This window comes from Pseudomonas sp. MF6755 (assembly GCF_016405635.1).
Lineage (GTDB): Bacteria > Pseudomonadota > Gammaproteobacteria > Pseudomonadales > Pseudomonadaceae > Aquipseudomonas > Aquipseudomonas haemolytica.
Genome location: NZ_JAEKDA010000001.1, coordinates 1 through 114859 on the forward strand (window position 1 = coordinate 1; position 114859 = coordinate 114859).

The following is a 114859-nucleotide window of genomic DNA, read 5'->3' on the forward strand; positions in this document are numbered from 1 at the left end:
AATTGCTTGATTCAGTTGTTAAAGAGCGGTTGGTTAAGATCTTTCGTCTCAACCGAGGCGCGCATTCTACAGCAGCCTCATTTGCTGTCAAGTGATTATTTTCAGAAGCTTTCGAAGATTTCTTCAACAACTTCAACCACTTGCGCTTCAGATCTCTCGTCAGCGGGAGGCGAATTCTACAGCGTTACACGCTGCTGTCAACACCTCTTTTTCAACTTCCTTTCGGCTTCGATGAACTGAAGCAACCTGCTGCCGAAAACCTCATAACTCATTGTTTACCAAGGAGTTTTCCGTTTCGACTGCGCCGGAAGTGGGGCGAATTATAGACAGATATAATTCGCCGTCAACTCTTAATTTGGGCTTTCTATCAATTCCTTCTATATAGAAAACCACAATCGGCACATGAGCAATATATTGCTCATTGCTTAACAGTTAAGCATCATAGCGACTTCTGTTTATCGACTATGACTTCGGAAGAACACCTCCAATGACCACCCCTCCCCGCAGCCTGGCCTCTGCACTGTTTCCCGTCGGCCTGCTGTTGATCGCCATGGCCTCCATCCAATCCGGGGCCTCATTGGCGAAGAGCATGTTCCCCATTGTCGGCGCACAAGGCACCACTGCCCTGCGTTTGATTTTCGCCAGTGTGATCATGCTGCTTCTATTACGCCCATGGCGCGCCAAGCTGACAGCCAAGTCCTTGCGTACAGTGGTCATCTACGGGATGGCGCTGGGTGGCATGAACTTCCTCTTCTATATGTCCCTGCGCACCGTGCCCTTGGGGATTGCAGTAGCGCTCGAATTTACAGGCCCACTCGCCGTCGCTATCTACGCCTCACGACGAGCAGTTGACTTCCTGTGGATTGCCCTCGCGATCATAGGCCTGCTCCTGCTGATCCCGATGGGCGAGGCCAGCAGCGGTATAGACTGGGTAGGAGCGGCTTACGCGCTGGGCGCAGGCGTGTGCTGGGCGCTCTATATTCTATTCGGCCAAAAGGCGGGGAATGACAACGGTGTTCAAACCGCCGCACTCGGCGTAATGATTGCCGCCCTGTTCGTTGCACCGATCGGGGTCGTGCATGCTGGCACTGCACTACTGACGCCCGCCCTGATTCCTATCGCCATCGGCGTCGCAATTCTGTCGACTGCCTTGCCCTACACGCTGGAGATGGTCGCACTGACTCGCCTCCCCGCGCGCACGTTCGGGACGCTGATGAGTATTGAGCCGGCGTTCGGCGCCGTCTCCGGCCTGCTTTTCTTGCACGAGCACCTATCCCTCGCCCAATGGCTGGCCATTACTTGCATTATCCTGGCTTCCGTGGGTGCCACTTTGACAATGCGCAACGAATCCAAACCGCTGGTGCCCGCCGACTGATCATCTTTAATTCTAGCTCTGGTATTTGCCGCTCATTTAGGCCATGTTTAAGCCGTAAGCGAATGTCATTCATGGAGAGTTTCGACACGGACAGCACGAACGCCAGGCTCGAGAGCGAGTAAAGCGGCTCTGCTCTTTTGCAGGGCGGCCTTTTAAGGATGGGAATGAAACGAATTTTGATACTGTTGCTGGTTGTAGGCATCGCTGGCTGTGCTGCAACCACCAAAACAGAAGTGAAGCGGGGCAAAAAAGGGTTGCATATCAACTGTTCGGGCCTGTCCTCCTCCTGGGACCAGTGCTACACCAGTGCAGCCAATTCATGCGGCGCCAAGGGTTACCGGGTGATTGCCAAGTCCGGTGACAACTCCGAGGAGCCCGGGGACTACCCCTTCGGCCTCAACCCTGCCGGCTACACCAGCCGCAGTATGATCGTCATCTGTAAATAGCAGCCCGAGCAGTCCCTCCTGACTGCTCATCTTAAATTCCCGCTAAATTCCAAGCCATTTGCGACACGGCGGCTAAACTCCTGCTCGATTATCGAGCCAATGGAGTTCCCATGACGCACAACAAGAGAGTCGTATTGGTGGTCGGTGCTGGTGACGCCACCGGCGGCGCCATCGCCAAGCGCTTTGCTCGCGAAGGCTACATCGCCTGCGTCACACGTCGCAGCGCCGACAAACTGCAGCCCCTGGTAGACAGCATCCAATCGGCAGGCGGAGAAGCCCACGGCTTTGCCTGTGATGCGCGCAAAGAAGATGACGTCATCGCACTGGTCGAGCAAATCGAAAGCGAACTGGGGCCCATTGAAGCGTTCGTCTTCAACATCGGCGCCAACGTGCCTTGCAGCATTCTGGAAGAAACCGCACGCAAATATTTCAAAATCTGGGAGATGGCGTGCTTTTCTGGTTTCTTGAACGCGCGCGAAGTTGCCAAGCGCATGGTCACTCGTAACCGCGGCACCCTCCTGTTTACCGGCGCCACTGCCGGCTTGCGCGGGAGCGCGGGGTTTGCCGCATTCGCCGGTGCAAAGCATGGGATCCGTGCCCTGGCCCAAAGCATGGCGCGGGAATTAGGCCCGATGGGCATCCACGTCGCCCATGTGGTGGTCGACGGCGCCATCGATACCGACTTCATTCGCGAGAACTTCCCGCAAAAATATGCCCTCAAGGATCAAGACGGCATCCTCAACCCAGATCACATTGCCGACAACTACTGGTTCCTGCATAGCCAGCCTCGAGATGCCTGGACTTTCGAGCTAGACCTGCGCCCCTGGAACGAACCTTGGTAACACGACCTATAACAATAAGCAGCGAGTATCGACCATGAGCAAAACCCTGGAGTTCTTCTTTGATCTCGGCAGCCCCGCCACTTACCTGGCCTACACCCAGCTACCGGCGCTCTGCGCCGAAACCGGCGCGCAGTTGGTGTATCAGCCGATGCTGTTGGGCGGCGTGTTCAAGGCAACTGGCAACGCCTCCCCGATTACGGTGCCGGCCAAGGGGCGCTACATGCTGGATGACCTGGCGCGTTACGCCAAACGCTACAACGTGCCGCTCAGGTTTAACCCGCACTTCCCCATCAATACGTTGTTAATGATGCGCGCAATCACCGGCATGCAAATCCACCAGCCTGAGCGTTTTTCCGACTTTATCGACTGCCTGTTCCGAGCGCTTTGGGTAGAGGGCCGTCACCTTGGTGATCCAGAGGTCGTCGCCAATGTGCTCGTCGAACATGGGTTCGATCCAGAGCACATCCTGGCCCTGTCCAATGATGAAGCCGTCAAGAACGCCCTCAAGGACAAAACCGAACAAGCCGTCAAACGCGGCGTGTTCGGTGCCCCTAGTTTTTTTGTAGGAAACCAACTGTTCTTTGGTCAGGACCGTCTGGACTTTGTGCGCGAAGCCCTCAGCTAGATTTCGCCTGCTGCATCAAATAGCGGTGGTGCGCACTTGCAACCACTCAAGTGCCGCACCACCGAGCAACGGGCTCAGGCGCGCGCGCACCTCGGCGTGGTACGCGTTGAACCACTCCCGCTCATCCGCCGTCAGCAACGACGGCTCCAGGCAACGGGTATCGATCGGGCACAAGGTCAGGGTTTCGAACTTGAGGAACTCGCCAAACTCGGTCTTGCCCGCCTCTCGGTTCAATACCAGGTTTTCAATACGCACACCCCAACGTCCAGGGCGATAAGTACCCGGTTCAATCGAAGTAATCATCCCCGCCTGCATCGCCGTTTGTGGCGCAGCAACGGCCTGGTAGGCAATGACCTGTGGGCCCTCGTGCACATTGAGGAAATAACCTACACCATGGCCTGTGCCGTGACCGTAATCCACACCTTCCGCCCAGATCGGCGCACGGGCGATAGCGTCCAGCAGCGGTGACAGAATGCCTTTGGGAAAGTGCGCACGGGACAGCGCAATCACTCCCTTGAGCACCCGCGTGCAATCGCGCTTCTGCTCTTCACTCGGGGTACCCACAGGCACCATCCGCGTGATGTCCGTGGTCCCGCCCAGGTATTGGCCGCCCGAGTCGATCAACAGCAAGCCATCCCCTTCGATCAACGCATGCTCTTCTTCGGTTGCGTGGTAATGCGGCATCGCGCCATTAGCATTGAACGCGGCAATGGTGTTGAAGCTCAGCGACACATAACCTGAGCGACGGGTACGCGCAGCGGTCAGGTGTTCGTCGATAGTCAGTTCGGTAATGCGCTCACGGCCCAGGGCGCTGTCGAGCCAGGCGAAGAATTCGCACAGCGCCGCGCCATCCTGCTCCATGGCTTGGCGGATATGTTCCGCGTCCGCCAGGCTCTTGCGGGATTTGGCGAGTGTGGTCGGGTTGAGACCTTCCACCAGCTTGACGCCTGCGTCGAGGTTATCCAGCAAGCCAGCGGTCACGCGTGCGGGGTCAACCTGCAGGCTCGCACCCGACGGTACGGCACGCAACGCTTCGGCCACTTCACTGTAGTCACGCAAGGTCACGCCATCCTGCTCAAGCACAGCCCGCAGCTCGGCATCGACCTTGCCCAACGCCACAAACAACGTGGCCTGCTGTTGATTGATCAACGCAAAGGACACAAACACCGGATTGAACGACACGTCACCACCGCGCAGGTTGAACAACCAGGCGATGTCATCCAGCGTCGCGATGAAATGCCAATCGGCACCCTTGTCTTTCAAGCTGGCACGCAGTGTCGCCAGCTTCTCGCCACGACTGACGGTGGCTTGGGGAGGCAGGTGCTGGTAGATCGGCTGGTTAGGCAGTGTCGGGCGGTCTTGCCAGACTTCATTGAGCAGGTCGATATCGGTACGCAGGCTGGCACCGCGCTCGACCAGCTTGCCACCCAGGGTGCGTGCCGAGGCCACGGCCATGACCGCGCCGTCCACAGCCACTACGCCACCTTCAGGGGTTTGCTCGGCCAGCCACTCCAGCGGCCCAGGCTGGCCTGGTTGCAGTTTCACCAACTCAATGCCACTGCCATTGAGCTCCTTGGTCGCCTGTTCCCAGTAACGGCTATCAGCCCAGACCCCGGCAAAATCCGCCGTGACGATCAGCGTCCCCACCGAGCCGTGAAACCCTGACAACCATTGGCGCCCCTGCCAGTAACCCGGCAAGTACTCGGACAAGTGCGGGTCGGCCGATGGCACCAGCAGGGCATGAATGCCCTCGCGGCGCATCAGTTCACGGGTATGCGCCAGGCGCTGGGGAACCGTTCCATGGGTCAAAGGCTGCGTACTCATTGTGTCTCCTGCTAACCACTAATAATTGTTATGGGTTGCGAATGATAAATCAGACCGCCCAGAACGCCGGCGCGCTGGCCAATGCTGCCTTGATCAGTTGCGCGGCTTCGTCGATGTCCTGTTCGGTGGTAAAGCGCCCCAGGCTCAAGCGGATAGTGCGACTGGCGGTGCGAGCATCATGGCCCAAGGCCAGGAGCACATGGGACGGTGCATTGCTTGCCGAATTGCACGCGGAAGTCGCGGAAAAGGCAATGCCCGCGCTCAATGCGGCAGAATTGAATTCGCCTTCGCTGAACGTGAGGCTGAGGGTATGTGGGATACGCTGGCTTGGGCTGCCATTGAGGCGCAAGCCGGCAACCGACTCCAGGTTATCCAGCAGGCGCTGGCGCAACGCAACAATCGTGGCCTTCTCATCGGCGAAGGATGCCGCTGCCAAGGCAAACGCCGTACCCATGCCCGCAATCTGATGGGTCGCCAGGGTGCCGGAACGCAAGCCCCCTTCGTGGCCTCCGCCATGAATCTGCGCCAACACTTTCTGCTGCGCCCGAGGCCCGACATACAACGCGCCGATGCCCTTGGGGCCATACAGCTTGTGGGCAGAGAACGACATCAGGTCCACCGGCCACAGGGCCAGGTCGATCGCTACCTTGCCCGCCCCTTGCGCCGCGTCCACATGAAACAAAGCCCCATGCTCACGCACCCGCGCACCGATGGCCGGGATGTCGTTCAGGGTGCCCAGCTCGTTATTGACCAGCATCAGCGAGACCAGGAAGGTGTCCTCACGCAACGCTTCATTGACGGCTTCGACGCTGATCAAGCCTTCCGCATCCGGCACCAGGTACGTCACGGCTACGCCGGCTTCCTGCAATTGCCGCGCGGTGTCCAGCGTAGCCTTGTGCTCGATCTGGCTGGTGATGACGTGCCCACCCGCCACACCACGGGCCTGAGCCACGCCCTTGAGCGCCAGGTTGTTGGATTCTGTGGCACCGGAGGTCCAGACGATCTGCTCAGGCTGGGCACCGACCAACTCGGCCACCTGGCGACGCGCCTGTTCGACCGTATGCCGGGCCGCTTGGCCGAACGCATGGGAACTGGACGCAGGGTTACCGAAATTGGCATTGAAGCCCAGACATTCGACCATCACCTGGATAACCCGCTCATCTACCGGTGTGGTGGCGGCGTAGTCGAAATACAACGGACGTTTATTCATGACAAAACTCGCAAAGCGTGTCCCGAGAGCAGCGTCTCGGGGAGCATCGACCGGAATTGAGATCGTCAGGTTTAACCGATCGAATGCGATTAAAAAAGGAAACTTTATTTAAATGTGCGTAGGAACGCTCCCGGAATTCAGCTTAACAGTCTGTAAGGGCGCGCTGTTAGAACGATTGGGCCTAAACGCAAAAAACCGAAAAGTCTCACCTGCAGACTTTTCGGCTTTTCGTACAACACACCAAAACTTAAACGTTAGTAAATATCCCGCTTACCGGATCAACATTCCCAGCATACGGCACGCTGGTTCCTGCTGCCTTGGCAATAGTCGCCCAAATCCGCTGCATATCGACCATGGTATTACCAATCACAGGGTTGCCTTCTTGCTTACGGTCGCCTTGCGCCGTGATATTGAAATAGCGCCCCGCCCCATCGCCACTCTTCAACAATCCGCTAGCTCCCCCCATCAATACCAAAGGCATATCCTTCGTATGTTCGGGGGCGCCATCGGCCATTTCGCTGGTGAACACGACCAGAGTGTGCTTGAGCAAGCTATCGGTAGGTACGTCAGGATCGGTATGGCGCGCCAGTTCATCCATGAACAACCTGACCCGCTGGGTATACCACTGACGGGACTTCTTCCATACAGCCAGCCCAGCATAACGGTGTGCGCAATCATGGGGGTTGGTGACGTCACTGACATCCAGAATATTCAGGGACTCCGCGGAGCGACCCACCTGAATTGTAGCGACACGCGTGATTCCGCACGCCAGCGCGGTGGCCACCACCTGGTGATGGCTGGCCTGCACCTGATTACGAAAGGCTGCAGACTTGAAAGGCACTGATTCAAGTTCCAACGGAGCACACTCGCCAATAGGCGGTAACGTCTCTTCCATATCTTTGAGGGTCTGCTCCACCGCATCCAACTGCGTATCAAGCTTTTGCTTCTGCACACCAGAAAGCCGCCCTCGCATCTCGTTGATATCTGCCAGCACCGGATCGAAAACGTGACTGTTGCGCACCTGTTTCTCACGCACCTCTCGACTCACGGTGCCAAAGAGATTTTGCAACAGCACTTCAGGATCCTGCACCGGCGTGCGGATACCACCGCCGCTTTGCTGCCCACTCCACGACACATACCAGGGCGTACCGTCGATGCCCGCATGCGGCCCGGCAAACACGCTGCGCTGGGCGGGGTCGGTTCCCGGAATATGCTCCCCCAGCAGCACATCGATCGATGCCATTTTTTTCTGGCTGTCGCGTAAAGCCCAGGTCCATCCATTGTGACCTTCATTACCTGGACCGAGAATCGTGCCACGCAGGTATAAAGATTGGTCCTTGTAGGCCGCAAGTTCCTGGCTGACCTCATTGAGCTGGAAGTCTGATGTGTCCAAGCCATTGGCACTGGGATGCCATAGCCCCCGACCATCGCTGGAGTATGCCGATTCGGAGTCGACTGCCAGACCATCGGGCACGACAAAAAACACCACCTTGAGCTTGGCCTGCTGGCTTTGCCCCGCCAGAGCAATTCGCGCCAATCCAAATTGGGTGAGCGGCCCGAACACCCCGACTGCAGCCAGGCCAGTCAGAAAGCGGCGACGACTTTTCAGGATATCCATGATCAATCCCTCTGCATCTTGAATTGAAACGCGTTAGAAGTGCCCAGCGTGCGCAACATCGCCGGTAATGAGCCGGTGTCCTTCAGCCCATCGGTAAGCGCCTTGAGCGTAGCGGACGTGGATTCGTCAGATCTATTACCCGCCGCAAAGCGAAAGTAACTGTCGGCCATGCAGAACAACGACGCCGAGTTGTGGGCGATCAGCTTAGAGATATCCCGCACGTCCTCGATGGGCACTGTCCCATCGACGCCAATGAACGGGCCGGATGACTTGATCGGCAACTGCACAGGGAACTGGGCGTAGTTGTAGGCTGGCTCCTGCTGGCGATAGCGCCCGGTGGCGTCGTAATGCTCCATGGACGCGCCGGTGTCATTCATATACTGATGGCATTGCCAGCACCGCCCTTTTGAAGCCTCTTTGCCGTTGATCAGATCCCAGCGTTCGCGGGTTGTAATTGCACGCGGCGGATACGTCGGCTCGGTGGGTTGCGCTTCGACCGGCGCACCAAACTCTCGGCAAAACAGTTGTTCGCGAATCGTGATGCCGCGTTTGACCAACGACGTGACCTTGTAATCGGCGGTGGAAGCTTGAAACAGCCCCAAGTGCAGCAACCCTCCGCGCTTCTCATCCACAACGACCTTGCGCAGCGCATTACCTGTAACTCCGCTGATACCGTAGTGCTCAGCCAGCCTCTGATTGAGAAACGTCACCCCCGGGTTGAATAACTCATCCAGCGTGCCCTTGCCATCGAGCATTACATGGCGGGTCAACAGCGATTGTTCCCGCGTCATCAGTTGGATCATCGACGCATCCAACCCCGGCTTTTCCTGCACGCCGCGTTGTGTCCTTATGTAGTAGCTGATGAATCGGTTGAACTGCTCAAGGCCTTTTTCGGTGCGCATCATGCGGTCGATTTCCGCCGTGATCTGCTGCGGGGTCTGCAACTCGTTGCGCTCAGCCTTTGCCAGCAACTGCGCGTCTGGCGTGGTTCCTTGATAGGTGTAGGACAACGCCGTTGCGGTCTCGTAAGGCGTCAACCTGTAGACCTCGGTTTTCCCCGCCACGGGCTGGCCCAGCTCCGAGCGATAGAGAAAGTTGGGCGACAACAGCAGTGCAGTTACCAGAGCCCGGTGCCCTTGCTCATCCAGTACGGTTTGATAGCGTGCAAGCTCAGCCACGGTCAGATGCCGGCGGAAAAGCTGGTAGCCCAAGGCACTCACGATCTGCCCCTTGGCAGTCGATTTGAGTCGGTACACCTGTTCGGGCGTCATCCGGTCAGCAATGGACACGGCCATGTCATACAGTTGCTTGATGTCTTCAGCCTGCAAGAATCCTTTGCTGGCCTCGCCAGGGAATTTGAAGTCCTTTTCCGACTTATCCGCCGGCAGCCTCTGCGTATCGACCGTAACGGCCAGGATATCTTTGACACTGTTTGCATATTCGTCAGGTGTCAGCAGGCGTAATTGCCGCTGGCCATGGGCTTCGGTAGGGCGCAGGTACGGCGCCCATACCACGTCAAACAAGTGCTTGCTGATCTCGCTGGCACAAGTGGTATCGCAATGCCCAGCCACCCCCATGGTCTGAATTTGCCGCACCAACGCCGCCTCGCCAGCGGAACTCCACGCCACCGCCATGCGCAGGTTTTTGAAAAACTCCACCGCGTGGCACTTGGTGCACGACTCGGCGAGCACCGTTTCGCCCAAATTCGGTACATGGCGATAAGTAAGAGGCGTCAGTTGTTCGTCCTGGCTTTCTTCGTTGATACGCAGCGAAACCAGTTCCGGCTGCGGTTTTTCCTGCGCGAAGAAGGGGTAAACGACGTCGTAATCCCCGTAGTCCAAAAGCTCAGTGACGCTTTCACCCCATGGCACTTGCACCACTTTCGGCACCGCATCCGCAGGTTCTTTGGGCTTGAGGGTGAAGTGCCAATTGGCATCCGTCACGGATGCCGGCTTGGCAGGCGCTAGCACCGTAATCTTGATAGCCAACTTGACTGGCCGCAGCCGGTACCCCAGGTTCAACGTCTGCTTGCTGTTCTCGGCGGACAAGGTGAGCGACGTATTGCGCGTCTGCGGAATCCAGTTCTTCACATCATTGAGTCGTACCTGATAGGTGCCATAAGGCAAGCCTTTGAGGATCAAGGCAGCCTGATTGTCGGCGGGGTTGAAGGACGAATGGAACTGGCGGGTGTTACCACCGGGGGAGATCAGGGTGCCGCTGACCATTTCATCCTCAAGCTCAGGCGCGGGTGCCAGCGCTGGTCGCAAGACTAGCTGCGTATCCGGCAGGCCTGTAGCGTCATAATTCACCCGATAGATCACCCCCGCGACGTCATCGGAAACCAGCAGGCTTTTGTCCTCCAGCTCCAGGAAGTCTGCCGGCCGGCCAATACAGGAGTCGTCCAGGCAATACACATCAAAACGCAGTGGGTCCTGGATAAACCCGTTGATCAACGGAATCTGGTTAACCACCCGTGTTCCGTTTTGTATGGAGACGACCCGTATATCCATGCCCGGCCGCGCCGCGGTACCCGCACCATGTACCGCCACCAGCATATTCTGAGTATTTGCAGGAGCCGGGTATCCCTCCCAGAACTTCAATCCCAGTGGCGCTGTGTTGGTACCCAACTCAAAGGCCGCAGGTACATAGTCTTTCGGATCGACCTCCTGCAAGGACTTATCAGAAACAATAGCCCCCTGAACCAAGGGCGGCTGAATCACCCCTGGGTTACGAAACTCTTCGTCAGTAAACCCCAAGGTACCTTTGCCGAAAAGGTAAGGCACCCCAAAATGCTGGTCGGGCCCGCTGATACGGTTGATCTCATCGGGGTTGGGAAAACCCTGGCGGTTGTTATCGGTGAACCAGATGTCACCTGTCTTTGGGTTCCAGTCGAAACCGACGGAGTTACGTACCCCTTTTGCAAGGATTTGCGCCTTGCCGGTCACAGTGTCATAACGCAACAACGTGCCGTAGCGCGGGTCAGCCGGAATCATGCACAGATTGCAGGGGATACCCACGGCGGTGTAAAGCCCCTTGTCCGCAGGGTCCAGGGGATTGAAATGCAAGGGGTGCTTCATGTGCCAGACGCGCGTGCTGGAACCGGACGCCACGGATGGCAGTGGAAAGGCCGAATCATCGGCTGGAAATTTGAACACCAGCTCAGGCGTAGGGTTCTTGTAATGCTCATCGGCGTTACGCAAGCGATAGAGTCCGCCGGTGGTCGAGTAATACAAATCACCGTCGCGATACACTACGCCGTGGGGCTCTTCCAGGCCGCTGGCGATCACGTAGATACCGTTCGGTTTGCCGCTGCTGTCGAGTGGCAAGGCGTAGACCATATCGGCGATCTTTCCATCGTAGACATAAGACGGAATCGCACTGGAACCCACATAAAGCACGTTCTTGCCCATGGCCATTTGCCGAGGCTGAATCAGCCCCTGGGCAAACAGTTCGATCTTGATACCCGGCAGACCGCTGAGTTTGCCAACCTGAACCGGTGGCCGATATTTCAGGGTGATGCTTTGTTCCTCGCCTTCGTCGCGGCGGAACGAAACAATACGCGGCGTGTTCAAGGGCACAAACCCATTGGCGACACTCATCACCAATTGGTAGTCGCACGCTTTCAAGTTATCGAGATGGATCGTTTCGCCGGACCTGGCGTTGATCGGAATTTCTTCGTCCTGGCAGCGCAAGACGCCGGTGACCAACTGATCGGCTCCGGCCACACCAGGCGTTGGCTGACTGACAGGCCCTCGGCCGCTCAACGTGGCGAAGTTCAAGATCAGTCGGTTACCCGAATAGCCACCGCACGCGCCGAGCTCTTTCCAGGCGTCAGGCCAGATAACAGCGCCGTTGGACGCGGGTCGGCCGGGGTTGTAGTCGCTTTGCTGGCACCATTGCCAACTGCCCGGCCCTAATGGCGGAGAGTCATTGTCCTGCCTGCATTCAAACTCATTGTTGTGGTTCTGCACCCGATCGCCTTGCTTATAGACTGTTCCCGCTATGTAAGCCGGTTCAGTACAGGCCTGCGCAGATACCTCCACACTCAACAACGCGCAGAACAAGACAGGCAAAGCCCGGCCACAGCGCGAAACAAGCGACTCCCAACCAATCGACATCGTCATGATCACCAGCCTCAAAGGCAGGCCAGGCGTATTTCCATCGAAGAAAGACTGCGCAGTTTCACGTTCCCGTCAGAAAGCACCCGACACGGAATTACACCCCGCAGACGGCTGATGCGACCCCGAAGTCCATTCAATTTGGAATGTCTTGCAATGCAATTCCACTGCGAAACTACTACATGGCACAAAGCCAAAGAGACAGGAACAACCAGACACTCTACTCAACCATCCGCCTGCGCAATGCAGCCATGATGAGTTGTCAAGGTTAAGTTCTAGCCGACAGATATCGGCCCGTCAAACCCGACAACACACCTGTCGTCACCTGGGTTAACTCGCACGACCGCTGCGCTGTGCAGCCCGCTGCGCATTCATTTCAGCCTGGTGATCAAAGCCGAAGGCTTTCTGCGACTGGCCAGTCAGTGCGGCGCGCTGCTGTTGATATTCATCAAACGACAAGCCTCGACGGCTCAGCGCTTCCAATTCCAGTTGTTGGGTTTCTTGCGCCGTGTAGGGGCGCAATTCTGGCGATGGGTGGCTCGCACATCCGGCGAGCACGGCGGTGGCAAGCAGCAACGAGATAGCGAGTAGACGATTCATTGGGGGGCCTGTCGGGGGAGGTTTGAGTCAATGAACACAGGCTACTCCCGCCCCCTGCCGGTTAAAAATCATCGTCCGTGATAGTTGCTATCAACCGTTACGGCGTCTCAGATAACACAGATCATATATTCACTTAAGATCTATAAATATGGATATACGTTCGTTTACGGAATAACCGTATCCCTCTATATCTGGGCACCCAAACGGCAAGAACTCGGCGACTGGGCGTTGAACCAGTCTCTTCCGATTCCGCCGTTCTATTCCTGAAAGAGGTGCCCATGCAGCTTTTAACCCTACCGCCCTCGCCCGCCCTCGCGACCTCGATCCGCGCCACGGCCCAGGTCTTCGAAGACCCGAAATCCCAGGCGCTGCTGGACCATATCCAGCAAGTGGCGCCCAGCGAAGCCAGTGTGCTGATCATCGGCGAGACCGGCACTGGCAAGGAGCTGGTAGCGCGGCATATCCACAACCTCAGCGCTCGGCGCAACCGGCCATTTGTGGCAGTGAACTGCGGGGCCTTCTCTGAATCCCTGGTGGAAGCGGAGCTGTTCGGCCACGAGAAAGGTGCGTTTACAGGCGCTCTCAGTGCTAAGGCCGGCTGGTTCGAAGAGGCAGACGGCGGCACCTTGTTCCTCGATGAGATCGGCGATCTGCCGATGACCATCCAGGTCAAACTGCTGCGGGTGCTGCAGGAGCGTGAAGTGGTGCGCGTGGGCTCGCGCAAGAGTATTCCTATCGATGTGCGGGTCCTGGCCGCCACCAATGTACAGCTGGAAAAGGCAATCAACGCCGGGCATTTCCGTGAAGATCTCTACTATCGCCTCGACGTGGTCAGCCTGGAACTCAGCCCACTGCGCGAGCGCCCCGGCGATATCCTGCCGCTGACCCGGCACTTTATCGATGCCTACAGCCAGCGCCTGGGGTACGGCCCGATTACGATCAGCCGGGAAGCCGAACACAAGCTCAGGAGCTACAGTTGGCCGGGCAATATCCGAGAGTTGGAAAACGTGATTCACCACACGTTGCTGATCTGCCGTAACGGGGTGATCGAGCGAGACGATCTGCGCCTGTCAAATATGCGCATCGAACGCCAGGACGACAGCCAGTACGGCACCGATAACAGCGCCGAAGCCCTGCTCGCACGGGCGTTTCAGAGGCTCTTCGAAGAACAGGCCGGTGCCCTGCACGAAAAGGTCGATGACGCGTTATTGCGTGCCGCTTACCGCTTCAGCCATTACAACCAGGTGCACACCGCCAACCTGCTGGGCCTGAGCCGCAACGTCACGCGCACACGCCTGATCAAGATCGGCGAGTTGGCGGTGAACAAGCGCCGGCCTGGGGAAAACGTGCAAGGCGAGCGGATGCTGCATCTATCCATTTAGCCGGCAGTGCAAAGCGTCGTCCTGGCTGCGCTCGAAACTGCGCAGCACCTGGAATGAACCGAAGGTCACCGCCGTGGCCTGGTGAGCGCGGATCAGCGTCCAGAAATCTTCATCACCCTGCTCAAAGCACTTGAAGGCGGCCTCACCGTCTTCGCGGGATTGCCATTGCAGGTAATTGAGCACCCGTCGCCCATCATCGCTGACCTGCACGCTGGCACTCAGGAACCCGCCATGTTTTTCGGCCAGACGCTCGCTCTGGGTGGTCAAGGCCGCCACCAGGGCAGATTGCTGACGGGGTTCGATCTGAAACTCGATCAATTGAGTGAAGCTGCGATTTTTCTCTGATACCTGCATGAACACTCCCCTTTCTCTGTAGGCAGAATCTTGCGATTCGATGCCACGCAGGGTAAAACCTCTAGTTAAATCGAGGTCAAGTACTGTTTGGGAGTTATTCATGCTCAATAAAGAACTCAGCGTCGGTCAGTTGGCTGCGCGCAGCGGCGTGGCAGTCACCGCGCTGCACTTCTACGAATCCAAAGGGCTGATCAAGAGCAACCGCAATGCCGGCAACCAACGGCGTTATCCACGCGATGTACTGCGGCGAGTGGTGGTGATCAAAATCGCCCAGCGTTTGGGCATTCCGCTGGCGACGATTGGCGCGGCGTTGCAGGCATTGCCGGATGGGCGTACCCCGAATGCTCAAGACTGGGAGCGCTTGTCAGCGCTGTGGCGTGAAGACCTGGATGAGCGCATCAACAAGCTGATGCTGTTGCGGGACAAGCTCAATGGCTGCATTGGTTGCGGGTGCCTCTCGATGCAAGCGTGCCCGCTGCGTAACCAAGGCGATAAGCTCGGTGAGTACGGGCCGGGTGCCCAGTTGCTGGAGCCCACCATACAGCCTTGACATGAACACCTCGTCGGTTGCCCGCAGGCCACGCGCTACGTGGCCTATAGTGAATAGGCCGTCGCTCCACAACCACAATCCGAGGAGAACGATATGAGCGTTAAACCTATTCCCGAGGGTTACCACGGTATTACCCCCTATCTGGGGATCAACGAGGCCGCACAGGCGATCGAGTTCTACCAGAAGGCCTTTGGCGCCTCAGTGTTAATGCGCCTGGACATGCCCGACGGCGGAGTCGGTCATGCCGAGCTGCGTATTGGCAAAGCGGTGATCATGCTGGGCACACCGTGCGATGAAACAGCCCTGCGCAATCCGGATACCCATCCCAGCGTCGGTTTGCATCTGTATGTAGACGATGTGGACGCACAGTTCAAACAAGCCGTTGATGCCGGCGCCATCGAAGTGTCCGCGCCGAAAGACCAGTTCTATGGCGACCGCTCCGCAAGTGTGAAAGATCCATTCGGTCACCTCTGGTTCCTGGCCACCCATAAGGAGGACCTGACCGAGGAGCAAATCCGCCAGCGTGCCGTAGAGATGTTCAAGCAAAGTTAACCCTGTGGGCTTGAGCTTGCTCGCACCAGCTGAACACCCTCCACAGAAGAGCGTGCGCGTAGCCTCTACTGCGGCAAGCTGCGCGCCTGTGTGGAGTTTCTACAGGAGCACTTCAAGGGTTTGTCGATCTGACACCCCGATAAGCATTGCAGCCCAGCCATATCGTCATGACCATCAAGGCGGTCAATGGCAGCCCATGGAACAACACGATCACCTGGGCCGGTGTCCACGTCACATAGAACGGCCCGACCACCAGCATGCCCACGCCAAAGCCGGCCATCTGGATCAGGGTCAAGAGGCTGAACAGCGGCAAGCGCAAGCTATCGGGCTCGCTTTGCGCACGAGAGATCAACGCCACCTCGGACAACCCATCGCCCAGCCCCGCCCACACCACCAGCAACAGAGCCATCCACAGTTCGGTCTGCTGGAATGTCAGGATGAACCCGCTGGACATCAACGCCACACCGAGCATGAACAAGCGTTCCATTCCTTGGGTGCCACGGCCTTTCAACACCGCACTGGCGATGCGCGCGCCGACGAACTTGCCGCAGGCCCACACCGCCAGCAGATAACCCATGACCGTCTTGGCCGTGTCTGGGGAAATGTACTGCGAGAGCACCGGCCAGCCGACGTTATGGGCCGCGCTGCCAAGGGTGTCGAGCATGCTGATCAGCAACATCGCGGCCAGCACCGGTGCACCGCGCAGCCCCTTGGTCAGTTCGTGCCATTCGGCGGCAAGCCCGCGATGGGCGGCAACGGTAACGCTATACAACGCACGCAAGGGCAAGACCAGGCAAGCGGCAATCACATAGGTGCCGATGTTGACGGCAAACACCGCTTCAAACCCGCCCGTGGCGATCAGCAAGCCTGCGAGCAAACTGCCGAAGACCGCCCCGGTGGCGGCCGCCGAGGTGATCCATGCGTTGGTATTCACCCGCTGCTCAAGCGCGACCCAGGTGGGCAACTGACTGTTGAGGCCAATGGCAAACAGCGAATTGCACAGGCCGATGCCGAAGGCGATAAAGGGCAACAGCGTGAGTTGATGGGCCGGTAACAGCACCAGCAGCGGCGTCAGCAACAGCGCCCGGGCCAAGTCCAGCCCCGCCAACGTGCCACGCCCCGCAAACCGGCGAAAGAACGGGATGCCAAACAAGCTGGCGACAATCCCGCCAGTGACCCGGCACGCCAGGAAGATGCTGACAAACACCACGCTCTGGCTGAGCCAGTACACATAAGTGGACAACGCCACCATGTTGAGGAACGCGCCGAAATCCGACACGCCGCGGGCAAAGATGATCAGGCGTGCGTTGCGGGTCGACAGTGTCGATTGAGGATCTACGTTCAGCACGTCCATGTTACGAACTTTCCTTTAGTGAGCCGACGTCCATGTCGGCTCCACTTAAGTCGACGAGGCACGCCGTGTCAACCGAGCCAGGGCGCACACCGTGTGGGAATCGATGTGTTTGTCGTAGAGGGTTCTGGCAGTCATTTTCTGGAGGGCTCGTTCGACGGTGTCGGCCCATCCTACCCAGCCCCATCAATGGCGACGGAGTGACCGCATGAAACATGTTTCGTGTTCGATCAGCCCCTAAATGCTACTTGAATTTGAACCTGAAACATTTTCTTTCATATTCGCCTTAGGGATTTCTCATTCTCATCCGTCTTAATTTAGATACAGCCTGTCGCGTCAGCAAAAGCTACGACCGGCCTTTTCCGGGCCTCCATCGCCCCCTCCGATCAAGACCCTCATTCATATGTCCAAGAAGTCACGCTCCAAACTCTGGTTTCTCGTACATAGCTGGCTGGCATTGCCCATCTGGTTCTTCGTACTGATCGTCTGCGTTACCGGCACCCTGGCGGTGGTCAGCCAGGAAATCGTCTGGCTGGCAAACCCGGATATTCGTGCGAGCAAGCCGTCGGATGAAGCCCAACCGCTGAGCTACGACCAAGTGATCGCCGCGATCAAACGCGAGGAACCCCAAGTGTTCATCCAGTCGATCAGCCGCCCCGACGAATCCCACTTCGCTCTCAGCGTAGACCTCAGCTACCCCGACGGGCGCTCCGTCGAGGTCTACGTCAATCCCTACACCGGGGCGATCCAGGGCATCAGCCCATCGTTCAACTTCCAGGAATTTACCCGCGCCCTGCACGGCTGGTGGCTGGTGCCGTTCACCAATGGCTACAGTTGGGGTTGGTATTTGGTGTCGGCCCTCGGCATACCGCTGCTTGCGTCACTGGTGACAGGGCTGGTGGTATACAAGAAGTTCTGGAAGGGCTTCCTGCGGCCCACCTTGCGTGTGCGCCACGGTGCGCGAATCTTCTGGGGAGACTTCCACCGGTTGAGCGGCATCTGGTCGATCTGGTTCATTGCCGTGATTTCCGTCACCGGCATCTGGTTCCTGATCCGCGCCATCCTGGGGGACAACCATATTTCGATTTCCACCGAACCCGTCGTCCCGGTGATTGCCCGGGATAAGGTGCCGATGTCGGCGCCTGGCGTACCGGCGCCAATGATTCCCGTGGATGACGCTATCAAAATCGCCACGCAGCGTATCCCGGGCCTGGAGCCAAGCTTCATCAGCCTGCCCCTTAACGCTTACAGCCACCTGCAGATCGGCGGACGGGGCTGGTACCCGCTGATGTACCAGACCGCACAGATCAACCCCTATGACGGGGAGGTCGCCGCCGCGCACTTGCTGTCCGACCGTTCGAAACTGGAATTTGTCACCGAGTCCATGCGCCCGCTGCACACCGGCGACTTCGGCGGATTGTGGATCAAGCTGATCTGGGCGTTCTTCGGCCTGATCATGAGCATGATGGTGCTAAGCGGCCTGCTGATCTGGACCAAGCGCACAGCACTGGCCACCCTCAACGCGCTCAAGCGCGAAGCCAAGACGCAACGTCAACCCGCTGCCATCCCGGCCATGCAGGCTCAAGCCTCGGAGGCCCAGCGATGAGCAAGGTTGCGACTGTACCGCCTTCCCCTCTGCGCGCCTTCTGGCTGAAATGGCGCTTCCACATCAACATTCTGCTGTTGCTGGTGCCCCTGGGCTTCATGCCCAAATACTTCGCCGATGCCGCCCTGTTTCGCGGTGACAGCGGCATCGGCGAGCGCGTGGCCGGCGAAGTGCAAGTCGGCCCCTGGAGCCTGACCCTCGTCGAGTTCCGCAATGAAGGCCCCCGCCCGAACCCGGCCGGCCCGATGAAATTCTTCAATGCCGCCCTGTGCGACACCTGCGCCAATCAGGTCAAGGCCACTTACCTGCGTATCGGCAAACCACGCAGCCTGCGCGCTGCCGGGGTGATCTTCTTTGGCACGCCGTACCGCATGGGCGCTGCCTTGCCGGTGCCGGAACGCACACCGGTAGATGCCGAAGTGTGGGTGACCATGGAAGGTTGGGACGGCAGTATGCACCAGGGTTCCATCCCGCTGAGCCAGGCCTCGCCTGCCACTATTGCCTGGCTGAACAAGCAAGGAGTCAAACCATGACGTTCAAGAGCCTGACCCGCGCCGCGCTGTTGCTGTGCGCCGGTTTCAGTACCATCGCCTTTGCCCACAACCCGATGTGTGAATGCAAGGAAATCCCCGGCGAGCAGATCCAGTGCAAAGGCGGTTTTTCCGACGGCAGCGGCGCTCCCGGTGTGACCCTGGATGTGATCGGCTACGACGAAACCATCCTGGTGCCGGGCAAGCTCGGTGAGGACTCGACCCTGACCTTCAAGAAGCCTGCGGCCGAGTTCTATGTGCTGTTTGACGCCGGCCCCGGCCACGTGGTGGAAATCGACCAAGCGGACATCCAGCCACAATGAGTACCACACAGGTTGTACGCCCCGCGGGCGCTGGCCATGAAACTCTTTACGTGCTGCTGTTGTGCCTGATCATCCTGGCGGTGGCGGGCACGGTGGTGGCCCTGCACGGCGAAACCCAGGAAGTCGCGGCGGTACCGAGCCACCAGTTGGACGCCCGCCGCGACTTGAGCGCTGCCGAGCAAGGCATCTACGCCGACCTGCGGGTGACCCTGGATGAGATCCACTTGCTGCAGCAGGAGCAAAGCGCCTTGCCCACACCTGAGCAACTGGCTGAAGAAGGCTTCGCACCGTTTGCCCAGGATGCCAGTTCGGTCAGCCGTGGCGACCACCGCTGGCAGTTGCTCGCACCGGCCGCCTACCTGGGTTTGAGCCAGGTACCGGCCACCAGCGGCTCGCTGCTGATGCGCGTGCAAGGCAGCGAGCCGGATATCTGGGTAAACCGCAGCGCCAACCTCGCCGCCCCTTCCGACCTCACTGACCAGGCGCTGATCGCGGCCGGCTGGCAGCAAGTGGTCGCGCAATTCGATGCTGGCGTCACCCGCCAGCATCGTCACTGAACGAGAAGACCGATTGCCCATGTCTATTTCATCGTCCCTGTTGCGCCTGTTGCTGGTCAGCTTCCTCAGCCTGATGCTCGCCCCACTGGCGAATGCCGAGGCGGCCAAGCGCCTGCGTATCGGCATCACCCTGCACCCTTATTACAGTTATGTAGCCAATATCGTCGGCGACAAGGCCGAGGTGGTACCGCTGATCCCGGCCGGCTTCAACCCCCACGCCTACGAGCCACGCGCCGAAGACATCAAGCGCATCGGCACCCTGGACGTGATCGTGCTCAACGGCGTCGGCCATGACGACTTCGCCGACCGCATGATCGCCACCAGCGAGCGCCCGGACATCCCGGTGATCGAAGCCAACGCCAACGTGCCGCTGCTGGCCGCCACCGGCAATGCCGCGCGCGGTGCGGGCAAGGTAGTCAACCCGCACACCTTCCTGTCGATCAGTGCATCGATTGCCCAGGTCAATAACATCGCCCGCGAACTGGGCAAGCTCGACCCGGACAACGCCAAGGCCTACACCCAGAACGCCCGCGCCTACGGCAAGCGCCTGCGCCAGATGCGCGCCGACGCCCTGGCCAAGCTGACCAGTGCGCCCAACCCGGACTTGCGCGTGGCCACGGTGCATGCAGCCTACGACTACCTGCTGCGCGAGTTCGGCCTGGAAGTCACCGCAGTGGTCGAGCCGGCCCACGGTATCGAGCCAAGCCCCAGCCAGTTGAAGAAGACCATCGACGAGCTGCGCGCCCTGGACGTGAAGGTAATCTTCTCGGAGATGGATTTCCCTTCCACTTACGTCGACACCATCCAGCGTGAATCCGGGGTCAAGCTGTACCCGCTGTCGCATATTTCCTACGGCGAATACAGCGCTGAAAAATACGAAGTGGAAATGACCGGCAACCTCAACACCGTGGTCCGTGCGATTCAGGAGTCGGGGGCATGACGGCGGCGGAACAACTGAACGTAGTCAGCGTCGGCCCGACCCTGGCCTTCGACAAGGTGTCGCTGACACTCGGGCGCACCGTGATTCTCGACGGCGTGAGTTTCCAGGTACAGCCGGGCAGCATCCATGCGTTGGTCGGCCCGAATGGCGGCGGCAAAAGCTCGCTGATCAAGACCCTGCTCGGGCAGACGCCTCACCAGGGGCGCTTGAGCCTGGAGTGGCCGACCACGCCCGGCACCATCGGTTACGTGCCCCAGGCGTTGGAGTTTGACCGCGGATTGCCGATGACCGTCGACGATTTCATGGCCGCCATGTGCCAGCGGCGACCGGCGTTTCTCGGCCTGTCCAGGCATTACGCGGCGGTAATTGGCGATGCCCTTGAACGCGTTGGCATGCAAGACAAGCGCAAGCGCCGCATGGGTGCGTTGTCTGGCGGCGAGCGCCAGCGCGTGCTGCTGGCCCAGGGCCTGATTCCGGCGCCACAATTGCTGGTGCTGGATGAACCGATGTCGGCCCTCGACGAAGCGGGTATCCAGGTGTTCGAGCGACTGTTGAATGATTGGCGCCTGGCCGGGATCACCGTGCTGTGGATCGAGCACGACCTGGAAGCCGTTGGCCGCCTGGCCGACCGCGTCACCGGCCTGAACCGCCGTGTGCTGTTCGACGCCACGCCGAAAGAGGCGCTGACCCCGGACCGCCTGCTGACCCTGTTCTCCACCCATCCTCGGAGCCCGGCGCAATGAGTTATGAAGCCTTTCGCTTGATGGTCCAGGGCTGGGCCTCTTCCGGTTACCTGCCGGAAGCCCTGGCCTATGGGTTTGTGGTCAACGCCCTGCTCGCCGGCCTGCTGATCGGCCCGGTACTTGGCGGCCTGGGCACGCTGGTGGTGGTCAAGCGCTTTGCGTTTTTCTCCGAAGCGGTCGGCCATGCTGCACTGACCGGCGTGGCCGTGGGCATCCTGCTGGGCGAACCCTATACCGGCCCCTATGGCAGCCTGTTCGGTTATTGCCTGCTGTTCGGCATCCTGCTCAACTACCTGCGCAACCGCACCGGCCTGGCGCCAGACACCTTGATCGGCGTATTCCTGTCGGTGTCCCTGGCGTTGGGTGCAAGCCTGCTGCTGATCCTGGCCGGCAAAATCAACGTGCACATCCTCGAGAACGTGCTGTTTGGCTCGGTGCTGACGGTCAACGGCAACGACTTGCTGGTATTGGCGATCGTCGGTTCGCTGGTGATGGCCCTGGCATTGCCGCTGTACAACCGCATCATGCTCGCCAGCTTCAACCCGCAACTGGCGGCGGTGCGCGGTGTGGCGGTGAAGACCCTGGACTACCTGTTCGTGATCCTGGTGACGTTGATCACCGTGGCGGCGGTCAAGGTCATCGGCGCGATCCTGGTCGGTGCGCTGCTGGTGATTCCCGCCGCGGCGGCGCGCCTGTTGAGTCAGTCGCTCAAGGGGTTCTTCTGGGTCTCGGTGCTGATCGCCACCGTCAGCACCCTGTGCGGCATTTTGCTGCCGATCATCTTCGACCTGCCGATCCCGTCTGGCGCCGCAATCATCCTGGTCGCCGGTATCGCCTTCGCCTTCGCCGCCATCGCCCGCGGCACCGTGCCCAGCCTTAAAGGGAATCTTGGATAATGCGCCCTGTCTTTCGCCCACTGGCCTTGGCCATCGCTTGCTTGATCAGTACGACGGCGCTGGCTGCCGTTGATGGTTTCGATCCCAAGGAGTTCAAGGCCAACCACGGCCTCGGGCATGCCGCGCTGACCAAGGCCAAGTCAATAAAACCGGTCAAGGTCCTGGCTTCGCTGCCTATCACCTACGGCTTGGCCGAGGTGCTGCTCAAAGGCACCGACGTGCAACTTGAACGTGCGGCCCCGGCCAACCTGCCCGGCTCGCGGCAAGTCTCCTACTTCACCGGTCGCGGTGCTGCGGCACTGAACACCTTGGCGCTGGACGCCGACGCCGCCATCGGCCTGCGCTCGCTGTGGGCCGATGACCCGCTGTACCCGGTGGCGCGGCGCAGCAATATCCGCATCATCGAAGTGGACGCCGCACGCCCGGTGGACGGCGGCTTGCCAGGCATCGCCGTGCAACCTGGCGCCACCGACGGCTTGAACAGCCAGCCCTGGCAATCGAGCAACAATATGGGACGCATGGCCGATGTGATGGCCGCTGACCTGAGCCGCCTGGCTCCGAGCGCCAAACCGAAGATCGACGCCAACCTGGCCGCGCTCAAGCAACGCCTGCTCAAGCTCAACGCCGACAGCGAAGCGCGACTGGCCAAGGCTGATAACCTGAGTGTGGTCAGCTTGAGCGATCACTTTGCCTATCTGCTCAGCAGCTTGAACCTGGAAGTGCTCAGTACCGATGCGCGGCCAGATGCCGACTGGACGCCTGAGGCGTTGCAGAAACTCAGCGCAGAGTTGAAGGACAACGACGTGGCGGTGGTGCTGCATCACCGTCAACCGAGTGAGGCGGTGAAGGCTGCTATCACTGCCGGCGACTCCAGACTGCTGGTGCTGAACGTGGACGGTGCCGACCCGGTGACAGAGTTGGAAACCAATGTGGATCAGGTAATCAAGACGCTGACGCCATGACATCCACCCCAACATGAATCGCATCATGTCGCCAGAACTCCAAGTCACAATCGATCAGGCGCTGGTGCTGGTCATAGTTAACCCGGGCGATGCGCAAGCCCGGGCTGCCCACCGATACACGCAATGCCGCCGCAGCTTCCACCGGCAGTGAAGTCGGCACAATCTCGAAACGCACCCGCCCATAGTGCAAGTCGTAGTTGCGCGCATACAACTCGGTCATCGACTGATTCAAATCACACGCCAGGATCCCCGGGAAATACCCGGGGTTCAGGTAGTGCTCCACATACAGCACCAGGCGCCCGTCGATCCTGCGGCTGCGGCAAATCTGGATCACGCTGGACAGCGCTGGCAACTGCAACCACGCACACACCGCCGCCGACGCCGGTTGCAATCGCGCGCTGATCACTTCAGTGGCGGCCACACGCCCCTGGTCACTGACCATCGCGTGAAAGTGGCTGCGCTGCATCAGGTTGTAGGCCAACCGCGGGGGCGACACGAACCAGCCGCGGCGCTCTTCACGATAGATCTGCCCTTGGGCCTCCAGTTGTAACAAGGCTTCGCGCACGGTAATTCGAGTGGTACCAAACAACTCGCTGAGCTTGCGTTCGGCGGGCAGTTTGCTGGCTGGCGGCAACAGGCCGTGGTCGATCTGCTCTTGCAGCGCCAGGCCGATGGAGGTTACCGCCTTGATTGCCTCATCACGCATCAACGTTACCTATCTGGACTAGACCAGCACCGTTCAGGTGCACAAAACACGCTATGTCTGGGCTTTTACCGTTGCGTGCCAGCCTAGGCATTACAGATGACCGACACATGACAGCAGGTGTCGACGGCCGTACCACGCCCTGCAATACATCGGCCAAGTCCAGGGCCTGCGGGCACTTGGGCATGGTCTACGCTAAGTCTGAGCTGAGCGACATCAGCGCTTTGAAAACGACATCGACATGAAACTGTCATCCATCGGGCCTAGATTGGCTCAGGTATTGCTGACCTAGACCAAACCACCGCTAACGTTCGTATAAAACGCCGCGTTGAAAACGCCCAAAGGAGCTTCGGATGAAACAGCTTTTCCTGGCATCACTGTTAGGCTCGACCATTGCCATGTGCACTGCCGCCATGGCTGCTGATACCGATTTGAAAACGCTGGAAGCCGCCGCGAAAGCGGAAGGCGCCGTCAACAGCGTCGGCATGCCCGATGACTGGGCCAACTGGAAAGGCACCTGGGAAGACCTGGCCAACACTTATGGCCTCAAGCACATCGACACCGACATGAGCTCGGCCCAGGAAATCGCCAAGTTCAAAGCCGAAAAAGACAACGCCAGCGCCGACATCGGCGACGTGGGCGCAGCCTTCGGCCCCATCGCGGTGAAGCAGGAAGTCACTCAGCCGTACAAACCTTCCACCTGGGCGCAGGTGCCGGACTGGGCAAAAGACAAGGACGGTCACTGGGCCCTGGCCTACACCGGCACCATTGCCTTCATCGTCAACAAGAAGCTGCTGCACGGTTCCGAGGTTCCTACCAGTTGGGCTGACCTGCAGACCGGCAAGTACAAAGTGTCGGTGGGTGACGTGAGCACCGCCGCACAGGCTTCCAACGCGGTACTCGCCGCCGCCATCGCCAACAAAGGCGACGAGAAAAACATCGCGCCGGGCCTGCAATTCTTCACCAAGATTGCCCAGCAAGGTCGCCTCTCGCTGTCCAACCCGACCATCGCCACCATGGAAAAAGGCGAAGTCGAAGTGGGTATCGTCTGGGACTTCAACGGCCTGAGCTACAAAGCCAAGATGGCCAACCCGGATGACTACGTAGTGCTGATCCCATCGGACGGCTCGGTGAAATCCGGCTACACCACCATCATCAACAAATACGCCAAGCACCCGAACGCCGCCAAGCTGACCCGCGAATACATCTTCAGCGATGCCGGCCAGTTGAACCTGGCGAAGGGTAATGCGCGTCCGATCCGGGCTGAAACCGACCTGAAGCTGCCGCTGGATATCGCCAAGAACCTGATCCCGGGCGAGCAATATACCAAGGCCAACCCGCAGCCGATCAAGGATGCCGATGCCTGGGAAGCGACCTCCAAGAAGCTGCCGCAAATGTGGAACGAGCAGGTCATCGTAGAGATGAAGTAAGGGTTTATCCCACATTGGATACCCTGTGGAGATCCAATGTGGGAGGGGGCTTGCTCCCGATAGCGGTGTGTCATTCAACACATTTATTGGCAGGCCCACTGCAATCGGGAGCAAGCCCCCTCCCACACTTGGTCCGATTTCTTGCGGACAATCGAGTTAAATCATCTGTTGCGGAGCCCCAGCCCCCATGAACCACAATGTCATCCTTGTCGTACTCGACGGCCTGAACTTCGAGGTTGCGAGGCACGCCATGGGGCACTTGCAGGCCTATGTCGGCGCAGGACGCGCAGCCCTCTACAAACTGGAATGTGAACTGCCCGCCCTGTCCCGCCCGTTGTATGAATGCATCCTCACCGGCGTAGCGCCGATTCACAGCGGCATCGTCCATAACAACGTCTCGCGCCTGTCCAACCAGCGCAGCATTTTCCATTACGCCCGCGACGCCGGCTTGACCACTGCGGCGGCGGCTTACCATTGGGTCAGCGAGCTGTATAACCGCACGCCCTTTCTCGCCGCCCGCGATCGTCACACCGACGACAAGGCGCTGGCGATCCAGCACGGGCATTTCTACTGGAATGACCACTACCCGGACTCCCACCTGTTTGCCGATGCCGAAAGCCTACGGCTCAAGCACGCGCCGAATTTCCTGGTGGTGCACCCGATGAACATCGACGACGCCGGCCACAAGCACGGCCTCGACACCGCGCAATACCGCAACAGCGCACGCTCGGCCGACATCATCCTGGCCGACTACCTGCAAGGCTGGCTCGACGCCGGCTACCAGGTGCTGGTCACCGCCGACCACGGCATGAACAACGACCGCTCTCACAACGGCCTGTTGCCGCAAGAGCGTGAAGTACCACTGTTTGTGCTCGGCGACGGATTCAGCCTGGATAGCAACGCCGCGCCAAAACAGACCGAACTGTGCGGCACGGTGTGCGAACTGCTCGGCGTGCCCCACGACAAACCTGTATGCCGGGAGCTGTTGAAATGAGCCGCGGCAAATGGTTGGCCCTGCTCTGCCTGGTGCCTTTCACGCTGTTCTTTATCGTGTTCGAAATCGCCCCACTGGTGTGGGTGCTGATCAACAGCCTGCAAACCGAAGAGGCCGGTTGGGGGCTGGAAAACTTCACCCGGATCTTCAGTTCAAAGTTCTACTTGCAGGCGATCCAGTTCAGCCTGGAGATCAGTTTCTACTCCAGCATCTTCGGCATCATCATCGCCACCCTGGGCAGCTACTCCCTGCGCCGGGTGGATTCGCCGCTGCGCAACTTCGTCACGGCCTTTGCCAACATGACCAGCAACTTCGCCGGCGTGCCCCTGGCCTTCGCGTTCATCATTCTGCTGGGCTTCAACGGCAGCATCACCATCATGCTCAAGCAGGCCGGGATCATTCAGGACTTCAACCTGTACTCGAAGACCGGCTTGATCATCCTCTATACCTACTTCCAGATTCCCCTCGGCGTGTTGCTGCTCTACCCGGCCTTTGACGCATTGCGCGAAGACTGGCGTGAGTCGGCCGCCCTGCTCGGCGCGAATGGCTGGCAGTTCTGGCGGCATATCGGCTTGCCGGTGCTTACCCCTGCCCTGCTCGGCACCTTCGTGATCCTGCTGGCCAACGCCTTGGGCGCCTATGCCACGGTCTACGCCTTGACCACGGGCAACTTCAACGTACTGCCGATCCGCATTGCGGGCCTGGTCTCCGGAGACGTGTCCCTCGACCCGAACCTGGCCAGCGCCCTGGCCGTGGTACTGGTGGCGCTGATGACCGTGGTCACCGTGGTCCATCAACTGTTGCTCAAGAGGAGCTACCATGTCTCGCGCTGAAGCCGGCCCGGCCGCCCTTTACCATCGGATAGTGGTAGCCCTGTTGTTCCTGATCCTGGTGCTGCCGCTGATCGGTACCTTTGTCTACTCGATTGCCAGCAGTTGGTCGGCCACCATCCTGCCGGCCGGTTTTACCGTGAAATGGTACGTACAGCTGTGGAGCGACCCGCGCTTTCTGATGGCATTCGGGCAATCGCTGCTGGTGTGCGTGGGGGCGCTGATCCTTTCGGTAGTGTTGATCTTGCCACTGCTGTTTGTGGTGCATTACCACTTTCCCAAGCTCGATGCGCTGATGAACATTCTGATCCTGCTGCCCTTTGCGGTGCCGCCGGTGGTGTCCTCGGTGGGTTTGCTGCAACTGTACGGTTCCGGACCGTTGGCAATGGTGGGTACGCCGTGGATCCTGATCGGCTGCTATTTCACCGTGGCGTTGCCGTTCATGTACCGCGCGATCACCAATAACCTGCAAGCCATCAACCTGCGCGACCTGATGGACGCCTCGCAACTGCTCGGTGCCAGCACCTGGCAGGCCGCGATCCTGGTGGTGCTGCCCAACCTGCGCAAGGGCCTGATGGTGGCGCTGCTGCTGTCCTTCTCGTTCCTGTTCGGTGAGTTCGTGTTCGCCAACATCCTCGTCGGCACCCGCTACGAAACCCTGCAGGTGTACCTCAACAACATGCGCAACAGCAGCGGCCACTTCACCAGTGCCGTCGTGATCTCCTATTTTTTCTTCGTGCTGGTGCTGACCTGGGCCGCCAACATCTTGAACAAGGACAAAAGCCAATGAGCTTCGTCAGCGTCCAACACCTGCAAAAAAGCTACTCCGGCACCCCGGTGTTCAGCGATATCAACTGCGAAATCGCCAAGGGCGAGTTCGTCACCCTGCTCGGCCCGTCCGGGTGTGGCAAATCCACCCTGCTGCGCTGCATTGCCGGGCTGACCCCGGTGGACAGTGGCAAAATCCTGCTGGACGGCCAGGACATCGTGCCCCTGAGCCCGCAGAAACGCCATATCGGCATGGTGTTCCAGAGCTACGCACTGTTCCCCAACATGACCGTGGAACAGAACGTCGCCTTCGGCCTGCGCATGCAAAAGGTCAACGCTGACGACAGCCACAAGCGTGTGCAGGAAGTGCTGCAACTGGTGGAGCTCAAGGACCTCGCCGGCCGCTACCCGCACCAGATGTCCGGCGGCCAGTGCCAGCGCGTGGCCCTCGCCCGCTCCCTGGTGACTCGCCCGCGCCTGCTGTTGCTGGATGAGCCGCTGTCGGCGCTGGATGCGCGGATCCGCAAGCACTTGCGCGAACAGATCCGCCAGATCCAGCGCGAACTAGGGTTGACCACGATTTTCGTGACCCATGACCAGGAAGAAGCCCTGACCATGTCCGACCGCATCTTCCTGATGAACCAGGGCAAGATCGTACAGAGTGGCGATGCCGAAACTCTCTATACCGCGCCGGTGGATGTCTTCGCCGCCGGTTTTATCGGTAACTACAACCTGCTCGATGCCGACAAGGCCAGCCAGTTGCTGCAACGGCCGATCAGCGGGCGCATTGCGATTCGCCCCGAGGCCATCGAATTGAGCCGCAGCGGCGAACTCGATGCGCTGGTACGCAGCCACAGCCTGCTGGGTAACGTGATCCGCTACCGCATCGAAGCCCGGGGCGTGGAGTTGGTAGTGGACGTGCTCAACCGTTCAGCCGACGACCTGCACCCGGATGGCCAGCGCCTGGCACTTTCCATCGACCCCAGCGCCCTGTGTGAAGTAGCCTGACAGGCAGTGACCTTTTGAGAGAGAGCATGACGGATGGCATTGGTAATTTTTGATCTGGACGACACCTTGATCCACGGCGACTGCGCGACCCTGTGGAGCGAACAGATGGGCCGCCTCGGCTGGGTCGATCCAACGTCGTTCATGGCCAGGAACAATGAGCTGATGGACGCCTACAGCCAGGGCAAGCTGTTGATGGAAGACTTCATGAATTTCAGCCTGGAGCCGATGATCGGCCGCACGCCGGCAGAAATCGAGCATCTTGTGGAGCCATGGGTCGAGGACGTGATTGAGCCGCTGATCTACAGCGACGCCACCAAGACCATCGCCCGGCACCGTGCGAATGGCGACCGGATCCTGGTGATTTCCGCATCGGGCACTCACCTGGTCACGCCGATTGCGGCGCGTATCGGTATCGATGAAGTGCTGGGGATTAACCTGGGCGTCAGCCATGGTGTGTACAGCGGCCGTACCGAGGGTGTGCTGACTTACCGCGAAGGCAAGATCACACGTTTGCTCGAATGGCTGGAACAGGAAGGCGAAACCCTTGAAGGTGCGTACTTTTACTCCGATTCACGCAATGATTTGCCATTGTTGCTGAAAGTGGATCACCCGCAGGTGGTGAACCCGGACCCTGTATTGCGTGAGCATGCTGAAAAGGCTGGCTGGCCTATCCACCACTGGGCCTGACACTGAGCTTTGCGGACTGAAATCCAATCAAATGTGGGAGCGGGCTTGCTCACGAATGCGGTGGGTCAGTAAAAAATGTTTCATCTGGCCCACCGCGTTCGCGAGCAAGCCCGCTCCCACACTGACCGCATTTCAGTCTGGGAGCCGGCCGGGCTGTTGGCAATATGGACTACACCGAATGTAGGACTGGGTTGTTCTGACCCTCCACCTGCCCTTCAACGCCTTGCAATGCTTTCACAGTGCCTCCATAGTGAGTCTGGACTGAGCCCGTTGCTGTATCGCCGGGCTTTTTGCATTATGCGACCGGACCATATGGAACCGGCTCCCTCAAAGACGGCCTAATATGCGTTATCAATTGCCCCCGCGTCGAATCAGCATGAAGCATCTGTTCCCAAGCACCGCCCTCGCTTTTTTCATTGGTCTCGGCTTCGCGTCGATGTCGACCAATACGTTCGCAGCCAATAGCTGGGACAATCTTCAGCCTGATCGCGATGAGGTGATTGCCAGCCTCAACGTCGTCGAGTTGCTCAAGCGCCATCACTACAGCAAGCCGCCGCTGGACGACGCTCGCTCGGTGATCATCTACGACAGCTACCTCAAGCTGCTGGATCCGTCGCGCAGCTACTTCCTGGCCAGCGATATCGCTGAGTTCGACAAGTGGAAGACGCAATTCGACGACTTCCTCAAAAGCGGCGACCTGCAACCCGGCTTCACCATCTACAAGCGTTACCTGGACCGCGTCAAAGCGCGTCTGGACTTCGCCTTGGGTGAGCTGAACAAAGGCGTCGACAAGCTCGATTTCACCCAGAAGGAAACCCTTCTGGTGGATCGCAAGGACGCCCCTTGGCTAACCAGCACCGCAGCCCTCGACGACCTGTGGCGCAAACGCGTCAAGGACGAAGTGCTGCGCTTGAAGATCGCCGGCAAAGAGCCCAAGGCCATTCAGGAGCTGTTGACCAAGCGCTACAAGAATCAACTGGCGCGCCTGGACCAGACCCGTGCCGAAGATATCTTCCAGGCCTACATCAATACCTTTGCGATGTCCTACGACCCGCACACCAATTATCTGTCGCCTGATAACGCAGAAAATTTTGATATCAACATGAGTCTGTCCCTGGAAGGCATCGGTGCCGTCCTGCAAAGCGACAATGACCAGGTGAAGATCGTCCGCCTGGTGCCGGCAGGTCCGGCAGACAAAACCAAGCAAGTCTCCCCTGCCGACAAGATCATCGGCGTGGCCCAGGCCGACAAGGAGATGGTCGATGTGGTCGGCTGGCGCCTGGACGAAGTGGTCAAGCTGATCCGTGGGCCAAAAGGCAGCGTGGTGCGCCTGGAAGTGATTCCACACACCAATGCCCCTAACGACCAGACCAGCAAAATCGTGTCCATCACCCGTGAAGCGGTGAAGCTCGAAGACCAGGCCGTGCAGAAGAAAGTCCTCAACCTCAAGCAGGATGGCAAGGACTACAAGCTGGGCGTGATTGAAATCCCGGCCTTCTACCTGGACTTCAAAGCCTTCCGTGCGGGTGACCCGGACTACAAGTCCACCACCCGCGACGTGAAGAAAATCCTGACGGAACTGCAGAAAGAAAAAGTCGACGGCGTGGTCATCGACCTGCGCAACAACGGCGGCGGTTCCCTGCAGGAAGCCACTGAGCTGACCAGCCTGTTTATCGACAAGGGCCCGACCGTGTTGGTACGCAATGCTGACGGCCGTGTCGACGTGCTGGAAGACGAGAACCCGGGTGCCTTCTACAAAGGGCCGATGGCGCTCCTGGTCAACCGTCTCTCGGCCTCGGCCTCGGAGATTTTCGCCGGCGCCATGCAGGACTATCACCGCGCCCTGATCATCGGCGGCCAGACCTTCGGCAAAGGCACCGTGCAGACTATCCAGCCGCTGAATCATGGCGAGCTTAAACTGACGCTGGCCAAGTTCTACCGGGTTTCCGGGCAGAGTACCCAGCATCAGGGCGTGCTGCCGGATATCGATTTCCCGTCGATCATCGACACCAAGGAAATCGGTGAAAGCGCATTGCCTGAAGCCATGCCGTGGGACACCATCCGTCCTGCCATCAAGCCGGCGTCAGACCCGTTCAAGCCATTCCTGACGCAATTGAAAGCTGATCACGACACCCGCTCCGCCAAGGATGCCGAGTTCGTGTTTATCCGCGACAAGCTGGCCTTGGCCAAGAAGCTGATGGAAGAGAAAACCGTCAGCCTCAATGAAGCGGATCGCCGTGCACAGCACTCCAGCATCGAAAACCAACAGCTGGTACTGGAGAACACCCGTCGCAAGGCCAAGGGCGAAGACCCGCTCAAAGAGCTGAAGAAAGAAGATGAAGACGCACTGCCGGCCGAGGCGGATAAAACCAAGCCGGAAGACGACGCCTACCTGGCCGAGACCGGCCGGATCCTGCTGGATTACCTGAAAATCACCAAGCAGATGGCCAAGCAGTAAGTGATGGCAATTTAATATGGTCGCTCTTGGGAGTGTCATCATATAGACATCATTCTGTCGTGAAATGGAAGGACCGCAGGTTTTAAGCCTGCGGTCCTTTTTTTTCGATCGAGATCGCCATGACCATGACCGAACAGCTGGATGCATTGGGCTCAATCCTGGCTCAAGGCAGTTTGCACAGCCTGTTCCAACCGATCATTTGTCTGTCGCAGCGACGCATTCTGGGTTACGAGGCCCTCAGCCGCGGCCCGTCCAACAGCCCGCTGCACTCCCCCGTCGCGCTGTTCTGCGTGGCCCGTCATGCCGGGCGCCTGAGCGAACTGGAAATGGTGTGTCGAGAGAGTGCATGCCGGCGCTTCAGCGATCAGAAACTGCCGGGTAAGCTGTTCCTCAATATCTCGCCGGAATCTTTGATGGAGAGCGCGCATCAGCCGGGGCGTACCCTGCAACTGCTGCGCGACTTCGGTATCCCACCGAGCCAGGTGGTGATCGAGCTCACCGAGCAGACGCCCACCGACGATTTCGTGCTGCTGCGAACCGCCCTGCATCATTATCGCGACATGGGTTTTGCCATCGCGCTTGATGACCTGGGCGCCGGATACTCCAGCCTGCGGCTGTGGTCAGAGCTGCGTCCGGACTATGTCAAGATCGACCGGCACTTTATCGATGGCATTCACCAGGACGCCCTCAAGCGCGAATTTGTCGGCTCGATCCTGCAGATCGCCAAGGCCTCCCGCGCTCAAGTGATTGCCGAGGGGATTGAGCGGCCGGAAGAACTGGCGGTGTTGACTGAGATGGGCGTCGATCTGGTTCAGGGTTACCTGCTCTGCCGCCCTCAAGAACACCCGCCGCAGGAAGCGCGCCTGATGTTGCCCAAGCCGGATAGCCCCACGATCACCCTCCATGATGAAGGAATTGATCTCAGCGCCCTGCTTAATGAACAGCCAGCGGTAGATCAAGATACGGCCACCGCCCAAGTGCTGGAATCGTTCCGCCGCCAGGCCAACCTCAACTCGTTGGCGGTGCTGGATGGCTGTGGTCACCCGGTCGGTATTGTGCATCGGCACTCGTTGTCGGATGCGCTGCTCAAGCCGTTCGCTACCGACTTGTTCGCACGTAAACCTATCAGCCGCTTGATGAGCGATGATTTTCTGGCAGTGGAGTTGAGCCAGTCCTTGCAACAGGTCAGCCGTTTGCTGACCAGCCGCGCGCGGCAGCGCATCGAAGAAGATTTCATCATCACGCTGAACGGCGACTATCTCGGGCTGGGCCGGGTCATCGATGTGCTCAAGTTGATCACAGAACTGAAAATCCAACAGGCGCGTTATGCCAATCCGCTGACCTTGCTGCCTGGCAACGTGCCGATCCAACAGTGTCTGACCCGGCTGTTACAGCAACAACGCGAGTCGGTGATCTGCTACGTGGATATCGATAGTTTCAAGCCGTTCAACGATATCTACGGCTATGGGCGTGGGGATGAAGTGCTGCTGTGCCTGGCGCAGTGCCTGAACGACCGGGTAGACCCTAGCCGCGACTTTGTCGGGCATATTGGCGGCGATGACTTTCTACTGGTACTCAGCCCGCAGGATTGGCGCAAGCGGCTCAACCAACTGCTGGATGATTTTCACACCCAATGCCGACGTTTCTACCGCGCCGAACACTTGGATGCCGGTTGCTTCATGGCCCTTAACCGCCAGGGCCTGCGCCAGGAATTCGCCTTGCTGTCGCTGTCCATCGGCGTGGTGCATTTGTATCCACAAGCCTGCGGGCAACTGGATGCCAGCCAACTAGCAGAGTTGGCCTCACAAGCCAAGCATCATGCCAAGGACGTGGCCGGCTACAGCATTCATGTGATCGATAGCATGGACATGTTATCGCAGGCGCTTTAAGCCTCGGCGGACTCCGGGTACTCGTACTCGAACACCCGCACCACTTCAGAAGCATGCCAGGATGCGGCGGCGACGCCATCGGAGGGCCCGCTGAACCGCCCCAAGCGCTCCACACATTCAAAAAAACCGGTACGCGGCAGGCGGCTGGCCCCCTGGCTGATCACCAGTGAACTGCGCAGCGGCTGCTCAGCCTTGGCATCCAGCGCCGCCAGATGTTCCAGAGCGGCAGCCAAGGTCTGCATGGCCGGCGTCGGAAATTGCAGACGCTCCAGCAACGCACGGTACGTCAACAAATGGCGCTGGCGCCGCGCCTGATCCAGCTCATTGAGTAACCCATCCCAGTGCTGACGGCTGATACGTAGGCTCAAGACTCATCCCTCCAACCTGCAACGCCCAACTCCCAGGCCAGGCTGCGGCGAATCGCGGCATCCGGCTGGCGCTCACCACTTTCAATCAATCCAAGATACGAGGGGCTGATCCCCACAGTGCGTGCCAGGGCCTCGATAGCCAGGCCCTTGGCTTCACGCAGGCCGCGCAGGGCTGCGAGCGGTCGCAGCTCCTGGGCGGAGGCGATGGGTGCGGCTGGGGAGGAAACACGTGTAGGTTGCTGCTGACCGGCAGCTTTTAGCAGCGCCTGGTACTGGTCCCATGGCAACACCGCATACTCGGGTTCGCCATCGCGTGAAATGATCTGAATATCCATGACTGCCCCGTAGGATAAAAACACTTACTAAGTAAGTTCTTTCCTTAGAAGTGTAATCCTAACAGCCACAAAGGTCGCAGGGGGATACCAAGCATCATTAGTTTTTTTGCGGGTTTTCCTGGGCGAGCAGCTCAGGCGTGGCTGGGAGGCGCTCAACCACCGCCAGCTTTTCCGGGCGTTGCGCATCGCGCCAGGCGCGAAAAGCGCTCAGCTCGCCGCTCAGGGTCTTCATGACCCATGCCAGCACAGCGATGTCGTCGAGCATACCGAACATGGGGATGAAATCCGGGATCGCATCGATCGGGCTGAGAAAATACATCAGCCCCGCCACCACCGATATCAGCGCCTTGGGGCTTATCGCCCGGTATTCGCCGCGCCAGTAAGCCAGGCACAGAGCCTGGAGCAATTTGAGATCATCCTTGAGCTGGCCCAGCCGGTTGCCCTGGCTTGAACCTTTGGCCGCGACGGCAAACAGCAGTGTCGGCAAACGGCCACGGCCAAGCAGACGTGCAGCCATGGGCAGAAAACGGGTGAAATTGAAGGGTGGTTTCATGGGTCACTCCAGTTCCAGGCGGTATAAAAGGTTATCCACACAAATTGTGGATAACCTTGTGAACAGAGCCTGTTTTATCGGCTGAAAGCCACGGCCTACAAGGCTTACAGTCAGATCGGGCGTTTTTTGCGCACATAAAAAAAACCCAAGATTTCATTGACTTGGCATGTATGTGCGGCTACCCGTGCTCGAGTCTTATATCAGACTGTTTCAGGTTACGGACGTTCGTTTGGATTTGCAGAGGCTTCATCGGGGGATTTGCCTCATTCGAGAAACCCCGGAAACAACAACGCCCCGTCTAGACGGGGCGTTGTGTGTTCAGGCGCCGATTACTTCTTGGCGGCTGGTGCAGCAGGTGCTTCAGCAGCGTCTGCCTTGGCTGGGTCCTTGATGGCCAGCAGTTCCAGGTCGAATACCAGCACGGAGTTGGCTGGAATCGCCGGGCTCGGGCTCTGGGCGCCGTAGGCCAGGTCGGACGGGATGTACAGCTCGACCTTCTCGCCAACGTGCATCAGTTGCAGGCCTTCGACCCAACCCGGGATCACGCCGCTGACCGGCAGGTCAATCGGGCTGCCGCGATCCACGGAGCTGTCAAAGGTGGTGCCGTTGGTGAGCTTGCCGGTGTAATGAACAGTCACCACGTCGGTTGGCTTGGGCTGGGCGCCGTCGGCCTTCTTGACGATCTTGTACTGCAGGCCGGAAGCGGTGGTGACTACGCCGTCTTTCTTGGCGTTGTCTTCGAGGAATTTCTTGCCGGCAGTTGCCGACTCTTCGCTCATCTTGGTCATGCGTTCTTCAGCACGCTTCTGCAGTGCGGCAAACGCCTCGACCAACTCGTCGTCCTTGAGTTTCTGTTCTTTCTTGCCAACGGCATCTTCAATGCCTTGGGCTACAGCTTTGGAGTCCAGGTCGTCCATGCCTTCTTGGGCAAGGCTCTTGCCCATGTTCAGGCCGATGCCGTAGGAAGCTTTCTGCGCCGGGGTTTTCAGCTCTACGCTGGTCTGCGAATCACAACCCGCAAGTACCAGGCTAACCAGGGCCACCGCCGCCGCCAACCGATGCTGTTTCATGCTATTTCCTTGTTCATGCGCCAAAAGGGCATTCGAATAAAGTCGCGAGCTTATCAGGCGGCCACGACCAATGGCTACCGCCATGTGAGCAGGAAACTTCTGATAAGTTCACGTGTTTAAAAGCATTTTCATTCATTATGGAGCACCGCGAAGGATCGCGGGATTGCCTGCAACCAAGCCACTTGCTACTTGCCGCACCTATGGGGCAGTGGCATAACAACGCGACAATTCGACAAGGATAGCCATCTTGCGCATTTTTTCCCGTGTTTTACTCCTGATACTCATCGCGCTCAGCCTGATGCTGGCCGTGGTGCTCTATTACACCCTCAACCCCAAGCTGCCGGACTACGTGCCCGTGGAGCAGGTGCACTACCAGGACCAATGGAGTGCCGCCGACCGCCAGACCTACTACTTCACCCCCCAGGGCACCCAGGTAAAAGGCCTGCACTACGACTGGTTCACTGCGCTGGAGTTGCCGTTCTCCGAGCAACGCTTTACCGCGCCCGAGTACCTGGCGCGCTTCGGTTTCCTGGTCGACCCCAAGCAGGTACCCACCACGCAAAACCCCGGCAACCTGCCGGTGGGTTTTGCCCGGCACCAGAACGCCGACAGCAAGGTTCAGTACCTGGATATCACCTGCGCAGCCTGCCACACCGGTGAATTGCACTTCAAAGGCCAGGCCTTGCGCATCGATGGCGGCTCGGCGCAACACGTGCTGCCCTCCAGCGTCCCCACCTTGCGCGGTGGCAGTTTCGGTCAGGCCCTGGTTGCCAGCCTTGCCGCCACCTATTACAACCCCTGGAAGTTCGAGCGCTTTGCCCGCAAGGTCTTGGGTGACCAGTACGATGCCCAGCATGACCAATTGCGTAAGGACTTCAAACAGTCGCTGAACCAGTTCCTCAAAGTCGCATGGAATGACACCCACCGCGGCCTCTACCCCACCGAAGAAGGCCCCGGCCGCACGGACGCCTTTGGGCGCATCGCCAACGCCAGCTTTGGCGATGCAATTTCGCCAGACAATTATCGCGTCGCCAATGCGCCAGTGGACTACCCGCAGTTGTGGGATATCTGGACTTTCGACTGGGTACAGTGGAATGGCTCGGCCCAGCAGCCCATGGCGCGCAATATAGGTGAAGCCCTGGGTGTAGGCGCAACCCTGGCCTTCTTCGACAGTGCCGGCCAACCGCTCCAGGGCGACGCTCGCTATCCGTCCAGCGTACGCGTACGGGACTTGCACCTGATCGAAGAAACCCTGCAACGCCTCGAGCCGCCAACCTGGCCGGAGGACTTGTTCGGCGCCATCGACAAACCCCTCGCCGTCCAGGGGCGCGCACTCTTCGCCGAAAACTGTGCTGGTTGCCATATACCCACGGTCACCGAGGAAAATGGCCGCCCGGTGCAGCAGTTGAAAATGCTGCCGGTGGACTACATTGGCACTGACCCCGGCACCGCCAGCAACATTGCCGACCAGCGCTATGACCTCAGTGCCCTGCAATGGGACCCGGCCGAACTGGCCCAACTGAATGTCGAACTGCACCCCACGCCCACTGCCCCCCTGGACCTGAAGAGAATGTCCGTGGCCCAAGGCCTGGCTTATGTCACTGCCTTCGTCGAAGAACACGCCTACCGCGCCGCCGGCGTGACCCCAGCCGAGCGCCCGGGCCTGGACGGGTTCGGCCTGCCCATCGGCGTACGCGAATTACGTGCCTACAAGGCGCGGCCACTGGCAGGCGTATGGGCAACCCCGCCGTTCCTGCACAACGGTTCGGTGCCGACGATCTACCAGTTGCTGTCGCCCCAGGACGAACGCAGTACTACCTTCTATAAAGGCACCTTCAACTACGACCCCCGACACCTGGGTTTTGAGACCGCCGCGTTCAAGAATGCCTTCCTGTTCGATACCCGAATCACCGGCAACCACAACAGTGGCCACGAATTCCGTGCTGGCGCGCGTGGCAACGGCGTCATCGGCCGTGGCTTGCTGCCGCAGGAGCGCTGGGCGCTGCTCGAATATCTCAAGGTGCTGGGCGGCCCGCAGGAGCAACAACTGCCATGATTATCCAATCGCAAAACAAGGACCGTTCCATGCTCGCTCGTCTGTGGCTGCGCCTTGGCGCCTTTCTCGGCAAAACCCTGTTGTGGCTGCTGGGCCTGGGCCTGCTGGGGTGGCTGCTGGCAACTGTCTGGTTCGCCTGGCAACACAGTGGCCCGGTGTCGCCGGACGAGCAGATCCCGCCGGGTGAAGCGGCCATGACCCAAGGCATCATCCAGACGGCAGTACGCATCGTCGACCAGCATCGCGAAGGCACCCGCTACCTGCGCGATGCCCACGCCAAGGCCCATGGTTGCGTTAAAGCCGAAGTCAGCGTGCTGGCGGATCTCGACCCAGCCTTGCGCCAGGGCGTGTTCGCCGAACCGGGCAAAACCTGGCAAGCGACGATGCGGCTGTCCAACGGCAACGCTTACCCGCAGTTCGACAGCATCCGCGATGCCCGTGGCATGGCGATCAAGTTGCTGGATGTCCCCGGCAAACAGCTGATGGCCGATCAGCAGGCGCGCACGGAGCAGGATTTCGTGATGTTCAGTCACCCGAATTTCTTTGTCAGCGATGTCGCGGAATACGCACAGAACATCGGCGCGCAGGCCGATGGCAAGAAGGTCCTGGCGTTCTTCCCCAAGCTCGACCCGCGCAGTTGGCAAGTGCGCCACCTGTTTATCGCCCTGGCCACCCTGGCGCCCGCCCCCGCCAGCCCGACGCATACGACGTACTTTTCAGTTTCGCCCTACAAGTTCGGTGCGGCCAACGCCAAGTTCCGCGTCGCGCCCGACCCGCAAAGCTGCCCGGAATACGTACTGCCCAAACAGAACCAGGCCCTGCCGAACTTCCTGCGCAGCGCCCTGACCCAGCAACTGTCCAGTGACCGTGTAGCGGCGTGTTTCGTGTTGCAGATCCAGCGGCAGAACCCGCAAACGTTCATGCCTATCGAAGACACCAGCATCGAATGGAAAGAAAGCGATGCGCCGTATGAAACCGTGGCCAAGGTCAGAATTCCTGCCCAGGATTTCGACACGCCGGCGCAGAACCTGGCCTGTGACAACCAGTCGTTCAACCCTTGGTTCGGTGTGGAAGCACACCGCCCCATCGGCGGCATCAACCGGTTGCGCAAGGCGGTGTATGAAGCGGTCAGCGACTACCGTCACAGCCGCAATACCCCGTAAAGCATGCGTAACCATGGGCCCGGCGCCGCCTCGTTTGACTTCGAGCACCTGGCTACGCGCCAGTCGCGCAAGAAAAAAGCCTAGTAGCTATCACGGCCTGCTATCGGGCGCCGGGGTGTTGATCACCAGTTCCTCGGGGATTTCGTCCACCCGTGGGTCAAGTACCACCGCCATGCCCCCCATCGGATGTTCGGGCATGGCCACGTGGTGCAGCGGCGCCCCTTCGACCCGGTATTCACCCGTGACCTTCTTGGGTTGCACACGCCAGATCAGCAACAGCGCACAGGCCGAAAACAGCATGTAAAACGCGCCATGCCCATAGCTGTTCATCAGCGCGCCACTGAGCATCGGGCCCAGGCTCGCACCGATGCCGTGAGTGGCGAGCATCATGGCGCTCAAGGGCACACGCCGGGGTTGTTCGACGTTGTCATTGGCCAGTGCCACCGCCAGCGGGTAAAGGGTGAACAGCAGCAAACCGCTGAGAAAGCCGAACACCAGCAACAAGGTATACGGCAGTTGCACCAGCCCCCACAGCGGAATCACCACCAGGCCCAAGGCCAACGCGCAGGCACGAATCAGCTGTGAGCGGTCGATGCGGTCCGACAGCCAGCCGATCGGCCACTGGCCACACAGCCCGGCAAAAATCGACACCGCGACAAAGGTACTTGCCTGGGCTGTGCTCAGGCCGTTACGCGTGGCGAATACCGGGGCCAGCGCATAAAATGCGCCGATCATCAGGCCCGTCACAAATACCGTGGTCAGCGCCTGGGGTACTCGCTGCCAGAAAAAACCCACTTCCAGCGGCGCTGCCACCAGCTTGGCCGGGTGAAGGCGCCGGGTCATGGTCACCGGCAACAGGCAGGCGGCAAAGCAGATCGCGACGATCACCAGGGGTTTGAAATCCAGCTCCGGGCGCCAGATCAACACGCCCTGCCCCAGCATCAGGCCCAGGGACACCGCCACCATGTAGCCGGCAAAGACCGCACCGCGCTGGTTGTTTTCCGCCTGCTCGTTCAGCCAGCTTTCGATAACCATGTATTGGTTCATCATCACCAGGCCCATCACAAACCGCAGCACCAGCCAGAACTCCAACTGCTCGAACAGCACATGCAGCAACACAATGATGGTGGCGGCCCCGGCGCAGGCCACATACGAGCGCACATGCCCGACGCCGGCAATCATACGGTGGCCGAACTTGGCGCCGCAGACCATGCCGCCGTAATACGCCGCCGTCAGCGCGCCGATCCACACCTCGCTGATGCCCTGGCTGCTCAGGCGTAGGCCGATAAAACTGAAAAACAGCCCGTTGCCGGTGAGCATCAGGATGGTGGCGCTGTACAGCGCAGGAAAGGTCAGGAAAGTCAGGTTCATGAGCACAGTCGGTGGTTAAGGGGAGGCATTCAAACTGCTGGTGTGGGCCAGCAACCATTGGCGAAAACTGCGCGCCGCCGATGGCGGGTTGCGGTGAGGGGGTTGCATCAGGTGCAGGCGGCCACGGCTGTGCATGGTGTGCGGCAGGGCCATTTGCAGGCGCCCGGCGGCCAGTTCGCCCGCCAGCAGGCACTTCCAGCCCAGGGCCACGCCGTGCCCCATGACCGCCGACTGCATCAACAGTTGATAGCTGTTGGTGCGCAGTGCATGGCGCGGGGTGTGGTACTGGGCACCGACATCGGCGAACCAGTCGGTCCAGGTCAGCCAGTCGTGGTGATGGTCCTCAACGATCAGCAAGGTGTGGGCGTGAAGCAAGTGTTGCAGGTCGCGAATCGGCCCGTGGCGGTCGATATAGCCAGGGCTGCACACGGCAATCACCTGCTCGTGGTCAAACACCGGTGACAATTCCAGGCCATGGGGCGCCGGTAGCTCATCGAGGTGATAGAACAGGCCCAAGTCATATTCATTCACATCCAAATGGCTGGGGCTTTCGCTGCACAGGATGCGGATATCCAAGTCCGGGTGCTCGCGCTGAAATTGCGGCAGCAGGCCAGCGAGCCAGATGCTACTGATGGTGGGCGTACTGGCCAGGGTCAACTGGCGGTCGGCACCGCGACGGCGCAACTCGGCGGACTCACGGTCGAGCTCACGCAACAGGCGCTGGATGGTGCGAAAGTAGCGCAGCCCCGCTGGCGTCAGGCTCAGCCCCTGCGTCAGCCGGTAAAACAGCGGGCGGGCCAGGTCTTCTTCCAGGCGCTTGACCTGTCGGCTGACTGCGCTCTGGGTCAGGTTCAGTTCATGGGCGGCCTGGGTGAAACTTAAATGGCGGGCAGCCGCTTCGAAGGTCTGCAGGCAGTTGAGCGGCGGAAGATCGACGTTTCGGCGCGACATTGAGCAGTTCCATTGGTAGAAACGGGCCAGGGTTTGTCCTGGCCCGCAGAGATCACGTTGGCAAGTATCCTGCCAGTTGCTCACTCACAGCGCGACCCTCGCTATGCGTTTGCTCCATTGCCGACGGTGCTCCAGTTGGCCATTTTCCCAGGCCGTCTGTTCCGCTTCCACGTAGAACCACTCAGCGTCGGCGTTTACGCTCAGGCTGCTTTCCACCTCCACGGCCCATGCATCGCGGCTGGCACGGTAATGCCACTGGATATCGGCACGGGTCGACAGCGGGTCCCAAGGCAACGAGTGGTATTGCTCGGTGCAGCGCTGGTCCACGGATAAGCCATGGTCGGTAAAACGCATCGCGCCCAGGTCGTCCTCAATCTTCACGCAGACTTCGCCACTGCCCACGTCTTCGATCAAGGTGCGTTTCGGCGCGGCTGCACGCAGCACTTCCAGCGCAGCCGGGGTTGCCGATTGCGGTGCCTCGAATGGGCAGGCCACTGCCTCGCCGGTGAAGACCGGCAGTTGCAGGCTTTGCAGGCTCGGCAGCAAGGTCAGGGTGGTCAGCTCGCGGCTCGGCCACAGCAACGGGAAACTGGCGGTGCTCAGGGCCAGGCGCAGACGGTAGCCGGCGGGCAGGCGCATGCCGATATGGTCCAGGTTCAGGTGCACATCCATCGGTTCGCCTGGCACTACCGGCGTGACGCGGGACAAGTCCTCGCGCAGCGTCAGATTCAGCACGCCGTAACTGATCTGCGTGACTTGCCCATCCGGCGCCACCGCATTCAGGCGCGCCACCAATTGCCCACAGGTGGTGTCACTGGCCAGGCGCAGCTTGAGGCGCGCATCCCCCAACAGCGCCAGGGTTTCGGTCAGTGGCTGGGAGTCGAAGCACAGCGAGTGGGCGTCATCGCGGCGCTGGTCCGTCGGCCCGTCGGGACCAAACCAGATGGCGCAGTATTCGCCCTGATGCAGGCCGGTGGTCAGCGGCGAGCAAATGCTACGCGCAGCGGCCAGCGCCTGGTTGCCGGGGTTGAGGCCGCGCTCATCGAGGCTGAAATCGGTCCACTGCACCTGCGGGTCCGGCCACCCGGACGTCTGCACCCAGATACCTGGCCGCTCAGCATAGCTGCCCTTTGGCGGCAGAATGTCCTGTAGGTAAAAGGTGCAGGCGGCGTCATCCATCACCCCGTTGTCGATGCCCTTCAGCCAGTGATCCCACCAGCGTTTGGCTTCTTGCAGGAAGCCGATGGCCGGATTGGGCACGGCGAAATGCGGGTACTTGTGGATCCACGGGCCGATCATGGCTTTCTTCGGCCCCGGCAAGTGCTCCATCATGCGCGACACTGTGTTGCGGTAGGCATCGCCCCAACCTCCCACGGCGTAGACCGCCGCCTTGATCTTCGAGTAGTCCTCGCACACCGAACCGTGACGCCAGTAGTCATCGCGGGTCTGGTGCTTCAGCCAGGTTTCGGCGAGCAGCGGCATGGCCTCCAGGCGTTGCTGCCAGAGGGTTTTCCAGGCGTCGCCGACCAGCACCGGGTCGGGCACCGCGGCGCTGAAGTTGAGCATGGTCGCAGCCCAGCCGAAGTTCTCCATCAGCAGGTTGCCGCCCTTGTAGTGAATGTCGTCGGCAAACCGGTCATCGGTGGAGCACAGGGTGATGATCGCCTTCAGTGCCTCGGGCTGGCGTGCCGCGACTTGCAGACTATTGAAGCCGCCCCACGAGATGCCCATCATGCCGACCTTGCCGTTGCACCAGGGCTGACGGCACAGCCAATCGATCACTTCGAGGGCATCGTCCTGTTCCTGCGGCAGGTATTCGTCGGCCATCAGCCCCTGGGATTCGCCATTGCCGCGCATGTCCACGCGCACACAGACATAGCCCTGGCCCGCCATCCACGGATGGGTCAGTGCATCGCGCACCGCGGTGCCGTCGCGCTTGCGGTACGGCAGGTATTCCAGAATCGCCGGGAAGGTCTGCCCACCTGCGACATCGGGCAACCAGATGCGCGCGGCCAGTTGGGTGCCGTCCTTCAGGGGGATCAGGCAATGCTCGATTTCACGGATCTTGTAGGCAAACTCGGTGACGACTTCCATCGGTAACTCCAAAATATTTATTGCGCACAAACAGCTCCCCTGCGCTCGGCAGGGAGCGCGCAGGGAGACACACAGAATTGATGAATTAGCGGGCGAATTGCGCGACGGGGCTCGCGCCACGTGGACCGGGCTCAGTGGCCGGCTGCACGCTTTTCACATCGAGCAGCGCCGGGCTCTTCAGCCAGAAAATCAACGAGGTACTGGCCAGCAGCACCAGGATCATTCCGGGCAAGCCACCGAGATTGGAGAGCATTTTTACCCCGTCGATGCCGACAAAGGCGACCATCACCCACGACACCGTGCCAATGATCACGCCCCACACAATCTTCAACATCGCGTTGCCGTCCAGGTCGGAGTCGGCGGTCACGCCTTTGCTGCAAAGGTTGGCGATCACATCGGTGCTGGAGTCCGCCGCCGTCACAAATGAGATGAACGCCACGAACAGCAGGAACGCGATCATCAGGCCGCTGGCCGGCAATTGCTGGAACATCTGGTACAGCACGTGTTCCACGCCCTGCTCGTTCAGCACCCGGTTGAGGCTGCCATCGCCCAAGGCATCGAAGTACAGGCTGCTGCCGGAGAAGATGCAGATCCAAACCGCAGTGAACAATGCCGGATACAGCATGTTGATATGGATGAACTCTCGCACGGTGTAGCCACGGCCGATCTTGCCGAGGAACATCGCACTCACCGGTGCCCAGGCAAACCACACCGACCAGTAGAACACCGTCCAGCTTTGCGGCCAGGTATCGCCACTGGCGGCACCGGTGAACAGGCTACGGCTGAAAAAAGTGTCGAGGTAAACGCCCAGTGATTCCACACCCAGGCTGAACATGTACAGGGTCGGCCCGCACAGCAGCACGAACAGCCCCAGGGCCAGCATGATCCAAGTGTTCAACGACGACAGCATCACAATCCCACGCTGTAAGCCGCTGGCCGCGGAGGCTACAAAGGTGAGCACAATAATCGCGATGATGATCGCCAGGCGCAACGGCGTGGTTTCACCGCCGATGTATTGACTCAGGCCGCCCGACAAGGTTAGCGCCCCCGTGCCCAGGGACGAGGCCATACCAGCCACCAGGGCGAACATCGCCAGGGTGTCGATCAGCCCCGCATAGCGCCTGACCCGCGCTTCGCCCAGCAGCGGCTCAAGCATGGCTCCGATGGAAAAATGGCTGCGACGGTTATAGAACGCCAGCGCAAATACCAGTGAAGGCACTAGGTAAATGGCGTAGGGCGTAATGGTCCAGTGCAGGAACATCGTCGACAGGGCGAAGCTTTTTGCCGCGGCGCTGCCCGCTTCTATCGGCAGGCTGCTGGGCGGCCCGTACAGGTGATAGAGCGGCTCGGCGGTGGTCCAGAACAACACACCCACCGCCAGCGTGGTGCACAGCGCGACCATGAACCAGCGCCATTTGCTCAGCAACGGCTGGGCGTCTTCGCCACCAATGCGCACCTTGCCCAGGGGCGAGAGGTAGACGATACCGGTCAACACCACCATGGCAAACGAACCGGCACTGAACAACCATGAGAAGTTCTTGAGGATCACACTGTTGAGCTGTTTGCTGACCGCAAGGAATGCATTCAGGTCAATGTAGCTGGCGATAACCGCCGTCAGCAGAATCAGAAACGTTGGCCAGAACACCAACGGACGTAAAGGATATTTCATGGATTGCCATTCCCCTTGCAGACTATTTTTATCGCCTTTAAAGGCCATTATTAGAGAGAGGGCGCCACAGCGTCCTGCTGCCGGAAGCTCGCCTGGAATTCTTCGCGTGGCTATAGATAACCGTTTAAGCGGCTAGTGGCGCAATCGACCAATGGGCATGGGGGTATTCCCCCACGTCATGACGCACTGGCACAGCTCATTGCGAGTATGCAGTGCACAACGGCAAAGCGCAGAAAGGTCAGATCGCAGGTAAAAAAAGCCCACGCCTAATAAGCGGGTTTTCTTGTGGTGAGCTGGCGCTCAGCGTGCCAGATTACCGGATAGGGCGCATCGGGCGGGAGCCTTGACCAGTGAAGGGTGCGCCCCCGTGGCCGCCAACTCTCTGATCATCCGTAAAGAATGCGTATGGATTGCCCGTTCGCCATAACGATTATGTCGTCTCTATTGAGCAACTAAGCCTGCAACCACTACCGTCACTTCCTACCCCCAAAACTCGTAGGAAGTCATCGTGGAAAGTTCAACTTTAGGCATGGTCGTCCTGTCAATGATTGCGCTCTTCGGCACCGCCGCGTTTTGCTTCGAGCACCTCGCCACCCGCGGCGAGAAGAAAAAGAAAGCCAAATAAGCTGATCGCTGCAATCAGTAGAACCCCAGACTTTCAAGGGACACCTCGGCAACGGGGTATCCCTTGTTTTCGTTCGCCCGCCCCTGCGTCATCTATATGCCGTCTTAATACCGCCCCGTGCAATCAGTGCCCGAGCTTGATACGCCAACCCTTAACCTCCCCGCGTCCGCAGTGGCGGCTTATTTATTCAGGGGAGTTACACCGTGCTCACACTTACGTTCATCTATATCGCCAGCGGCTTATGTGCCGTCGGGCTATTCGCTTACTTGGGCTACGCCCTTATTCGCGCCGAAAAATTCTAGGGAGCCTGCCATGTACGACGTGATGTTTTTGGGCCTCTCCTTGGTGTTTTTTGTTGCGACTGCCCTGGCCATTGTCGCCATGGGCAAGATTTGAACGGAGCCACGACATGTTAAGCACTTTGCTGGAATTTACGCTGGTTCTGGGGTTGATGACCGGGCTCGCCGTGCTGATGGGCAAGTGGCTGACCCGGGTATTTACCGGGGACCGCCATGCACTGCCGGAACGTTGTACCTTTCGCCTGCTGGGCATCGACCCACGGGAAAGCATGGGCTGGGCCCGCTACGGTTCAGCGTTGTTGCTGTCGAACGCGGCAATGATGCTGCTGGGCTATCTGGTCCTGCGCTTGCAGGCGGTGATGCCGATCAACCCTCTTGGGTTGGCGGCACAAAGCCCGGACTTGGCGTTCAACACTGCAGCGTCCTTTATTACCAACACCAACTGGCAGGCGTACTCGGGCGAAACCAGCCTGTCGAACTTCAGCCAGATGGCGGTCATCACCTTCCTGATGTTCGTCGGGGCCACATCCGGCGTGGTCGCGGCGGCAGGTTTCATTCGGGGCTTGAGCCGTTCCAGCTCGGCCGACATCGGCAACTTCTGGGTCGACTTCACCCGCACGCTGTATCGGGTGATGCTGCCACTGTGTGTGATCATGGCCCTGGTGTATGTGTGGCAAGGCATGCCGCAGACCTTCGCCTCTCAAGCCTTGGCGACTACGCTTGAGGGCGCGCAGCAACAGTTGATCGTTGGCGCGGTTGCCAGCTTTGAATCGATCAAGCATATCGGCACCAACGGCGGTGGTTTCTTCAGCATGAACGCCGCCCACCCGTTCGAAAACCCAACGCCACTGACCAACATCCTGCACATCCTGAGCATGCTGCTGATCCCGTCGGCGTTGACCTACACCTTTGGCAGCATGCTGTTGCAACGTCGCCAAGGCTGGGTATTTTTCGGCACCTTCCTGGTGATGTTCATCGGTTTCCTCGCACTGGTGTATGGCGCCGAACAAACCGGCAACCCGCTGCTGACCCAGGCCGGTGCCAACCAGACACTGTCGATCGAACAAAGCGGCGGCAATATGGAAGGCAAGGAGCTGCGCTTCGGCATTGCCGACAGCAGCCTGTTTATCGCCACCACCACCGCCGCAACCACCGGTTCGGTCAACACCATGCACGACTCATTGACGCCCATGGGTGGCTTCGTGCCCCTGGCGCAGATGATGCTCAACTGTGTATTCGGTGGTGACGGCGTCGGCTTTATCAACCTGATCCAGTACGCCCTGCTCACGGTGTTCCTGGTGGGGATGATGATCGGCCGCAGCCCGGAATTCCTCGGTAAGAAAATCGAGGCCCGGGAGATGAAACTGGTGATGCTCTCGGTGCTCGCACACCCCACCAGCATCCTCGGGTTCACCGCCCTCGCCGCCCTGTGGCCGGACACTATGGCCAGCCTCAACAACCTCGGCCCCCACGGGTTCAGCGAGGTGCTCTACGCCTATACCTCCGGCACCGCCAACAACGGTTCGGCCTTTGCCGGGTTGAACGCCAACACGCCGTTTTTCAATACCACCATTGGCCTTGCGATGTTGATCGGGCGCTTTTTCACCATGCTGCCGATGCTCGCCGTGGCCGGCTCCCTGGCGATGAAAAAGACCGTGCCCGCCGGCGCCGGCACCATCCCCACCGCAACCCCGCTGTTCATGCTGCTGGTGGTGTTCGTGGTGCTGGTGGTCGGTGGCCTGACCTTCCTGCCCGCGCTCGCGCTCGGCCCGCTGGTGGAGCAACTGCAGTTGCTGTCCGGCCAGACGTACAACTAAGGACACGTTGATGATGACTCAATCGATATTCAAGGGGCTGTTGCGCCCGGTGCTGGTTTCGGCGGTTTTTTTCATGCTGCTGACGGGGCTGGCATACCCGGCGTTTACCACCCTGGCAGCGCGACTGTTGTTCCCGTTTCAGGCCCAGGGTTCACTGATTGAACGCGACGGCCTGGTGATCGGCTCGGCGCTGATCGGCCAGCGCTTCACCCGCCCTGAGTACTTCCATGGCCGCCCGAGCGCGACCTTAGGCGCTGACCCGCAAGACCCGAGCAAAAGCATTGCGCAGCCCTACAACGCTGGTTCCAGCGGCGCCAGCAACCTGGGGCCAACCAGCCAGAAACTCGTGGACCAGGTCGCCGCACGGGCCCTGGCCTATCGCCAGGACAACGGCCTGCCCGCCAACACCCTGGTGCCGGTGGACGCGGTCACCGCCTCGGCATCAGGCCTGGACCCGCACATTTCGGTGGCCAACGCCCGGCTGCAACTGGCACGGGTGGCACGTTTGCGGCAGATCCCCGAAGCCCAATTGCTGCAACTGCTCAACGACCACACCGCCGCCCGCACCCTCGGTTTGCTCGGCGAACCACGGGTGAATGTGCTGCAACTCAACTTGGCGCTGGATGCTCGTCAGCCCTCTATTGCGGTCAGTGAGTAAGAGATTCCCCCATGAAAAATGCTCGTTTACCCCTGTTTGATCGACGCATCGTGCTCACTGCCGGCGTTGATGCATTGAAGAAACTGCTGCCCCAGGCCCAGTGGAAAAACCCGGTGATGTTTGTGGTGTACCTGGGCAGCATCCTCACCACGTTGCTGTGGTTCCAGTCCTTGGGTGGCAAGGGTGAAGCGCCCAGCGGCTTTATCCTCAGCATTACCTTGTGGCTGTGGTTCACGGTGCTATTCGCCAACTTTGCCGAAGCCCTGGCCGAAGGTCGTAGCCGTGCCCAGGCCGCCAGCCTGCGTGGCATGAAACGCCAGACCCTGGCCAAGCTGTTGCAGCAGCCGCGCCACGGTGCCGCCTGGTTGCCCATGGAAGCCAGCCTGCTGCGCAAGGACAGCGTGGTGTTGATTGAAGCCGGCGACCTGGTGCCGCTGGATGGCGTGGTGATTGAAGGTGTTGCGTCGGTGGATGAGAGCGCCATCACCGGCGAATCGGCCCCGGTGATCCGCGAGGCCGGTGGCGACTTTTCCTCGGTCACCGGCGGCACCCGGGTGTTGTCCGACTGGCTGGTGGTGCGCATCAGCGTCAACCCGGGCGAGTCGTTCCTCGACCGCATGATCTCGATGGTCGAGTCGGCCAAGCGCCAGAAAACCCCCAACGAAGTCGCGCTGACGATTCTGCTGGTGGGCCTGACCCTGTTGTTCCTGCTGGTGATCGCAACCCTCAGTCCGTATTCGATCTTCGCCGTGGCCATGAGCGGTACCGGCAGCGTGATCAGCGCCACGGTGCTGGTGGCATTGCTGGTGTGCCTGATCCCCACCACTATCGGCGGCCTGCTCTCGGCCATCGGCGTGGCGGGCATGAGCCGGATGATGTCGGCCAATGTCATCGCCACCTCGGGTCGTGCGGTTGAAGCCGCCGGCGATGTCGACGTATTGCTGTTGGACAAGACCGGTACCATCACCTTGGGCAATCGCCAGGCCAGCAGTTTTCTGCCGGCACCGGGCGTGAAAGAAGCCGACCTGGCCGACGCCGCTCAACTCGCGTCCCTGGCCGATGAAACCCCGGAAGGCCGCAGCATCGTGGTACTGGCCAAACAGAAATTCGACATCCGCGCGCGGGACATCAACGCCCTGGGCGCCAGCTTTGTGCACTTCACCGCGCAAACCCGCATGAGCGGTGTCGACTTGCCCGAAGGCCGCGCGATTCGTAAGGGTGCGGCGGATGCGATTCGCAGCCATATCGAAGCCTTGGGTGGGAGTTTTCCGGCCGCATTGCAGGCAAAAGTCGATGAGGTCTCACGGCGCGGCAGCACACCGCTGGTGGTGAGTGACGGTGCCAAGGCGCTGGGCGTGGTGGAACTCAAGGACGTGGTCAAGGGCGGTATCAAAGAGCGCTTCGCCGAGCTGCGGCGCATGGGCATCAAGACCGTGATGATCACCGGTGACAACCGTCTCACCGCCGCCGCGATTGCCGTCGAAGCCGGCGTGGATGACTTCCTCGCCGAAGCTCGTCCGGAAGACAAACTGCAATTGATCCGCGACTACCAGGCCCAAGGCAAGCTCGTGGCCATGACCGGCGACGGCACCAACGACGCACCGGCACTGGCTCAGGCCGATGTGGCAGTGGCGATGAACAGCGGCACCCAGGCGGCCAAAGAGGCCGGCAACATGGTCGACCTCGACAGCAACCCGACCAAGCTGATCGAAGTGGTCGAAGTCGGCAAACAGATGCTGATGACCCGCGGCGCCCTCACCACCTTCAGCGTGGCCAATGACGTAGCGAAGTACTTCGCGATCATCCCGGCCGCGTTTGTGGCGACCTACCCACAACTCGGTGCATTGAACGTGATGCACCTGAGCAGCCCCAACTCGGCGATTCTCAGTGCGGTGATTTTCAACGCGCTGATCATCGTCGCGTTGATTCCCCTGGCCCTGCGCGGCGTGACCTACCGAGCGATCGGTGCAGCGGCGTTGCTCAATCGCAACCTGTTGATCTATGGCCTGGGCGGGGTGCTGGTGCCATTTGCCGGGATCAAGTTGATCGACATGCTCCTCAGCGGACTAGGTCTCGTGTAATACCGAAAGCCAATGTGGGAGCGGGCTTGCTCGCTCCCACACTTGAACCGCATCTATATGGAATGACATGCCCGCATTAAACAACGAACGCCCCGACCCCGACGCCCTGCTGGCTCGAATCCAGCAGGAAGAACAAGCCGCCTTGCGCGGCAAATTGCGTATCTATTTCGGCTCCAACGCCGGGGTGGGCAAGACCTGCGCCATGCTCACGGCGGCACAACGCGAAGTCACCCTCGGCCGGGATGTGCTCGCCGGGGTGGTGGAAACCCATGGCCGCGCCGAGACCGCCGAACGCCTGCATAACCTGGAACAACTGCCCCGCGCCGCCCTGCTGCACCGTGAATTCGCCCTCAGTGAATTCGACCTCGACGCCGCCTTGCGCAGGCACCCGAGCGTGGTGCTGGTGGATGAACTGGCCCACAGCAACGTGCCGGGCTCCCGCCACCCCAAACGCTGGCAAGACGTCGAAGAGTTGCTCAGTGCCGGTATCGACGTGTGGACCACCCTCAACGTCCAGCATCTGGAAAGCCTGAATGACCTCGTCAGTGGGATCATCGGTATTCGCGTGCGCGAAACCGTACCGGACCATGTGTTCGATAACGCCCACGAAGTGGTGGTGATCGACCTGCCACCCGACGACCTGCTGCAACGCCTCAAGGAGGGCAAGGTGTACCTGGGCCCACAGGCCGAACGCGCGTCGCGGCATTTTTTCCGCAAGGGCAACCTGTTGGCGTTGCGCGAACTGGCGCTGCGGCGCACCGCCGACCGAGTCGACACGCAGATGCGCGTGTACCGCCGCGAGCGCTCGATCAGCACGTTGTGGCCTGCCCGCGAGCGGCTGCTGGTGGGTGTGGCGGGCGATGCCGGCGATGAACGCCTGGTGCGCGAAGCCGCCCGCCTGGCGCAGAAGCTCGAAGCAGACTGGATCGTGGTGCATGTGGCGACGCACCAAGGGCGCGGCGCAAAGCGTTATCTGACAGCCATGAAAACCTTGGCGCTGGCCAGCGAATTCGGTGCCGACACCACGACGCTGTCGGGCATGGACGTGGCCGAAGCCCTCGCCGCCTGCGCCCGCGAGCATAACGCCAACCGCCTCGTACTGGGCCATCATCCGCGCCAGGCGTGGCGCTTCTGGCACCAGTCGGTCAGCGACCGGATCAGTCGGCACCATCCGCAAATCGATCAGATCGTGATTGCCCACGGGCTGCTGCCGGGCAAGCCTGCGGTCATCGAAAAACCCGCGCCGGCAGCCGGCGCGAAACTGGCCTATCTGTGGGCCAGCCTGGCCTGTTTTGCGGCCAGTGCCGTGGCCGCCCTGCTCTTGCAGGTGTTCGACCTGGCCAACGTGGTCATGCTGTTTCTGCTCACCGTGGTGCTGGTGGCCCTGCGCTATGGACGTGGCCCCGGCGTATGGGCGGCAATGCTCGCGGTGCTGTGTTTCGACTTCTTTTTCGTGGCGCCGCGCTATTCATTCACGGTCACCGACACCCAGTACTTTTTCACCTTTGCGTTGATGCTCGGCATCGCCCTGATCACCGGGCAACTCACTGCCCGCCTGCGCCACGAAGCGCGCACCGCCGCTGCCCGCGAACGCCGCGCGACCTCCCTGGCACGGCTGGCTCGCGACCTCTCGGCCGCGCTGACCGTGGAGCAAATCAGTGAAGTGGCGCTGCGCACTTTCAGCGGTGTGTTCGAGGCACGGGTCGGCCTGGCCCTGCCGGACGCGGCCGATGGCGTGCACAGCGTGGGCGCGGGCGGGCTGCCGATCGACGACAGCATCGCGCAATGGAGCTACGACCACGGCCATGCCGCCGGCCAAGGCACCGACACCTTGTCGGCGGCCAAGGGCCGTTACTTGCCACTCAAGGCGCCGATGCGCGTGCGCGGCGTGCTGGTGCTGGAACTGGCCCAGAGCGAACGCCTGAACGACCCGCAGGAGCTACGCCTGCTGGAGGCCTGCATGAGCCAACTGGCGATTGCGCTGGAGCGCGTGCATTTCGTCGAAGTGGCGCAAAGCACCCTGGTGCAGATGGAGGGCGAAAAAATGCGCAACACCTTGCTCGCCGCCATTTCCCACGACCTGCGCACACCACTGACCACCCTGATCGGCGCCGCCGACACCGCCCTGCCCCACGCTCCACCAGGGCCGTTGACCGAGCTGCTGCATGGCATTCACGAACAGGCCACGTCAATGCAGCGACTGATCGAAAACCTGCTGGACATGGCCCGCCTGCAAGAGCGCGGTGTGCGCCTGAACCGGCAATGGCACTCGCTGGAAGAAATCGTTGGCAGCGCCTTGCGCCAGTTGCGTGAACCGCTGGCGCGTCACCCTGTACGCACCACGCTGGACCCGCAGTTACCGCTGGTGGACATCGACGCGCTGTTGATCGAGCGAGTGCTGGTCAACCTGCTGGACAACGCTGCCAAGTACACCCCGCCGGGCACCACCGTGACGGTCGCCGCGCGCTGCACCACCAACAGCCTTGTGCTGGAAGTCAGCGACAACGGCCCCGGCAGCGCGCCGGCCAATCTGTTCGAACCCTTCGCCCGCGGCCAGCAGGAATCCTCTGTCGCCGGCATCGGCCTGGGCCTGGCATTGGCCAAGCGCATCGTCGAGGCCCATGGCGGGAGCATTCAAGCCAGCCCCGGCCGCACGTGCGGCATGCATTTCATCATCACTTTACCGGCGGGCACCCCGCCGAGCATGGAAGCCCTATGAGCACAGCACGCATTCTGATCGTGGAAGACGAGGCCAATATCCGCCGCTTCGTTGGTATTGCCCTGCAGGATGAAGGTTTTCAGGTGTTCGAGGCTGACAGCGTCAAACGCGCCTTGATCCACGCCGCCAGCCGCCAGCCGGACCTGGTGATCGTAGACCTCGGCCTGCCGGACGGTGATGGCAAGCAGTTGATCAGCGAGCTGCGCGGCTGGCTGGCGGTGCCGATCCTGGTGCTGTCGGCGCGTGACCGTGAAGAAGAAAAAGTCGCCGCCCTGGACGCCGGTGCTGACGATTACCTGACCAAGCCGTTCGGTGTGCCCGAGCTGCTTGCACGCATCCGCGCCCAACTGCGCAGGCATGGGCAGGCCGGCACTGTGGCAGCGACCAGCAAGGTGAAGTTTGGCGAGATTGAAGCCGACCTGGCGACCCACGAAGTGTGGCGTCAAGGGCAACCGGTGCACCTGACCCCTATCGAATACCGCCTGCTCTGCGCGATGGTCCGCGGCCAGAGCCGGGTGCTGACCCACCGGCAATTACTGCTGGAGGTGTGGGGCCTGGATTACGTCGACCGCGCCCACTACCTGCGGGTGCACATGGCGCATTTGCGGCAAAAGCTGGAGAAGGACCCGACGCAACCGCAGCACTTCATCACCGAATTGCAGGTGGGTTACCGCTTGGTGGGGCTGTAGCGCCCTGAATCGCAGGCAAAAAAAGCCCGCTCAATGAGCGGGCTTCTTGTGGCGACCTGGCGTTCAGTGTTCCAGGTTACCGAATATGGCGCAGCGGACGGGACTCGAACCCGCGACCCCCGGCGTGACAGGCCGGTATTCTAACCGACTGAACTACCGCTGCGCGTAACACTTGAAGCGAATGGTGGGTGATGACGGGATCGAACCGCCGACCCTCTGCTTGTAAGGCAGATGCTCTCCCAGCTGAGCTAATCACCCTTCGTTTCGGTGTGGGCGCATCATACACCAAAAAATCGTAATGTCTTGATTTAAATGCAATTTATTTAAAAAAAGTTCCGCGTACGATTTTTTGCCATATTCCGGACAAAGAAAAGCCCGCGATTAAGCGGGCTTTCTGTGGTGACCTGGCGTTCAGCATTCCAGGTGACCGAATATGGCGCAGCGGACGGGACTCGAACCCGCGACCCCCGGCGTGACAGGCCGGTATTCTAACCGACTGAACTACCGCTGCGCGTAACACATGAAGCGAATGGTGGGTGATGACGGGATCGAACCGCCGACCCTCTGCTTGTAAGGCAGATGCTCTCCCAGCTGAGCTAATCACCCTTCGTTTCGGTGTGGCGCGCATTCTACGGAGCGACCCTAAGTCTGGCAAGCACTTTCTTAAATCTTTTTTTTCAGCCCTTCCAATGGCTTAGGCAGGGTTGGCCTGCGGCGTGATCAAGAGAATAATGCCCCCCTTTGTATAGAGGAGAGACTCACCCCATGTGGTTCAAGAACCTGCTTATCTATCGCCTGACCCAAGATCTGCCTGTTGATGCCGAGGCGTTGGAAGCGGCCATGGCCACCAAGCTGGCGCGCCCTTGTGCAAGCCAGGAGTTGACCACTTACGGTTTCGTCGCACCTTTCGGTAAAGGTGAAGATGCTCCCCTGGTTCACGTCAGCGGTGACTTCCTGCTGATCGCCGCGCGCAAGGAAGAACGCATCCTGCCGGGTAGCGTGGTGCGTGATGCACTTAAAGAGAAAGTCGAAGAGATCGAAGCCGAGCAGATGCGCAAGGTCTATAAGAAGGAGCGCGACCAGATCAAGGATGAAATCATCCAGGCCTTCCTGCCGCGTGCCTTTATCCGTCGCTCGTCGACTTTTGCCGCCATCGCGCCGAAACAGGGCCTGATCCTGGTCAACTCGGCCAGCCCCAAGCGCGCCGAAGACTTGCTGTCGACCTTGCGTGAAGTGATCGGCACCCTGCCCGTTCGCCCACTGACGGTGAAAACTGCACCGACTGCCATCATGACCGACTGGGTCACCACCCAGAAACCGGCCGATGACTTCTTCGTCCTCGACGAATGCGAACTGCGCGACACCCACGAAGACGGCGGCATCGTGCGCTGCAAACGCCAGGACCTGACCGGCGAAGAGATCCAGCTGCACCTGACCACCGGCAAGGTCGTGACTCAGCTGTCCCTGGCGTGGCAGGACAAGCTGTCCTTCATGCTCGACGACAAGATGACCGTCAAGCGCCTGAAGTTCGAAGACCTGCTGCAAGACCAGGCGGAGCAGGACGGCGGCGACGAGGCTCTGGGCCAACTGGATGCCAGCTTTACCTTGATGATGCTGACCTTCGGTGAGTTCCTGCCGGCGTTGGTGGAAGCACTGGGCGGTGAAGAGACGCCACAGGGCATTTAAGCCGTGTGAAGAGCAAAATGTGGGAGCGGGCTTGCTCGCGAACGCGGTGTATCAGTCGATACATCAGGTGACTGATTCACCGCGTTCGCGAGCAAGCCCGCTCCCACATTGGATTGTATTTACACCTTCAGAATCTAATAACAAGGACATCCCCATGCGTGCACTCGCTGCTTTGAGCCGCTTCGTCGGCAATACCTTCGCCTACTGGGTGTTGATATTTGCCGTGCTGGCCTTCTTCGAACCCAGCTGGTTCATTGGCCTTAAAAGTGCCATCGTCCCGCTGCTGGGCCTGGTGATGTTCGGCATGGGGCTGACCTTGAAACTTGAAGACTTCGCCGAAGTCGCTCGCCATCCGTGGCGCGTGGCTTTGGGCGTGGTCGCGCATTTCGTGATCATGCCCGGCGTGGCGTGGTTGCTGTGCCAGGCGTTCCAACTGCCGCCGGAAATTGCCGTCGGCGTGATCCTCGTCGGCTGTTGCCCAAGCGGCACGTCTTCCAACGTCATGACCTGGCTGGCCCGCGGCGACCTGGCGTTGTCGGTGGCGATTGCCGCCGTCACCACCCTCCTCGCCCCGCTGCTCACACCTGCGCTGATCTGGCTGCTGGCTTCGGCCTGGCTGCCGGTGTCGTTCATGGAGCTGTTCTGGTCGATCCTGCAAGTGGTGCTGCTGCCGATTGTGCTCGGCGTGGTTGCGCAACGCGTGCTGGGTGATCGGGTTCGCCATGCGGTGGACGTGCTGCCACTGGTGTCGGTGGTCAGCATTGTGATCATCGTCGCGGCGGTGGTTGCCGCAAGCCAAGGCAAGATTGCCGAGTCGGGCCTGCTGATCATGGCGGTGGTGATGTTGCATAACAGCTTCGGTTACCTGCTGGGCTACTTCACCGGGCGCCTGTTCAAGTTGCCCTTGGCGCAACGCAAGTCGTTGGCCCTGGAAGTGGGTATGCAGAACTCAGGGCTGGGCGCTGCGTTGGCCAGCGCGCACTTTTCGCCGTTGGCGGCAGTGCCCAGTGCGTTGTTCAGTGTCTGGCACAATATTTCCGGGGCCTTGCTGTCGACCTACTTCCGCCGTATGAGCGAGAAGGAAGACCGTCGCGCCTTGGAAGCCGCGCCGTAACCTTGATCGCCTGATCCATTTTCGGCACTCTACCAAGCTTCGCGGGGACGACCTCGCGACGCTCTCGAGCGCTTAATCAGGGGACGACCCCGCCTATTGATGGGAGGTCATCATGTCCTGGATCATTCTGTTTTTTGCCGGGTTGTTTGAAGTCGGCTGGGCTGTGGGCCTGAAATACACCGACGGTTTCAGCAAGCCACTGCCCACCGCCCTGACGATTGCCGCCATGGCCGTCAGCCTTGGGCTGTTGGGGCTGGCCATGAAGGAACTGCCGCTGGGCACCGCCTATGCCATCTGGACCGGCGTGGGTGCCGTAGGCACCGTGATCGCCGGGATTATCCTGTTTGGTGAATCCATGGCGTTGTTTCGGTTGGCCAGTGTGGCGTTGATTATTTGTGGATTGGTTGGGCTCAAGATCAGCACATAATCCACTACCCCCTTCGCGAGCAAGCCCGCTCCCACATTTGAAATGCATTCCAAATGTGGGAGCGGGCTTGCTCGCGAAGGGGCCTTTACTACCCGCCAAAAACTACCTGGCACTCCCTCGCAAACCACCCACCACAGCCTGCAACTGCACAGGCGTTGCCGCCTCCACACCAATCGGCTCACCCGCCACCAACACCACCCGCGACCAGATCCGATGAAAGAAGCCCTTGTGCGGATCGCGACTGAAGAAACTCCCCCACAACCCCTGCAGCGCCATCGGGATCACCGGCACCGGCGTCTCCTCCAGGATCCGCGTCACGCCACCACGGAACTCATTCATCTCGCCATCGGCCGTCAACTTGCCTTCCGGGAAGATGCACACCAACTCGCCTTCCTGCAGGTACTGGGCAATCCGCGAGAACGCCTTTTCGTAGATCTGGATATCCTCATGGCGCCCGGCAATCGGAATCGCCCCTGCGGTGCGAAAGATAAAGTTGAGCACCGGCAAACGGTAGATCTTGTAGTACATGACAAAGCGAATCGGCCGACGCACCGCGCCGCCAATCAGCAGCGCATCGACAAACGATACGTGGTTGCACACCAGCAAAGCCGCGCCCTCATCGGGGATCTGCTCCAGGTTGCGATGCTCGACACGGTACATGGAATGGCTGAGCAGCCAGATCATGAAGCGCATGGTGAACTCGGGGACGATCTTGAAGATGTAGGTGTTGACCGCGATGTTGAGCAACGACACCACCAGGAACAGCTCGGGGATCGACAGCTTGGCCACGCTCAGCAGCAGGATCGAAACGATGGCCGAGACCACCATGAACAGTGCGTTGAGGATATTGTTGGCCGCGATCACCCGCGCCCGTTCGTTCTCGGCAGTGCGCGACTGGATCAGCGCGTACAGCGGCACGATATAGAAGCCGCCAAACACACCGAGGCCAAGGATATCGAACAACACCCACCAGGCCTGGCCGTAGCTGAGTACCGCGAGCCAGTCGTTGGCCTGGACGTTCTGCGGCAAGCCCCCGGAGTGCCACCACAACAGCAGGCCGAACACCGTCAGGCCAAACGAGCCGAACGGCACCAGGCCGATTTCGACCTTACGCCCGGAGAGTTTTTCGCAGAGCATCGAGCCCAGGGCGATGCCCACTGAGAACACGGTGAGGATCAAGGTCACGACGGTTTCGTCGCCGTACAACCATTCCTTGGCGTAGGCCGGGATTTGCGTGAGGTAGATCGCACCGACAAACCAGAACCACGAGTTGCCGACAATCGAACGTGAGACCGCCGGGGTCTGCCCCAGGCCCATCCGCAACGTCGCCCAGGACTGGGTGAAGATATTCCAGTCCAGGCGCAGTTGCGGCGTAGAAGCCGCCGCGCGCGGAATGCTGCGGCTGGCCAGGTAGCCCAGCACCGCCACACCGACAATCGCCACCGCCACCACCGGCGCGTAATGGGTGGAAGACATCATGATCCCGGCGCCAATGGTGCCGGCCAGGATCGCCAGGAACGTGCCCATCTCCACCAGGCCATTGCCGCCGACCAACTCATCGTCGTGCAGGGCCTGGGGCATGATCGAGTACTTCACCGGGCCGAACAGCGCCGAGTGGGTGCCCATGGCAAACAGCGCCAGCAGCATCAGTTCCAGATGATTGGTCAGGAAGCCCGCCGCGCCCACGGCCATGATCACGATCTCGCCAATCTTGATCGCCCGGATCAAGGCGTCCTTGTTGAATTTCTCGCCAAATTGCCCGGCCAACGCCGAGAACAGGAAGAACGGCAGGATAAACAACAAGGCGCACAGGTTGACCCAGATGGAACGGTCACCGTCGATGGTGAGCTTGTAGAGAATGGCCAGGATCAGCGATTGCTTGAAGATGTTGTCGTTGAACGCGCCCAGCAACTGGGTGATGAAAAACGGCAAGAAGCGCCGCGTGCGCAGCAAGGTGAATTGCGAGGGGTGGCTCATCGTCCGTGTTCCTGCGTGGCCTGTTATTGATCAGGCCACGACTTTACCTAATCCTGCTTACTTATTCCCTAAACCTGCAATGCATGGCGAAACAAAAAGTTCGCCTTTATACGCGCCCTGCACCGTGCGCTTGGCCACGATCAACCACATCAGCGCCAACGCCACCACCAGCACACTGCCGAACACACTGAAGAACCCCAAATGCAACACGCTCGCCAGTTTCAACGTAGCCAGGGCATACACCCCCAGCGGAAAGGTAAAGCCCCACCAGCCGAGGTTGAACGGAATGCCCGCACGCAGGTAACGCAGGGTGATCAACACCGCGATCAGCATCCACCACAGGCCGAAGCCCCATAAGGTGATACCTGCAATCAGCCCCAGGCCGTGGGCCATTTCACCAACACTCGCCAGGCCATTGGCGGCAAAGATCGCCGGCGCATCGCCACCGAGTAACAGCATCCCCAGGGCACCGGTGCCGATAGGGCCCAGCGCCAACCAGCTCGATGCCGCCATATTGGCGTGGGGCAGTTTGTGCAAGGCCATGCGCAACATCAGGATCGTCAGGATGCTGAACGCCACCGGCAGGGAAAACGCCCACAGCACGTAGCTGGTCACCAGCATCACCAGTTGCGAATGGGCGTCGACCAGGTGCGGCGCCAGCAAGCCGCCACTCGCCGCCGCCACTTCGGCAGCCACCACGGGCAACAGCCAAACGGCGGTCATCTGGTCGATGCTGTGCTCCTGGCGGGTGAACATCATGAATGGGATCAGCACGCCGCAGGCCAGGGACATGGCCACATCCAGCCACCACAGGGCTTCGGCCAGCGGGATCACATCGCTGCCCCAGCGTGGCAGGCCGAACAGCAGCAGACCGTTGAGAATGGTCGCCAGACCCATGGGAATGGTGCCGAAGAACATCGAGACGGTGGAGTGCCCGAAGATCCGCCGCGCCTCGTGGAAAAACATCACCCAGCGGGCGGCATACAACACGCTGAACAGCACGAACAGGCCGATAGTGAACATCCACAGGCCCTCAGCGACAGCGCCCAGGCCTGGCAGGCTGACCGGCAACTGGGCCAAGGCCAGCGCCAGCACGCCGGTGCCCATGGTGGCGGCAAACCAGTTCGGGGTGAACTGGCGAATCACTTCCCGGGGACGGGCCAGGTGACTAAGCGGTTTGTAGCGGTGAGTAGTCGAGCAGGTCATGGGTTAATCCTCTTCCTCGCATGAGGTTGAAGCCATGATAGAACCTGATCGAATATCTATATAACGGGTAATATCTCTAACTGTTATCTGTTTTGCAGATATAGACATCCCTCACGCGGCTGCCCGAGCCCGTGCAGCGTCCTGCCACAACAGCCCACCGAGGGCACCGAGGGCCAGCAGGATAAGCACCACAGCGTAGCCATCCGTGGTCGCTATAAGGCCAAACACTCGGGTCAGGTTACCCGCCAACAGCGCCGGTACGCAGAATGCCAGGTAGCTCAATACATAAAACGCTGACATCAGGCCCGCCCGCTCATGGGGCAACGCCAGCCCCACGATACTGCGCACACTGCCCATGAAACCGCCGCCGAAACCAAAACCGGCAATCACACTGGCGACAAAAAACAGCCACAGGCTGGCGGTCTGTACGGCAACCAGCAGCAACCCAACGCCCACGGCCAGCAGCGCCGCCGACAGGCGCATGACCTGGTTGGCCGCACGGTGGCGCAAGCTGTAGATCATCACCGCGCCACTCAAGGTCACCACCGCCACCAGACCGCCGCCGATCAAATGCGAGGTCGACCCCGTCGCGGCTCGCACCAACGACGGCGCCAGGGAGGAAACGAACCCACCCAGCGCCCACACCGCCACATTCAGCGGCATCGCCAACCACAAGGCCCGACGTGCTTGCGGCGGCACATGCAGGGTTGGCGCCAGGGACTTCAAGGCCCCCGGTATACGGCTGACCGTTTCAGGCAGGCGCCAGACATACAGGGCCTGCATCACCATAAAGCCCAGCAGGGTGAAATAGATCAATTGGGTCGGCCGTGGCGCGAACTCCACCAGCAGGCCGCTGCCCAGGCCACCACTGGCCATGCCGAGCATCGGCGCAAGGCTGTTGAGCATCGGGCCGCGCACGCGGTCGGTATCGAGCAACGTCGCACTCAACACCGCTGTGGCAGTCCCGGTGGCGAAGCCTTGCAATGCCCGTGCGGCAAGCAGGTAGGCGGTGCTGTCAGCGTTGATAAACAGCAGCATCGCCACGATATTCAGGAGCAGCGCGGCGAAGATCACCGGCTTGCGCCCCAGGTAATCCGAAAGCGACCCTACGGTCAGCAGCGCCGCCAACAGGCTCACGGCATAGACGCCGAAGATGGCCGTCAGCATGGCTGCAGAAAAATGCAGGTTGTCCTGATACACCTGGTACAACGGCGTCGGCGCGCTGGACGCGGCGAGGAAGGTCAGCACTGTGATCACCAGGAACGCCAGGCTGGACCGTTGAGAAATGACGCTGGACATGGGCACGCTCCACTAAAGCTAATATTTTGCTTTTGTGCAGTGTGCTACCCGCCGGCGCTTAAAGCAAATTCTTTGTGTTAAGGTTTTAAGCATGGCGATTAAAGAAGGCCTCCGCCCGGGGGGCCGTAGTGCCCGGGTACAAGAATCCGTCCATTCGGCGGTGCGTGAATTACTGGAAGCCCATGAGCGCTCCAGCGTCACCGTGCCGATGATTGCGGCCCGCGCAGGCGTTACACCGTCGACCATCTACCGGCGTTGGGGTGACCTCTCCGTACTGCTTGCCGACGTGGCCCTGGCGCGCATGCGCCCGGACAGCGAGCCGGCCAACACCGGCAGCCTGCGCGGCGACCTGCAAGCATGGGCTGAGCAATACCTGGATGAGATGAGTTCGGACGTAGGGCGCAATATGATGCGCGACGTGCAATGCAGTGTGACGCCGGGTTATTGCGTGAGCATTCTGAGCGGGCAGTTGCAGGCGATTGTTGATCGCTATCCGCAAGAGACGCCGCCGAGCGTGGACCGTTTGATCAACCTGCTCGCGGCGCCAACGGTGTTTCGTATTTTGTTTTCGGCGCAGCCGTTGGCTGTTGAAGAACTGCATGCGCTGATCGAACTGGCACTGCAGGTCTAAAAGTCATACACAAAACCAAATGTGGGAGGGGGCAAGCCCCTCCCACATTTTTTACTGCGTTGAATCGCTATTTACGTACGCATCCCGCGCCCACTCACCAGCAACCGCGCACAACCTAAATACAGCACCACGGTCGCCACGACCATGAAGGTGATCGCCACGCTGATCTTGATATCCGACACGCCCAAAATACCGTAGCGGAAAGCGTTGACCATATGCAGCACAGGGTTGGCCAGGGACACGGTCTGCCAGAACGGCGGCAGCAAGGTGATGGAGTAGAACACCCCGCCCAGGTAAGTCAGCGGCGTCAGCACGAACGTCGGGATAATCGAAATATCATCGAAGTTGCGCGCAAAAACGGCGTTGATAAACCCCAGCAGCGAGAAGATCGTCGCCGTGAGCACCACCACCAGAATGGTGACCCCAAGGTGATGCACTTGCAGGTGGGTGAAGAACAACGACAGCAGCGTCACGATCACCCCCACCATCAAGCCCCGCAACACGCCGCCCAGCGTATAGCCGATCAAGATAGTGTGCGGCGATACCGGCGAGACCATCAGTTCCTCGATGGAGCGCTGGAACTTGCTGCCAAAGAAACTCGAGACCACGTTGCCGTAGGAGTTGGTGATCACCGACATCATGATCAGGCCCGGCACGATGTACTCCATGTAGGTGAAACCACCCATGTCGCCGATCTGCCGGCCGATCAGGTTGCCGAAGATCACGAAGTACAGAACCATGGTGATCGCCGGCGGCAGCAGGGTCTGCGGCCAGATGCGGGTAAAGCGCTTAACTTCGCGATAGACAATGGTTTGCAGCGCGACGAGGTTGGGTTGCAGTTCGGAACTCATACCGCCACCTTCGCCAGATTTTTCTCCACCAGGGACACGAACAACTCCTCAAGGCGATTGGTTTTGTTACGCAGGCTCAGCACTTCAATGTTCTGGGCCGCCAACTGGGTAAATAGCGCGGTGATGCCCATGGCTTTGTCCACCTGGACTTCCAGGGTATGGCTGTCCAGCAGGCGACTGGGATAACCGAGCAACTGCGGCGCAACCGACAGATTGTTCTTCAGGTCGAGCAGGAAGGTTTCCACATGCAACTGGCCCAGCAGGCTGCGCATGCTGGTATTTTCGACGATGGTGCCGTGGTCGATGATGCCGATGTTGCGGCACAGTTGCTCAGCCTCTTCCAGGTAGTGCGTGGTGAGGATGATGGTGATGCCCTTCTCGTTCAGTTCCGTGAGAAACGCCCACATCGAGCGGCGCAGTTCAATGTCCACGCCCGCGGTCGGTTCGTCGAGGATCAGCAGGCGCGGCTCATGCACCAGGGCGCGGGCGATCATCAGGCGGCGCTTCATGCCACCGGACAACGAGCGCGAAGGCACGTCGCGCTTGTCCCACAGCCCCAGTTGGGTCAGGTATTGCTCGGCGCGTTCCTTGGCGATCTTCGCAGGGATGCCGTAGTAACCGGCCTGGGTCACGACGATGTCGAAGGTCTTTTCAAACTGGTTGAAGTTGAATTCCTGGGGCACCACGCCGATGGAACGCTTGAGCGCCGCCGGGGATTTGTCCAAGTCATGCCCGAAGATATTCACCGTACCGCTGGTCTTGTTGACCAGGGTCGAGAGAATACCGATGGTGGTGGATTTACCGGCGCCATTAGGGCCGAGCAAGGCGAAGAAGTCACCTTCGGCAACGTCCAGATCGATACCACTCAGGGCCTGGAAACCGTTGCCGTAGGTTTTGGTTAGCTGCCGGATGGACAGAGCGGAACTCATATCGGGATACGCACCAAAGAAGGGAATAGAAAGAATAGATGAGGGCGCACCGAAGGTAGTTCAACCTACGATGCAGTGCGAGCATGGTGCGTGCCCATGCCGCACAAGTACAGTCACCCGTATTAATAGTGTGTATTAAGTCAACGCGGTCATCACCGCCTTGCGATAAGCAGGGCGCTGTTGCAGGCGTTGGTACCAGGCCTCTAGATGGGGCATTGCAGGTCGCTCGATGGGCATCTCGAACCACGCGTAGATGAAGCAGCCCAAGGGGATATCGCCCATGCCAAATGCCTGGCCGGACAGGTAAGGTTGCTCGGCGAGGGCTTCGTCGACAGTTCTTAGCGCGTCGATACACGCCTGGCGCCCGGCATTGATACTGTCCCAGTTCTGCTTTTCGGCTGGTGTACGCACGATTCCCCAGAACACTGCCTTGAACGGATCGGCGAGCGTTGAGGTGGTCCAATCCATCCACTTCTCGGCGCTGGCCCGGGCTTGCAGGTCGTTCGGGTAAAAGTCCGACGCGTGTTTGGCGCACAAATAACGCACGATGGTATTGGATTCCCACAGCACAAAGTCGCCATCCTCGATCATCGGTACCCGCCCATTGGGGTTCAACGCTCGGTATTGCGGGGTGTCGACCACACCGAAAGCTCCGCCCGCATCAATTGCCTCATAGTCCAGGCCGAGCTCCTCGGCGCACCACAGTGCTTTCCTGACGTTTGATGAATTTTTACGACCCCAGATTTTCAGCATGACCGCGCCTTATCGTTGATGAACATGGCTGGATGAAGGCAGCAGCATACGCCGGTTCAGGCGCGGCTTAAATCGCCCTGCATATCGCCCAGCAAGGGCGGCGCATCGTCAGCAAACAAGTGCGGGTAACACTCTCGGATATGCGCGAAGAAAAACGCCTCGGGCACATCGGCAAATTGCCCATGGTCCACCACGTACTCCATCGAACGCAGGCCCTGGCGATTGAACGCGTGGAAGACGCTGTCGTGGAGGCCATCGAACTCCAGCGGTGGCACATCGAACACGTCGCACAGTTGCTGGTTGAACGCCGGAGTCGCCTTGACCCAGCGACCGTTCAGGTAAAGCTCGGTATAACCGTGCATGGCGAACACGTCGCTCTTGAGCAGGGCGAGCAAGCGTGGGGTGGACAGGTGATTGCGCACATCCGCCAGGCCGATACGCGCAGGGATGCCGCAGTGGCGGGCACAGGCGGCAAGCAAGGTGGCCTTGGGCACGCAGTAGCTCTCGCCAGCGGCCAGGGCGAAGCTGGCATTCAAGGTGCCGGGGTCACGGCTGAAGGTATAAGGGTTGTAGCGAATCGCCTCACGCACGGCGTAGTAAAGACTGACTGCCTGGTCACTTAAATTCGCTTGGGTTCCGCGATGCTTTTCGGCGAACTCCACCACCGCAGGGTGGTCACTATCGATGAAGCGGCTGGGACTCAAGTACGCATTCATGAGCTTGATCTCCGAGGGAAGCCTGGAGTTTAACGACAGGTCTGCCACAGAGATAACGACGATTCGGCCAAATGTCGGCGACTGCTGATGGATAACCCAGTACAACTTGTAACACCCTGATCACCCGGCCTGCTCGGATGCCGACTAAGCTCCCTGGTGGTTTCGCCCCTGGTTTCACGGAGGATTGCATATGCTGTTGTTGTGGATACTGGTGCTGGTGGTCGGCATTGCCTACCTGGCACATCGCCGTATCGCCCCCCTGCCCGCCCTCGGCGTGGTCGCTGTCTACCTGCTGGCGATGGGCGCCTGGAGCCACGCACCGGGTTGGCTGCTGCTGATCTTCTGGGTGCTCATCGCCGTGGTCGCCGTGCCGTTGCTGTTGCTCGACCTGCGCCGCCAATACTTCACCAAGCCGCTGTTCAGCTGGTTCCAGAAAGTCCTGCCGCCGATGTCCGAGACCGAACGCGATGCCATCGACGCCGGCACCGTCTGGTGGGATGGCGAACTGTTCAGCGGGCGCCCCGACTGGGACAAATTGCTGGCCTACCCCAAGGCGCAACTGACCGAGGAAGAACAGGCGTTTATCGACGGCCCCACCGAAGAACTCTGCGCCATGGTCAGCGACTGGGAAATCGGCCAGGCCATGGACCTGCCGCCAGCGGCCTGGGAACACATCAAGACCCACGGCTTCTTCGCCCTGATCATTCCCAAGGAGTACGGTGGCAAAGGCTTCTCCGCCTATGCCCACTCCCAGGTCGCGATGAAGCTCGCGACTCGCAGCGGCGACCTTGCTTCCACGGTAATGGTGCCCAACTCCCTCGGCCCAGCCGAATTGCTGCTGCACTACGGCACCGATGAGCAACGCAACCACTACCTGCCCCGCCTGGCGCGTGGCGACGATATCCCCTGCTTCGCCCTCACCGGTCCGCTGGCCGGCTCCGATGCCGGCGCCATGCCCGACACCGGGGTGATCTGCAAAGGTGAATGGGAAGGCAAGGAAACCCTCGGCCTGCGCCTGAACTGGGAAAAACGCTACATCACCCTGGGCCCGGTCGCGACCTTGCTCGGCCTGGCGTTCAAGGCCCATGACCCGGACCACCTGCTGGGCGAAGAAGAAGACCTGGGCATCAGCCTCGCGTTGATTCCTACCGATACACCCGGCGTTGAAATCGGTCGTCGCCACCTGCCGCTGGGCGCCGCCTTCATGAACGGCCCCAACTCCGGCAAGGATGTGTTCATCCCCCTGGAATTCCTGATTGGTGGCCAGGAGATGCTCGGCAAGGGCTGGATGATGCTGATGAACTGCCTGTCGGTAGGCCGCTCCATCTCCCTGCCTGCGGTCGGTACCGGCGCGGCCAAGTTCACCAGCCTGGTGACCGGGCAATACGCCCAGGTGCGCGAGCAGTTCAACGTCCCGCTGTCGGCCTTCGAAGGTATCCAGGAAGCCCTGGCGCGCATCGGCGGTAACGCGTGGCTGATGGACAGCGCACGCATGCTCACCGCCAACGCCGTGGACCTGGGCGAGAAGCCCTCGGTACTCTCGGCGATCCTCAAGTACCACCTGACCGAGCGCGGCCGTGAGTGCATCAGCCACGCCATGGACGTACACGGCGGCAAGGGCATCATCATGGGCCCGAACAACTACCTGGGCCGTAACTGGCAAGGGGCGCCGATCTTCATCACGGTGGAAGGCGCGAATATCCTCTCGCGCAACCTGATGATCTTCGGCCAGGGCGCAATTCGCTGCCATCCGTTCGTACTCAAGGAAATGGCCCTGGCCGGTCGCGAAGACCACGACCAGGCGTTGAAGGAATTCGACGGCCTGTTGATGCAGCACATCGGCTTTGCCGTGAGCAACGCGGCCAGCACCCTGGTGCTGAACCTGGGCTTCGGTCATTTCGAAAAAGCCCCCGGCAACCGTTTGAGCCAGGGTTACTTCCGCGCACTGAACCGCCAGGCGGCTGCATTTGCCCTGCTGGCAGACCTGAGCATGATGCTGCTGGGTGGCGAGCTAAAGCGCCGCGAACGCCTGTCCGCCCGCCTGGGCGACGTGCTGAGCCATATGTACCTGGCCTCGGCGGCGCTCAAGCGTTATCACGACCTGGACTCGCCGGATCACCTGGAGCCGCTGTTTGCCTGGGCCATGGAAGAAAGCCTGGGTGAATCGGAACGCGCCCTGGATGAACTGCTGAGCAACTTCCCGAACAAGGTGTTGGGCTGCCTGCTGCGGGTAATCGTGTTCCCGTTCGGGCGTCGTCACACCGGGCCGTCCGACGCGCTGGATGCCGAAGTGGCGGCAGTGATCGGTCGTGCCAAAGGCGACCCGACCCTGGAAGAGCTGTTGGCCGGCTGCTACCGCCCACAATCGGCAGAAGATCCAGTGGGCGCCCTGCAACATGCCTACGACCTGCTCGGCGCCAGCCACCCGCTGCAGAAAAAACTCCACAGTGCACTCAAAAGCGGCCAGGTCAAACCGGCCGCCGGCGAACACGCCATCGATGCCGCGCTGCATGCCGGCGTGCTGCAACCGGCCGAAGCGCAAACCCTGCGTGACGCCGAAGCGGCGCGGCGCAAGGTGATCGACGTGGATGATTTCAGCAAGGAAGAGCTGATGCAGGCTGAGGGTAAAGTCCGCTAATACCAGCGGTCATATAAATACGGGCGCGAGGGCTATATACTCTCGCGCCCGTTTTTGCTTTAGAGGACTTATCTCGTGTCCAACGTCGTTGCCGATCATCTCGTCTTGCTCGACCACTTGCGCAGCATCCTGGTTGCCGTCGGCGAAGCCGAACAGGTACCCGAGGAAAGCCATTCACTGTTCCTGGAGCGCTTCGACGAACTGCGCGCCCTACTGCCGATCGACCCGATCGAAAGCCAATACCTGGGCCAGGACCTGATGAGCCAGGTCATTCTGCGCTACCCGCAAATCGCTCACCTGGTGCCGCGCGACCTGTTGTGGTTCTTTGGCGGCGATTGCCTGCACTTCATGCCCGACGAAGAACTGGACCTGTATCAGGCCCTGGAAGAACGTCGCTTTGAAGCCGAACAGAACGACGAACCGTTCGACTGGAACCAGGAAAAGCAGCTGCTGGCCATGCCGCAAGACCAGAGCAAGCACTGACTTCAAAAATCACTGCTGCACTTAATGTGGGAGGGGGCTTGCCCCCGATTGCGGTGTGTCAGTTACAGATAAGCTGACTGATGCACTGCTATCGGGGGCAAGCCCCCTCCCACATTTTTGACCGCACGCCTACCGGCGGTGCAGTGTCGGCTCTTTGGCCATGCACTCCACCAGGTAATCAATGAACACCCGCAATTTCGGCGGCAGATACCGCGTCGGCGAATGCAGCAACCACGCCTCGCCATGGTAAGACGCAATAAAGTCCCACGCCGGCAACACCTGCACCAACTGCCCCGCCTCCAACGCATGCCGCGCCGTGAAATATGGCAAGCTGCCAATCCCCACATGCTGCAACACCGCGTCCAGCCGCACCCCAGTGTGGTTCGCCGCATAACGCCCGCGTACTCCCACCGTCACCGCCTTGCCGGCCTGGCGGAATTTCCAGCGTGAGTCGCCAGGGGTTTCCCCCAGGTAAATGCAACTGTGCTCGAGCAAATCATGGGGATGGCTTGGGGTGCCATGCTCGGCCAGGTACTGCGGCGTCGCGCACAACAAGTGTTCGATGGGCAACAACTGGCGCCCGACCAAGCCAGGCGGCGGGCTGTCGGTGATACGGATGCTCAAGTCGACGTTGTCATCGATCAGGTCCACATGCCGATCCTCGAGGATCAATTGCACATCCACCTTGGGGTAGCGCCGCAGAAATTCCGGCATATGCGGATGCACCACGAAGCGCCCCACCGCCTTGGGCACGCTGAGCCGCACCAGGCCCTCGGCTTCATGGGTGAACTGGCCGCTGATTTCCATCACCGAGCGGGCTGCATTGACCATCTCCTGGCAACGCTTGAACACCTCCTCACCACCCTCGCTCAGGCGCAGTTTGCGCGTGGTGCGTTGCAGCAAGCGCGTGGCCAGGGCCTGCTCCAGGCGCGAGATGCTGCGGCTCACCGCCGAGGGTGAAACGCTGAGTTGCCGCGCCGCTTCGGAGAAGCTGCCGGTTTCCACGACCTTGACGAAAATCGCCATTTCACCCAACAGCGGCAAAGGTAGATTGATGCTCATGACGCACAGGTCCATTGATAATTGAACGGATTATCACCCATCTGCGCACTATTTATACTGCCCACAGAACCCTGATGCGGATGTAGATGATGACCGAGCGCCTGTTTTTTACCCACGACCACCTGACGGCCGAGCTGGAAGTGCTCAGTTGCACCCCGCACGAAGAGCAGTTCGCCGTGATTGTGCAGTCGACGATTTTCCATCCCCAAGGCGGCGGCCAGCCGTTCGACACTGGGTGGCTCGGCGACAGCCAGGTACTGCGCGTCATGCAGGAGGCCGAGCATGTGGTGCATTACGTCGATCAACCGCTGGAACCCGGCCCGGTCGCTGCACGGGTCGATGCACAACGCCGCGCGCTGCACACCCGCCTGCATTCGGCGGGGCATTTGATCGGCAATGCCGGCGAACACCTGGGCTGGATGCCGATCAAGGCCCACCATTGGCCGGGCGAAGGCAAGATCACCTTTATCCGCGGCGAAGCTGCACAAAACATCGATGCCCAGGCGCTCCAGCAACAGGTCAACCAATGGATCGCCGCCGACTATCCACGCCATATGACATTGGAAGACGGCGTCCGGGAAGTCGGCTTCGGCGAGTTGCCGCCCTACGCGTGCGGTGGCACCCATGTGCAAGCGTTGAGCGAACTGGGCCAGGTGACGATTTTGGCGCTGTCGGAGAAAAAAGGCGCCCTGTCGGTGCGCTACGAAATCAATGTGGGAGGGGGCTTGCTCCCGATGGCGGAGGTTCAATCACAGCATGAGTGACTGACACACCGCTATCGGGAGCAAGTCCCCTCCCACAGTGGACCGATGCGCCACAGAGAAATAGGCTACACGGCAATCGCCCCCGCCCTCCCCGGCTCTACCACAAACGACTTCAACGTCGACACCGTGGCGGCGGGGTCGCGAGGGTCACTGATCGCCCGAAAATTCGTCAGCATCCGCTGGGCCGCCAACTCCACCGACACATACCCACGCTGGCGGCTGTCAAAAAACTTCACATGGGGGTTGAGCGGCATGATCTTCATGAAGGCGTCATAGGGCGGGCCGTCGGATGTCACCGACGAGCCGACGAACTCGGTGGCGACCACCGCCGAATCCGGATTGTCGGCGTCTGCATGCAGGTCCGTGGCCCAGAACGAATGTATGTCGCCGCCCCAGAACACCGGGTTGCTGACCCGATGGCGGGCGATGGACGCCAGCATCCGCGAACGGTTGGCCATGTAGCCATCCCAACCATCAGTCCAGCGCCCCGGCTTGTGGTTGGTGAGATCACGCTGGATCAACGGTGCCACCAGCAGGTCCTGGGCGATCACATTCCATTGCGCCTTCGACTGGGCAAAACCCTGGTCGAGCCAGGCTTCTTGCTGCCAGCCAAGCAACGTGCGGGCGGGGTCACGCAAGTCACTGCACGGGGTGGTGGCGACATGCCCTTGGTGGCTGCCATTGGCTGCAATGCACGGTTGCTCGGAACGGTACTGACGACCGTCGAGCACATGGAAACGTGCAAGCCGGCCATAGTCCAGGCGCCGGTAGATACGCATGTCCGCGCCCTTCGGCACGCTGCTGGCGCGCAGGGGCATGTGTTCGTAAAACGCCTGGTAAGCCGCCGCTCGTTGCTGGAGGAATTGCGCCACGCCAATCTTCGGGTCCTGGGACCAGCGGTTGGCATAGTCATTCTGTACTTCGTGGTCGTCCCAAGTCGCCACACTGGGGGCGGCGGCGTGCAGGGTTTGCAGGTCTGGATCAGTCTTGTACAGCGCGTAGCGGTTGCGGTAGTCGCTCAGGGTCAGCGCATTGCCGCTGCCGTGGGAACGAAAAACCTTGCCCGAGTCCGCCGCGTAGGAACTGTCGTAGATATAGTCGCCGAGGAAAAACACCAGGTCGGGCTGCTCGGCGGCGAGGTGCCGATAGGCGCTGAAATAGCCACGCTCCCAGTGCGAGCAGGATACAAACCCCAACCGCGCCGAGGCCATGGCATGCAGCAGCGGCGTTGTGCGCGATTGACCCACCGGGCTCTGCGCACCGAGCCCTTCAAACTGGTACCAATAGGGCCTGTCCGCCGCCAGCCCCGCCACCTCGACATGCACCGCATGGGCGAAACGCTCCGTCGCCAGCACCTCGCCCTGCTTCACAATGCGCGTCATCGCCGCATCGCTGGCCACCCGCCAGCGCACCGGCACCGCGCGACTCAAGCCGCCACGCCCGTCTGCGGCGTTGAACAGCGGCGCCAGGCGCGTCCAAATCACAAAGCCATCCGGCAACGGGTCGCCGGAAGCCACGCCAAGAGTGAACGGATAATCCACCCCGGCACTGCGTGCAAACGGGCTGAGGATGGAAAACGCGGTAGCAACCGCCAGCGCGCTGAGTACCCGGCGCCGGTCGTGGTCAATGGCGCCGCTCACAACCGGCGCTCCCAGTCGTCGCGCACGGTGGCAAACCCGAGCAAGTCCTCGTACACGCCATTTTTCAGAAACGCCTGGCGCATACAGCCTTCATAGCGCAGGCCGATCTTCTCCATGACCCGCGCCGATTCCTTATTGCGACCAAAACATTGGCTGCCCACGCGCTGCAACCCCAGTGCAGAGAAGCCATAGTCCATCATCGCGCTCGCGGCCTCGGCGGCAAATCCCTGGTTGCGGCAGTGCGCCGCCACCCAGCCACCCAAGTGCCCATAGTGGTGACGAGTATTCAGACGCAGGCTGACGATGCCAATCAATTCGCCAGAGTCACGCACGTGCATCCCCAGGTTCAACAACTCACCGGTGCGATATTTCTCGGCGGTCCCGGCGATAAAACCCTGTGCCGTTTCCAAGGTGTAAGGCGATGGAATATTGGCCGTGTTATCGGCAATCTTCGGCCCGTTGGCGAGGGTGAAAAGTGCTTCGGCCTGATGCATTTCCAGCGCACGCAACAGGAGTCGCGGGGTGGACAAATGAGGCAACGCAGTGGGCATACAGGGCGTCTCTCGAGATAAATTTCTCGAGGATGTACGCCCCGCATGTCAGTTTCATTACGTCGTAAAAGTGACCGGTAAGTTTTCTGAAAGATGCGTCCTAGAGCCTTTAAACCGTCAATTAAAGTTAACCATTCGGTCATTTTTCACTGTTAGCGTTCTGCCCCTAATTCAATGACGGGGCAACGGAATGAGAACCTGGGACGAACCCAAGAAACGCAAGGCGCACATCGAGCTGATTCCGATGATCGACGTGATGATGTTCCTGCTGGTGTTTTTCGTACTGGTGAGCTTGAACGTGATTCCCGCGCTCGGCATGAAGACGCAATTGCCCAGCGCCAGCACTTCACAGCAGCTCAAACCGCAGAACAAATTCATCCTCACCCTGGGCCTGGAAGGCCAGTTGCAACTCGACGGCAAGGACCTGACGGTGGATGCCTTGGTGCCGGCGCTGAAGGCCGCCGAAAAGCCCGAGACCAAGTCGACGATCATCGTCAACAGCGACAAAGGCGTGGAAGTTTCGCGCCTGGTGGAAGTGATGGACACCCTGCGCCTGGGTGGCTTCACCTCCGTGTCCATCGCCACGCGTAAATCCTGATCATGTACGTTCTGTTTCGTGCACGTCAGCTGCTGGGCAGTGTCCCGGCCGTGATCGCCCTGGTGCTGATTGCACTGGGTATCCAGTCCCAGACCTTGAAGGTCGAGCCGGTGTATGACGAGTCGGCAGTCGAGTTGGCGTTGGTCGAGCCGGAGCCGGAAGTCGTCCCGGAACCGGTGGTGCAACAAGAGCCGCCACCGCCGCTGATCGAAGATGAAGAGGCCGAGCCGGCACCACCGCCACCGCCGCCCAAGCCGCTGCCAAAGCCCGAACCCAAGCCCAAGCCAAAACCGCTGCCCAAGCCGGTGGTTGCCAAGCCCGCGCCCACTGCGCCCACTGCGCCACCGGTCGCCGCCGCCAAACCCGTTCCACCCGTCGCAGCCCCGGCAGCGCCCGTGGCGGCAGCGGCCCCGCCTGCGCCGCCGAAGGTTGACGGCCAGGCCTTGGAGGGTGGTTATCTCAAAGGTTTGCGCAACGAGCTGGACACCTACAAGCAGTACCCCACCGGGCGCCAGGCGTCGCTCGAACGCCCCAGCGGCGAGGTGGTGGTGTGGCTGTTGGTGGACCGTCAGGGCCGCGTGCTCGACTCCGGTGTGCAAACCCAGGCCTCGAGCATGTTGCTCAACCGCGCCGCCACCAACAGCTTGCGTCGCATCAAGCAAGTCAAGCCGTTCCCCGAGCAAGCCTTTGGGGGGCGCAATGAGCAACGCTTCACCGCCACCTTCAACTACAGCGTGCAATAAGCACCCGACACCAGGACGACAGTGATGAAGTTCACCCGCATTCATCTGGCACTCGTGGCCGCGACCAGCATGGCCCAGGGAATGGCCATGGCAGAGACCAGCGACAGTGACGTCGGCACCATTGGCGTACAAGGCAAGGCGAGCGCCGGCGGCGGCTACATGGTCCCGGAAGAGAGCATCAAGGGCCGCTCCACAGTGACCAAGGAAGCACTGGACAAGCAGGCGGCCACGGGCAATGCCATCGATAAGCTCAAGTACACCCCGGGCTTGAACATCTCCAGTGAAGACAACACTGGCCTGTCGGGCTTTCGCTTCACCATGCGCGGCATGAACTCCGACCAGGTGGGCATGTCGGTGGACGGCATGCCGATCAACGATTCGGGCAACTACGCGCTGTACTCCAACCTGCTGGGCGACCCGGAAAACATCGACCAGATCTTCGTCACCCAGGGCGCGTCGGAAGCCGATGGCCCGCATATCGGTTCCAGCGGCGGCAACATCGGCATCGTGACCATTCGCCCGACCAAGGAAACCGGAGCCTTCGTCAAACAAGTCGTCGGCAGTAACGCCACGCGCAAGACCTTCGCGCGCCTCAATACCGGCGAGATCAATGGCCTGAGCAACTGGTTGTCGGTGTCCCATACCGAAGGCCAGATGTGGCGTGGCTCGGGCGCAGTGCGCGCCGACAAGGTGGAGTGGAACAGCTTCTTCGACGCCGGCAATGGCAACACCGCCAACCTGATCCTCAAGTACCACGAGCAAGACAACAACAGTTACAGCCAGTTGACCAAGGCACAGTTCCAGCGCTACGGGCGTAAGTACGACCCTTACCCGGCGACACCAAGCGTGGGTAGCAACGGCAAGTACAACAGCTACTACGCCCTGGCGCAGAACCCGTTCCAGACCTTCACCGCCGTGCTCAACACCCAGTTCAAACTGGCCGACAACCTGGCGCTGTCGGTGATCCCGTATTACTACTGGGGCAATGGCAGCGGCGTCGGCTCATCCGCCTACGCGCTCAACCGTGGCTCGAACCAAGGCGGCGTGTTCGACCTCGGCAACCTGCCCACTGCCGCGCAATACAACGCCGATGGCACCCCGAACAGCGGCGTGTACTACCGCCCTTCGCGCACGCAAACCTGGCGACCGGGTATCACCACCAAGCTGACCTGGGACCTGGGCGATCACAGCCTGCAATTCGGTTACTGGTACGAGCGCGCACGCCAGAGCCAGACCCAGCCGTTCATTCCACTCAAGAGCAATGGCAAGCCGGTCGACACCTGGCCGGACTCCAACAGCGCCATCGTCGATGCCAACGGCAACACCGTACAGGGGCGCGACCGTTTCACCGTGACCCCGGCGCAAAAGGTCTGGGCCCAGGACACGTGGTACATCAACCCGGACTGGACCTTCATCGCCGGCCTTGCGTACATGAACGTCGAGCGGGACGGCACCAACCACGGCAGCCTCAACGAGCGGCCAGAAAAACGTAACCAGACCTACAACAAGCTGTTGCCCAACGTCGGCCTGAAATACCAGCTGGACGAGCGCGACCAACTGTTCTACAGCCTCTCGCGCAACATGCGCGTACCGCAGAACTACGCGCTCTACGACAAAGGCGCCGACTCCATCAACCTCGAGCCGGAAACCAGCTGGAACCACGAATTGGGCTGGCGCTACAGCGGCGACGACATGACCCTGGCCGCCACCCTCTTCTACATGGACTTCAAGAACCGCCAGGTGTCGTCCAAAGACATCAACGGGGATGCCGCTGACATCAACGTCGGTGCGGTCACCAACAAAGGCTTGGAGCTGGAATGGAGCGGCCAGTTGCCCCACCACTTCAACTACTACACCTCCTACACCTACACCAAGGCCGAGCAACAAGACGACATGACCGTCTACAACGCCGGCAAAGCCATCGTCTTGCCCACCAGCGGCAAGCAGTTCGCCAACGTGCCCAAGAGCATGCTGGCAGCCAACATCGGTTATGACGACGGGCGCTTCTACGGCACCTTCGGCGGCAAGTACACCAGCAAGCTCTATGGCGACCTGACCAACGACGAGGCCATCTCCGGCCGCACCGTATTCAACCTCGGCGCCGGTATCTACCTGCCAGTGGACAAGAAAGTGGTCAAGGACGCGACCCTGCGCCTGAACGTCGACAACCTGTTCGACAAGAAGTACCTGGACGGCGTGTACACCACCAAGACCAACGCGGCCAGCTACAGCGGTTTTCGCGATGGCGACCCGGCGTACATCGTCGGCCTGGACCGCACCATAACGGTTTCGCTGGAAGCGAATTTCTAAGACTGACCCAAGAGGAACACCATCATGGATATGAACCTGCTCCACGACGTCACCTTCTATGTGATGTATGCCGCGATGGCCATCGCGATCTTCATCGCCATCGAACGCGGTATCTACTTCGCCTACGTGCGCCGCCAGGCCCGCGCGCTGACCGAGGTGCTGGGTGCTCATGTGCACAGTGAGCGCGACCTGCCGCAAAGCCTGAGCCGTCGCCACAGCCTGCCGCTGAACATGGTGCTGCCGGTACTGGCGCAGAAAGCCTCCAACGGTTCGCGCAAAGACCTCGACGACGAAATCGAAACCCAGTACCTGAAGACTCGCGCCCCGCTGGCCCGCAGCCTGTGGATCATCGAGACCATCACCACCGCCGCCCCGTTGCTCGGCCTGCTGGGTACCATTCTGGGCATCATCGACACCTTCAAGGCATTGGCCACGGCGGGTGTTTCCGACCCGGGGCAGATTTCCGGTGGTATCGGCACGGCCTTGTTTGCCACCGGTTTAGGTATCGCCATCGCGCTGTTCTGCGTGGTGTTCCACAACTTCTTCCAGGACAGCCTGGAACGCATCAACGACCAGTTGAAGATCCTGCTGATCCGCGCAGCCACCGGCGCCCGCGTACAAGGTGAAGTGCCACACCTGGTGCCGACCCCGTTGCACAGCCGCACGGCATGACCCGATGGGCGGGCGCGCCATGCGCCCGCCCCTTCTTTCTGTCCGATGAGACGCCTATGTCCCTTTCGATAAAGTTGCGTATCGCCGGCCTCGCCGGCTTGCTCCTCAGTCCGCTTGCCCAGGCGGACTTTTCCATTCCGGGGTTTGAACTGGTGCATACCGTGCCGGTGGACACCACCCTGGGCACTGCCGATTTGCGCCAGACCGGCGCCGTCTGGATCGAGTTGTTCGACGGCGCGAAAGACAGTATTGATATCGGCCAGTTCTACGCCGTCGACCATCCCGGCTCGGTGATGGACACGGTCATCGACCACCTTGAGGCTGCCGGCAAGCGCGGTGTGAAGATTCGTTTCCTGCTGGAAGAAAAAGGTATCAGGTTATCCGAAGCATCCACGTTGGAACGCCTGCGCGCGATACCTAACCTGACCTTTCGGGTGCTGCCCTACGCGCAACTGAGCGGCGGCATCATCCACGCCAAATACATGCTGGTAGATGGCAAGCAGGCGTTTATCGGCAGCCAGAATTTCGACTGGCGCTCCCTGGAACATATCCACGAAACCGGGCTGCGTATCACGGACGCAGCGGTCGTGGGCCAGGTGCAGGCGATCTTCGATCAAGATTGGCACGCCCAGGCCGCACTCGCCGATAAGCAGCCGGTACCGCTGCCGGCCGCCGGCGAGGAGCCCGTGCGTACCGGCAACTACCTGGTGGCCAGCCCGCAACGCTACAACCCGCCAGGCGTGGGCGACTCACAGCTGGAGCTGCCACGCCTGCTGGGCGAAGCCAAAAAAGAAGTGCGCGTGCAATTGCTCGACTACGCGCCACTGTCCTACGGCCCGGATCGAACCCGGCCGTACTACGCAGTGATCGACAACGCCGTGCGCGCCGCCGCTGCCCGCGGTGTATCGATCAAGCTGATGGTGTCCAACTGGAACACCGACAAGCTCGAACTGCCCTACCTCAAGAGCCTGGCAGTGTTGCCCAACGTCGAGATCAAGATCGTCACCCTGCCCGAGGCCAAACAAGGGTTTATCCCCTATGCGCGGGTGATCCACAGCAAGACCATGGAGATCGACGGGCAGGTGGCGTGGGTCGGCACCAGCAACTGGTTGGGTGGCTACCTGGATAATTCGCGCAACCTGGAGGTGGTGATGCGCAGTGAAGAGATGGCCAGGCGTGTGGGAGAGCTGCATGAACAGTTGTGGGAAGGGCCCTACGCTAGAGCCTTGAGCCTGACTGATGAGTACCCCGCGCCCCATCCTGGCCAGCATTGACCTTGGGCACCTGAGTAATGGTAGTGTGTGAGAATGTTTCTGCCTTATCTGTCAGAAATACCCTACTCACTACCTGCAAAGGAATGCCTCTCACCATGCACTTTCCACTGAAAAAACTGGTGGCTGCCACCCTGTTCGCTGCCAGCCTTGCGGCCGTTACCACACCTGCGTTCGCCAACATCAGCGCCGAACAAAGCACGGCGATCCTGAAGAGCTTCGGCGACACATCGGTCACCGATTTCCGCGGTTTCCTGGGCACCCTGGCCAAGGGCGAACTGGGCAAGAGCAGTGACGTCGGCCCGGCCATCAGTGCCTTTCTCGATAACAACACCCTGAGCGCCGAACAGCAGAACGAAATCAACCGCCTGCTCGGCATTTATACCCGGGTGAAGTATGGCAAGGCGGCCCTCGAAACCCTGCGCGAACTGGTGGAGATTCCGACGTTCAACGTAGACGGCCTGCCACAGTACAAAAACCCGGAATTCCTCAAGATCGCCGAGAAGATCCAGGCCCTGGCCAAGAGCTTCAACCTGAACTTCCGTAACGTCGATAACCGTATCTACGAAATCTCCCTGGAAGGCAGCGGTGATGAAGTCGTGGGTGTGCATGCCCACGCCGATGTGGTGCCGGTGACGCCGGAAAATTGGGTGCTGCAAGATGGCACCAAGCTTGACCCGTTCAAGGTCACGCTGATCGGCGACCGCATGTATGGCCGTGGCACCGAGGATGACAAGAACGGCATCGTTGTGGCGATGTACGCCATGAAGGTAATCAAGGAAGAAAAGCTGCCACTGGCGCGCACGTTCAAGCTGCTGGTGGACACCACCGAAGAAACCGCTGGTGACGCTATTCCTTACTATTTCGAACGCAATCCCGTGCCGCAATACAACCTGGCGCTGGATGGCGGTTACCCAGTAGTGATCGCCGAGAAAGGCTCAGGCACGGTCATGGCCACCTTCCCGGTGCGCAAGGGCGAAGGCAACGGCGCGGAAATCATCGCGATGACCGGCGGCAAAGCCACCAACCAGATTCCGTCGGTTTCGGTTGCCACGCTGGTCAGCGATAAACCCGCTGAATTAGCGGCCAGCCTGCAACAGGCCGGAGCTGACTATGCCAAGCGCAATGGCGGCAATTTCCAGGTGACCGCCAAGGTCGATGGCAAAGACGTCAAGCTCACTGTCACCGGCGTATCCGCCCACTCTTCCGAGCCAGAAACCGGGGTCAACCCGGTGGCACGCATGCTGGAGTTGATCCACAGCGTCGATGGCAACATCGCTCTCAAGCACAACCACATCACCGACGCCGCCCGTTATGCGGCGGACAACTGGGGCCTGGATTACCTGGGCGGCAAATTGGCCGTGGGCTTCGCCGATGATTTCATGGGGCCACTCACCACCTCGCCGACCTTTGTCGGCCTGGATGACAAAGCTTTCAAGCTGGCGGTCAACCTGCGTGCGCCGAAGGGCAAATCACCGGAGAAGCTCAAAGCCGAAATCGCCGAGAAGTTGAACGCCTGGGACAAGCGCACCCAGGTCAAGGTGGACTTCACCTACTCGCTGGATACGCCGATGTACCGCAACCCTGAAGGTGAATGGGTCAAAGCCTTGCTGGCGGTGGCCACGGAAAACCTGGGCATGCCACACACGTTCGGCACCTCGGCCGGCGCGACCTCCGTGCATGACCTGCCCAATGGTGTGCAGTTTGGCCTGGCACGACCTGAAGAAAAGTACACCGGGCACACCGACGGTGAGTTCAAGACGGTTGAGCAGTTTTTGCTGGACCTGCAGATTGTCACTGAAATGATGAGCCGTGTCGGGCAATTGCCGAAGCTCTGACGCCCTCTTTGGCCACTCAGTTTATGTCCACACAACAACGCCGCTCATGACTGAGCGGCGTTGTTGTTTGTGGAAGTCTCGCGTAGGAAATTTCTCTTTCAACATCATGCACGCGTTTCTGCGGTAAAAACCTCCATCGGGCCCTTTTGCCGGGGCGGCGTAGTGCTAGTTTCAAGGGGTCGATCACCAACTGCCTGTCCAGGGCAGGAGTGCCACCCATGAACGCATTGCTTAAACGAATGCTCACGATCACGTTGATCGTCACCAGCCTTTCGACACTCGCACCGGCAGCGCACGCCAACCTTTCCCCGGCACAGAGCACGGCCATTCTCACAGCATTCAGCAAGACCTCTGTCACGGACTTCCGACAATTCCTGACGCTCCTCAAGCAGAACAACCAGGCCGAGGGTGACGATCTGGGCCTGACCATCAGCGCCTTTCTTGTCGGCAAGCCCCTTTCCATGGAACAGCAAAACCAGGTGCATCGTCTGCTGGGCCTGTATGCGCGGCTCAAGTATGGCAGCGCAGCCATCGAAACCCTGGGCGATCTGGTAGCCATCCCGACCTTCCACGTGGAAGGCGTACCCGCCCACAAAAACCCCGAACTCGTGCGCTTCGCCAACGCGCTCAAAGACCTTGCCCAGGCTTTCAACCTGGAGTTTCGCAACATCGACAACCGTGTGTATGAAGTATCCCTGGGCACTGGTAAAGAAGTCGTGGGCATTCACGCCCATGCCGACGTGGTGCCTGCCATCCTGCAGAACTGGCTATACGACCCGTTCAAGGTGACCCAGATCGGTAACCGCCTGTACGGTCGCGGCACGGAGAATGACAAGAACGCCATTGTGGTGGCGCTCTATGCCATGAAGGTGATCAAGGAAGAGCGACTGCCCCTGGTCAGAAGTTTCAAACTGCTGGTCAACACCACCGAGGCAAACGCCGACAACTCCCTGGCCTATTATTTCGAACGCTACCCTACGCCCAAGTACAACCTGGCACTGGATGGTGTCTACCCGGTAGTGATTGCCGAGAAAGGCTATGGCACCGTCACCGCCAGTTTTGCCCGGCGCAACGCCCAGGGCACCGGTGCCGAAATCACCTCGATAGCCGGCAGCTTTGCCGTCAACGAAATACCGTTGATGGCGGTTGCCATCCTCGCCGACGAACAGGCTGCGCAATTGGCTGCGCGCCTGCAACGGGCCGGCGACGACTACGCCAAGCGCAATGGCAACAATTTCAGAGTAGCCACCCAGGTCGTGGGCCAGCAGATCAGGCTGACCGTCACCGGCGTGCCCACCCACGCGTTTGAACCCGAGGCAGGCGTGAACCCGGTCGCCAGGCTGCTGGGCTTTATCCATAGCCTGGACGGGCAAATCCCGCTCAAGCGCAACCACATCACTGACGCCGCGCGGTATGCCGCCGACAACTGGGGCCTGGATTATCTGGGTGGCAAGCTGGGGATTGGTTTTTCCGATGCATTCATGGGGCCGCTGACCACCTCCCCGACCGCTATCGAGACCGATGAAAAAACCCTTCATCTGACGGTCAACCTGCGGGTCCCCAAAGGCAAGCCTGCGGCTGCACTGAGTGCCGACATCGCCGCCAGGCTAAGCGCATGGGCCCGGCAGAGCGGCATCACTGCGGCCTTCGACTACGCGATCAGCGAACCGATGTACCGCGCCGCCGAAAGTGAATGGGTCAGGACCTTGCTGGTCGTAGCCAACGAAAACCTGGGTACGCAGCAACCCGTTGGCTCCGACGCAGGCACCACCTCGATCCATAACCTGCCCAATGGCGTGCAGTTCGGTTTGTCCAGGCCCGAGCTCACGTACAGCGGCCATACCAGCCACGAGTTCAAGGCGGTCGACCAGTTTCTGCAGGACCTGCAGATTGTCACCGAAATGATGGGCCGTGTCGGGCAGTTGCCCAAGCTCTGAGCGCAGTGGGAGCCCGCCGCAACGGCGGACTCTTCAGGCTTGCAGCATGAGCATATCTTCAAAAAAACCGCCGACCGGCTCCGTGGGATGGCACAGCTGGATTTCCAGCACCCAGGCCATCTCACTCGGAGGGATTTCCAGCTCCGCCAACACCTTGCTTTCGAACAGCGCATGGGGGAAATCCGCCAGGCGGTGCCCTGCGAGGTTGCGCGCCAGCCTCCAGCCCTTGGACTCGGCGCTCTGCTCGGCGAAGTCATAAAGTTCACGCCCGGTCAGCCCGCGCAGCCAGGCTTCACGGGTTTCGTCGAATACTTCATGCAGGGCTTTTGTACAGGCCAGGTGCAACGGCGAGTCGCCGAACACAAAGGTATCGCCGTAGTCACCTTCGTAGCCATCCCACACCGGGCCCAGGTCAACCACGGCGATGTCCGTGGCGCGCAGCCTGCGCTGGCGGTCAATACCTTCACGGGGTGGGCGCACCGTGTCGGCGCCAAAGCGGATGTAGGTTGGATGCCAGGTGTGGGACGCGCCCATGGCGTGCAGTTGTTCGGCAGCCATATCGAGGGCTTCGCCAGTGGTCATACCGACCTTCAATTGGCTGGCAATCGCCGCCAGGGCGCGGATGGACTGCTCACGCGCGGCCAACATGCCGTCCAACGAGTAACGCGGGCCGACTTTTTCCCAGATCGGGTCCAATGGTTTGGAGGGCGCTCCCCCACTCGAACTGCCACTGGGCACAAAGGCTTCCGCGACAAACCGATGGCCGGGCAAACCCGCGTCAACACATTGCGCACGCGCCTGGCTGATCATCGCGCCGTTACCGCAGGCATACACCTGGGCTGCCTCCCAGTGATGCCCATGGTTCAGCGCAACTTCCTGCACCCGGCCCTCTGAGGCCAGTACCGGGTGCCAGTGAAAACGGGGGTGGTCCAGGACCGTCTTGTCCAGGAACAGGCTGTCGTAAAAATCTGCCGGCTGCGCACCGCCCCAGTACAACGTCACCTCGACCTCGCGTTTCAAGGCGGTCAGCAGAATCGGCTTGATGCCCGCGTAACCAGTGCCCGTGGCAAACAGCACAACAGGCGCACGGTCATCGTCCTGCCAGGTGCAGGCGCCAAAAGGCCCTTCCAGTTGCAACAGGTCGCCAGCCTCAAGACCATCCAGGAAAATCTCGGAAAACAGCCCGCCGCTCACCCTACGGATCTGAAACACCAGGCGCCCATCGCTTTCGGCCGGCAGGTTGGCGATCGAGAAACAACGCGAGTCACCGTCGACCAGGCGGAACTTGAGGTACTGGCCCGCTCGCACCGTCAGCGGCATATCCGGCATCACGACCAGCTCGATGACATCAGGACTGAGCGCGCGCTTGCCCAACACCGTTGCCTCGACAACGAGCGCGGGTGTGTCCAGCGACCAGCCGGGAATTTCCAGACGCATGTCGGAGCAGGCATGGCTCTGGCACAGCAGCATTTCATTGGCTGCCAGCGGGTAGGACGGCGCCGGAGTACCCGGGTCCAATTGCTTGGCACGGTACGCACCGTCGGCCACTACCACCTTGCACGACCCGCATGCTCCACGCCGGCACGAAAACGGCACGTTCAAGCCGCTGGCGAGCATTGCATCAAGCAACAGTTCATCCCCGGCTTCAACGGTTTTCCCCGAGAGGGCGAGCTCGATGACGTGGCGTGTGTTCATAATGACCTCGGGGGTGAGTGAGACCCGATTGTTGCGCTAGACTAGGCCCATTAAAACCTCCAGATTTGGATAATTCAGATGGTCCAGATGCGCAAATGGCGCCCCTTGCTCAAGCTCGATGAAGACTCCCGCCAGGCGTCCTACCGCAAGATTGCCGAGGGGCTGGTCAACGCGATCCTGGAAGGCCGCCTGGCGCCTGGGACGTTGCTGCCGGGTACGCGGGAAATGGCGCAGTTGCTCGACGTCAACCGCAAGACCGTGATCCTGGCCTACGAAGAAGCCATGACCAAAGGCTGGCTGATCAGCGAGCCACGCCGGGGCACCTTCGTCAATGCACAACTGGCGCCCAAGCCCACGCCCAGTAGTGCGCAACCGTCTTTCGCACCGCAGTTGCTGGAGCAGCCAGTGGTGCCGTATTTCACCCACAACGCCCAGGTAGTCGCCCTGCAGCGTCGGCACGGCGCGCTGTTTTTCGACAACGGCACCAGCGACCACCGCTTGCTGCCCCAGGCCGTTTTGCATCGCTACTATCGCCATGCACTGCGCAACAGCTTTGCCTCCAACACGGTGCGCTACGGCAGTGAGGGCACCGGCTATCATTTGCGCTGCGCCCTGGCCGAGATGCTGCGCAATAACCGCGGGCTAACAGTGAATGCCGAGAATATCTGCCTGACCCAAGGCACCCAGATGTCGCTGTACCTGAGCGCCAGCCTGCTCCTCAAGCCCGGCGATGTGGTGTTGGTGGAGCGTTTGAGTTACCCGCCGGCGTGGGAAATTTTTCGAAAACTCGGCGCGCAATTGGTCACGGTCGACATCGATGATGAAGGTTGCCGCACCGACCAGATCGACCGTTTATGCCGCGAGCATAACGTGCGCATGATCTACCTCACGCCGCACCATCAGTTCCCCACCACCGTGAGCTTGCACGCCGCACGCCGACAACACTTGCTGGCGCTGGCCGCTCAACATGACTTTTGCGTGATCGAGGAAGACTACGATCACGAATATCACTTCAGCGGCCGCCCTTACCTGCCGCTGGCCAGTGACCGCGCCCAGCGCCATGTGATCTACATCGGCTCGTTATCCAAGGTGCTGGGCTCAACGTTTCGTTGCAGTTACATCGTGGCGCCCACCCACGTGATTGAAGCCCTGCAGCGCAATGCCGCGCTGATGCTGGGCGATGCCGATGCGGTAGCACAGGCCATGCTGGCCGACTTGATCAATGACGGTGAGTTGAAAAAGCACCTGCGCCGCGTCTCGAAAGAATACCTGGCGCGCCGAACCGTGCTGCGTGATTGCCTGGACACGGCGTTCGGCGCTCGCATACAGGTGCGGGAGCCGGAGGGTGGCTTGGCGCTCTGGGTGCGATTCGAGGAGAAAATGGACGTGGATCGCTTGGTGGACACTGCCCTAGACCATGGGCTGGTGGTTCGCAGCGGTCGTCAGTTTTCACCCAACGACCGGCCGGAAAATGCGCTGCGCCTGGGCTTTGCCTCCCTGGACCGGGATGAAATCCAGCAAGCCACACAGCGCTTGGCCCAGGCGATGAAAGCCATGGGCACGCGGTGAAGCGACTTACCCCGCGGCCCCCAGGAACGGCAGCGCCAAGTACAACTTGATCACCACCGCATTGGCGATATCGATGAAGAACGCCCCGACCATCGGTACCACCAGGAACGCAATCTGCGACGGCCCGAAGCGCTGGGTTACTGCCTGCATATTGGCAATTGCGGTAGGCGTGGCGCCAAGCCCGAAGCCGCAGTGACCAGCCGCCAGCACCGCCGCATCGTAGTTACGGCCCATCACCCTGAACGTCACGAATATCGCGAACAACGCCATCAACAGCGCCTGCGCGGCCAACAGGATGACAATTGGCAAGGCCAGTGCTGCCAGGTCCCAGAGCTTGAGTGACATCAACGCAATCGCCAGGAACAACGACAAACTGACATTGCCCAGCACCGACACTTCGCGCTCGAACACCTGATGCCAGCCGAGCATCGACAGGCCGTTGCGCAGTACCACCCCCACGAACAATACGCAGACGAAGGTCGGCAATTCGAAGGCGGTGCCTTGAATGGCACCATTCAACAAGGTGCCGGCCTTCAGGCTGATCGCCACCAGCGCGAGGGTTTCGATAAACGAAAACGCCGTGATCAGGCGCTCCTGGTTGGGTTGCTCGAACCCCTTGGGCAGGCGCGGCTGCGCTTGCCCGACACCTGGCACCTCGACCCGCTTGATCAGCAGACGCGCAACGGGGCCGCCAATCAAGCCACCGAGCACCAGACCAAACGTCGCCGAGGCAATCGCCAATTCTGACGCAGACGCCACGCCATATTGTTCACTGAACACAGCCCCCCAGGCCGCCCCCGTGCCATGCCCACCGGACAACGTCACCGAGCCGGCCAGCAAGCCCATCAACGGGTCGAGCCCCAGCGCCGTGGCCAGTGCGATCCCCATGGCGTTTTGCACCACCAGCAGCGCAGTCACCACCAGCAAGAACACGGCCAATAATCGCCCGCCTTTCTTCAGGCTGGCAAAGTCTGCGTTCAGGCCGATAGTGGCGAAAAACGCCAACATGAGCGGCATCTGCAAAGAGGGGTCGAAGCGCACTTCGATACCGGCAAACAAGCGCAATGCCAGGAGCAGCAAGGCCACCAACAGACCACCGGCGACCGGTTCCGGAATATTGTAAGTACGCAAAAAGCCAATGCGAGCCACCAGCCAGCGCCCCAGCAATAACACCAACGAGGCGGCAACCAACGTTGAATAAAAATCGAGTTGAAGCATCTGGGCAGTTCTCTGAAGTGAGCTAGGAGAATGGGCGACCAGAGTAGAGGTCACGACAGTGAAAGGCACCCACCCCACAAAAAGTACAGACTATCCCTACACGCTTTACAACAATGCCCTACGACCAAGTTGCACTTTTCATAAAAAACCTACACCTGAGGCTAGCCACGATGCCTTCGCAACAGGGGCCAGTTGGACGCGAGCGCTCCGGGCTCATCTCGCCCCTCGCCCCGTACCAGATCGGGGAACTCAAGCAACAATGCGCGGTTGCCCCGGCCGATATGCTCCATCACTGCCAGGGTAATGTTTTCACGCACCATGCCCGTCGAGACGTAATACATCGCCCAGGCTTGCTCTGGCGTACAGAGGCCGATCTGCTCTTCAATCTCTTTGTACGCTTTGTAGTCGTCTGACTCCAAATAGCACTGATCACCGCCTTGGCGCATGCTGTCTCCCTCCCTGGCCCCCAGCCCCTTGGTCAGCCGGTCAATAGTTCTCCCATCACGTACCACTCTTGACCTTGGTCCAGACACGGGTGCGGATACGCTCTGCCTTCAGTGGCAAGGGCTCGAGTGGAACCAATGTGGCCATGGTCTTTTTATCGGGGTAAATCCACGGGTTATCCCGCAACTTCTGCTCGACAAACTCAGTGGCATCTTTATTAGCATTGGGGTAGAGCATGTAGTTCGACGTCTTGGCAATCACCTGTGGCCGCAGCATGTAATTAATGAATTCCAGGGCGGCCTTGGGGTGACGGGCATCTTTGAGCAGCACCCAGTTTTCAGACCAGACCAATGCACCTTCCCGAGGCAGGCTGTAGGCAATCTTGCGCCCGCTGTTGGACTTTTCATTGATCGCCTGCGCCGCCAGGGCACCATTGGCCCACCCTACGACTGCACAGATATTGCCGTCTGCCAGGTCGGTATCAATTCTTGACGAGTCGAAATAGAGCACGTAAGGACGGATTTTCAACAACAGGGCCTGGGCCTTCAGGTAATCCTCAGGGTTTGTGCTGTTGCTGGGTAACCCGAGGTAGTGCAAGGCAATCGAAAGGATCTCACTGGGCGAGTCGAGCATTGCCACACCGCACGCCTTGAGCTTGCTGATGTTCTCTTCCTTGAAGATCAGGTCCCAGCTGTCCACCGGGGCATTCTCACCCAGTGCCGCCTTGACCTTGTCCACATCGTAGCCAATGCCAGTGGTGCCCCATACATAGGGCACGGCGTAGCGATTACCGGGATCATTGACCGCCAGCAGGGCGAGAATATCGGGATCGATATGCGACAAGTTGCTCAATTGCGAACGATCCAGCGGCTGCAACACCCCAGCCTTGATCAGGCCGGGCAGTACATCGGAGGTGGCCACCACCAGGTCATATCCGGTGCGCCCGGCCATGACCTTGCTCTGCATGATTTCAGCACTGTCGAAGGCATCCATGTGCAGCTTGATGCCGGTTTCCTGCTGGAATTCCTTCGGGGTCTGCGGTTCAAGAAACCAGAACCAGTTATACAGATACACCGAGGCTTGAGCGGCGGCGGCTGGCGTACTGATAGCTGCGCCAAGCAGCGAGGCTAAAAAAATAGCTCGCAAGTGTGATCTACTCATATGACTATCCCTGTCCACACGACGCGCCATCATGGCTATCGTAAGCTCGGGGTGAATATACCGGGCGTGGTCGAATAGTAAATACCTACAAATACTTAGCTCTGGCCTGCCAATCGCTAACCCTAAAGGGGTAGAACATGTCGCTTGACCTTCATAGTCTGGCTTGGCATCGATCAGTTGGAAAGCTGATCATGCAGCTCAATCGGCCAGAATTCTGGAGCTCATTGATTCGCGTATTAAATGAATATGTGCCAATAGACAATTGGGTGGTATTGGTTTTCAGCGATGACGCCGTGCGCGTGATCAGCCTGCCCGAGGTGGCGGACAGCGAAGAAGTCGACGCCTTTATTCATCGGTATGTGAAAGGTCTTTATCTGCTGGACCCGTTTTATATCGCTGATCGAGAAAACCCGCAGAGCGGCTTCTTCCATCTGCTCGATATTGCGCCGGAACACTTTCTTGAAACCGAGTACTACCATCAGTATTTCGCGCAATTTATCTCGGTAGACGAGGCGCAATACAACGTACGGCTCGATGCCGACAGAACGCTGTGCATGTCGTTTGGCAGTAATATGCGGTTCACACAGGCGCAGGTAACGATGCTGGACATGATCAAGCCGTGGGTGACGGCGATGATGCATCAACGCATGTGCTTTGAAATTGACCAGGAAAAGAACATCGCCGAGCCGGCCCCCTGGGCGCAAGCGCTTACCCAGTTGGAAGCACAAGTAACGGCCCGCGAGAAGGATGTGCTCAAGTTACTGCTCAGCGGCTTTTCCAACAAGGAGATCGCCGGCAAGCTGTCGCTGTCTGCGGAAACCATCAAAGTCCACCGCCGCAACATCTACAGCAAGCTGAATATCAAATCACAGTCCGAACTGTTTGCCCGGTTTTTTGTGCCAAGGCAGGAGGCTCATTCGACAATTTGAATTGGCCGGTAAGCAGCCGAGGTAAATCCAGCACACACAAAAACGCCGATCATCACTGATCGGCGTTTTTGTTAAATATGGAGCGGGAAACGAGACTCGAACTCGCGACCCCGACCTTGGCAAGGTCGTGCTCTACCAACTGAGCTATTCCCGCAAATGGCGTCCCCTAGGGGACTCGAACCCCTGTTACCGCCGTGAAAGGGCGGTGTCCTAGGCCACTAGACGAAGGGGACACACAACTGAAACACATGGTGTGTATTTCAGTGTCCAGAGATTAAATCCTAAGATTATGCCCTGGTTTCACTCAATGCCGCCCGAAGGCCACACTGCTTGTAAATTGGAGCGGGAAACGAGACTCGAACTCGCGACCCCGACCTTGGCAAGGTCGTGCTCTACCAACTGAGCTATTCCCGCATATGGCGTCCCCTAGGGGACTCGAACCCCTGTTACCGCCGTGAAAGGGCGGTGTCCTAGGCCACTAGACGAAGGGGACACACGTACAACATTCACTCCCTACCGCGTTTCGCTGTGTGCTTTACGCTGTAAGTGGCGCGCATTCTATGGATGGATTGAAAGGTCGTCAACCCCCAAGGATAAATTTATTTAAATCAATGACTTCGCCATGGTTTGCCGGCCTTCGCAGGCATTGTCACCGTCCGAGCCTTGGCGCCTATATTCTGGCGCCCGCCAAGGCGTTATAGTTCACCCGGGCAAATGATGGCAATGTGCATCCATGCAGGGCACGCCTACCTATATAGAAGAAACTACCTGGGCAACTGGTCGATCACTCCTATCCGCCGGATGACCCAGTCACTACACTCCACAGCAAACCCTAATAAAGAGGTCACACCGGTGACGCCACTCATGATCACCCTGCTGGTAGTAGCCGGGATCGTAATACTGATCGCCATTGGCTACATGAACCACGTGGTGGAAAACAACAAGCTGGAAAAGAAACGCACCGAAATCGAGCTGAACGATCGGCTGCGTCGCTGCGGTGAAATCACCGAGACCTTTCCCGGCCAACTGATGACCCCAGCGCTCAAGTTGTTGCTGACTCGCCTGGAACTGAACGTCAACCAGCGCCTGTTGAGCCTCCACAAGTCGAGCTCGCCTCTCAAGGCACGTATCACTGAGCTCAATGCACTGATCGCCCAGGGCGAATCGATCCCTGTGGCCAATCCACCCGCACCGATCCAGACTGAAGCCAAGGCCAAGGACGTGCGTTTCCTGCTCGAAGCCCTGCACGGCCAAGTCACCCGCGCAGCCCAGGACGGCTTCCTGCCCACCAATGAGGCCAAGCATTGGATCAAGGAGATCCGGCATATCCTGGTTCTGTTGCACATCGAGTTCTTCAACAATCTCGGTCAGCATGCCCTGCAGCAAAACCAACCCGGCCAGGCGCGCCTGGCGTTCGAGCGCGGTGTGCAGTACTTGCGCAAACAACCGGAGCCGGTGCTCTACAGCGCGCAGTTGCAACTGCTGGAGTCACAACTGGCCCGCGCCAACTCCACGGTGCTGACCAACAGCAAGCCCGCCGACGAAGAAGTCAACGAATTGACCGAAGGCCTGAAGGTCGTCGATGCTGATGCCGAGTGGAAAAAGAAAGCTATCTACGACTGATAGCTGTGCCTGTGGCGAGAGAACGTATTCCCGTGCTCCGATGATATTGGGTCTGCTACGCAGCCCAGCGGGAGCAAGCTCCCTCGCCACAGTTAGCTCGCGCCATCACTTTGCATCTATCCCCCCGCCCCCGACTAGCGTAAAAAAGTGCCCCTCACTCCGTGAAGTTAGAGGCCTGCTATGCCTGTTGCCGTGATTGATGGACAACCGCTGCACTATATCGACCAGGGTACTGGCCCGGTCGTCCTGCTGGGTTCCAGTTACCTGTGGACCAGCGACATGTGGACGCCGCAGATTGAAGCGCTGTCCCAGCAATACCGGGTGATCGTCCCCGAGCTGTGGGGCCATGGCGAGTCGGGCCCGCTGCCCGCGCCCACCCAGTCGCTGGATGACCTGGCCCGCCAGGCCCTGGCGCTGCTGGATCAACTGGACATCAAGCAGGTCAACCTGGTGGGCCTGTCGGTCGGCGGCATGTGGGGCGCACGTCTGGCATTGGCGGCCCCCGAGCGCATCAACAGCGTGGTGCTGATGGACACCTACCTTGGTGCCGAACCCGAAGAGACGCGCCAATACTATTTCTCGCTTTTCAAGATGATTGAAGACGCTGGCGCCATTCCTGAACCGTTGCTGGATGTGATCGCACCAATCTTCTTCCGCCCGGGCATAGATCACGAGTCGGCGCTGTACCAGGATTTCCGCAAGTCCCTGCAAAGCTATTCCAAGAAGCAACTGCTAGAAAGCATCGTGCCTCTGGGCCGCTTGATCTTCAGCCGCGAAGACATCCTGACGCAACTGCCAGACCTGGATTCGGACACCACCTTGGTGATGTGCGGCGAGCAGGACAAACCCCGGCCACCCGCCGAGTCCGAGGAAATGGCCGAGCTGATTGGTTGCAGCCTGATCCTGATTCCTGACGCCGGGCATATCTCCAGCCGGGAGAACCCGGACTTCGTCAATGAGGCGCTGCTCACATTCCTCGCCAACCACGCTTGATCGCCCTGCCCTTTTGATCGCAGCACCTAGGCTGCGATCAAGGGACTGCGATCAAAGGCGAAAATGCCCCACCATGCCCTTGAGTTCCACGCCCAACTGCGCCAACTGGATGCTCGATGCGGCATTGTTTTGCATGCTCAACGCCGAATGATCGGCACTCGCACGGATACTGGTGACACTGCGGTTGATCTCTTCGGCCACCGAGCTTTGCTCCTCGGCGGCGGCGGCAATCTGTTGGTTCATCTGCTGGATCAATGACACGGCCGCCGCAATGCTGCCCAGGGCACTTTCGGTTTCCAGGGCATCACTGACCGCCAGCTTCACCAGATCGCCACTGTGCTGGATCTGCTGCACCGACGACTGCGCCGCGCTGCGCAAAGTACTGACCAGCCGTTCGATCTCTTCGGTCGATTGCCGGGTGCGCTTGGCCAGTGCCCGTACCTCATCGGCCACCACCGCGAAGCCACGGCCCTGCTCGCCGGCACGTGCCGCTTCAATGGCGGCGTTCAAGGCCAGCAGGTTGGTCTGTTCGGCCACACTGTTGATCACGTTCAATACGGTGCCGATATTCTGGATTTGCGCGCTGAGGCTCTCGATACTGGCGCTGGCGCTGCTGCTCGACGTTGCCAACAATTCGATACGTTGCAAACTCATGCGCACCACCTGCTGGCCGCTGTCGACCTTGTCATCTGCCGTCTGCGCGGCTTGAGCCGCTTGCTCGGCATTGCGCGCCACATCGTGCACCGTGGCGGTCATCTGATTCATCGCCGTGGCGACCTGTTCGGTTTCCTCCTTCTGGCTGCTGACCTCGAGGTTGGTCTGCTCGGTGACGCTGGACAGCGAATGCGCGGAGCTGGCCAGTTGTTCGATACCCGCCTGCAAGCCGCTGACCATCTGGCTCAAACCACTGCCCATCTGCTGCATCGCTTGCATCAATTGGCCGATTTCATCACGACGGCGGACCTCCATGCGCCCGCTCAAATCCCCCGCGGCAATTTGCCGGGCTACGGCGATCACACTGCGCAACGGGGCAACGATCAACCGGGTGATCACCCACGCAGCGATCAAACCCACCAGTAAAGCCAGGGCGGATGAACCGATGATCAGCATCGCACTTTGGTGCAACTGCGCCTGCATGGAACGGTCTTCGGCGGCGTACGCCTGGTTGACCTGGCTGACCACTTGTTCGGCCCGGTCATGCAGTTGCGTGTAGACGACTTTTTCCTGGGCCAGCAGCCCGGTGTACTCGCCGAGCTTTTCACTGAACGAAGCGATATGCCCGGACACTTCGTTGAGAACGGTCTGGTAGCCGGGGTCTTTGACAATAACCTTGAGCTTCTCGACTTCAGCCAGCGCCTGGTCGGCTTGCTCGATCTTGCCCTGCTCAGCGCCGTCTGCGTCTGCCTTGCGGCTCTGGTCCAGGCGCACGCGTGCCTCGTTCATGGCTTGCAGCATCAAGCGCGACACCTGGCTGACCTGCCCCGCCTGCTCGATAAACTCCGCGCCTTCCTTGCCTTGGCTTTCCTTGAGGCCATAGGTGCCGTCATCCGCCAGGCCGGCTTGCAACACATCCAGGTTATTCGCCACGCTGGACACCGACCAACTGGCCATTTCCAGCGCCAGGTCCTTGGCCTGGGTCAATTCGACGAACTCATCGAACGCCTTGCGATAAGCAACCAAGGCTTGCTCGACATCGCTCATCACCCGCTCGTTGGCGGCAGACCGTGCCTTGAGGCGGGTGGCCTGGGCCACCAGCGCGTCGACACTGGCATGCAGGGCGTCAACGGCCTTGGGGTCGGCGTGCAGTGCGTAATCCTGTTCGATCAAGCGTACCTCGAGCAAGCCGCTGTTGAGCGAAGACATCTGCTTGAGGCCTTCAAACCGCTGGCCGACGGTTTGCAGGGACCACACACCTATTGCCGCCACCAGTGCAGTCAGCAGAAGCACCAGGGTAAAACCCAAGCCCAGTTTTTTTGCCATACCGAGGTTGGCGAAACGTCGTTGCACGCCCGAAATCATTGCACTTGAATCCTCTTGCAATGGCATATGCCATGAGCCAGGTTTACAAGCACCGAGATTGGCAACCCCAAGGCATTGAGCACAAGCCGCTGGCGCCGGAATAATGGCAAAAAGCTACATTGGCGTCGTTTTCAGAATGGTTGAGGTCGATCTGGCAGGTCCCATGGCACGGAACAACGCCAATGCCCGCTGATCAGCCGCATAGGCCACATTGATACGCAGCCACTCGCTGTACTCACCGTTGGGGCTGAACAACGCCCCGGGCGACAGCAGGACGCCTAGCCGTCGAGCACATGCCTGCAGCCGCGAAGGGTCTGCCAGGCCAGGTCGCACCCACAGGAACATGCCGCCAGCAGGTACGGCAAATACCTGCCAGTCTTCATCCTCCAAGACTTGCAAAGTCGCGGCCATCTGCGTACTCAGGCGCTTGCGCAGGCGCTGTACCCACTTACGATAAGTACCGTTGCTCAACAAGGTGGCCACCATGGCTTCGGCAAAGCGCGAGGTACCGATCCCTGTCAGGGTCTTGAGATGGGCCACTTGCGCAATGATCGCCGCACTGGCGCAGAGGTAACCCACGCGCAGAGCACTGCTCAGGGTCTTGGAAAAACTCGAGACATAGATCACCCGATCATCATGGGCCAGCGCCGCCAAGCGTGTGCAACTGGCATGTTGCAGGTCGCCGTAGACATCTTCTTCGATGATCAGGAAGTCTCGGTCGCGCGCCAGTTCCAACAAACGTTCCGCCACGGTACGGCACAGGCTGGTGCCGGTGGGGTTGTGATACAGGCTGTTGATGAACAGGCACTTGGGGCGGTGGGTTTGCAGCAGCAGTTCCAATGCGGGGATATCCGGGCCTCCTCGGGTGCGTGGCACCTCCAGCAGCGTGACGCCCTGAAAGGCCAATTGACGATAGAGGTTGCCGTAACCCGGCGTCTCGACCACCACCTCATCACCGGCCTTGAGCAATGTGCGTATCAGCAGGTCCTGGGCATGGCTGGCGCCATGGGTAGTGAGGATACGATCCAGGCTGGTAGCCACATGAATCCGGGTCAGGCGCCTGAGCAGTTGCGCGCGCAACGCCGGCAGCCCCAGGGGCGTGCTGTAGTTGAACAGGCCGCCGGTATCGGTGCGGCTGGTTTCGCGGATCGCGTAACTGATGTCATCGCTTTCGCGCCAGGCGTCCGGTAACCAGCCACACCCCAGTTTCAGCTCGCCCAGGGGACTATCGGTGAAAGCGCCCCATCCCTGTTCCGCACCTTCATACCAGTGCTGTTCGTGGCCAGTGGCTGGTTGCGCCACCATGAACCCCGAGCCGTGCTTGGAAGCCAGCAGCCCCTGGGCCACCAACCGTTCGAATGCCTCGATCACGCTGGACTGGCTGAGCAGGTTGTCGAGGGCCAATTGCCGTATGGACGGCAAGCGTGTCCCGGGGCTCACCTCATTCTTGCGAATCCATTCCGCCACCGCGCTGACGATCTGCTGAACCACCGGTACCGGGGCTTGTCGATCGATCCCTAAATCCATGAGCCACTCACTTCAACTGTCTGTTAACCCAAAACAGTTAAGCACAGAAGCTCGGCAAAATTTGCCGCCGATATTTATTAAAGTATTGATTTTATTGAGTTATTTACCTACTGATACATATTCGGCCGCGGCAGTCTGCCAGCTATGGAAACGCCCCACACCGCCCCGGGCCCTTTCGAACGGGGCACGGCGCGCAGTCCTAGATGGCTGTTGCACCACCGTCCACCGCCAAGGCCTGGCCGGTGGTAAAGGCCGCGCCATCACTGCACAGGTACAGCACGGCGCTGGCAATTTCCTCGACCTTGCCAATGCGCCCGACCGGGTGCATGGCCGCAGCAAATTCGGCCTTGCGCGGGTCGACCTCGTAGGCGCGGCGAAACATGTCGGTATCAATGACTGCCGGGCATACCGCATTCACGCGGATGTTCTTTTTTGCGTACTCGATGGCCGCCGACTTGGTCAGGCCGATCACCGCATGCTTGGATGCGGCATAGATGCTCATCTTCGGCGCTGCCCCCAACCCGGCCACCGACGCCGTATTGACAATGGCTCCACGGCCCTGGGCCAACAGCAACGGCAACTGGTACTTCATGCACAACCACACGCCCTTGACGTTAACCCCCATGATGGCGTCGAACTCGTCCACGCTGCCATCGGCCAGCTTGCCCTTCTCGATCTCGATCCCAGCGTTGTTGAAGGCGTAGTCCAGGCGTCCATAGGTGGCAACCGTCTGCGCCATCAATTGCTGCACGTCCGTTTCGAGCGTGACATTGCAACGCACAAACAACGCTTCGCCGCCAGCCTGGCGGATCAGTGCGACAGTGCCCTCGCCACCCGCCACATCGAGGTCGGCGACCACCACCTGCAAGCCTTCGGCAGCGAACGCCAGAGCGGTGGCGCGGCCAATGCCAGCGGCGGCGCCGGTCACCAAGGCAACCTGGCCGGAAAACGTCATGCTCATGGGAAGTCTCCTATGGGAGTAGTTGCAGTGGGGGCGAGTCTAGCCAACCCAGGGAAAGACGCGTCAGCACTATCAGAGGGCCGGTTGGCACTGCATGAATCGCAGTGATAACTCCACCTGGCTGATCATCAGCGATGCCTATTGACGGGCATTCGCCTCCCTCGGACTACCTTGCCCTGCTGCCATTGAAGGTCTATCACTCATGATTCATTTCTATAGAGTCCCTGCCATGACCGCCCAGACCAACCGCCAATTCCTGCTCGCCAAACGCCCGGTCGGCGCGGCCACGCGGGAGACGTTCACCTACCAGGAAGTGCCGGTGGGCACGCCAGCTGACGGCCAGGTGCTGGTGCGCAACGAATACTTGTCACTCGACCCGGCCATGCGTGGCTGGATGAATGAGGGCAAGTCCTACATCCCGCCGGTAGGCATCGGCGAAGTCATGCGCGCCCTGGGCGTAGGTAAAGTGATCGCCTCGAACAACCCGACATTCGCGGTGGGTGATTACGTGAATGGCGCCCTTGGCGTGCAGGATTATTTCCTGGGCGAGCCCCGTGGTTTCTACAAGGTTGACCCCAAGCTTGCGCCCCTGCCCCGCTACCTGTCCGCCCTGGGCATGACCGGCATGACGGCTTACTTCGCTTTGCTGGATACCGGTGCGCCGAAAGCCGGCGACACCGTGGTGATCTCCGGCGCTGCGGGCGCCGTGGGCAGCATCGCCGGGCAGATCGCCAAGATCAAAGGCTGTCGCGTGGTGGGCATTGCCGGAGGCGCCGACAAATGCAAGTTCCTGGTGGATGAACTGGGCTTCGACGCGGCCATCGACTATAAAAACGAAGACGTGCCTGCCGCCCTCAAGCGCGAGTGCCCCAAAGGCGTGGACGTGTATTTCGATAACGTCGGCGGCGACATTCTCGACGCCGTGCTCAGCCGCCTGGCGCTGAAAGCCCGCGTGGTCATTTGCGGCGCCATCAGCCAGTACAACAACAAGGAAGCCGTCAAAGGCCCGGCCAACTATTTGTCATTACTGGTCAATCGCGCGCGGATGGAGGGGTTCGTGGTGATGGACCACGCCGCGAACTTCCCGGCAGCCGGGCAGGAAATGGCCGGCTGGATGGCCCAGGGCAAGCTCAAGAGCAAGGAAGATATTGTCGACGGGCTGGAGACGTTCCCGGAAACGCTGATGAAGCTGTTCAACGGTGAGAACTTTGGGAAGTTGGTTTTAAAAGTCAGCTGACACAGCTTCGATGTGACGCTGTCGCGCAGCAAACTGTTTAGTAAGAGGGGTTCAGCTAACCAGGATGTTGGGGGGAGTGACCGAGTACATATCCGTTATTTAGGTAACGGCCACTTAGGGTTCCGCTCTTACAGCGGCTCACTTTTAGAAGGACCGGAATGCCGGCCCAGCCAAAAGTGACCCGCTGTAAGAGCGGAACCAATAGCTGCCGTTACCGCAGCAACGGATATGTACTCGGTCTGAAAACCAACAACCTGCTCGGCTGTCAGTCCGCCATCGGGGGCAAGCCCCCCTCCCACAGGTATCAGGCGATTTCAGCAACCACTGCTGCCAGTGCCTTGGCAGGATCCACCGCCTGGCTGATCGGACGGCCGATCACCAGATAGTCGGAGCCCGCATCCAGGGCCTGGCGCGGCGTCAGGATACGGCGCTGGTCATCCTGGGCGCTGCCCGCGGGGCGGATACCCGGGGTCACCAGTTGCAACGACGGGTGGGCGCTCTTCAGGGCCTGGGCTTCCAGGGCCGAGCACACCAGGCCGTCCAGGCCGGCTTTCTGCGCCAGGGCCGCCAGGCGCAGGACCTGCTCCTGGGGCTCGATATCCAGGCCGATGCCCGCCAGGTCTTCGCGCTCCATGCTGGTCAGCACGGTCACGCCGATCAGCAGCGGTTTCGGGCCGCTGCGCTGCTCCAGCACTTCGCGACACGCGCTCATCATGCGCAGGCCGCCGGAGCAGTGCACATTGACCATCCACACGCCCATTTCGGCCGCAGCTTTCACTGCCATCGCCGTGGTGTTGGGAATGTCATGGAATTTCAGGTCGAGGAACACTTCGAAGCCTTTGTCCCGCAGGGTGCCGACGATTTCCGCAGCGCAACTGGTGAACAGTTCCTTGCCGACCTTGACCCGGCAAAGCTTGGGGTCCAACTGGTCAGCCAGCTTCAGTGCGGCGTCACGAGTGGGGTAATCCAGGGCGACGATGATAGGAGTCTGGCAGACGGACATTGGAATGGGCTCTCAGGCAGGTCGAAATCGGCGCGGATTGTAGCGCAAGCAGCGCCGTTGCGGGATCCGATGATCGGTAAATACTGATCAAACGCCCGAGATACGCCATTTCGGGCAATTGTTTCAAAGCCGATACATACACGACACGCCCCCAACACGCCGCCCGGCTAGCCTCGCGCACATGACCGCCCGCCCGCACTTCCAGCCATGGAACCGGGCGCCTATGCTGACAGCAACAACCCAGGCAGATGATCGCACTATGCAGACCCCTTCCGTCCCTGTAAACGAAGAGCCAAAAGGCGCGGTGATCGCCGAAGACAAGCGCTGGAACACCCGCGCGCTGATCGTCGACGACGACGTGCCAATCCGCGAACTGTTGATCGACTACCTGGCGCGCTTCAATATTCTCGCCTCGGGCGTCACCGACGGCACCGCCATGCGCCAAGCCATGCAAGCCGAAACCTTCGATGTGGTGGTGCTCGACCTGATGCTGCCGGGTGAGGACGGGTTATCGTTGTGTCGCTGGTTGCGTGCCGAGTCGGACATTCCAATCCTGATGCTCACCGCCCGCTGCGAACCCACCGATCGCATCATCGGCCTGGAGCTGGGCGCCGACGACTACATGTCCAAGCCCTTCGAGCCCCGGGAACTGGTCGCGCGTATCCAGACCATCCTGCGCAGGGTGCGCGATGACCGCGGCGAGCAACGGGCCAATATCCGTTTCGACACCTGGCGCCTCAACAGTGTGCTGCGCCAGCTGGTAGCCGATGATGGCCTGGTGGTACCGCTGTCCAACGCCGAGTTTCGTTTGTTGTGGGTGTTTATCGAGCGCCCGCGCCGCGTATTGAGCCGCGAACAACTGCTGGATGCCGCCCGTGGCCGCTCCATTGAAGCCTTTGATCGCAGCATCGATTTGCTGGTGTCGCGCCTGCGCCAGAAGCTGGGGGATGACCCCAAGGCACCGCAACTGATCAAGACCGTGCGCGGCGAAGGCTACCTGTTCGACGCCCGGGATATCGGTTGATGCGCGCCACCTTCAATACGCTGTTCGGACGACTGTTCGGCCTATTGCTGGTGGCTATTGTGCTGGCCCACGTGTTGGCGATCTTTTGGTTCCACCACTACGGCCCGCCACCACCGCCGCCCCGTGCGGCCTTCGTCGAGCAGCCCGATGGCAGCCTGAAGCCGTTGCACAAGGAGCATCGTCGCCCGTGGTTCGGCGGCCCGGTGGTACCGCTGACGTTTCAATTCATCTCGCTGATCATCGCCGCCTGGTACGGCGCCAAGCTGCTGAGTCGACCGATCCAACGCCTGAGCGCGGCAGCCGAGCGCTTGAGCGTCGACCTCGACAGCCCGCCCCTGGTGGAGTCCGGTCCGCGTGAAGCACGGCAAGCAGCGTCGACCTTCAACCTGATGCAAAAACGCATCCGCGAGCAAGTCAGCCAGCGCGCACGCATGCTCGGTGCGGTCTCCCACGACCTGCGCACCCCGCTGTCGCGGCTCAAGCTGCGCCTCGAACAGATCGAGGACACCAAGCTGCAAGGCCAGATGCGCCAGGACCTGGACGACATGATCGGCATGCTCGATGCCACCCTGAGCTACCTGCACGAGCAACGTACCAGCGAGACACGACACTGGCTCGACGTGCAGGCGTTGGTCGAATCTCTCAGCGAAAACGCCCAGGACCAAGGCTGCGACGTGCAATTTTCCGGCACCTGTGCGCCGTTGCAGGTGCAGCCGATGGCCCTGCGCTCATGCCTCAACAACCTGATCGACAACGCTCTGCGCTACGCCGGTACAGCCCGGATAGAACTGGCCGACAGTCGCGGGGCCTTGGTGATCAGAGTAATCGACCACGGCCCGGGGATCGCCGCGGATAAACGCGAAGCGGTGTTCGAGCCGTTCTTCCGCCTGGAGGGATCGCGCAATCGCAATTCCGGGGGCGTCGGCCTAGGCATGACGATTTCCAAGGAAGCGGTGGAACGCCTCGGCGGCCATCTGAGCCTGGAGGAGACGCCTGGCGGCGGCTTGACCGCTGTCATGTGGCTGCCAAGGGCTTGATACCTGCCACCTATCTAAGCCCACTCCCAGATTGACCGCTATCCGTCAGTTACAACGGTTTGTCTTCACGGCGCACCTGCGCCTGAGTCGCGCTCCAGTCTGTCAACAGGCTGTAAGCCACCGCCAACAAGGTCGGGCCGATAAACAGGCCGATAAAGCCGAACGCTATCAACCCGCCGAACACGCCCAACAACACAATCACCAGCGGCAGGTTGCCGCCACGGCTGATCAGGTACGGCTTGAGTACGTTATCCACGCCGCTGATCACGAACGTGCCCCATACACCCAGGAACACCGCATAGGTATAGTCGCCCTTCCACGCCAGCCAGGCCGTGGCCGGGATCCACACCAGCGGCGGGCCCATGGGGATCAGGCTGAGCAGGAAGGTGACGATGCCCAGCACCAGCGCGCCCGGCACGCCGGCGATCAGGAAGCCGATCAGCGCCAACAGGGCCTGGGCGGCAGCGGTGCCGATCACACCGTTGACCACCCGTTGTACCGTGCCGGCCACCAGTTCGATGTAGTAGCCGGCACGCTCGCCGATCAGGCGCTCCAGCAGGCGGTGTACAAACATCGCCAGGCGTGGGCCATCGCGATAGAAAAAGAACACGAAGACCAGGCTCAGGGTCAGCTCGAGAATGCCACCGCCAATTTGCGCACTGCGCGCCAGCAACCAATTGCCGACCTGGCCAAGGTACGGCTTGATGCTGACCATCAGCGCCGCGCCTTGTTGATCAATGCTGTCCCACATCGCCACCAGGCGCTCGCCGACAAACGGGATCGAGCCCAACCAAGTCGGCGCCTCGGGCAAGCCGTCGACCTGGATATCCTTGATCAGCGCCACCGCATCCCGCACATGGTCGGCCAGGTTGAACCCCAGCCAGACCAGCGGCACCGCCACCAGCAGCATCCAGCCCAGGGTCAGGATGCCAGCAGCCAGGGACTCCCGGCCACCCAGCCAACGGGTGAGCAAACGCATCAGCGGCCAACTGGCAAACGCCAGCACCGCCCCCCAGAACAGCGCCGACCAGAACGGTGCCATGACCCAGAAGCTGGCACCGAACAGCACCAGCAGCAGGATTTGCACCAGCAGGCGATCGTTATTGAGCATCGGGTATCTCGAGAATAGGCTTTAGGAAGAGAGCTTAGGCGAACGGCGCGGGTCCGTTCGCCCTGTAACGGTCAGCGTATCAGATGCAGGTGCAAACCCTTAGCATCACCGGTGCCGGTTTCCAGGCGCGCGGCACGCACTCCTGCATCGACCAGGCCCTGGCGCCAGGCTTCGGCGTTCGGTCCGCTCAGGCTGATGCGCAACGTGGTGTCAAGGTTCAGCCCGCGGGAAATCAAGGTCAGCCAGGTGGCGTCAGGCTCGGCGCCCAGCGCGGGAAAGTCCAGCTCGCCAGTGCTTTTGAGTTCACGCAGCAGGGTGGCCGAGGTGGGCAGCAGATTGCCCAGAGGCGCGCTGGCGTCGAGTTGCTCGACATGCAGATAAGCGCGACGATTACCGCGGGTGATGCCGTACAGCGCTACCAACGAATTGTCCTGCGGGGCGGCCAGGCGCAGCAGCAGGTATTCCTGCTGGCCGTCGGCGCCCACCAGCTTGGCGTTGCCGAACACTTCGTTGGCCCACAGGCTGCTTTCGCCGCAGTCCCGGGCCTGGCACCAGAACAACAACTGCGCGCCCTTGGCCTGCAAGGCTTCGCGCGTTGCGGTGAAGGCGGCGCTGGAGCTGTGCTCGGCGGGCAGTTCATAGGTGATTGCAGTGGCCTGGCCGCGTGCGGTGGCCTGGCCTTCGGAGCGCAACTGGCCGCTGATCTTGCGGATCGCGCCCATGGGGTAGATGCGTTCCTTTTCTTCAGCGGGGCGATAATCGACGATTTGCGCGTCAACCTGGCGGGATACGGCAGGTAAATCCTGGCTGCCTGGAACATCGGCAGCAAACACCAGGGGGCTGAAACAGCAAAGGCCAAGGGCACGGATACATCCTTTACCCAGGCTCATCGGATCAATGAGCCCTGGCCAATGGTGGTCACAGCGGTATTGGGTTTGTTCATGGTTGACTCCCTTTCAATCCGCCCAGCCTCGGCAGTTGACCCCGCCAAGTCAAGGCGTGGAGAAGAACCGATTGAAACAGTCTGCAACAAGAGCGGCGCCGGGCTCATCATTCAGGTGTAAATGATGGCCGCCTGGCAGCGTGGTGACGCTGAAGGGTAGCTGAGAAAGCAATTCGGAATGTTTCGCCAACATGCCGTCAGCCGCGACCACCAACTGCGTAGGGCAACCCACACGACGCACGAAAGCCATGGCCTGCTCATCGGTCAGGCGCGCTGGCGATGCGAGGGTCAGGCGGCTGTCGCTGCGCCAGGTGTAACCGCCCGGTACCGGCATCAAGCCGCGCTGGGCCAGCAGTTCGGCGGCTTCGCGGCTGACTGCCACCACGCCTTTCATTCGCGCTTCAACCGCCCGATCTAGGGTGTGGTAGACCGGCTTGCGCTTGTCCTGCAGGCTTAATTGCGCCTGCAAGGCCATGCCCAGGCGCTCGGCCGCGTTCTCGCCGCTGGCGGTGGGTGGGATCACACCGTCGATCAATCCCAGGTGCGTCACCCGCTCCGGCAGGGCACCGGCCAACACCAGGGAGACGATGGCGCCCAAGGAGTGACCAAGTAATGCAAAACGTTTCCAGCCCAGTTGCTCGGCCACTTGCAGCACGTCGTAGACGTAGTCCCACAAGGCATAACCGGCCCCTGCAGGACGATGAGCCGAGTGCCCGTGCCCAGCCATATCCAGCGCGACGATGCGTAACCCGTTCAGCTTCGGCGCCAGGCGCGCAAAGCTGTTGGCGTTGTCCAACCAGCCATGCAGGGCAATCACCGGCAGGCCGTCCTCGGGTCCGAACAGATGAGCGGCCAATTCGATGTGCGGCAGGCTCAGGCGAACTTCTTCGACAGGTGTGCTCATGCGCAGTTGCGCTCACGGGCTTGCCAGCGGGCGAACAGGTTCTTGATCAAGGTGGCGGTGTCCTGGGGGCGTTCGAGGGGAAACATATGGCCACCCGGCATGGTGAGCATTTCGCCCATGGGCAGGCGGTCGACGCCGCTGGCATGGTGGCGCATCACCACCCGGCTCTGGCGCCCCCGCACGACCGCCAGTGGCACCTTCAACTGGCGCACCTGGCCCGGGCTGGTGTGGGGCACGCCGCGATAGATGCTGATTTCGGTGGCCGGATCGAAACGCAGGCGCAGGCGATCGCCCACTTGCTGCAGGCCATGTTGCAGGTACGCGTCAAAGCAGTCGGGGTCGAAGCCACGAAACAGAGTCTTGCCGGCGAAGTAGTTGCGTGCGGCATCCAGGTCGGTGAATTCTTCACGTCGACCGAGGGTGCGTCCGGCCGGAGTCAGGCGGTCGATAAAACCAAAGCGCTTGGCGGCGCGGATCACCCAGCGGTCTGCGCGGGTCAGTACCGGCGAATCCAGCATCACCACGCCACGGTACAGTTGCGGGCAACGCATGGCCGCGTGCAAATGCAGCACGCCTCCGAGGGAATGGCCCACGCCCCACACTGGTTCTGGTTGCTGTTCCAGATGGTGGATCAGCTCGTCCACCAGGTTCTGCCAGTTATCGTCCACGGGGAACCTGGGGTCGTGACCGTGCTGCGGCAGATGAGCCACCGTATATTCCGGGGCCAGGGCGGCAAACAACTTGCCGTAGGTGGCCGACGGGAAGCCATTGGCGTGGGTAAAAAACACGTGCTGCGACATACAGGTTCCATCAACAAAAACAGAGATTGATTGTCACCATGCCGGGTGCCTACAGCAATGACTGTAACTGCCAGGAATGATGACACTCACGCCACGCCTATCGCGCCGGCGTTTTTTCGCCCAGCGGCACCACGGCCATGGTCAGGCGCGAGACGCAACTGGCCTTGCCATCGTCGCTGCTCAGGCGGATGTCCCACACCTGGGTCGTACGCCCGATATGAATGGCCTTGGCCACCGCCGTCACACGCCCGCTGCGCACACCACGCAAGTGGTTGGCGTTGACCTCCAGGCCCACGCAGTAGAACTTGCTGGCATCGATGCACAGGTAGGCCGCCATGGAGCCAACGCTCTCGGCCAGCACCACCGAGGCGCCACCGTGCAACAGGCCGTAGGGCTGATGGGTGCGGTGATCGACCACCATGCTGGCGGTGAGGGATTCGTCGTCGAAGCTTTCGAAGCGAATATCCAGCAACTCACCGATGGTGTTTTTCTGGATGGCATTGAGTTGTTCGATATTCGGTTGGGTGCGCCACAGGCTCATAGGGTTGTCCTTGTTGATTTTATTACGTGCCTAATCCTGCCACAAAACGGTTTCGGCACGCTCGCTCCATGCCTGCAATTGTGGCCCGTACGTCGCCTCGATCACGCTGCGCTTAATCTTCAAGGTCGGGGTCAGAAAACCGTTTTCCACCGCCCAACTGTCTTTCACCACCACCAACTGGCGCACGCGCTCATGTTTATCCAGAGCAGTGTTGACCTGTTCCAACCAGCGCTCGAGGCCGCTGCCGAGCGCTCGACGGTCGTCATTCGCCGCCGACAAAACACACAGCCCTACGGGTGCGCCGAGCCCCTCCCCGACGACACACACTTGTTCGATGCGCGCATGTTCGGCCAGGCGATTTTCAATCGGCGCCGGGGCCACGTATTTGCCTTTGCTGGTCTTGAAGATTTCCTTGAGGCGCCCGGTCAAGCGCAGACGGCCGTCAGCGTCCTGTTCGCCCTTGTCGCCGGTACGCAGGTAGCCGTCCTCAGTCAGCGTCTCAGCGGTTTTCTGCGGGTCCTTGAAATAGCCCAGCATGGTCGCGCCGCTACGCACCTGCACTTCGCCTGACGGGTCGATGCGCACTTCCACACCTGGGCAAGGCAGGCCGATCCAACCGAGCTTCTGCGCACCCGGGCTACACACATGGGAATAGCCGCAGCTTTCGGTCATGCCATACACCTCCAGCACATCCAGGCCCAGGCGCTGATACCAACGCAGCAAGGCCTCGGGCACCGGGGCCGCGCCGGACAAGGCAATGCGCAGCGCATCCAGCCCCAGGCCCGCCAGGACTTTATGGCCGACGCGCTTGCCGATAAAGGGCAGGCGCAGCAGGGTATCAAGGCGTTTTTCCGGAATCTTGGCGTAGACGCCCAGCTGGAATTTGGTCCAGATACGGGGCACGCCAAACAAGGCCGTCGGCCGTGCCCTGCGCAAGTCAGCCAGGAAGCTCTCCAGGCTTTCAGCAAAAAATACGGTTTGCCCGGTATAGATCGACGCCAGTTCCACAAACATCCGTTCGGCCACATGGCAAAGCGGCAGGTAGGACAGCAGCCGGTCGCCCTCCCCCAGGCCGAACAACTCAGTACCGCGGGTGGCGGCGAAGCCCAAGGCACCGAAGGTTTGCATCACGCCTTTGGGCAGGCCGGTAGTGCCGGAGGTGTAGACGATGGTGGCAAGTGCCGAGGCAACGGGCTCGGGGTTGTCCTGGATCGGTGGGCAGGCTTGCAGGTCCGCCCAGCTGAAATCGAACGCCCCCTCCGGGCACAGCGGCAGGCTGATGGTCGGCACGCCCGCCGGGATACCCGGCGCCATCGCCGGCCAGTCATCGAGCTTGCCGATCAACGCCAGCGCCGCTTCGGAATGGGTGAGCACATGAGCAACGGAGTCGGCGGTGAGGTTGGGATAGAGCGGCACCGAGACATGCCCGGCCATCCAGATGGCGAGGTCGGCGATGATCCAGTGCGCGCAGTTTTTTGAGATCAGGGCAATGTGTGAGCCCTGGGGCAACTCCCGGGCCCGCAGCCAATGGGCGGCGCAACGGGCCTGATGGCCGACGTCACCCCAGGAAAGGGCCTGCACCTCGCCGTTGCCAACGGGTTGCACCAGGAAGACTTTGCGCGGGTGCCGCGCTTCACGCTCGAAGAAGACCTGCAACGGCAAACGAAAAGCGACAGGCATGGGACGCGCTCCTTTGTGGTCCGACATACAGCCAACCAAGCACTTGCTCGGTTGACTGTATAGCACACACAAAGACGAGTTTCGTCCTACGGATTCTTCACATCGACCAGTCTCATCAAGCCTGCCAGCGGAAAGTCACCCTCAAGCTCTGCCAGGCTGGCCGTGTACATCGGTTGCGGCTGACGCTGATGCCCGTGCTGCAAAAAGCTGATCAGGCTGCCCACCAGCGGTTGGTGGCTGACCAGCAGCACGTTGTCGTCGGTATCGAGTTTTTCCAGCACCTGCAGGGGGTTGCTCTCGGGCGTCAGCCACGACGCCGTGCGGATCTCGGGCTGAAAATCCAACACGTCGCGCACCAATTGCGCCGTCTGCTGCGCCCGCACATAGGGGCTGGCGATGATGGCGCTGAGAGGTTGACCGATCAGGTGCGCTGCACTGCGTAATACTTCGGCCCGACCATGCTCGGTGAGGTTGCGTTCGGCGTCGGTGCGGGCATGCCCTTGGGCCTCACCGTGGCGCAGGATCCACACCTTCATAGCTTTGGCTCTTCATCACGTACCGGGTGAGGAGCCGGCGGCACGCTGTGAGCCGCTTCGCCCTCCGGTGCACGCGGGGTTGGCCAATCGGCGAACGGCCAAGGCTTTTGCTCGGTATGAAAGCTGCCGAAGCGGCCGATCTGCGCAAGAAACTGGCTGAGCCTGTCGCCAACATTCATCAGGCCCAGGTTCGGAGCGCCGTAAATCAGGCGGTAGATCAGTTGCACGACCACTAGCGCGCCGAGCAGGAATTGCGTGACCTGCCACACCAGCGCAAACACCAGCATCCACACAATGCGCAAGACAATCGACTCGTATTTGGGGGCTGCTTTCGGATCGTTCATGACGCGTTCCTCAGTTGAAACCGCTGGTGGAAATAAAGTCGACATCGGTCTTGGGCTCGGCCCGCATCAACAACTCAATGACCTGGTCCAAGGTGCGCCCTTCGAACAGGATCGCGTGCAACCCGGCGACCAGCGGCATATACACGCCCACTTCCTGGGCCTTGGCTTTCAACACCTTGAGGGTGTTGACCCCTTCGGCCACTTCGCCCAGGCGCGTCACCGCCTCCTCCAGACTCAGCCCTTGGCCCAGGGCAAACCCGACCTGATAGTTGCGGCTCTTGGGCGACGAGCAGGTGACGATCAGATCGCCCACGCCCGCCAGGCCGAGGAACGTCATCGGGTTGGCGCCCTGGTTCACCGCAAAGCGGGTCATTTCGGCCAGGGCACGGGTGATCAACATGCTCTTGGTGTTTTCGCCCATGCCCAAGGCCACGGCCATGCCGGCGATGATCGCGTAGACGTTCTTCAGTGCCCCGCCCAACTCGACGCCAAAGCGATCGCCGCTGGCGTAGACCCGGAAAGTTCGGCCATGCAACACCGCCTGCACGCGCTCGCACAAGGCTTCGTCTTCGCTGGCGACCACGGTGGCGGTCAACGCATGTTCGGCCACTTCCCGCGCCAGGTTCGGCCCGGACAGCACGCCGATATGCGCCTGCGGGGCGATCTCTACGAGGATTTCACTCATCAACTTGAAAGTGTGTGCCTCGATGCCCTTGGTCAGGCTGACCAGCAGCTTGCCCGCCAGGCGTTCGGCATGGGGCGCCAACACCGAGCGCAAGGCGCTGGAGGGCAACGCGACAAAGCACAGGTCGCAGGCCGTGAGGGTTTCCAGCAGGTCGGTGACCGGCTCCACGGCTGGATGAATCTTGATGCCTTTAAGGTAACGGGGGTTTTCCCGATGCACGCGGATGGCTTCGGCCTGCTCGGGGTCGCGCATCCACTGACGCACCGCGTGGCCGTTCTCGGCCAGCAGGTTAGCCACGGCGGTACCAAAGCTTCCGCCTCCCAGGACCGCGATAGGGCGCTGTTCTGTCATATGCAATCCGTTAATCCATACCAGTGGCGATGGCGGCATTATACGGGGCGCCCCGCTTGCGGCCAGCCCCCGCTTCAAATCGAGTGCCCGTCAGAAAATGCCACGTTTGTGCGCAGTAATTGCAAGTCCGACGACTGGCAAATAGCCGCGCCTCGGTTAACATGGGCGGCTATCCGTCATTAACAAGGCCGTGCCGTGTATCTGGGCCCTCCTCCTCGCTCATCTCTGCTGTTGATGCTGTTGTGCAGCCTACCTGCACTGGCTGACGATCTGTTTCTCGACAGCCAGCCGCTGCCGCAGGTCTTGACCGCCACACGCCTCAAGCAATCGGCCGCTGCCGTGCCTGGCAGCATGACGGTGATCGACAGCGAACTGATCAAGGCCAGCGGTGCCCGGGACATTTCGGAATTGCTGCGGTTGGTGCCCGGGATGATGGTCGGCTACACCACTGGCAATCAAGCGTCGGTGAACTACCACGGCACCAGCGCCAGTGATGCACGGCGCATGCAGGTGTTGATCGACGGTCGCTCGGTCTACCGCGCCGGCCTGGCCACAGTGGACTGGAGCGATATTCCGGTGGCCATGGAGGATATCGAGCGCATTGAGGTATTTCGTGGCCCCAACACCGTCAGCTACGGTGCCAACGCGTTGATGGCGGTGGTGAATATCCTCTCGCGCTCGCCGGCCAACAGCCAGGGCTCTCGGGTAAAAGTCACTCGCGGCGAACGTGGAATCAACGACTTCTATGCCAGCCAGGGCGTGGGCTGGGAGACCGGCGATTTGCGCCTGTCCCTGTCCGGGCAACAGGACGACGGTTTTGACAGTGATGCCGTCGGCGCCGACCGCCGTGATGGTCAGCGTCTCAACCGTTTCAGCCTGGCGGTGAGCCAGACCCTGAACTCGCAACAGAGCCTCGATTGGCAACTGAACGTCAAGGAAGGCACCAACCAGCGTCCTTACACCTACACCCCAGTGTTTGACGGGATTACCGAAGGCGGCAGCAATTCCGATGTTGTCGCCAAGGACTACGCTGGCTCTTTGCGCTGGAACTTCGACTTCAACCCTGATCACAGCCTGTATATCCAGGGCTCGGCCCAGCAATGGGACCGCCGTCAGATCTGGAAAGCCTGTGACGCCAAGGTCTCGTTCAGCCCGGAGCTGACCCAGCTCTGGCAGCTCAACCCCAACTATGCGGAATTGTTGGCGCGGCATATGAACACCTACAGCCCAGGATCGCCGCCGCCCGGCAGCGCCGCCGAACAGGCATTGGCCAACCAGGTGCTGGATCAATGGAACAACCACGGTGGCAAGAACCCCGTCTGCGGCGATATCGACCAAAGCACCCGTGAAAGCCGCTACGACCTTGAGGTCCAGGACACCCTCAGCCTCTCCGACAGCCTGCGCCTGGTCAGCGGCATGAACTACCGCTACGACCGCGCTGACTCCGACACCTACTTCAATGGAACACTGAACGACACTACCTGGCGCCTGTTCGGGCACTTGGAATGGCGCGCCAGCGAACACTGGCTGCTGCAAGGCGGCGCCATGTACGAAAACACCCACCTGAGCGGCAACTCGCTGACACCGCGTGTGGCGGTCAATTACCTGATCAACCCACGCCACGGCTTGCGGGCGGTTTATTCCGAAGCGATCCGCTCGCCAGACATGTTCGAGAACAACGTCAATTGGAGCTACCGTGTCACCAATCTCAGCTCCCCGGCCTATGGGCAGAACTCGGGGCAATATTTCGTCGTGACACGCGGTCCTGGCGACCTGGACAAAGAATTGATGCGCTCACGTGAACTGGGCTACAACGGTTTCTTTGCCGATCTGGGGCTGAACGTCGACGTGAAGCTGTTCTATGACGAAATCACTCAGATGATCAGCTCGCCGCTGCGCAACAACCAATACATCGCAAGCAACGCCAACAGCTCGCGCTTTACCGGTGTCGAGTCACAGTTCGACTGGCGCGTGAGCAACGCCGACCGCCTGCGCCTGACCTATGCTTATGTCGACGCCGCCTCCAGCAACCCGCTGGACAAGGCGCAAACCGCTCGCAACAGCGGATCGGCCGGCTGGCTGCGTGAATGGGGCCAGGGTTGGTCCAGCGCAGTGTTCTACTATGGCGACGACGCACTCAACCGCTATCGCTTCCAACGGGTTGACCTACGAGTGGCCAAGCGTATTGCCTTGGGCAACACCAATGTGGAGCTGGCCGGCATGTTGCAACAACGCCTCGATAACCAGCCTACCACCTGGCCCGACAACAACTACGACCATCGCCACGTCCTCTACTTCAGCGCGCAGCTGGACTTCTGACATGGGCGATCAGTCACGGATGACCCTCTTCTTTATTGTACTGCGCGGGTGTCGCGGCCTGCTGCTGGCGTGCCTGCTGCTGGCGGCTCCTGCATGGAGCGCCGAAATCCTGCTGACTGCAGCCGAAGACGGTGCCGGCGTTCAAGCCTTCACCCAGGCACTTGCCCAAGAGCGCCCCGCAGACCATGTCACCTTCACGCCGTTCAAGGAGTTGCCGTCGCCAAGCCAATTGCCCGCCAGCACCCGCCTGATCCTCCTCGATCTGCCCAGCCTCGACTGGCGCCTGCAGGAGACCCAAGGCCCGCCGACCCTGGTGCTGCGCATCAGCCGCCTGCAGGCGCAGCAACGCCTGGGCAACCTGCACCCGGCGAAAATCAGCCTGCTGTGGAGCGACCCACCGCTGCAACGCCAGTTGCACCTGATCGCCAACATCCTGCCCCAGGCCCAACGCATCGGCGTGCTTTACGGCCCCGACAGTGAATTCCTGCTGCGCGAACTGATCCAGTTAGCCAAACCCATGGGCCTGGAGATCGTGCCCCAACTCTGGAACAACACCAACGACAGCCGCCCGCTGCAAACCCTGTTCAAAAGCAGCGACGTGCTGCTCGGCCTCGACGACCCGCAACTGTACAACCCCAAAACGGTTAAAAACCTGTTGCTGAGCAGCTACGCCCAACAATTGCCGCTGGTAGGGCCCAATGCCGGGTTTGTCAGGGCCGGCAGCCTGGCCAGCACCTATAGCGACCAACCTGATTGGCTCGCGGTGCTGAACCGCCTGCTGGACCAGCCTCCGGGCAATTGGCCACGCACGCTTTACCCGCAACACTTCAAAGTCGTGGGCAACCCGCAAGTTGCGCGCTCACTGGGCCTCGAACAAGTCGATGAAGCCGCCGTCGCCGCCCGCGTGGCCGAAGGAGAAAAACGCCCATGACCTTGCGTCGTCGTTGGGATATCAACACCCGCACCCAGCTCATCACCCTGGGCCCCGCGCTGTTGCTGACCCTGCTGCTGATCAGCTTTTTCACCTTCGTGCGTATCCAGGATCTGCGCCAGGAACTGGACCACACCGGCCAACTGATCGCCAACCAACTGGCACCCGCTACCGAGTATGGGGTGATCTCCGGCAACAACGATGTACTCGAGACGTTGCTGCGCGCGACCCTGGCCACGCCCCACGTGCGCTTCCTGGAGATTCAGGACAGTGCCGAGAACATCCTGGTGTACGTCGAGCAGCCGTCGGAGAGACATGACCGCTCACTGTCGGTGAAAGTGTTCCAGGCGCCGATCCGCCTTCAACATATCCAGTTGGGCACTGACTTTTTCCAGGACAACCTCAGCGAACCCAAGGCGCCACGTGCAGACTACCTGGGCCGGGTGATCGTCGGCATGTCCAATGATGCGTTCAGCCAGCGCCAGCAAGAAATCCTGTTCAAGGCAGGGATCCTTGCCCTGTTCGCCCTGCTGTTTACCTTCCTGCTGGCGCGACGCCTGGCGGCAAGCCTGTCGCAGCCGATCAGCGCCATGGGCCATGCAGTCAAGGCCATCCAGCAAGGCGACTACAAGACCCCGCTACCGATTGTCGATGACTCTGAATTGGGCGACCTGTCGCGACATATCAACAACCTCGCCGATGGCCTCAACCAGGCCAGCCGCGAGCAGCAGCAAGCCATGGCCCAGTTGATCCAGACCCGTGAAGAAGCCGAGCGTGCGAACAACGCCAAGTCAGATTTTCTGGCGATGATGAGCCACGAACTGCGCACGCCCATGAACGGCGTGCTGGGCATGCTGCAACTGCTGGAAACCACCGAGATGACCGAGGAACAGGCCGAGTATGCGGCGCTGGCTTGCGAGTCCACCGAGCACCTGCTCAAGGTGATCAACGACATCCTCGACTTCTCGCGCATTGAACGCGCCGCCCTGGAACTGGAACACATCCCTTTCAACCTGGCGGACCTGATCAACAGTTGTGCCCAGGCTTTCCAGCACAGTGCCCAGCAACGTGGGCTGACGCTGGAGCTGCCGATTCCCATGGGCATGGATGCCCTGCGAGTGCGGGGCGATCCGACGCGGATCCGGCAGATTCTGGTAAACCTGATCGGCAACGCGTTGAAATTCACCGAACACGGCAGCGTGACCGTCGAGCCCCATTGGCAAACCCTCGACCACGAATTGGTGTGGTTCACCTGCACCGTGCGCGACAGCGGTATCGGCATTTCCGCCGAACGCCTGGAACTGATGTTCGATGCGTTCCAGCAGGCCGACAGTTCTATTTCAAGACGTTATGGCGGTACCGGTCTGGGCCTGCCAATTGCCCGCACCCTGGCCGAACGCATGGGCGGTACCTTGCGAGCCCAGAGCGAAGAAGGCAGGGGCTCGATGTTCACCTTGGAAATACCGTTGGCCATCGACCAGCAACATGTGCCAGCCATTGCCCCAGATACCCCTGGCAAAGCCAGCGCCGGCGATGGGCGCCACGTGCTGTTGGTGGAGGACAACCCGGTCAACCGCACGGTGGTCGAAGCGATGCTGCGCAGCCTGGGTTTCGAAGTCAGCTTGGCCACCGACGGCGCCGAGGCGATCCGCAGCGCCGAGAGCCTGATTTTCACCGCTATCTTGATGGATTGCCGCCTGCCCCTGATCGACGGCTATGAAGCCACTCGGCAGATTCGCCAACTGCCCGGCTGCGCCGATCTGCCGATCATCGCCCTGACGGCCAACGCCTTGCAGGGCGACCGCGAGGCCTGCCTGGCAGCCGGAATGAACGATTACCTGGCAAAGCCGTTCAAACGTACGGATTTGCAGCAAATCCTGCAGCGCTGGGTGCAATAGCGCCCCGCCATCAGGCAACTGCGACTGGCGTGAAAGACGAAAGTGCGGCAGTCTTAGGCACCCGAACGGGCCGATAAACAGGCCCGGTTTAAAATTTCAGTGAACAAGTGTACATTCAGTGCCTTGCCGCTGTGACTTTCACTACAACGCAATAGTCTATGTGTAGGCTGCCGCTATGAGGCATGAACGCTTCATTCGGTTCGGGAAGATTTGCCCTACCCTGCCGCATGGGATTATTGAGGAGCTCGCATGACCAAACAAAACGCCTTTACTCGGGAAGACCTGCTGCGCTGCAGTCGCGGTGAGCTGTTCGGCCCAGGTAACGCGCAACTGCCCGCCCCGAACATGTTGATGGTGGATCGAATCACCCATATCAGCGAAGAGGGTGGCAAGTACGGCAAAGGTGAATTGGTCGCCGAACTGGATATCACCCCGGACCTCTGGTTCTTCGCCTGCCATTTTGAAGGCGACCCTGTGATGCCCGGCTGCCTGGGCCTCGACGCCATGTGGCAACTGGTTGGCTTCTACCTGGGCTGGCAAGGCCTGCCGGGCCGCGGCCGAGCCCTGGGTTCGGGCGAGGTGAAGTTCTTT

Annotated in this window: 99 protein-coding genes, 8 tRNA genes and 1 pseudogene (1 of these 108 cut by a window edge); 56 read left to right on the plus strand and 52 right to left on the minus strand. The window is 60.4% G+C overall.

What is annotated here, in order from left to right:
- Window positions 1-487: 487 nt before the first annotated feature.
- The 4 genes from rhtA to JFT66_RS00020 all read left to right on the plus strand — a co-directional run bounded on the left by rhtA (window position 488) and on the right by JFT66_RS00020 (window position 3288).
- On the plus strand, window positions 488-1375 hold the full coding sequence (gene rhtA / locus JFT66_RS00005; protein ID WP_034116820.1) for a threonine/homoserine exporter RhtA: 888 nt from the start codon (window positions 488-490) through the stop codon (window positions 1373-1375).
- Window positions 1376-1539: 164 nt separating this feature from the next.
- Window positions 1540-1821: a hypothetical protein gene (locus tag JFT66_RS00010; RefSeq protein ID WP_003190182.1), complete on the plus strand. Its 282-nt coding sequence runs from the start codon at window positions 1540-1542 to the stop codon at window positions 1819-1821.
- A gap of 110 nt (window positions 1822-1931) precedes the next feature.
- Complete coding sequence (locus tag JFT66_RS00015; RefSeq protein WP_034116821.1) at window positions 1932-2663, plus strand: SDR family oxidoreductase; 732 nt, start codon at window positions 1932-1934, stop codon at window positions 2661-2663.
- 34 nt (window positions 2664-2697) lie between these two features.
- Window positions 2698-3288 carry a 2-hydroxychromene-2-carboxylate isomerase gene (locus tag JFT66_RS00020; RefSeq protein ID WP_198858539.1) on the plus strand — a complete coding sequence of 197 codons (591 nt, stop codon included), beginning with the start codon at window positions 2698-2700 and terminating at the stop codon, window positions 3286-3288.
- A gap of 15 nt (window positions 3289-3303) precedes the next feature.
- Here the strand turns inward: JFT66_RS00020 and JFT66_RS00025 are convergent, their stop codons facing one another.
- The 5 genes from JFT66_RS00025 to JFT66_RS00045 all read right to left on the minus strand — a co-directional run bounded on the left by JFT66_RS00025 (window position 3304) and on the right by JFT66_RS00045 (window position 12658).
- Window positions 3304-5112, minus strand: coding sequence for an aminopeptidase P family protein (locus tag JFT66_RS00025; RefSeq protein WP_034116823.1), 1809 nt, complete (start codon window positions 5110-5112; stop codon window positions 3304-3306).
- A gap of 49 nt (window positions 5113-5161) precedes the next feature.
- Window positions 5162-6322, minus strand: a complete 1161-nt coding sequence (locus tag JFT66_RS00030; RefSeq protein ID WP_198858540.1) for a cysteine desulfurase family protein — start codon at window positions 6320-6322, stop codon at window positions 5162-5164.
- A gap of 247 nt (window positions 6323-6569) precedes the next feature.
- A complete protein-coding gene (locus JFT66_RS00035) occupies window positions 6570-7940 on the minus strand; it encodes a DUF1552 domain-containing protein (protein WP_198858541.1) in 1371 nt (456 codons plus the stop codon).
- A gap of 2 nt (window positions 7941-7942) precedes the next feature.
- Entirely contained in the window at window positions 7943-11911 is a 3969-nt protein-coding gene (locus JFT66_RS30075) for a DUF1592 domain-containing protein (protein WP_332875108.1), read from the minus strand.
- Between the two features lie 477 nt (window positions 11912-12388).
- Window positions 12389-12658 (minus strand): hypothetical protein, encoded by a 270-nt coding sequence (locus JFT66_RS00045; RefSeq protein WP_034116826.1) that lies wholly within the window; start codon window positions 12656-12658, stop codon window positions 12389-12391.
- A 278-nt stretch (window positions 12659-12936) separates the two neighbouring features.
- On the opposite strand from JFT66_RS00045, the gene JFT66_RS00050 reads away from it, so the two are divergent.
- The gene (locus JFT66_RS00050; RefSeq protein WP_034116827.1) at window positions 12937-14040 is read left to right on the plus strand and encodes a sigma-54 interaction domain-containing protein; all 1104 of its coding nucleotides are present in this window, start codon (window positions 12937-12939) and stop codon (window positions 14038-14040) included.
- On the opposite strand, the gene JFT66_RS00055 is transcribed toward JFT66_RS00050, so the two are convergent.
- Window positions 14029-14394 (minus strand): antibiotic biosynthesis monooxygenase, encoded by a 366-nt coding sequence (locus tag JFT66_RS00055; RefSeq protein ID WP_034116828.1) that lies wholly within the window; start codon window positions 14392-14394, stop codon window positions 14029-14031. The genes JFT66_RS00050 and JFT66_RS00055 overlap by 12 nt on opposite strands.
- A 100-nt stretch (window positions 14395-14494) precedes the next feature.
- Between JFT66_RS00055 and soxR the strand changes: the two genes are divergently transcribed.
- Entirely contained in the window at window positions 14495-14944 is a 450-nt protein-coding gene (soxR, locus tag JFT66_RS00060) for a redox-sensitive transcriptional activator SoxR (protein ID WP_153837890.1), read from the plus strand.
- A 93-nt stretch (window positions 14945-15037) separates the two neighbouring features.
- The gene (locus JFT66_RS00065; RefSeq protein WP_198858543.1) at window positions 15038-15496 is read left to right on the plus strand and encodes a VOC family protein; all 459 of its coding nucleotides are present in this window, start codon (window positions 15038-15040) and stop codon (window positions 15494-15496) included.
- 112 nt (window positions 15497-15608) lie between these two features.
- Here the strand turns inward: JFT66_RS00065 and JFT66_RS00070 are convergent, their stop codons facing one another.
- Entirely contained in the window at window positions 15609-16850 is a 1242-nt protein-coding gene (locus JFT66_RS00070; RefSeq protein WP_442963589.1) for an MFS transporter, read from the minus strand.
- 400 nt (window positions 16851-17250) lie between these two features.
- Between JFT66_RS00070 and JFT66_RS00075 the strand changes: the two genes are divergently transcribed.
- Genes JFT66_RS00075 through JFT66_RS00110 form a run of 8 tightly spaced genes read left to right on the plus strand, consistent with a single transcriptional unit; the run spans window position 17251 to window position 23404 of the window.
- Window positions 17251-18453, plus strand: a complete 1203-nt coding sequence (locus JFT66_RS00075; protein WP_198858544.1) for a PepSY-associated TM helix domain-containing protein — start codon at window positions 17251-17253, stop codon at window positions 18451-18453.
- Complete coding sequence (locus JFT66_RS00080) at window positions 18450-18986, plus strand: hypothetical protein (protein WP_034116833.1); 537 nt, start codon at window positions 18450-18452, stop codon at window positions 18984-18986. Before JFT66_RS00075 ends, JFT66_RS00080 begins: the two co-directional genes overlap by 4 nt.
- A complete protein-coding gene (locus JFT66_RS00085; RefSeq protein WP_198858545.1) occupies window positions 18983-19306 on the plus strand; it encodes a hypothetical protein in 324 nt (107 codons plus the stop codon). The genes JFT66_RS00080 and JFT66_RS00085 overlap by 4 nt, the downstream gene beginning before the upstream one ends.
- Window positions 19303-19863 (plus strand): DUF6162 family protein, encoded by a 561-nt coding sequence (locus tag JFT66_RS00090; protein WP_198858546.1) that lies wholly within the window; start codon window positions 19303-19305, stop codon window positions 19861-19863. The genes JFT66_RS00085 and JFT66_RS00090 overlap by 4 nt, the downstream gene beginning before the upstream one ends.
- A 19-nt stretch (window positions 19864-19882) precedes the next feature.
- Window positions 19883-20803 (plus strand): metal ABC transporter substrate-binding protein, encoded by a 921-nt coding sequence (locus JFT66_RS00095; protein ID WP_198858547.1) that lies wholly within the window; start codon window positions 19883-19885, stop codon window positions 20801-20803.
- The gene (locus JFT66_RS00100) at window positions 20800-21546 is read left to right on the plus strand and encodes a metal ABC transporter ATP-binding protein (RefSeq protein ID WP_198858548.1); all 747 of its coding nucleotides are present in this window, start codon (window positions 20800-20802) and stop codon (window positions 21544-21546) included. The genes JFT66_RS00095 and JFT66_RS00100 overlap by 4 nt, the downstream gene beginning before the upstream one ends.
- A complete protein-coding gene (locus tag JFT66_RS00105) occupies window positions 21543-22442 on the plus strand; it encodes a metal ABC transporter permease (RefSeq protein WP_005786732.1) in 900 nt (299 codons plus the stop codon). The genes JFT66_RS00100 and JFT66_RS00105 overlap by 4 nt, the downstream gene beginning before the upstream one ends.
- Window positions 22442-23404 carry a metal ABC transporter solute-binding protein, Zn/Mn family gene (locus JFT66_RS00110; RefSeq protein ID WP_198858549.1) on the plus strand — a complete coding sequence of 321 codons (963 nt, stop codon included), beginning with the start codon at window positions 22442-22444 and terminating at the stop codon, window positions 23402-23404. Before JFT66_RS00105 ends, JFT66_RS00110 begins: the two co-directional genes overlap by 1 nt.
- On the opposite strand, the gene JFT66_RS00115 is transcribed toward JFT66_RS00110, so the two are convergent.
- A complete protein-coding gene (locus JFT66_RS00115; RefSeq protein WP_034116839.1) occupies window positions 23385-24110 on the minus strand; it encodes a UTRA domain-containing protein in 726 nt (241 codons plus the stop codon). The two genes, JFT66_RS00110 and JFT66_RS00115, sit on opposite strands and share 20 nt — an antisense overlap.
- Window positions 24111-24460: 350 nt before the next feature.
- Here JFT66_RS00115 and JFT66_RS00120 point away from each other — a divergent pair, with 350 nt between their 5' ends.
- From JFT66_RS00120 to JFT66_RS00155, 8 genes are all read left to right on the plus strand, one after another.
- A complete protein-coding gene (locus JFT66_RS00120; RefSeq protein ID WP_034116840.1) occupies window positions 24461-25537 on the plus strand; it encodes an ABC transporter substrate-binding protein in 1077 nt (358 codons plus the stop codon).
- 187 nt (window positions 25538-25724) lie between these two features.
- The gene (locus JFT66_RS00125) at window positions 25725-26531 is read left to right on the plus strand and encodes an alkaline phosphatase family protein (RefSeq protein ID WP_034116841.1); all 807 of its coding nucleotides are present in this window, start codon (window positions 25725-25727) and stop codon (window positions 26529-26531) included.
- Entirely contained in the window at window positions 26528-27364 is an 837-nt protein-coding gene (locus JFT66_RS00130) for an ABC transporter permease (protein WP_034116842.1), read from the plus strand. Before JFT66_RS00125 ends, JFT66_RS00130 begins: the two co-directional genes overlap by 4 nt.
- A complete protein-coding gene (locus JFT66_RS00135; RefSeq protein WP_034116843.1) occupies window positions 27351-28151 on the plus strand; it encodes an ABC transporter permease in 801 nt (266 codons plus the stop codon). The genes JFT66_RS00130 and JFT66_RS00135 overlap by 14 nt, the downstream gene beginning before the upstream one ends.
- Window positions 28148-29137: an ABC transporter ATP-binding protein gene (locus JFT66_RS00140; RefSeq protein WP_153837883.1), complete on the plus strand. Its 990-nt coding sequence runs from the start codon at window positions 28148-28150 to the stop codon at window positions 29135-29137. Before JFT66_RS00135 ends, JFT66_RS00140 begins: the two co-directional genes overlap by 4 nt.
- Window positions 29138-29170: 33 nt before the next feature.
- Window positions 29171-29824: an HAD family hydrolase gene (locus tag JFT66_RS00145; protein WP_198858550.1), complete on the plus strand. Its 654-nt coding sequence runs from the start codon at window positions 29171-29173 to the stop codon at window positions 29822-29824.
- A 376-nt stretch (window positions 29825-30200) separates the two neighbouring features.
- Window positions 30201-32282, plus strand: coding sequence for a carboxy terminal-processing peptidase (locus tag JFT66_RS00150; RefSeq protein WP_233096978.1), 2082 nt, complete (start codon window positions 30201-30203; stop codon window positions 32280-32282).
- A 119-nt stretch (window positions 32283-32401) separates the two neighbouring features.
- Window positions 32402-34171, plus strand: coding sequence for a bifunctional diguanylate cyclase/phosphodiesterase (locus JFT66_RS00155; RefSeq protein WP_198858552.1), 1770 nt, complete (start codon window positions 32402-32404; stop codon window positions 34169-34171).
- Here JFT66_RS00155 and JFT66_RS00160 read toward each other — a convergent pair.
- The 4 genes from JFT66_RS00160 to JFT66_RS00175 form a co-directional block, all read right to left on the minus strand.
- Complete coding sequence (locus JFT66_RS00160; protein ID WP_005786715.1) at window positions 34168-34539, minus strand: hypothetical protein; 372 nt, start codon at window positions 34537-34539, stop codon at window positions 34168-34170. The genes JFT66_RS00155 and JFT66_RS00160 overlap by 4 nt on opposite strands.
- Window positions 34536-34874 (minus strand): helix-turn-helix domain-containing protein, encoded by a 339-nt coding sequence (locus tag JFT66_RS00165; RefSeq protein ID WP_034116848.1) that lies wholly within the window; start codon window positions 34872-34874, stop codon window positions 34536-34538. Before JFT66_RS00165 ends, JFT66_RS00160 begins: the two co-directional genes overlap by 4 nt.
- Window positions 34875-34971: 97 nt before the next feature.
- On the minus strand, window positions 34972-35427 hold the full coding sequence (locus tag JFT66_RS00170; RefSeq protein ID WP_034116849.1) for a YkvA family protein: 456 nt from the start codon (window positions 35425-35427) through the stop codon (window positions 34972-34974).
- A gap of 329 nt (window positions 35428-35756) precedes the next feature.
- Window positions 35757-36497: an FKBP-type peptidyl-prolyl cis-trans isomerase gene (locus JFT66_RS00175; RefSeq protein ID WP_034116850.1), complete on the minus strand. Its 741-nt coding sequence runs from the start codon at window positions 36495-36497 to the stop codon at window positions 35757-35759.
- A 247-nt stretch (window positions 36498-36744) separates the two neighbouring features.
- On the opposite strand from JFT66_RS00175, the gene JFT66_RS00180 reads away from it, so the two are divergent.
- Together JFT66_RS00180 and JFT66_RS00185 are read left to right on the plus strand one after the other, a co-directional pair.
- Window positions 36745-38553 carry a di-heme-cytochrome C peroxidase gene (locus tag JFT66_RS00180; protein WP_198858553.1) on the plus strand — a complete coding sequence of 603 codons (1809 nt, stop codon included), beginning with the start codon at window positions 36745-36747 and terminating at the stop codon, window positions 38551-38553.
- Window positions 38554-38582: 29 nt separating this feature from the next.
- Entirely contained in the window at window positions 38583-39716 is a 1134-nt protein-coding gene (locus tag JFT66_RS00185; RefSeq protein WP_442963590.1) for a catalase family protein, read from the plus strand.
- Window positions 39717-39806: 90 nt separating this feature from the next.
- On the opposite strand, the gene JFT66_RS00190 is transcribed toward JFT66_RS00185, so the two are convergent.
- From JFT66_RS00190 to JFT66_RS00205, 4 genes are all read right to left on the minus strand, one after another.
- Window positions 39807-41087: an MFS transporter gene (locus JFT66_RS00190; protein ID WP_198858555.1), complete on the minus strand. Its 1281-nt coding sequence runs from the start codon at window positions 41085-41087 to the stop codon at window positions 39807-39809.
- A 15-nt stretch (window positions 41088-41102) separates the two neighbouring features.
- Window positions 41103-42038: a LysR substrate-binding domain-containing protein gene (locus JFT66_RS00195; RefSeq protein ID WP_198858556.1), complete on the minus strand. Its 936-nt coding sequence runs from the start codon at window positions 42036-42038 to the stop codon at window positions 41103-41105.
- Window positions 42039-42122: 84 nt separating this feature from the next.
- Window positions 42123-44132: a CocE/NonD family hydrolase gene (locus JFT66_RS00200; protein WP_198858557.1), complete on the minus strand. Its 2010-nt coding sequence runs from the start codon at window positions 44130-44132 to the stop codon at window positions 42123-42125.
- A gap of 85 nt (window positions 44133-44217) precedes the next feature.
- Complete coding sequence (locus JFT66_RS00205) at window positions 44218-45801, minus strand: BCCT family transporter (protein ID WP_198858558.1); 1584 nt, start codon at window positions 45799-45801, stop codon at window positions 44218-44220.
- An 828-nt stretch (window positions 45802-46629) separates the two neighbouring features.
- Here JFT66_RS00205 and kdpF point away from each other — a divergent pair.
- The 6 genes from kdpF (at window position 46630) to JFT66_RS00235 (ending at window position 54689) form a co-directional block, all read left to right on the plus strand.
- The gene (kdpF, locus tag JFT66_RS30080; protein ID WP_074851717.1) at window positions 46630-46728 is read left to right on the plus strand and encodes a K(+)-transporting ATPase subunit F; all 99 of its coding nucleotides are present in this window, start codon (window positions 46630-46632) and stop codon (window positions 46726-46728) included.
- 107 nt (window positions 46729-46835) lie between these two features.
- Window positions 46836-48542, plus strand: a complete 1707-nt coding sequence (gene kdpA / locus JFT66_RS00215) for a potassium-transporting ATPase subunit KdpA (protein WP_153837856.1) — start codon at window positions 46836-46838, stop codon at window positions 48540-48542.
- Between the two features lie 10 nt (window positions 48543-48552).
- Complete coding sequence (gene kdpC / locus JFT66_RS00220) at window positions 48553-49200, plus strand: K(+)-transporting ATPase subunit C (RefSeq protein ID WP_153837855.1); 648 nt, start codon at window positions 48553-48555, stop codon at window positions 49198-49200.
- 11 nt (window positions 49201-49211) lie between these two features.
- Complete coding sequence (gene kdpB, locus JFT66_RS00225; protein WP_198858559.1) at window positions 49212-51281, plus strand: potassium-transporting ATPase subunit KdpB; 2070 nt, start codon at window positions 49212-49214, stop codon at window positions 51279-51281.
- 67 nt (window positions 51282-51348) lie between these two features.
- Window positions 51349-54000 (plus strand): DUF4118 domain-containing protein, encoded by a 2652-nt coding sequence (locus JFT66_RS00230; protein WP_198858560.1) that lies wholly within the window; start codon window positions 51349-51351, stop codon window positions 53998-54000.
- On the plus strand, window positions 53997-54689 hold the full coding sequence (locus JFT66_RS00235; protein ID WP_034116860.1) for a response regulator: 693 nt from the start codon (window positions 53997-53999) through the stop codon (window positions 54687-54689). The genes JFT66_RS00230 and JFT66_RS00235 overlap by 4 nt, the downstream gene beginning before the upstream one ends.
- An 86-nt stretch (window positions 54690-54775) precedes the next feature.
- Here the strand turns inward: JFT66_RS00235 and JFT66_RS00240 are convergent.
- From JFT66_RS00240 to JFT66_RS00255, 4 genes are all read right to left on the minus strand, one after another.
- A tRNA-Asp gene (locus JFT66_RS00240) sits at window positions 54776-54852 on the minus strand.
- A gap of 19 nt (window positions 54853-54871) precedes the next feature.
- Window positions 54872-54947, minus strand: a tRNA-Val gene (locus tag JFT66_RS00245).
- A gap of 176 nt (window positions 54948-55123) precedes the next feature.
- A tRNA-Asp gene (locus tag JFT66_RS00250) sits at window positions 55124-55200 on the minus strand.
- Window positions 55201-55219: 19 nt separating this feature from the next.
- Window positions 55220-55295 (minus strand) — tRNA-Val (locus JFT66_RS00255).
- A gap of 159 nt (window positions 55296-55454) precedes the next feature.
- On the opposite strand from JFT66_RS00255, the gene rdgC reads away from it, so the two are divergent.
- The 3 genes from rdgC (at window position 55455) to sugE (ending at window position 57916) form a co-directional block, all read left to right on the plus strand.
- On the plus strand, window positions 55455-56375 hold the full coding sequence (gene rdgC / locus JFT66_RS00260; RefSeq protein ID WP_003172886.1) for a recombination-associated protein RdgC: 921 nt from the start codon (window positions 55455-55457) through the stop codon (window positions 56373-56375).
- Window positions 56376-56529: 154 nt separating this feature from the next.
- Entirely contained in the window at window positions 56530-57489 is a 960-nt protein-coding gene (locus tag JFT66_RS00265) for a bile acid:sodium symporter family protein (RefSeq protein WP_153870644.1), read from the plus strand.
- Between the two features lie 112 nt (window positions 57490-57601).
- Entirely contained in the window at window positions 57602-57916 is a 315-nt protein-coding gene (gene sugE / locus JFT66_RS00270; protein ID WP_005786698.1) for a quaternary ammonium compound efflux SMR transporter SugE, read from the plus strand.
- 102 nt (window positions 57917-58018) lie between these two features.
- Here the strand turns inward: sugE and JFT66_RS00275 are convergent, their stop codons facing one another.
- The 3 genes from JFT66_RS00275 to JFT66_RS00285 all read right to left on the minus strand — a co-directional run bounded on the left by JFT66_RS00275 (window position 58019) and on the right by JFT66_RS00285 (window position 62398).
- Entirely contained in the window at window positions 58019-59893 is a 1875-nt protein-coding gene (locus tag JFT66_RS00275; RefSeq protein WP_034117581.1) for an MFS transporter, read from the minus strand.
- Window positions 59894-59950: 57 nt separating this feature from the next.
- Window positions 59951-61099, minus strand: a complete 1149-nt coding sequence (locus JFT66_RS00280) for a TDT family transporter (protein ID WP_198858561.1) — start codon at window positions 61097-61099, stop codon at window positions 59951-59953.
- Between the two features lie 111 nt (window positions 61100-61210).
- Window positions 61211-62398, minus strand: a complete 1188-nt coding sequence (locus tag JFT66_RS00285) for an MFS transporter (protein WP_198858562.1) — start codon at window positions 62396-62398, stop codon at window positions 61211-61213.
- A 91-nt stretch (window positions 62399-62489) separates the two neighbouring features.
- On the opposite strand from JFT66_RS00285, the gene JFT66_RS00290 reads away from it, so the two are divergent.
- A complete protein-coding gene (locus JFT66_RS00290; protein WP_153837850.1) occupies window positions 62490-63029 on the plus strand; it encodes a TetR/AcrR family transcriptional regulator in 540 nt (179 codons plus the stop codon).
- 71 nt (window positions 63030-63100) lie between these two features.
- Here the strand turns inward: JFT66_RS00290 and JFT66_RS00295 are convergent, their stop codons facing one another.
- From JFT66_RS00295 to JFT66_RS00310, 4 genes are all read right to left on the minus strand, one after another.
- Window positions 63101-63880 carry an ABC transporter permease gene (locus JFT66_RS00295; protein ID WP_034117577.1) on the minus strand — a complete coding sequence of 260 codons (780 nt, stop codon included), beginning with the start codon at window positions 63878-63880 and terminating at the stop codon, window positions 63101-63103.
- Window positions 63877-64809 carry an ABC transporter ATP-binding protein gene (locus JFT66_RS00300; RefSeq protein WP_034117576.1) on the minus strand — a complete coding sequence of 311 codons (933 nt, stop codon included), beginning with the start codon at window positions 64807-64809 and terminating at the stop codon, window positions 63877-63879. The genes JFT66_RS00295 and JFT66_RS00300 overlap by 4 nt, the downstream gene beginning before the upstream one ends.
- 135 nt (window positions 64810-64944) lie before the next feature.
- Window positions 64945-65562, minus strand: a complete 618-nt coding sequence (locus JFT66_RS00305) for a glutathione S-transferase family protein (RefSeq protein ID WP_153837848.1) — start codon at window positions 65560-65562, stop codon at window positions 64945-64947.
- Window positions 65563-65618: 56 nt separating this feature from the next.
- Window positions 65619-66278, minus strand: coding sequence for a transglutaminase-like domain-containing protein (locus JFT66_RS00310; protein ID WP_198858563.1), 660 nt, complete (start codon window positions 66276-66278; stop codon window positions 65619-65621).
- Window positions 66279-66468: 190 nt separating this feature from the next.
- Between JFT66_RS00310 and JFT66_RS00315 the strand changes: the two genes are divergently transcribed.
- Both JFT66_RS00315 and JFT66_RS00320 read left to right on the plus strand, forming a co-directional pair.
- Window positions 66469-68916 (plus strand): acyl-CoA dehydrogenase, encoded by a 2448-nt coding sequence (locus JFT66_RS00315; protein WP_198858564.1) that lies wholly within the window; start codon window positions 66469-66471, stop codon window positions 68914-68916.
- A 75-nt stretch (window positions 68917-68991) separates the two neighbouring features.
- Window positions 68992-69399 carry a PA2817 family protein gene (locus JFT66_RS00320; protein ID WP_016970230.1) on the plus strand — a complete coding sequence of 136 codons (408 nt, stop codon included), beginning with the start codon at window positions 68992-68994 and terminating at the stop codon, window positions 69397-69399.
- Between the two features lie 129 nt (window positions 69400-69528).
- Here the strand turns inward: JFT66_RS00320 and JFT66_RS00325 are convergent, their stop codons facing one another.
- On the minus strand, window positions 69529-70461 hold the full coding sequence (locus JFT66_RS00325) for a LysR family transcriptional regulator (protein ID WP_198858565.1): 933 nt from the start codon (window positions 70459-70461) through the stop codon (window positions 69529-69531).
- 89 nt (window positions 70462-70550) lie between these two features.
- On the opposite strand from JFT66_RS00325, the gene JFT66_RS00330 reads away from it, so the two are divergent.
- Window positions 70551-71225, plus strand: a complete 675-nt coding sequence (locus JFT66_RS00330) for an alanyl-tRNA editing protein (protein WP_198858566.1) — start codon at window positions 70551-70553, stop codon at window positions 71223-71225.
- A gap of 65 nt (window positions 71226-71290) precedes the next feature.
- On the opposite strand, the gene JFT66_RS00335 is transcribed toward JFT66_RS00330, so the two are convergent.
- Complete coding sequence (locus JFT66_RS00335; RefSeq protein WP_198858567.1) at window positions 71291-72865, minus strand: alkaline phosphatase D family protein; 1575 nt, start codon at window positions 72863-72865, stop codon at window positions 71291-71293.
- Complete coding sequence (locus JFT66_RS00340) at window positions 72862-73416, minus strand: GNAT family N-acetyltransferase (RefSeq protein WP_198858568.1); 555 nt, start codon at window positions 73414-73416, stop codon at window positions 72862-72864. The genes JFT66_RS00335 and JFT66_RS00340 overlap by 4 nt, the downstream gene beginning before the upstream one ends.
- Window positions 73417-73606: 190 nt before the next feature.
- Here JFT66_RS00340 and JFT66_RS00345 point away from each other — a divergent pair, with 190 nt between their 5' ends.
- The 7 genes from JFT66_RS00345 to JFT66_RS00375 all read left to right on the plus strand — a co-directional run bounded on the left by JFT66_RS00345 (window position 73607) and on the right by JFT66_RS00375 (window position 82785).
- A complete protein-coding gene (locus tag JFT66_RS00345) occupies window positions 73607-74014 on the plus strand; it encodes an ExbD/TolR family protein (RefSeq protein ID WP_034117567.1) in 408 nt (135 codons plus the stop codon).
- A 2-nt stretch (window positions 74015-74016) separates the two neighbouring features.
- Entirely contained in the window at window positions 74017-74757 is a 741-nt protein-coding gene (locus JFT66_RS00350) for an energy transducer TonB family protein (RefSeq protein ID WP_198858569.1), read from the plus strand.
- 24 nt (window positions 74758-74781) lie between these two features.
- Window positions 74782-77067, plus strand: coding sequence for a TonB-dependent receptor (locus tag JFT66_RS00355; protein ID WP_198858570.1), 2286 nt, complete (start codon window positions 74782-74784; stop codon window positions 77065-77067).
- Between the two features lie 24 nt (window positions 77068-77091).
- A complete protein-coding gene (locus tag JFT66_RS00360) occupies window positions 77092-77739 on the plus strand; it encodes a MotA/TolQ/ExbB proton channel family protein (protein WP_034117564.1) in 648 nt (215 codons plus the stop codon).
- Window positions 77740-77795: 56 nt separating this feature from the next.
- Window positions 77796-79013, plus strand: a complete 1218-nt coding sequence (locus JFT66_RS00365; RefSeq protein WP_198858571.1) for a phospholipase D-like domain-containing protein — start codon at window positions 77796-77798, stop codon at window positions 79011-79013.
- A gap of 95 nt (window positions 79014-79108) precedes the next feature.
- Window positions 79109-80848, plus strand: coding sequence for a dipeptidase (locus JFT66_RS00370; RefSeq protein ID WP_034117562.1), 1740 nt, complete (start codon window positions 79109-79111; stop codon window positions 80846-80848).
- A gap of 218 nt (window positions 80849-81066) precedes the next feature.
- Window positions 81067-82785: a dipeptidase gene (locus JFT66_RS00375; protein ID WP_198858572.1), complete on the plus strand. Its 1719-nt coding sequence runs from the start codon at window positions 81067-81069 to the stop codon at window positions 82783-82785.
- Between the two features lie 33 nt (window positions 82786-82818).
- Here JFT66_RS00375 and JFT66_RS00380 read toward each other — a convergent pair whose 3' ends face one another.
- Complete coding sequence (locus JFT66_RS00380) at window positions 82819-84480, minus strand: M24 family metallopeptidase (protein WP_198858573.1); 1662 nt, start codon at window positions 84478-84480, stop codon at window positions 82819-82821.
- Window positions 84481-84558: 78 nt separating this feature from the next.
- On the opposite strand from JFT66_RS00380, the gene pdxR reads away from it, so the two are divergent.
- A complete protein-coding gene (gene pdxR, locus JFT66_RS00385; RefSeq protein ID WP_198858574.1) occupies window positions 84559-86049 on the plus strand; it encodes a MocR-like pyridoxine biosynthesis transcription factor PdxR in 1491 nt (496 codons plus the stop codon).
- A 6-nt stretch (window positions 86050-86055) separates the two neighbouring features.
- Here pdxR and gltS read toward each other — a convergent pair whose 3' ends face one another.
- The 3 genes from gltS to JFT66_RS00400 all read right to left on the minus strand — a co-directional run bounded on the left by gltS (window position 86056) and on the right by JFT66_RS00400 (window position 88872).
- Window positions 86056-87267, minus strand: coding sequence for a sodium/glutamate symporter (gene gltS / locus JFT66_RS00390; RefSeq protein ID WP_153837835.1), 1212 nt, complete (start codon window positions 87265-87267; stop codon window positions 86056-86058).
- Window positions 87268-87428: 161 nt separating this feature from the next.
- Window positions 87429-87713: a hypothetical protein gene (locus tag JFT66_RS00395; protein WP_034117912.1), complete on the minus strand. Its 285-nt coding sequence runs from the start codon at window positions 87711-87713 to the stop codon at window positions 87429-87431.
- 55 nt (window positions 87714-87768) lie between these two features.
- On the minus strand, window positions 87769-88872 hold the full coding sequence (locus JFT66_RS00400) for a polyamine ABC transporter substrate-binding protein (RefSeq protein ID WP_153837834.1): 1104 nt from the start codon (window positions 88870-88872) through the stop codon (window positions 87769-87771).
- 137 nt (window positions 88873-89009) lie between these two features.
- On the opposite strand from JFT66_RS00400, the gene JFT66_RS00405 reads away from it, so the two are divergent.
- Entirely contained in the window at window positions 89010-89801 is a 792-nt protein-coding gene (locus JFT66_RS00405; protein ID WP_034117556.1) for a helix-turn-helix transcriptional regulator, read from the plus strand.
- Between the two features lie 78 nt (window positions 89802-89879).
- Here the strand turns inward: JFT66_RS00405 and JFT66_RS00410 are convergent.
- From JFT66_RS00410 to JFT66_RS00425, 4 genes are all read right to left on the minus strand, one after another.
- A tRNA-Gly gene (locus JFT66_RS00410) sits at window positions 89880-89955 on the minus strand.
- Between the two features lie 3 nt (window positions 89956-89958).
- Window positions 89959-90034: transfer RNA gene (locus JFT66_RS00415), tRNA-Glu, on the minus strand.
- A gap of 105 nt (window positions 90035-90139) precedes the next feature.
- Window positions 90140-90215 (minus strand) — tRNA-Gly (locus tag JFT66_RS00420).
- A gap of 3 nt (window positions 90216-90218) precedes the next feature.
- A tRNA-Glu gene (locus tag JFT66_RS00425) sits at window positions 90219-90294 on the minus strand.
- Between the two features lie 359 nt (window positions 90295-90653).
- Here JFT66_RS00425 and JFT66_RS00430 point away from each other — a divergent pair.
- Together JFT66_RS00430 and JFT66_RS00435 are read left to right on the plus strand one after the other, a co-directional pair.
- Complete coding sequence (locus tag JFT66_RS00430; protein ID WP_034117555.1) at window positions 90654-91424, plus strand: hypothetical protein; 771 nt, start codon at window positions 90654-90656, stop codon at window positions 91422-91424.
- A gap of 180 nt (window positions 91425-91604) precedes the next feature.
- Window positions 91605-92417 (plus strand): alpha/beta fold hydrolase, encoded by an 813-nt coding sequence (locus JFT66_RS00435; RefSeq protein WP_198858575.1) that lies wholly within the window; start codon window positions 91605-91607, stop codon window positions 92415-92417.
- A 51-nt stretch (window positions 92418-92468) separates the two neighbouring features.
- On the opposite strand, the gene JFT66_RS30110 is transcribed toward JFT66_RS00435, so the two are convergent.
- The 4 genes and pseudogenes from JFT66_RS30110 to JFT66_RS00450 all read right to left on the minus strand — a co-directional run bounded on the left by JFT66_RS30110 (window position 92469) and on the right by JFT66_RS00450 (window position 96924).
- Window positions 92469-93350 (minus strand): methyl-accepting chemotaxis protein, encoded by an 882-nt coding sequence (locus JFT66_RS30110; protein ID WP_442963592.1) that lies wholly within the window; start codon window positions 93348-93350, stop codon window positions 92469-92471.
- A pseudogene (locus tag JFT66_RS30115) lies at window positions 93330-94463 on the minus strand (HAMP domain-containing protein); the annotation flags it as partial. The gene JFT66_RS30110 and the pseudogene JFT66_RS30115, both read right to left, overlap by 21 nt.
- Before the next feature lie 87 nt (window positions 94464-94550).
- Entirely contained in the window at window positions 94551-95963 is a 1413-nt protein-coding gene (locus JFT66_RS00445) for an aminotransferase-like domain-containing protein (protein ID WP_153837832.1), read from the minus strand.
- A gap of 199 nt (window positions 95964-96162) precedes the next feature.
- On the minus strand, window positions 96163-96924 hold the full coding sequence (locus tag JFT66_RS00450; protein WP_198858577.1) for an SDR family oxidoreductase: 762 nt from the start codon (window positions 96922-96924) through the stop codon (window positions 96163-96165).
- Window positions 96925-97153: 229 nt separating this feature from the next.
- On the opposite strand from JFT66_RS00450, the gene JFT66_RS00455 reads away from it, so the two are divergent.
- The gene (locus JFT66_RS00455; protein WP_153837830.1) at window positions 97154-98161 is read left to right on the plus strand and encodes an NADP-dependent oxidoreductase; all 1008 of its coding nucleotides are present in this window, start codon (window positions 97154-97156) and stop codon (window positions 98159-98161) included.
- Between the two features lie 304 nt (window positions 98162-98465).
- Here JFT66_RS00455 and pyrF read toward each other — a convergent pair whose 3' ends face one another.
- Entirely contained in the window at window positions 98466-99164 is a 699-nt protein-coding gene (pyrF, locus tag JFT66_RS00460) for an orotidine-5'-phosphate decarboxylase (protein ID WP_198858578.1), read from the minus strand.
- Between the two features lie 259 nt (window positions 99165-99423).
- Here pyrF and JFT66_RS00465 point away from each other — a divergent pair, with 259 nt between their 5' ends.
- Both JFT66_RS00465 and JFT66_RS00470 read left to right on the plus strand, forming a co-directional pair.
- Complete coding sequence (locus JFT66_RS00465; protein ID WP_198858579.1) at window positions 99424-100188, plus strand: response regulator; 765 nt, start codon at window positions 99424-99426, stop codon at window positions 100186-100188.
- A complete protein-coding gene (locus JFT66_RS00470) occupies window positions 100188-101225 on the plus strand; it encodes a sensor histidine kinase (protein ID WP_153837829.1) in 1038 nt (345 codons plus the stop codon). Before JFT66_RS00465 ends, JFT66_RS00470 begins: the two co-directional genes overlap by 1 nt.
- Window positions 101226-101274: 49 nt before the next feature.
- Here JFT66_RS00470 and JFT66_RS00475 read toward each other — a convergent pair whose 3' ends face one another.
- The 9 genes from JFT66_RS00475 to JFT66_RS00515 all read right to left on the minus strand — a co-directional run bounded on the left by JFT66_RS00475 (window position 101275) and on the right by JFT66_RS00515 (window position 109120).
- Window positions 101275-102336, minus strand: a complete 1062-nt coding sequence (locus JFT66_RS00475; RefSeq protein ID WP_034118946.1) for an AI-2E family transporter — start codon at window positions 102334-102336, stop codon at window positions 101275-101277.
- 71 nt (window positions 102337-102407) lie between these two features.
- Entirely contained in the window at window positions 102408-103226 is an 819-nt protein-coding gene (locus tag JFT66_RS00480; RefSeq protein WP_034118945.1) for a DUF4892 domain-containing protein, read from the minus strand.
- A gap of 102 nt (window positions 103227-103328) precedes the next feature.
- Window positions 103329-104183, minus strand: coding sequence for an alpha/beta hydrolase (locus JFT66_RS00485; protein WP_153870622.1), 855 nt, complete (start codon window positions 104181-104183; stop codon window positions 103329-103331).
- The gene (locus JFT66_RS00490) at window positions 104180-104983 is read right to left on the minus strand and encodes an alpha/beta fold hydrolase (RefSeq protein ID WP_198858580.1); all 804 of its coding nucleotides are present in this window, start codon (window positions 104981-104983) and stop codon (window positions 104180-104182) included. Before JFT66_RS00490 ends, JFT66_RS00485 begins: the two co-directional genes overlap by 4 nt.
- A gap of 97 nt (window positions 104984-105080) precedes the next feature.
- On the minus strand, window positions 105081-105524 hold the full coding sequence (locus JFT66_RS00495) for a hotdog fold thioesterase (RefSeq protein WP_198858581.1): 444 nt from the start codon (window positions 105522-105524) through the stop codon (window positions 105081-105083).
- Between the two features lie 30 nt (window positions 105525-105554).
- Window positions 105555-107204 (minus strand): AMP-binding protein, encoded by a 1650-nt coding sequence (locus JFT66_RS00500; protein ID WP_198858582.1) that lies wholly within the window; start codon window positions 107202-107204, stop codon window positions 105555-105557.
- An 86-nt stretch (window positions 107205-107290) separates the two neighbouring features.
- Complete coding sequence (gene sixA, locus JFT66_RS00505) at window positions 107291-107740, minus strand: phosphohistidine phosphatase SixA (RefSeq protein WP_198858583.1); 450 nt, start codon at window positions 107738-107740, stop codon at window positions 107291-107293.
- The gene (locus JFT66_RS00510; protein WP_198858584.1) at window positions 107737-108084 is read right to left on the minus strand and encodes a DUF4389 domain-containing protein; all 348 of its coding nucleotides are present in this window, start codon (window positions 108082-108084) and stop codon (window positions 107737-107739) included. The genes sixA and JFT66_RS00510 overlap by 4 nt, the downstream gene beginning before the upstream one ends.
- 10 nt (window positions 108085-108094) lie before the next feature.
- The gene (locus tag JFT66_RS00515; RefSeq protein ID WP_198858585.1) at window positions 108095-109120 is read right to left on the minus strand and encodes an NAD(P)H-dependent glycerol-3-phosphate dehydrogenase; all 1026 of its coding nucleotides are present in this window, start codon (window positions 109118-109120) and stop codon (window positions 108095-108097) included.
- A 195-nt stretch (window positions 109121-109315) separates the two neighbouring features.
- Between JFT66_RS00515 and JFT66_RS00520 the strand changes: the two genes are divergently transcribed.
- The 4 genes from JFT66_RS00520 to fabA form a co-directional block, all read left to right on the plus strand.
- A complete protein-coding gene (locus JFT66_RS00520; RefSeq protein ID WP_332875109.1) occupies window positions 109316-111439 on the plus strand; it encodes a TonB-dependent receptor plug domain-containing protein in 2124 nt (707 codons plus the stop codon).
- A 1-nt stretch (window position 111440) separates the two neighbouring features.
- Window positions 111441-112370: an ABC transporter substrate-binding protein gene (locus tag JFT66_RS00525; protein WP_198858586.1), complete on the plus strand. Its 930-nt coding sequence runs from the start codon at window positions 111441-111443 to the stop codon at window positions 112368-112370.
- Complete coding sequence (locus tag JFT66_RS00530; RefSeq protein ID WP_034118935.1) at window positions 112367-114268, plus strand: ATP-binding protein; 1902 nt, start codon at window positions 112367-112369, stop codon at window positions 114266-114268. Before JFT66_RS00525 ends, JFT66_RS00530 begins: the two co-directional genes overlap by 4 nt.
- Window positions 114269-114517: 249 nt before the next feature.
- Window positions 114518-114859, plus strand: partial view of a 3-hydroxyacyl-[acyl-carrier-protein] dehydratase FabA gene (fabA, locus tag JFT66_RS00535; RefSeq protein WP_003210552.1) — the 5' portion only. 174 nt of this gene lie beyond the right edge of the window; only the first 342 of its 516 coding nucleotides appear in the window; the start codon lies at window positions 114518-114520; its stop codon lies off the right edge, out of view.

Bases quoted from the DNA above. Each gene is read 5' to 3' on its own strand.
- JFT66_RS00150 (WP_233096978.1), top strand. From the start codon at position 30,201: ATGAAGCATCTGTTCCCAAGCACCGCCCTCGCTTTTTTCATTGGTCTC.
- JFT66_RS00455 (WP_153837830.1), top strand. From the start codon at position 97,154: ATGACCGCCCAGACCAACCGCCAATTCCTGCTCGCCAAACGCCCGGTC.
- JFT66_RS00490 (WP_198858580.1), bottom strand. From the start codon at position 104,983: ATGTCGCAGCACGTGTTTTTTACCCACGCCAATGGCTTCCCGTCGGCC.
- JFT66_RS00010 (WP_003190182.1), top strand. From the start codon at position 1,540: ATGAAACGAATTTTGATACTGTTGCTGGTTGTAGGCATCGCTGGCTGT.
- JFT66_RS00165 (WP_034116848.1), bottom strand. From the start codon at position 34,874: ATGGATATTCAGATCATTTCACGCGATGGCGAACCCGAGTATGCGGTG.
- JFT66_RS00110 (WP_198858549.1), top strand. From the start codon at position 22,442: ATGCGCCCTGTCTTTCGCCCACTGGCCTTGGCCATCGCTTGCTTGATC.
- JFT66_RS00135 (WP_034116843.1), top strand. From the start codon at position 27,351: ATGTCTCGCGCTGAAGCCGGCCCGGCCGCCCTTTACCATCGGATAGTG.
- gltS (WP_153837835.1), bottom strand. From the start codon at position 87,267: ATGCTTCAACTCGATTTTTATTCAACGTTGGTTGCCGCCTCGTTGGTG.
- JFT66_RS00275 (WP_034117581.1), bottom strand. From the start codon at position 59,893: ATGAGCCACCCCTCGCAATTCACCTTGCTGCGCACGCGGCGCTTCTTG.
- JFT66_RS00055 (WP_034116828.1), bottom strand. From the start codon at position 14,394: ATGCAGGTATCAGAGAAAAATCGCAGCTTCACTCAATTGATCGAGTTT.
- pyrF (WP_198858578.1), bottom strand. From the start codon at position 99,164: ATGTCCGTCTGCCAGACTCCTATCATCGTCGCCCTGGATTACCCCACT.
- JFT66_RS00020 (WP_198858539.1), top strand. From the start codon at position 2,698: ATGAGCAAAACCCTGGAGTTCTTCTTTGATCTCGGCAGCCCCGCCACT.
- JFT66_RS00080 (WP_034116833.1), top strand. From the start codon at position 18,450: ATGAGCAAGGTTGCGACTGTACCGCCTTCCCCTCTGCGCGCCTTCTGG.
- JFT66_RS00305 (WP_153837848.1), bottom strand. From the start codon at position 65,562: ATGCTGAAAATCTGGGGTCGTAAAAATTCATCAAACGTCAGGAAAGCA.
- JFT66_RS00030 (WP_198858540.1), bottom strand. From the start codon at position 6,322: ATGAATAAACGTCCGTTGTATTTCGACTACGCCGCCACCACACCGGTA.
- JFT66_RS00360 (WP_034117564.1), top strand. From the start codon at position 77,092: ATGGATATGAACCTGCTCCACGACGTCACCTTCTATGTGATGTATGCC.
- JFT66_RS00500 (WP_198858582.1), bottom strand. From the start codon at position 107,204: ATGCCTGTCGCTTTTCGTTTGCCGTTGCAGGTCTTCTTCGAGCGTGAA.
- JFT66_RS00145 (WP_198858550.1), top strand. From the start codon at position 29,171: ATGGCATTGGTAATTTTTGATCTGGACGACACCTTGATCCACGGCGAC.
- JFT66_RS00325 (WP_198858565.1), bottom strand. From the start codon at position 70,461: ATGAGCATCAATCTACCTTTGCCGCTGTTGGGTGAAATGGCGATTTTC.
- JFT66_RS00300 (WP_034117576.1), bottom strand. From the start codon at position 64,809: ATGAGTTCCGCTCTGTCCATCCGGCAGCTAACCAAAACCTACGGCAAC.
- JFT66_RS00355 (WP_198858570.1), top strand. From the start codon at position 74,782: ATGAAGTTCACCCGCATTCATCTGGCACTCGTGGCCGCGACCAGCATG.
- JFT66_RS00120 (WP_034116840.1), top strand. From the start codon at position 24,461: ATGAAACAGCTTTTCCTGGCATCACTGTTAGGCTCGACCATTGCCATG.
- JFT66_RS00395 (WP_034117912.1), bottom strand. From the start codon at position 87,713: ATGCGCCAAGGCGGTGATCAGTGCTATTTGGAGTCAGACGACTACAAA.
- JFT66_RS00095 (WP_198858547.1), top strand. From the start codon at position 19,883: ATGTCTATTTCATCGTCCCTGTTGCGCCTGTTGCTGGTCAGCTTCCTC.
- JFT66_RS00470 (WP_153837829.1), top strand. From the start codon at position 100,188: ATGCGCGCCACCTTCAATACGCTGTTCGGACGACTGTTCGGCCTATTG.
- JFT66_RS00200 (WP_198858557.1), bottom strand. From the start codon at position 44,132: ATGGAAGTCGTCACCGAGTTTGCCTACAAGATCCGTGAAATCGAGCAT.
- JFT66_RS00190 (WP_198858555.1), bottom strand. From the start codon at position 41,087: ATGAACCTGACTTTCCTGACCTTTCCTGCGCTGTACAGCGCCACCATC.
- JFT66_RS00025 (WP_034116823.1), bottom strand. From the start codon at position 5,112: ATGAGTACGCAGCCTTTGACCCATGGAACGGTTCCCCAGCGCCTGGCG.
- JFT66_RS00370 (WP_034117562.1), top strand. From the start codon at position 79,109: ATGCACTTTCCACTGAAAAAACTGGTGGCTGCCACCCTGTTCGCTGCC.
- JFT66_RS00310 (WP_198858563.1), bottom strand. From the start codon at position 66,278: ATGAATGCGTACTTGAGTCCCAGCCGCTTCATCGATAGTGACCACCCT.
- soxR (WP_153837890.1), top strand. From the start codon at position 14,495: ATGCTCAATAAAGAACTCAGCGTCGGTCAGTTGGCTGCGCGCAGCGGC.
- pdxR (WP_198858574.1), top strand. From the start codon at position 84,559: ATGGTCCAGATGCGCAAATGGCGCCCCTTGCTCAAGCTCGATGAAGAC.
- JFT66_RS00465 (WP_198858579.1), top strand. From the start codon at position 99,424: ATGCAGACCCCTTCCGTCCCTGTAAACGAAGAGCCAAAAGGCGCGGTG.
- JFT66_RS00365 (WP_198858571.1), top strand. From the start codon at position 77,796: ATGTCCCTTTCGATAAAGTTGCGTATCGCCGGCCTCGCCGGCTTGCTC.
- JFT66_RS00510 (WP_198858584.1), bottom strand. From the start codon at position 108,084: ATGAACGATCCGAAAGCAGCCCCCAAATACGAGTCGATTGTCTTGCGC.
- JFT66_RS00525 (WP_198858586.1), top strand. From the start codon at position 111,441: ATGGGCGATCAGTCACGGATGACCCTCTTCTTTATTGTACTGCGCGGG.
- JFT66_RS00485 (WP_153870622.1), bottom strand. From the start codon at position 104,183: ATGAGCACACCTGTCGAAGAAGTTCGCCTGAGCCTGCCGCACATCGAA.
- sugE (WP_005786698.1), top strand. From the start codon at position 57,602: ATGTCCTGGATCATTCTGTTTTTTGCCGGGTTGTTTGAAGTCGGCTGG.
- JFT66_RS00035 (WP_198858541.1), bottom strand. From the start codon at position 7,940: ATGGATATCCTGAAAAGTCGTCGCCGCTTTCTGACTGGCCTGGCTGCA.
- JFT66_RS00445 (WP_153837832.1), bottom strand. From the start codon at position 95,963: ATGGATTTAGGGATCGATCGACAAGCCCCGGTACCGGTGGTTCAGCAG.
- JFT66_RS00330 (WP_198858566.1), top strand. From the start codon at position 70,551: ATGACCGAGCGCCTGTTTTTTACCCACGACCACCTGACGGCCGAGCTG.
- JFT66_RS00345 (WP_034117567.1), top strand. From the start codon at position 73,607: ATGAGAACCTGGGACGAACCCAAGAAACGCAAGGCGCACATCGAGCTG.
- JFT66_RS00475 (WP_034118946.1), bottom strand. From the start codon at position 102,336: ATGCTCAATAACGATCGCCTGCTGGTGCAAATCCTGCTGCTGGTGCTG.
- JFT66_RS00380 (WP_198858573.1), bottom strand. From the start codon at position 84,480: ATGAACACACGCCACGTCATCGAGCTCGCCCTCTCGGGGAAAACCGTT.
- JFT66_RS30110 (WP_442963592.1), bottom strand. From the start codon at position 93,350: ATGCAAGCGATGCAGCAGATGGGCAGTGGTTTGAGCCAGATGGTCAGC.
- JFT66_RS00065 (WP_198858543.1), top strand. From the start codon at position 15,038: ATGAGCGTTAAACCTATTCCCGAGGGTTACCACGGTATTACCCCCTAT.
- JFT66_RS00070 (WP_442963589.1), bottom strand. From the start codon at position 16,850: ATGGACGTGCTGAACGTAGATCCTCAATCGACACTGTCGACCCGCAAC.
- rhtA (WP_034116820.1), top strand. From the start codon at position 488: ATGACCACCCCTCCCCGCAGCCTGGCCTCTGCACTGTTTCCCGTCGGC.
- rdgC (WP_003172886.1), top strand. From the start codon at position 55,455: ATGTGGTTCAAGAACCTGCTTATCTATCGCCTGACCCAAGATCTGCCT.
- JFT66_RS00405 (WP_034117556.1), top strand. From the start codon at position 89,010: ATGTCGCTTGACCTTCATAGTCTGGCTTGGCATCGATCAGTTGGAAAG.
- JFT66_RS00285 (WP_198858562.1), bottom strand. From the start codon at position 62,398: ATGTCCAGCGTCATTTCTCAACGGTCCAGCCTGGCGTTCCTGGTGATC.
- JFT66_RS00045 (WP_034116826.1), bottom strand. From the start codon at position 12,658: ATGAATCGTCTACTCGCTATCTCGTTGCTGCTTGCCACCGCCGTGCTC.
- JFT66_RS00205 (WP_198858558.1), bottom strand. From the start codon at position 45,801: ATGAAATATCCTTTACGTCCGTTGGTGTTCTGGCCAACGTTTCTGATT.
- kdpB (WP_198858559.1), top strand. From the start codon at position 49,212: ATGAAAAATGCTCGTTTACCCCTGTTTGATCGACGCATCGTGCTCACT.
- JFT66_RS00450 (WP_198858577.1), bottom strand. From the start codon at position 96,924: ATGAGCATGACGTTTTCCGGCCAGGTTGCCTTGGTGACCGGCGCCGCC.
- JFT66_RS00015 (WP_034116821.1), top strand. From the start codon at position 1,932: ATGACGCACAACAAGAGAGTCGTATTGGTGGTCGGTGCTGGTGACGCC.
- JFT66_RS00280 (WP_198858561.1), bottom strand. From the start codon at position 61,099: ATGACCTGCTCGACTACTCACCGCTACAAACCGCTTAGTCACCTGGCC.
- JFT66_RS00350 (WP_198858569.1), top strand. From the start codon at position 74,017: ATGTACGTTCTGTTTCGTGCACGTCAGCTGCTGGGCAGTGTCCCGGCC.
- JFT66_RS00185 (WP_442963590.1), top strand. From the start codon at position 38,583: ATGCTCGCTCGTCTGTGGCTGCGCCTTGGCGCCTTTCTCGGCAAAACC.
- JFT66_RS00050 (WP_034116827.1), top strand. From the start codon at position 12,937: ATGCAGCTTTTAACCCTACCGCCCTCGCCCGCCCTCGCGACCTCGATC.
- JFT66_RS00170 (WP_034116849.1), bottom strand. From the start codon at position 35,427: ATGAAACCACCCTTCAATTTCACCCGTTTTCTGCCCATGGCTGCACGT.
- JFT66_RS00480 (WP_034118945.1), bottom strand. From the start codon at position 103,226: ATGAGCCTGGGTAAAGGATGTATCCGTGCCCTTGGCCTTTGCTGTTTC.
- JFT66_RS00075 (WP_198858544.1), top strand. From the start codon at position 17,251: ATGTCCAAGAAGTCACGCTCCAAACTCTGGTTTCTCGTACATAGCTGG.
- JFT66_RS00175 (WP_034116850.1), bottom strand. From the start codon at position 36,497: ATGAAACAGCATCGGTTGGCGGCGGCGGTGGCCCTGGTTAGCCTGGTA.
- JFT66_RS00090 (WP_198858546.1), top strand. From the start codon at position 19,303: ATGAGTACCACACAGGTTGTACGCCCCGCGGGCGCTGGCCATGAAACT.
- JFT66_RS00155 (WP_198858552.1), top strand. From the start codon at position 32,402: ATGACCATGACCGAACAGCTGGATGCATTGGGCTCAATCCTGGCTCAA.
- JFT66_RS00195 (WP_198858556.1), bottom strand. From the start codon at position 42,038: ATGTCGCGCCGAAACGTCGATCTTCCGCCGCTCAACTGCCTGCAGACC.
- kdpA (WP_153837856.1), top strand. From the start codon at position 46,836: ATGTTAAGCACTTTGCTGGAATTTACGCTGGTTCTGGGGTTGATGACC.
- JFT66_RS00265 (WP_153870644.1), top strand. From the start codon at position 56,530: ATGCGTGCACTCGCTGCTTTGAGCCGCTTCGTCGGCAATACCTTCGCC.
- JFT66_RS00400 (WP_153837834.1), bottom strand. From the start codon at position 88,872: ATGAGTAGATCACACTTGCGAGCTATTTTTTTAGCCTCGCTGCTTGGC.
- JFT66_RS00495 (WP_198858581.1), bottom strand. From the start codon at position 105,524: ATGAGCCTGTGGCGCACCCAACCGAATATCGAACAACTCAATGCCATC.
- kdpC (WP_153837855.1), top strand. From the start codon at position 48,553: ATGATGACTCAATCGATATTCAAGGGGCTGTTGCGCCCGGTGCTGGTT.
- JFT66_RS00105 (WP_005786732.1), top strand. From the start codon at position 21,543: ATGAGTTATGAAGCCTTTCGCTTGATGGTCCAGGGCTGGGCCTCTTCC.
- JFT66_RS00435 (WP_198858575.1), top strand. From the start codon at position 91,605: ATGCCTGTTGCCGTGATTGATGGACAACCGCTGCACTATATCGACCAG.
- JFT66_RS00140 (WP_153837883.1), top strand. From the start codon at position 28,148: ATGAGCTTCGTCAGCGTCCAACACCTGCAAAAAAGCTACTCCGGCACC.
- JFT66_RS00235 (WP_034116860.1), top strand. From the start codon at position 53,997: ATGAGCACAGCACGCATTCTGATCGTGGAAGACGAGGCCAATATCCGC.
- JFT66_RS00315 (WP_198858564.1), top strand. From the start codon at position 66,469: ATGCTGTTGTTGTGGATACTGGTGCTGGTGGTCGGCATTGCCTACCTG.
- JFT66_RS00100 (WP_198858548.1), top strand. From the start codon at position 20,800: ATGACGGCGGCGGAACAACTGAACGTAGTCAGCGTCGGCCCGACCCTG.
- JFT66_RS00230 (WP_198858560.1), top strand. From the start codon at position 51,349: ATGCCCGCATTAAACAACGAACGCCCCGACCCCGACGCCCTGCTGGCT.
- JFT66_RS00290 (WP_153837850.1), top strand. From the start codon at position 62,490: ATGGCGATTAAAGAAGGCCTCCGCCCGGGGGGCCGTAGTGCCCGGGTA.
- JFT66_RS00340 (WP_198858568.1), bottom strand. From the start codon at position 73,416: ATGCCCACTGCGTTGCCTCATTTGTCCACCCCGCGACTCCTGTTGCGT.
- sixA (WP_198858583.1), bottom strand. From the start codon at position 107,740: ATGAAGGTGTGGATCCTGCGCCACGGTGAGGCCCAAGGGCATGCCCGC.
- JFT66_RS00125 (WP_034116841.1), top strand. From the start codon at position 25,725: ATGAACCACAATGTCATCCTTGTCGTACTCGACGGCCTGAACTTCGAG.
- JFT66_RS00130 (WP_034116842.1), top strand. From the start codon at position 26,528: ATGAGCCGCGGCAAATGGTTGGCCCTGCTCTGCCTGGTGCCTTTCACG.
- JFT66_RS00375 (WP_198858572.1), top strand. From the start codon at position 81,067: ATGAACGCATTGCTTAAACGAATGCTCACGATCACGTTGATCGTCACC.
- JFT66_RS00530 (WP_034118935.1), top strand. From the start codon at position 112,367: ATGACCTTGCGTCGTCGTTGGGATATCAACACCCGCACCCAGCTCATC.
- JFT66_RS00085 (WP_198858545.1), top strand. From the start codon at position 18,983: ATGACGTTCAAGAGCCTGACCCGCGCCGCGCTGTTGCTGTGCGCCGGT.
- JFT66_RS00115 (WP_034116839.1), bottom strand. From the start codon at position 24,110: ATGCGTGATGAGGCAATCAAGGCGGTAACCTCCATCGGCCTGGCGCTG.
- JFT66_RS00295 (WP_034117577.1), bottom strand. From the start codon at position 63,880: ATGAGTTCCGAACTGCAACCCAACCTCGTCGCGCTGCAAACCATTGTC.
- JFT66_RS00515 (WP_198858585.1), bottom strand. From the start codon at position 109,120: ATGACAGAACAGCGCCCTATCGCGGTCCTGGGAGGCGGAAGCTTTGGT.